Origin of the sequence: Mycobacterium appelbergii, assembly GCF_032883035.1 — a bacterium.
In the GTDB taxonomy this organism is placed as follows: domain Bacteria; phylum Actinomycetota; class Actinomycetes; order Mycobacteriales; family Mycobacteriaceae; genus Mycobacterium; species Mycobacterium appelbergii.
In genome coordinates this window covers 286,820-400,734 of record NZ_JAMQTH010000005.1, presented here as the reverse complement: position 1 = coordinate 400,734, position 113,915 = coordinate 286,820, and the positions used below count along the sequence as shown (strand labels likewise).

The window sequence follows — 113,915 nt, the reverse complement described above, 5'->3', positions numbered from 1 at the left end:
TCGGCCGAACACGATCCGCACTTGCCGGCCTTGCAGTTCCATCGCACGGCCAGGTCACCGGCCTGGGTGGCTTGCAGCCGGTGGATGATGTCGAGTACCACCTCACCGTCGTTGACCTCGACGGTGTAGTCCTTCAGCTCGCCGCCGGCTTCGTCGCCGCGCCATACCCGCAGGCTCGCGTCGTATGCAGCCATGCTCTCAGCCTTTCCGTTCGGGGTGCTCGGTCAGTTCGGCGTCGGTGTAGTACTTCTCCAGTTCGGAGAGCTCGAAGGTCTCCAACAGGTCCGGACGCATGGGCACTTGCGGCTCGGGGGCCACAGTGACGCGGGGGACCATCGCTTCGCTGGTCGCCGCCTCCGTGGTCTTGCACACCAGCAGCGTGTTGCGCCAGTTGGCGTCCATCGCCGGATGGTCGTCGCGGGTGTGTCCGCCGCGGCTCTCGGTGCGCTGCAGCGCAGCCTTGGCCACACATTCGCTGACCAGCAGCATGTTCCGCATATCGATCGCGAGGTGCCAGCCGGGGTTGTAGATCCGACCGCCCTCGACGGCGACGTTCTGCAGGCGGCCCCTGAGCTCGTCGAGCTTGACCAGTGCCTGCTCGATCTCCTCTTTCTTGCGAATGATGCCGACAAGGTCGTTCATCGATTGCTGAAGCTCCGCATGCAGCGTGTACGGGTTCTCGGGATTTTCGTGTGCCTCGTACGGCGCCAACGCCATCTTGGTGGCCTCGTCGACGGCGTCCTGCGGCGGCTTCGGCCGGTCGTCGGCCAGGGCTCGCACGTAGTCCGCCGCCCCCAGCCCGGCGCGGCGACCGAACACCAGTAGATCCGACAGCGAGTTGCCACCGAGCCGGTTGGAGCCGTGCATGCCACCGGAGCACTCACCCGCGGCGAACAGGCCAGGGGTGGCAGCACCGCCGGTGTCGGGGTCGACCTCGATGCCACCCATCACGTAGTGACAGGTCGGACCGACTTCCATCTCGTCCTTGGTGATGTCGACCTCGGCGAGCTCGATGAACTGGTGGTACATCGAGGGCAGTCTGCGCTTGATCTCCTCGGTGGGCATGCGCGAGGCGATGTCGAGGTAGACCCCGCCGTGCGGGGTGCCGCGGCCTGCTTTGACCTCGGCGACGATGGCCCTGGCAACCTCGTCGCGGGGGAGCAGGTCAGGGGTGCGGCGGGCCGAGTCGTTGTCCTTGAGCCACTGGTCGGCTTCTTCCTCGGTTTCGGCGTACTGCCCTTTGAACACCGCGGGGATGTAGTCGAACATGAACCGCTTCCCCTCGGAGTTCTTCAGCACTCCGCCGTCACCGCGCACACCCTCGGTGACGAGGATGCCCTTGACCGACAGCGGCCACACCATCCCGGTCGGGTGGAACTGGATGAATTCCATGTTGATCAGGTTGGAGCCCGCACGCAGCGCCAGGGCATGGCCGTCGCCGGTGTACTCCCACGAGTTCGACGAGACCTTGAAGGACTTGCCGATGCCGCCGGTCGCCAGGACCACGGCAGGTGCGTCGAAAAGAATGAAGTTGCCGGTCTCGCGCCAGTAACCGAACGCGCCTGCGATCCGGTTGCCGTCTTTGATCAGGTCCGTGATCGAACACTCGTGAAAGACCTTGATCCGCGCCTCGTAATCGCCGAGTTCGCGCTTGTCCTCCTGCTGTAGCGAGACGATCTTCTGCTGCAGCGTGCGGATGATCTCCAGGCCGGTGCGGTCGCCGACGTGGGCCAGCCGCGGATAGGTGTGGCCACCGAAGTTGCGCTGGCTGATCTTGCCGTCCTTGGTGCGGTCGAACAGCGCACCGTAGGTCTCCAGCTCCCACACCCGGTCCGGGGCCTCCTGCGCGTGCAGTTCGGCCATCCGCCAGTTGTTCAGGAACTTGCCGCCGCGCATGGTGTCACCGAAGTGCACCTGCCACGAGTCCTTGGTGTTGACGTTGCGCATCGCCGCCGCGCAGCCGCCCTCGGCCATCACGGTGTGCGCCTTGCCGAACAACGACTTGGTCACCACCGCGACGCGCAGGCCGCGTTCGCGGGCCTCGATCACCGCGCGCAGTCCCGCACCACCGGCACCGATCACGACGACGTCGTATTCGTGCCGTTCGAGTTGCGATGAGCCGCTTGCGCGAAGAGCCTCATCAGATGCCATGAATCAGTGCCCTCACTTCGTGAATGTGGTTGTCAAACAACCGAATTAACCGATGAATCGCAGATCGGAGATAGTGCCGCTCGCTACCAGCATGATGTAGAAGTCGGTCAGCATCAGGGTGCCGAGGGTGATCCAGGCGTACGTCTTGTGCCGGGTGTTCAGCCTGCTCACCTGGCCCCACATCCAGTACCGGACAGGGTGTTTGGAGAAGTGCTTGAGGCGTCCGCCGACGACGTGCCTGCAGGAGTGGCAGGAGATCGTGTACACCCACAGCATGATGACGTTGCCGACGAGAATCACGTTGCCCAGGCCGAATCCGAAGCCGCTCGGCGACTGGAAGGCGATGATCGCGTCGTAGGTGTTGATTAGCGAGATGATCCCGGCAATGTAGAAGAAGTATCGGTGCGTGTTCTGGATGATCAGCGGAAGGCGGGTCTCACCAGTGTATTTCGCGTGTGGTTCGGCCACGGCGCACGCCGTCGGCGCCTGCCACACCGTCCGGTAGTAGGCCCCGCGGTAGTAATAGCAGGTCAGCCGGAACAGCAGGAGGAACGGCAGTGACAACGCCGCGTACGGCAGCCACCACACGTCGGGCAGGAACTGGCCGAAGTGACTGGCCTCGGGTATGCACCCGGTGCTGACGCACGGAGAGTAGAACGGCGTGAGGTAGTGATACTCGGCTACGTAGTAGTTGTTCTGCAGGAACGCCCGCACTGTCGCGTAGATGACGAACGCGGCGAAGCCGAGGTCGATGATCAGCGGTGATTGCCACCAACGATCGGTCCGCAGCGTCCGCTGCGAGATCTGGGCGCGCTTGGGCGAGAAGACCCCGGTCGCACGACGGTCAGCGGTGGGTGCGCTCACGGTTCCCTTTCTTCAGGTTCAGTTGTCGCGGTTGGTGTTGAACACCCACACGCTCATCGGTAACCCCCGAGACCTTCGTCGGCGACGTCCTGCCAGAAGTCGGTGCCGTATTGGGTGTCGGGGATGGCGATCTTTTCGGCGCTCTGGCTCTGCCGCGTCACGCCGTGGCGTTGCTCAAGCTCTTCGGTGTCGATGTCGAGGCGGTCGATGTCGTTGTAGATCCGTTCGGCATCATTGACGACACGTCGCATGGCCGGGGAGTCCCCGTACTTCGACGCCAATGTGGTGATGCAACGGCGCATGTCGCCGATCAGATTGTGCAGTTCGGCGAACTCGGTTGTGGTGGACAAGCGACCTCCTTGGGCTGAAGGGTGTCAGGGATCACAGTACGACAACCGATGCTAGCCACATCATGAGTTGAGAGTGACAAGAGTCACGTTGAGCACCGGAGGTAACGCTTTGTCCAGAGAGATATTGCAGGAACGCGCGGCGGCACTTCTGGCGCTGCATCAGCCCGGCAACCCGGTCGTTCTGCCCACGGTGTGGGACGCCTGGTCGGCCGATGTCGCGGTCCGGGCGGGCTTCGTCGCCCTCACCGTGGGCAGTCACCCGGTGGCCACGTCGATCGGCAAGGCCGACGGCGAGGTGATGTCGTTCGAGGAGTTGCTGGGCCGGGTTCAGCAGATCACCACGGCGGTTGAGGTGCCGGTGTCGGTCGACATCGAGTCCGGTTATGGCGAGACCCCGACCCGGGTGATCGAGGGCCTGTTGGGGGCAGGCGCGGTCGGGCTCAACATCGAGGACACCGTGCACCGGGACGGTAAGCGGTTGCGTACGCCGGAGGAACACGCCGCGTTGGTGGGGGAGTTACGCGCAGCGGCCGACGCCGCAGGCGTCCATGTGGTGATCAACGCCCGCACGGACCTGTTCCTGCGCAAGGACGGCGATGCGGCGGATCGGGTCGACCGTGCCATTGCCCGGCTCACCCTCGCCGCGCAGGCCGGCGCGGATTCGTTGTTCCCGGCCGGGCTGGCTGATCCGGATGGTCTGGGTCGGTTTACCTCCGCGGTTTCGCTGCCCGTCAGCGCGACGGTGCCACCGGATTCCGCTGACCGCACGGCGCTGGCCGAGCTGGGGGTGGGGCGAATCACGTTCGGCCCGTTTATGCAGGTCGCGCTGACCGCGCGGACGAACGAAATCCTCGCGCGCTGGCTGTAGACGCCACCGCCATTTCCTGCACGTCAATAATGGCCCCAGGGGGTCCGACTATCAGGCAGGACAATACATCGTGGGTGCGCGCAAAAGGCTTGTGTTGGTGATGGCACCCATGGTGGTGGCAGGCACGCTGGCGATGACGGGAGCCGCTGTCGCGGCCGCCGATTCGGAAACCACGATGGTGCCGTTGCAGAACAAGATCCGGGCATGTGATTTCGTCCCGGCGCAGTTTCTCGATGGCTTCGGCACGGGCTACGGGTCCGCGGTCGCGCACATCGGAACTCCGGCGTCCGGCACGGTCAGCGCCGACGTGCAGATCCAGACCTCTCAGCCTGACACCGCCTATCAGGTCCGGCTGATCCAGCTGCCCAGGCCGGCGTCGAGCACCTGCGGTGCGGGTGACCCGGGGATCGCGACGGGCGTGTTGCACACCGATGGCGCAGGCAACGGGAGCACCACTGTTTCGGGCCCGAAGAGTTCCGGGGCCACCGCGGCCTGGGTGGTAATCGAGGGCCCGCCGGTCCCGGGCAAGACAGACGGCGAGGTCTACTCGACCGACTACCCGGCCCGGTTGAACTGATTTGTAGCCGCGAAAACCGGTGGGCCCGTTGGGCCCACCGGTTTTCTGTTCCCCTACTTGCTGTCGATCGCGATGCGCTGCGGTTCGCTGCCGGCGTACACCCCGGCCACCCGCACCGTCAGCACGCCTGCGTCGTAGGACGCCGTCACCGCGTCACCGGTGACATGGCCGGGCAACTTGAACGACCGGCGAAACGCGCCGTACCGGACCTCGCTGAGGGTGCGGCCCGCTGCGGTCTCGGCCCGCTCGTCGCGGCGCTCACCGCGGATGACCAGTCGGCCACGGTCGATCTCGACGTTGATGTCGTTCGCGACCGCTTCGGTGCTCAGCCCCGGCAGGTCCAATCGCACGACCGCGTCGTCGCCGTCCTTGCTGAGCTCGGCGGCGGGGGTGAGGTCCTTGGGCCAATCGGCGCGGGCATCGGTCACCGGGCCGAAGAAATCGCGAACCCAGCCGTCGACCTGCCACGCGGGGCGGCTCCACACTGCCGGCATCACTGAAGTGCTCATGTCGTACTCCTTGTTTCGAAGACCGGCACCACACCGGCCTGCTACTCCAATAACTTGAGTCGACCACGCTCATGTTCCGGGGCGGCGTTCGCCATGCGCGAACTCACCGTAAGCGCGTCCGCACCGCCAGCCCGGCGCAGGCGATGACGGCGGTCCCGCCAAGCACCGTCAGCCAGGTCAGGTGCTCGTGCAGCAGCAGCGCCGCCCAGCACAGGGTCATCACCGGCTGCACCAGCTGGACCTGGCTGACCTGGGCGATCGGCCCGATTGCCAGCCCCCGGTACCAGGCGAAGAAGCCGAGGAACATGCTGACCACGGCGAGATAGCCGAACGCCGCCCACTGTGTCGGTGACGCTGCCGGCGGTTGCTGCACGACCGACAGCGCGACCAGGATGATCATGACGGGCGCGGCGACCACGAGCGCCCACGACACCGTCTGCCACGCACCGAGATCCCGGGCCAGCAGCCCACCCTCGGCGTAGCCGATCGCGCAGGCGACGACCGCGCCGAACAGCAGCAGGTCGGCCCAGCTCAGATGTCCGAAACCGCCGCCCTGCAGCATCGCGAACGCCACGGCGGCCACGGCGCCGATCGCCGCGGTGATCCAGAAGACCCGCGGCGGACGTTCCCGGGCGCGCAGCGCGGCGCAGACTGCGGTCGCCGCCGGTAGCAGCGCGATCACCACGGCCGCGTGGCTGGCGTCCACGGTGGTGAGTGCGTAGGACGTCAGCAACGGGAAGCCGGCGACGACACCTGCGGCCACCACGACCAGGCGTAGCCACTGGTTTCCCCGCGGCAGCGCCTGCCGGGTCCACGCGAGTGCGGTGGTGGCCAACGCGGCGGCGACGACCGCGCGGCCTGCGCCGATGAACAGCGGCGAGAGGCCGCCGATGGCCACGCGGGTGAAGATGACGGTGAAGGAGAAGGCCACAACGCCCAGCAATCCCCACCACAGCCCGGCACGGGAGCTGGATAACGGTGGAGCCAAACTCGCAGTAGCGCTACTCTGACCTGACATGGACAACGATAGCACTGAGCGGATCGTGTCGGGTCTGCGGCAATGGATCGCCGCGGCTCCGGCCGGGGCGCAACTGCCGTCGAACCGAGCTCTGACGGCCCAGTATGGCGCCAGTCCGGTCACCGTACAGAAGGCCATGCGTGCCCTGCGTTGCTCGGGGCTCATCGAAAGCCGGCCTGGGGTAGGAACATTCGTTCGGGTCGTACGCACTGCGCGACCGCCGGACTACGGCTGGCAGACGGGCGCGTTGCGCTTTCCGCAAGCCCGCATCCCGGTCGCCGCGACGCCGATGCGCGGGGCCGCCCCCGATGTGATCGGACTGCATTCCGGCTACCCCGCCCGCGAGCTGCTACCGCACCGGTTGGTGCGGTCCGCCCTGGCTCGGGCCGCCCGCAGCGATGTCGCGCTGGCCCGTCCGGTGGTCACAGGTCTGCCGGAACTGCAGGCCTGGTTCGCCGACGAGCTCGCCGAGTTCGTCCCGGCCGGTGTCACCCCACCCGCCCCGCGCGACGTTATTGTGCTGCCCGGCAGCCAGAGTGGGCTGAGCTCGACGTTCCGTGCCCTGGTGGGCGACGGCCGGCCACTGCTCATTGAATCGCCCACTTACTGGGGTGCGATCCTGGCGGCGGCTCAGGCCGGGGTGCGCATCGTGCCGGTGCCGAGCGGAGCGGACGGCCCCGACCCCGACGAGCTCGCCCGGGCCTTCTCCGAGACAGGGGCGCGGGTGTTCTATGCGCAGCCGCACTACGCCAATCCCACTGGTGCGCAATGGTCTACGGAAAGATCCCGGCAGATCCTCGATGTTGTCCTGGCGCACGGTGCGTTTCTCGTCGAAGACGACTGGGCCCACGATTTCGGCATGGAATCGACCTGCAGGCCGATCGCGGCTCATGACGACGCGGGCCATGTGATCTATCTGCGATCGCTGACCAAGAGCGTCTCGCCGTCAATCCGCATCGCGGCGCTGATCGCCAGGGGCCCTGCGCGCGAACGCATCCTGGCCGATTTCGGCGCGGCGTCGATGTACGTCAGCGGTGTGCTGCAGGCCACCGCGCTGGACGTGGTCACCCAGCCCGGATGGCAGAGTCATCTGCGGAACCTGCGCCAGCAGTTGCGTGCCCGCCGCGATCTGCTCATCGAGGGATTGAAGGAACACGTCCCGGATGCCGACCTCGAACATGTGCCCCGTGGCGGGCTGAACCTGTGGGTCCGGCTGCCCGACGGAACCGACCTCGAACAGCTCGACCGCGACTGTGAGGCCGCCGGAGTGCTGATCGTGCCAGGAACGGACTGGTTCCCCGCCGAAGCGGCCGGGTCCTTCATCCGGCTCAACTTCTCCGGCCCGGACCCGCAGCGGTTTCCGGAGGCGGCCGGCATCATCGGCGCTGCCCTGGAGCGTCAGCGCGGGTAGCGCAAGGCCCACACCACAGCCGGAACTCACAGGTGCGCGCGGTGGGAGGTGAGCACACCGTGACGGTCGCTTCACACAGGGCGACATTTCGGCAATATCGGCTTCCTAGCCTCGCCGTATGTCGTCAACAAGTGGAACCCCCGGCGCTTCACTCGGCGCGAAGCGCGTTGTGGTCGTCGGCCACGGGATGGTGGGACACCGCTTCGTCGAGGCATTGCGCGCCAGGGACACCGCGGGCCGCTGGCGCGTGACCGTGCTCTGCGAGGAGGCCGACGCCGCCTACGACCGGGTGGGGCTGACCGGTTACACCGAGCACTGGGACCGTTCCCGGCTTGCGCTGCCGGGGAACGACTATGCCGGCGACAGCCTGGTCGAGCTGCGCCTGGGCAGTGCGGCGGTCGAGATCGACCGGGCCGCGAAGGCGGTGCGCACCGTCGACGGTCAGCAGATCGATTACGACGCACTGGTGCTCGCCACCGGCTCGAACGCGTTCCTGCCGCCGGTCCCCGGCCGTGACCTTCCACAGGTGCACGTCTACCGCACCCTCGACGATCTGGACAGGATCCGGGCAGGCGCAGAAACCGCGCTCGCCTCGAAGACGCCGGTCGGCGTGGTGATCGGCGGCGGACTGCTCGGGCTGGAGGCGGCCAACGCCCTGCGCACGTTCGGGCTGAAGACCCACGTCCTGGAGATGTCGCCGCATTTGATGGCGAACCAACTCGACGAGGCCGGTGGCGTGTTGCTGAGCCGGATGATCAAGAGCCTCGGTATCGACGTGCACACCGCTGTGGCCACCGACAGTATCGTGCCCGCCCAGCGGAACCGGCCGCTGAAGAAGTCCGCGGTCGACGACTCGGTCCGGGTGGCGTGCAACGACGGCACCACGATCGACGCCGGCGTCGTCGTCTTTGCCGCCGGGGTGCGTCCCCGCGATGAGCTGGCCAGGGCCGCCGGACTGGACATCGCGCACCGGGGCGGTGTGCTCACCGACCTGACGTGTGTCACAAGCGATCCCGACATCTACGCGATCGGCGAGGTGGCCGCGATCGACGGCCGCTGCTATGGCCTGGTGGCGCCCGGCTACACCACGGCCGAGGTGGTGGCCGACCGGCTGCTCGGCGGTGAGGCCGAGTTCGGCGGTGCGGACATGTCGACCAAGCTCAAGCTGCTCGGCGTCGACGTCGCGAGCTTCGGTGACGCGCAGGGCACGACTCCGGACTGCCTGGAGGTCGTGGTCAACGACCCGGTCAAGCAGACCTACGCCAAGCTGGTGCTCTCCGACAACGCCAAGACGCTGCTCGGCGGCATCCTGGTCGGTGACGCATCGGCCTACGGTGTGCTGCGGCCGATGGTGGCCAGCGAGCTGCCCGGCGATCCGCTGGCCTTGATCGCACCCGCCACTGAAGGCGGAGCCGGCGGCGGCACTCTGGGTGTGGAGGCGTTACCCGACATCGCCCAGATCTGCTCGTGCAACAACGTCACCAAGGGTGACCTGTTGGCCGCCATCTGTGACGGCTGCACCGATGTGCCGGGACTGAAAAAGTGCACGCTGGCCGGTACCTCGTGCGGATCGTGCGTGCCGCTGCTCAAGCAGTTGCTGCAGGCCGAGGGCGTCGAACAGTCCAAGGCGCTGTGCGAACACTTCAGCCAGTCCCGCGCCGAGCTTTTCGAGATCATCACCGCCACCGAGCTCCGCACTTTTTCCGGCCTGATCGAAAAGTTCGGCACCGGAAAGGGTTGTGACATCTGCAAACCCACGGTCGCGTCAATCCTGGCATCGACCAGCACCGACCACGTGCTCGATGGTGAGCAGGCCTCCCTGCAGGATTCCAACGACCACTTCCTGGCCAACATCCAGCGCAACGGCAGCTATTCGGTGGTGCCCCGGGTACCTGGCGGCGACATCACCGGAGAGCAGTTGATCCTGATCGGCGAGATCGCCAGGGATTTCGACCTGTACACCAAGATCACCGGGGGCCAGCGCATCGACATGTTCGGTGCCCGGGTGGATCAGCTGCCGGAGATCTGGCGGCGACTGGTCGAGGGCGGGATGGAATCCGGTCATGCGTACGGCAAGTCGCTGCGCACCGTGAAAAGCTGCGTCGGCAGCGACTGGTGCCGATACGGCCAACAGGACTCGGTGCAGATGGCCATCGACCTGGAGCTGCGCTACCGCGGACTGCGGGCGCCGCACAAGATCAAGATGGGTGTCTCGGGATGTGCGCGGGAGTGTGCCGAGGCCCGTGGCAAGGATGTCGGGGTCATCGCCACCGAAACCGGCTGGAACCTGTACGTCGGCGGCAACGGGGGTATGACCCCGAAGCATGCGCAGCTGCTGGCCGGTGACCTCGACGACGAGACTCTGATCCGCTACATCGACCGCTTCCTGATGTTCTACATCCGTACCGCAGATCGGTTGCAGCGCACCGCGCCATGGGTGGACAGCCTCGACGGCGGCCTCGATCACCTGCGCGACGTGGTCTGCAATGACTCGCTCGGACTCGCGGACGAATTCGAGGCGGCAATGGCCCGGCACGTCGATGGCTACGCCTGTGAATGGAAGGGCGTACTGGAGGATCCCGACAAGCTCTCGCGGTTCGTCTCGTTCGTCAACGCACCCGAAGTTGCCGATCCCACCGTCGAGTTCACCGAACGGTCCGGGCGCAGGGTGCCGGCAACCACCCACATCGGCATGCCCACGGTCCGGCCGTTACAGGAGACGCCATGACATTGCTCGACGATCGCAACGGGGTTGATGTCCAGTTCGATTCGAGGTGGACGACCGCGTGTCCCTACGACTATCTGATCCCGGGCCGCGGAGTTGCGGTGTTGCTGCCCGACGGATCGCAGGCGGCGCTGTTCCGGCTCGATGACGGCGCCTTGCACGCTGTCGGTAACATGGACCCGTTCTCCGGTGCGGCGGTGATCTCGCGTGGTATCACGGGCGACCGGGGTGGACGGGCCACGGTGCAGTCGCCGATCAAAAAACAAGCGTTTGCATTCGAAGATGGCAAATGCCTCGATGACCCGGCTGTGGCGATTCCGGTGTACCGGACGAGGGTCACCGCCGACGGTCTGGTCCAGATCGCAGGTTAGCCAGTAGCGCGTGCCCAGTGGGCGTCGCGGCCCGGTCCTTTGTGGCGCCGTACATCGCCGCGCCGTTCCAGCACGGTCAGGTTCCGGTACACCGCTTCGATCACCACGGGCTGCCCGAAACGCTGCTGGACATGATCGCGCAGTTGGGCGGTCGTCATGGGTCCGCGGGCGTCGTCGAGCGCACTGAGCAGACGTTGCCTCAGCCGCTCGGCCGGGGACGGACTAGTTGCCGGCACGGGGAGTGCGGCCGTCCTCTCGCACGGCACCATTCGATGTTGCTACCTGCACCGTTACCCCAACCCCCGAACCCCGCCGTCAATGTTCGCCACAACGATAGCTGAGTACAACGGCAAAGAATGCATCGCCGCCGCGCAAGAGGCTGTTCATGCGGGAGGTTTCACGAGGCAACCAGCTGGGTACAAGCTGTTTTGACAGCAGTGGTTGCCAAAGTTAACAGCAGCTGAACCGCGGCGGAAGTGGACACCTGTCTGCTGTGGGCTAACTAGATAAGTTCGCTGGAGGAAGTTACGCTTCCGATCGGGAAGGGCTTTCCGAAGGGGGTTCGACGATGTTTGCGCGTCCGCTCGTGTATCTGCTTGGTGCAGCGGCGGTGCTCGGTGCATTGATTGCGACGGGCATGCCGTTGGCGCTGACCGCAGTAGACCGCACCGGCCAGCCCATTCCGTGTGGCAACGCCTTCCGCCCGGACGACGGTGTCGCAGCCAAGCAGGATTTGCTCAACCTCGACCAGCACACCCTGGGCGGGCCTGGTTACGCCAAGAGTGACTACGCCGCGCAGTGCGCGGAGTTGGTCGGCGCGAGGCGGGCTGCGGCGCTGTCGGTCGGTGCCGGTGGCGCGGCGCTCACGCTGGTTCTGTTGGCCACACCACACTTGGCGCGGGCGCTGGCTTCACGCCGCAACCGGCAGGCTCAGCACGCCCGCCCGGCGGAAGCGGCTGGCAATCAGCCGGTCCATGCCTGGGTGGGGACCCAGAGGTTCGCTGACGATGTCGGCATCGGTGTCACGCAGCCGATCCTGGAAGAGTCCGTCGGCGAGAAGATAGGACGCCACAGCTATGCGGCGGCGGCCGCGGCCTCGGTGGCGCTGGGCGGCGACGGCATCGGCGACGGTAGGCGTGCAGGTCGCGGCATAGGCCGGTTCCACGCGATCGCCGGTCACCGCTGACAGCAGCGCTGCGGTGCGTCGTACGTCGGACAGGGCCCGGGGATCTGATGTTCCTGCCGCCGCGAGTATCACTGAATCGCCGGGGCGCCAACCGGATTCGACGAGCCGATCGGCGAGTACCCGCACCGTTCCGTGGCACGGTCCCAGTGGCTGCGTGACCGTGACAGCAGGGTGTCCGCTGGCGGCCACCTGGGCGGGCACGTCGACGCGAACGTGATAGCCGCCGGCCAGAAATGCCGGCACCAGCACAACGGGCCGGTCCGCAGGGAGTCCCGCGAGCACCTCGCTGGGCGAGGGACCGAGCACATCGACGAACGAGACATGCACGGCGCGGCCCAATCTCGCCGCAACACGGTCGGCGAGATCGCCGATCATCGCGACGCCGCCTGCCTTGCGGGTGCCGTGCGCTACCAGGACGAGACTCATCAGATCCGGGCCAGCTCAGGGTCGTCGACCGCCAACCGGTAGCCCCGTTTGACCACGGTCGACACGATGTTCTTGTCGCCCAGGGCAGTTCGCAGCCGCAGCACAGCGGTCTCCACGGCATGGGTATCGGTTCCACCACCCGGCAGCGCACCGAGCAGGTCGAACCGGGATACCACCGCGCCGGGCCGGTTCGACAGCGCGCGAATGGTGGCCATGCCTGCCGGTGACAACGACTTGACGACACCGTCGACCACCACGCAGGTGCCGCGGATCTCCAGCACATGACCGGCCACCCGAACCGTGCGGGCCTGCAGCAACGGCAGTTCGTCGGTGATGTGGCGGGCCAGAGCGCCCAGCCGCATCCGTTCCGGCGACGATGTCGGTACGCCGAGCCGCACCAGTGGCCGGGCGGTCACCGGCCCGACACACATCGCGTGCACATCGGTGCGCAGCGCGGACAGCACCCGGTCGGCGATACCCAACTCGGTGGCCCGCATCAGCACGGATGCCACCGCGGGCGCCGAGGTGAAGCTGACCGCGTCGAAGCGCCGGTCGGCGATGTCGGCGACCAGTTGGTCGAACTCGCCGTCGTGCGGCGCGGGATGCCAGCGGTAAACGCGGATCGGCACCACCTCGGCGCCCGCCGCGCGGAGTTCGTCGACGAATTCGGGGAACGGGTCCCATTCGTCGGTGGCGCCGTGCAGTTGCACGGCGATGCGCTGCCCGGCGATGCCCTGCTCGAGCAGGTAGCCGAGGACCTCGCGCGAGGACTCGGACTCCGGTGACCACTCCTCGGGCAGGCCGCCCGCCCGCAGCGCCCCGGTGGCCTTCGGTCCCCGGGATACCACCCGGGCGGTGCTCAGCGCGTCGGTCAGCGCACCGGCCAGGCCCCAGCCGTCCGCGGCGGCGATCCAGCCGCGGAACCCGATGCCGGTGGTGGCCACCACGATGTCCGGTGGCGCAGCGATCAGCGCCTCGGTGTGGGCGCGCAGTTCATCATCGTCGGGCAGCGGAACCATGACGATCGCGGGCGCGCTGGCCACCGTGGCGCCCCGCCTGCGCAGCAGCGCACTCAGTTCGTCTGCACGTCGGGCGGAGGTCACCGCCACCCGGAATCCGGTGAGCGGCGCCCAGTCGGGGTCACGCATATGTCCTGTGTAGAGAGGCCGTGTTTCCAAATGATTACCCGGCCATTGCTGAAGCGTGTCGGTCCGAGCGGCTCGCGGTGGCCTGCGTCCCACCCGGGCGCCGGACGTACCGGAACCAGGTGAGGACCGAGGCCAGCACGTAGAAGGCCAGGAAGATCCAGAACGCCGCGCTGGCCGAACCGCTGGACAGGTAGGACTGGCGCAGTGCCATGTTGATGCCGACACCGCCGAGTGCGCCGATCGCCCCGGCGAACCCGATCAGGGCGCCCGACATCGACAGCGACCACTGCTGCCGCTGCGTCTCGCTGAGTTCGAGTGAGTGGCTGCGGGCCTCGAAGATGGACGGGATCATCTTGTAGACCGAGCCGTTTCCCAAGCCGCTGAGCAGGAACAACGCGATGAATCCGACGACATAGCCCGCCATCATCAGGCTGGTGGCGGCGCCCGCGCTGTGATCGTCGAACACGCTGATCCCGACCAGGATCCCGGCCGCCAGAATCATGCCGGCGAACACCGCCAGCGTGACGCGGCCACCGCCGATCCGGTCGGCCAGCTTGCCGCCGTAGACCCGTGACAGCGAGCCCAGCAGGGGACCGATGAACGCGATCTGCGCGGCGTGCAGCGAGGCTTCCGACGGCGTCTGGCCCGCGGCGGCGAAGTTGATCTGCAACACCTGGCCGAAGGCGAACGCGAACCCGATGAACGACCCGAACGTGCCGATGTAGAGCAGGGAGATCACCCACGTGTCGCGTTCGGACAGAATCGCTCTCATCGCACCCAGGTCGATCCTGTGCTGTTCGAGGTTGTCCATGTACAGCGCGGCGCCGATCCCGGCCACCGCCAGTGCGACCAGATAGATCGCGCATACCCAGTACGGGGAGCGGTTACCCGCGGTGGCGATGACGAGCAGGCCCACGAGCTGGATCGCAGGCACACCGATGTTGCCGCCACCGGCGTTGAGGCCGAGCGCCCATCCCTTGAGTCGTTGCGGGTAGAACGCGTTGATGTTGGTCATCGACGAAGCGAAGTTGCCACCGCCGAAACCCGCCAGCGCCGCGCACACCAGGTACGGCCACAGCGGCAGTCCCGGGTTGGCCAGCAGCGCCATGGTGCCGATGGTCGGGATCAGCAGCACCAACGCGGAGAACACCGTCCAGTTGCGGCCGCCGAACGTCGCGGTGGCCAGCGTGTAGGGGATACGTAGGCAGGCGCCGACGAGGGTGGCGGTGGCGCCGAGGAGGAACTTGTCCCCGGCGGAGAAGCCGTAGACGGCCTCCGGCATGAACAGCACCATCACCGACCAGATCGACCAGATGGAGAATCCGATGTGTTCGGCGACCACCGACCAGATCAGGTTTCGACGGGCGATGTTCTTGTTTCCGGCCTCCCAGGCCACGGTGTCTTCAGGATCCCAGTCGGTGATGCGACGCGACGGCAACAGAATCGGCATGCCAGCACGCTAGGAAGCGTTTATTGCTCCGACGCTGCCTGCGGTGACCCGGCCGTGAACTTCCGCTCACGGTGGCGGCTACGGACGTGTGAGGGCCTGCAGTCAGTCGACGCGGTGCGCGTGCACCACGGTGAACGGAAGATGTACCCGGCCGTCGTCGAGCAGGTCGCCGATCCGCTCGAACCGGGCGGCCACGTTCTGCATCTGTTCCAGCGCCTCGGGAGGCAATTGATCGACCAGTTGCTGCGGTAGCGAGTCTTTGCCGCGGAACGCTTCGGCGTTGCCCAGATACGTGGTGGGTCCGAGGAAGTCGATCCGCCAACCCGCTGCGGTGAGGGTGTCGCGGATGTTGGCCTCCGGCACCGCCCCCATGGGCGCGACGACGCCGTTGATGTTGTCATCGGAGAAGCAGTACAGATGCCAGCGTGCGCCGGGACGCGTCGCGCGGTAGAGAGCTGAGGCGTACGTGCGGCGCCCCTCGTCGTCGAGGCAGTGGTACAGCGCGCTGTCGACGACGGTGTCGAATTGTGCTGTGTACCCGCTCAGGTCGGTCGCGTCGGCGACCCCGAAGGTGACCTGTACCCCGGCGGCAGCGGCCCGGTTGTGGGCATGTTCGATCGCCGCGGCCGAACCGTCGAGGCCGGTCACGGAGTGGCCGCAGGAGGCCAGGAAGATGGCGTTGTCGCCGAGGCCGCACCCGATGTCGAGTACCTCGCCCGAGATGCCGCCCAGCGCTTCAAGTTCCATCAACCGCGGCTGAGCCTGGTGCACATCCCACGGGATGCCCGCGGGCTCACCGCGGTAGAGCTTGTCGAACGACTCCGGGTCGGGGCGTAACGGTGATTGTGGCGTGCTCACGCCATCCAACGTACGCGGGGACGGTTACCAGACGTCGCCGTCGCGCCAGTCGCAGGCGACTTCGGCGGTGGTGTCCAACTCGAGGCTGATCGGCAGGACGAACAGTGAACGATCATCGTCGGGCGTACGCGTCAGGCCGGTGGGCTGCAGGACCGACGTCGGTCCCTGCCACGGCAGCCACCCGCGGGCGATGTACATGTGCCGCCCCTCCTCGGACGCGCTCAACGCACCGAGTTGATAGGCGCCACGCAGCACCTGTTCGAGTGCATCCATGATTGCGGTGCCAAGACCTTGACCGCGGCAATCCTCACGGACCGCCACGCCCTCCAGATAGCCGCAGCGCAGCGCGGTGTCACGGTAGAGCAGCCGGCGCTGGACCACCGCACCGTGCGCGATCAGGGCGCCGTGGTGACAGATCAGCGCATGCATGCCGCCGAGCGAATGTTCCCAGTCGGCATCGGTGAAATCGCCGTCGAAGGCGTCGATGACCATCTCGCGAGCACCCTCACGGGTCTCGAAGTCGAGATCAGCGGTATGGACCAGGCGGGCGGTGTGCAAGACCCCGCCGACGTGAGGAGCATAGCTACTCGGGGAGGACACAACCCTTGTTCTACCAGCGCTGCGCGCGGATGTCTCGCCCTAGTTGTCGAACGGCTTGCGGGGATGCGCCCAGTGCAGCCGTACCGTCTGCCCGGGCCGTACCTGGCCCAGTTTGTCGATGTCCTCGTCGGTGATGACGCCGATCACGGGATAACCGCCGGTGACCGGATGGTCGGGGCCGAGGATCACCGGAAAGCCGTTGGGCGGTATCTGAATTGCGCCCCGGGTGGCCCCTTCGCTGGGCAATTGGCGGTCCGGCCACCGGTAGTCCAGCGGCATCCCGACCAGCCGCATACCCACGCGGTCACTGCGGTTGGTGACCAGCCAGTTGGTGCGGATCAGCACATCGGGGTCGACGAACCAGTCGTCGCGCGGTCCCGGCACCACCTGCAGCTCCAGCACCTCATCGGCGATGGCCGCCACCGGAGCCTGCTCCAACTCGGGGAAGTCGCCGGTGTGTTCACCGACGGGGAGTATGTCGCCCGGTTGCAGTGGCGACGGGCCGATCGCCGACATCACGTCGTAGCTGCGTGAGCCCAGCACGGGGTCCACGTTGATGCCGCCGCGCACCGCCAGATAGCTGCGCAACCCGGCGTCAGGGGCGCCCAGCGATATCACCTCGCCGTCGTGCACATACTGGATACTGTTGGTGCCGAAGGGAACCCCGTTGACGGCGGGGTTGGTGTCGGCGCCGGTGACGGCGATCGCCACGTCCTCGCCGTGCACCCGGGCGGAGAAGCCGCCGAACGTCACCTCGACGGTGGCGCGCTCACCGGGGTTGGCGACCAGCCGGTTGGCCAGGGCGTGTGACCGGCGGTCGGCGGCACCGGAACGGGTGACGCCGAGGTGAGCCATGCCGGGGCGGCCGAGGTCTTCGACCAGGGCCAGCGGGCCGGTCCGCAGTACCTCCAGTGCGGTCATGATCTTCTCCTAACCGATGGCCCGGAACTGCACCCACATGCCGGGGGTGAGTAGTGCTGGTGTGTCGCGGTGGACGTCGAACAACACGGTGTCGGTGTGCCCGATCAGCTGCCAGCCACCTGGCGACTGTCGCGGGTAGATACCGCTGAACTCACCGGCCAGTCCGACGGCGCCGGCAGGCACGCTGGTGCGTGGTTCGGCGCGGCGCGGTACCTGCAGTCGGGCGTCGCCGTCGACGAGATAGGCGAAACCCGGCGCGAAGCCACCGAATCCGACCCGCCACGGGGTGCCGGTGTGCGCTGCGATCACCTGCGCTGGCGTCAGACCGGTCAGTGCTGCGACCTCGTGCAGATCGGGGCCGTCATAGACGACGTCGACGGTCACGTCGATCTGCGGCGCAGCGGGAGTCGCGGCAACGGCCGCGCTCGGGGCACTCACCTTGCCCAGCCGCTGCCGGGTCGGGGCCAGATACCGTGGTCCGGCCAGCTTGACCAGGATCGTGCGCGACGCGGGGACGAGGTCGACCACTCCGAGCAGATCTGCCGCGCGCAGCGCGTCGGTCCACGCCAGAACCTCGGCGGTGCTGTCGAACTCGAGCAGCAGCGCCTGATCGCCATATTCGCGAATGGCGCCCGGTGTCAGCCCGGGACCCATCGCGTCCATCACTTCTGTAGCCACCCTCATGACCCGAACCTACCCGTGAGTAGCTAAGAATGCTGCCGCTCTACGAGCCTTGCCAGAGGAGCCTTACCGAAGCCTCACACGGCGACCTGATATGTGGGCTCGCGGCGTTTGATGAAGCCGATGACGCGGTAGGTGATGGGCAGCATGACGACCTCGATCGCGGTCTTGTAGATCCAGCCCAGCGCGGTGTAGGTGACGAAGTCACCGAACGTGCTGATACCGATCGCACTGGCCGCGATGCTGCAGAAGACCAGGGTGTCGCCCAGCTGGCCGGCGAAGGTGGACCCGACCAGACGTGCCCAAAGGTGCTTTTCCTTGGTCCGTTGCTTGATGGCCACCACGGCCCAGGCGTTGATGGTCTGTCCGACGATGAACCCGGCCAGTCCTGCGACGATCAGCTGGGTGTAGGCGTGCACGACGTTCTCGAAGTGCTCCTGGTTGGCGTAGAAATCGGCCGCAGGCAGGTAGATGGTCACCCAGAACACGAACGCGGCAAGGATGTTCATCGCGAAACCGAGGAAGATGGCGCGGCGGGCGGCCTTGAATCCGTACACCTCGGAGAGCACATCGCCGATGACGTAGGTGAGCGGGAAGACGATGAATCCGCCGTCGGTGATGATGGGGCCGAACGCGACGCCCTTGGTGGCGGTGACATTGGAAATGATGATCAAGGCCGTGAACACCGCGACGAGTGTCGGATAGTAGGCCGAGCCGATGGTCGCGGTTCCGCGATGCTCTTGCTCCTGGGCGCTGGTCACCCGGACATGTTGTCAGGCGGGCCCGGTGTCAGGCCAATGCGCGGGCCAGCAGCGGTGGCAGCTGATCGGCCACCAGCGGGTAGGACAGCGGCGACGCGAAGGCGATGGCGCCGGCCAGTTCCTTGGTGGTGAACACGTTGCGCCGCCCGGTGGTCGCCCGCAGTTGTGCGATGGTCGGATCGGCCAGCAGCGCGTCGCGTTCCTGATCGCTCTCGGTGGTCCAGATGAGCACATCGGCGGCGTCGAGGGTGTCGGCCATCTCGTCGCGCGGAATCTGTGCCTGCACCTCGGGGACGGTGAAGCCGAGTTGGGTCAGGAACTCGGTGCGCCATCCCGACCTGGCCTGGACGCTGTCGCGGAACAACGTGCCCGACAGCAGCAGCGCCGACTTCCCGGCGAACTGCGGGTTATCGGTGGCCACTGCCTTGAACTTCTCTTCCACCCCGGAGATCAGGCCCGTCATCTCCTGGTTCTTGAACACCGCCTGGCCGATCGCGGTGGCCTGGTCTTTCCATGGTTCGAAGAAGGCGCTACGCCCGGACTGCGCAATCGTCGGAGCGATCGCGGAAAGCTTGGCGTAGGTGTCGGCGTCGAGGCCGGCGTTGGTGGCGACGATCAGATCCGGCTTGAGCGCGGCGATCTGGTCGACCTGGATCCCGTCGGCCAGGCTCAGCACGGTGGGTTGCGCTCCGGCGAGTTTCGGCTGCGCCCACGGCCATATCGCGAACGGTTCACCACCGAACCAATCGGTGACGGCGATCGGCACGACCCCCACCGCCAGCAGGTCATCCTGTTCGGTGAAGCCCGCGCTCACCACCCGCGTCGGCGGGCCGGGGATCTTCGTCTCACCGAACGCGTGGGGAATCGTCACCGAGCCGTCGTCGGCGACTTCGCCGGGTTTGTCCGTGCTACACGCGGCGACCAGCGCCATACCCGCGGTCATCGCCAGAAATCCACGCCGGGACACGGTAGTGGGCACTTAGCCAGACTAACCGCACGGCGGGGTGTTTGCGGTGACTACGGGGCGAATGCGCGTGTCAGCGCCGATCGGACCGCGGCGTGGTCGCCGTCGACCTGGCAAACCTGCAGCAGTTCACGGCGTTTCCACAGACCGAGGTAGAGGTCGTTGGCGGGTGCGGTCACGATGGCCACGGGGTCGCCCTCGCCCAGCGTCCAGGTCTGGCCGGTATCGCCTGCGCGGAACTGCACCGCCTCGGTGACGGGTTCGACGCGGTTCCTCCTGACCTGGCGCGGATAGAACATCGACAGGATCTCGTCGACGCCATCGGCTGCGAACGCCGGTGTGAAGTCCATTGATGGGCTGCCCAGTGCCGCTTCGACATCCACGCGGTGCACGGCGTGCTCGTGGGCCTGGCGCCGGATCCAGAACCCGGCCAGCCGTGGTGGCGGTCCGAAATTCCAGCACGGTTCATCGGCGGTGATGGCCCGCATCGCGGTCAGGTAGTCGGGGATACCGTCGATGAAATCGGCGACGGCGCGCACGGGGTCGGGGTGTGGTTCTTGTTCGTCGGCGTACTCGCGGGTGCGCAGCAAATCGCGCACCCAGGTCTGGATGGTCCACAGGTGGGCAAGCAGGTCGCCGATGCTCCATCCGGGGCACGTCGACAACGGCCGCGTGAGGTCGGCATCTTCGGCAAGGGCGACCGCTTGGATGGCGATCAGATCGGCCTGGAGTTGGCCGAGGAGGGTGTCGTCGTCCACCCGTGCAGATTACGGACCGGTGAGCCCGCGCAGCAGGACGGTGAGCCCGAACTCGAACGCATCGTCGGCCCGCGCGGGTCCGGGAGCCCCGGTGGCCAGCGCCGCGGCCAGTTCCGGGCCGACGTCGCCACCGGTGTCCCAGGGGGCGTCGGGCGCGGCGAGGTCCAGTGCCGAGCCGAGGACGTAGTTGTCGATGAGGGTGATGATGCGCAAGGTGTCGGCGGGGGTGAAACCCGCGCGGGTCAGGGTGACGGCCAGGCCGTTGTACATCGTGAAGGCCTGGCCGCTGTTGACGGCGTGCGCGGTGAGCAGCGGGATCAGGCGCGGATAGCGGGCATAGCTGCGTCGGTAGGACCGCATGATGTCGGCGACGACCTCCGCCCACGGGCGGTCGGTGCTGACGTCGGGCAGATCGACCTCCGACATCGCCTTTTCGCGAAGCAGCTCGACGATGTGATCGCGCCCGGATACGTGGTTGTACAGCGACGACGGGCTGACCCTGAGCTTGCGGGCCAGCTCCGGAATCGTGAAGCCGCCGGTCACGCCGATCAGGTCCATGGCCGCAGCCGCGATCCGGTCGGTGGACAGCAGCGGCACCGGTGGCCGTCCCATATCGCCCCCTTCGATTCCCTCTTTACAACACGGTGGTCCGCATCACACAATAAACGAAACACATTCGTTTTAGGAGTTCAGATGATCACCCTGACCGCCACCGCCGCCGAACCGCTGTCGCGCAGCACCGCGTCGCACCGGCCACCGCTGCGGGTCGGCCTGGTGCAACACCGCTGGCGGGCCGAGGCCGACGAGCTGGCCAAGGTGCTGCGCGACGGCATCGACCGCGCCGCGGGCGCGGGTGCCACCGCGGTGTTCCTGCCCGAGATCACCCTGCTGCGCTACCCGGCCGACACCCCGGCCGGCGCGAATCCCGGTGACGGGGCCGAGGATCTGACCGGCGGACCGACGTTCGCACTGGCCGCCGAAGCCGCCAGGGCGAACGGGATCTTCGTCCACGCCTCGATGTACGAAAAGGCCCCGGCGGCAGATGGTCTGGGCTACAACACCGCGATCCTGGTGTCACCGTCGGGTGAGCTGGTCGGGCGGACCCGCAAGATGCACATCCCGATCTCGGCCGGATACTACGAGGACACCTACTTCCGTCCCGGGCCCGCCGACGGCGATCCGTATCCCGTATACGCCCCCGAGGGCCTCGGCGCCCGCGTCGGCCTGCCGACGTGTTGGGACGAGTGGTTCCCCGAGGTGGCGCGCAACTATTCGCTCGGCGGCGCGGAGATCGTGGTCTACCCGACCGCCATCGGCTCGGAGCCCGTGTTCCCGTCCTTCGACACCCAGCCGCTGTGGCAGAAGGTGATCGTGGCCAACGGCATCAACAGCGGCCTGTTCATGATCGTGCCCAACCGCACCGGCGACGAGGGCACGGTGTCGTTCTACGGGTCTTCGTTCATCTCGGATCCCTACGGCCGGGTACTGGTGGCGGCACCGCGCGACGAGGAGGCCGTGCTGGTCGCCGACCTCGATCTCGATCAGCGTCGCGATTGGCTGGAACTGTTCCCGTTCCTGCTCACCCGTCGGCCCGAGAGTTATGCGCAGTTGACCGCTCCGGTCGATCCCGCGCGCCCGTACGGCGCCGGCCACGCGGCGACGGCCGTCGTCAAATGAGCGGCTATGTCATGCCCGCCGAGGGGAGCCCGCAGGACCGGGTATGGATGGCGTTTCCCAGCGCGGGATATTCGCTCGGCGACACCGAATCGGCGCGCCACGAGGCCCGGTCGACCTGGGCGGCCGTCGCGCACGCCGTGGCGCAGTTCGAACCGGTGACCATGCTCGTCGACCCGGCCGAACTCGACTTCGCCAATCGGTATGTCTCCCAGGACATCGAGATCGTGGAGGCGCCGCTCAACGATGCCTGGATGCGGGACATCGGACCCACTTTCGTGCATGCCGCCGACGGGTCGGTGGCCGCGGTGGACTGGACCTTCAACGGGTGGGGCGCCCAGGACTGGGCCCGGTGGGACCGCGACGAGAAGATCGGGGCCACGGTCGCCGGGCTGGCCGGTGTTCCGGTCATCGAGTCCGGCCTGGTCAACGAGGGCGGCGGCATTCAGGTCGACGGCCAGGGCACCGTATTGGTCACCGAGACCGTACAACTGGACCCCGGGCGGAACCCGGGGATCACGAAGGCCGACGTCGAGGCCGAGCTGGCACGCACCATCGGCGCCACCGACGTGGTGTGGCTGCCACGCGGGCTGACCCGCGACTCGCAACGGTTCGGCACCCGCGGCCACGTCGACATCGTCGCGGCGGTCACTGCGCCGGGCCGGCTGCTGCTACACACCCAGACCGCCGAAGCGCATCCGGACCACCTCGTGTGCAAGGAGATTCGAACGGTGCTCGACGGTAGTTTCGAGATCGTCGAGATGCCTGCGCCGGCCACCCTGACCGACGACGAAGGCTATGTCGACTACAGCTACATCAATCATCTGGTGGTCAACGGCGGGGTGATCGCGTGCGCGTTCGATGATCCGCGCGACGCCGATGCCGCGGCGATCCTGGCCGAGCAATACCCCGGCCGCGCCGTGGTCACCGTCGACGCCCGGCCGCTGTTCGAGCGGGGCGGCGGCATCCACTGCATCACCCAGCAGCAGCCATCCCCGATAACTCCACGGAGCCTGCATGCCCGCGCGTAATGTCCCGACCGTGTCGACGCTGTTTCACGGTGGGGTGATCTGGACCGGGATGCAGACGACCGATGCGCTGCTGGTCGCCGACGGCGTGGTGCAGGCCATCGGCGACGACGCCCGCACCCGGGGCGCCGATGAGCAGGTCGATCTGGAGGGCGGCTTCCTGATGCCGTCATTCGGCGACGGCCACGCACATCCGCTGTACGGGGGCCTGGAAGCGGCGGGGCCGGCCGTGCGGCCGTGTACATCGGTCGACGAAATCGTGCTGGCCGTCAAGGAATTCGCCGAGTCCCATCCCGACGAGGAGTGGATCGTCGGGGCCTCGTATGACGGCAGCCTGGCCCCTGAAGGGCTGTTCGACGCACGGTGGCTCGATGCCGCCGTACCGGACCGGCCGGTGGTGCTGAGGGCGTGGGATTACCACACGCTCTGGGTCAACTCCGCCGCACTGCAGCGGGCCGGCATCACCGCGGACACACCTGAACCGGCGTTGGGAGAGATTCCGCGTCGCGCCGACGGCTCCCCACTGGGGACGTTGCGGGAGTGGGGTGCCACCGACCTGATCACCGCCGTCATGCCCGCCCGCGACGAAGCGGTGCGGATCGCGGCGCTGGACACCGCCGCCGACTACTACCTCGCCCGCGGTGTGACATGGGTTCAAGATGCCTGGGTAGAGCCGGCCGACGTCGACACCTACGTCGCCGCAGCCACCACCGGTGCCCTGCGAATGCGGTTCAACCTGGCGTTCTATGCCGATCCACGTCATTTCGATACGCAGATAACGCAATACGCGGCTGCCAAGGCCAAGGTGGATGGGGCCGCATCGCCCCTGCTGACAGCACAGACCGTGAAGTTCTTCGCCGACGGTGTGGTGGAAAACGAGACCGGTGCGCTGCTGGCGCCGTATTGTTCGGGCCTGCACAGCCACGGCATGACGTTGTGGGAGGGCGATTCGCTGGCCGAGGCCGCCCGCCGGGTCGATGAGCTGGGCATGCAGATTCACATCCACGCGATCGGTGACGCCGCGGTGCGCCAAGCGCTTGATGCGATCGAATATGTTGCGCGGCACAATGGTCCGCGGGACCGGCGGCCGGTCATCGCGCACGCGCAGTTGGTCGACGACACCGACATCGGCCGGTTCGCCACCCTCGGGGTCATCCCGAACATGCAACCGTTGTGGGCACAGATGGATGCGTTGATGACGGTGCTGACCATTCCCCGCCTCGGCGCGCAGCGTTCCGATCGCCAGTACCGGATGCGCAGTCTTGAGAATTCCGGTGCGGCGTTGGCGTTCGGCTCGGATTGGCCGGTGTCCTCCGGTGCTCCGCTGGACGGCATCGCCGTGGCGGTGTCGCGGTGCACAACTGACGGGGAACCGGCGGGCGGGTGGACACCGCAGGAGATCCTGCCGATCGAGCCCGCGCTGGCCTCCTACACCGGCGCGGTGGCGTATCAGGCATTTGCCGAGGCGAATTGGGGCCGAATCGCTCGCGGTGCGAGCGCCGATCTGGTGTGGTTGGATTGCGATCCTCGCACCACGCCGCCGTTGGAGCTCCCGACACTGGGGATCCGCGCTACGTATCTGCAAGGACGCACGGTCTATTCGACCGAGAGGTGAAAGGAACCTCAATGGCCTCAGCTACCCCCGAAGTGGAAGCCGGCAGCCACCTTCGACGCGTCCTGGGGTTACCGTCCCTGGTGTTGTTCGGGCTGGTGTACATGGTGCCGCTCACGGTGTTCACCACCTACGGCATCGTCACCGAGACGACCGGCGGCAGGGTGCCGTTGGCATACCTGGTCACGTTGGTGGCGATGGTGTTCACCGCCCGGTCCTATGCACGGATGTCGGCGGCCTTCCCGGTGGCAGGTTCGGCCTACACCTATGCGCAGAAGTCTTTCGGCGCCCCGGTCGGTTTCCTCGCGGGTTGGTCGCTGTTGCTGGACTACCTGTTCCTGCCGATGATCAACTACCTGGTGATCGGCATCTATCTGCAGGAGGCGCTGCCTGCCATTCCAGCCTGGGTGTTCGTCGTGGTCGCGATCGCCGTGGTGACCGTGCTCAACATCGTCGGCATCGTGTCGGTGGCTCGCGCCAACTTCGTCATCATCGCCGCCCAGGCCATCTTCATCCTGGTCTTCATCGCGCTGTCCATCGCGACGTTGTCGGGCAGCGGCTCGGTAGATCTGCTGGCCCCGTTCAGCGGTGACGGCGCCGCGCCCGGCGCTACCCCGGTCTTCGCCGGTGCCGCGATCCTGTGCCTGTCGTTCCTCGGATTCGATGCGGTGTCCACGCTGTCGGAAGAGGCCAACAATCCGAAGAAGGCAGTGCCGCAGGCGATTATGATCGCGACATTGGCGTCCGGCCTGATCTTCATCGCGCTGTCCTACCTGGCCCAGCTGGTGTACCCGTCCAACGTGTTCGCCAATGTCGACTCCGGTGCGCTGGACGTGATGACCACCGCCGGCGGCCAGTTCCTGGTGGTGTTCTTCACCGCGGCCTACGTCGCAGGAGCGTCCGGCTCCGCGATCACCTCACAGGCCTCGGTGGCTCGCATCCTCTATGCCATGGGCCGTGACGGCATCCTGCCGCGGCCTGTGTTCGGTCAGATTTCGCGCAGGTTCCTCACCCCGGTCAACGCGATTCTCGTGGTCTCGGTGGTGTCACTGCTCGCGATCGTCATCGACCTCGCCACGTTGGCGTCGGTGATCAGTTTCGGTGCCCTGGTGGCCTTCTCGGCCGTCAACCTGTCCGTCATCAAGCACTACTACACCGATATGCGCGAGCGTAGTGGGGCGGCCGTCATCAACAACCTGGTGCTGCCATTCATCGGTTTCGCGTTGACCGTGTGGCTGTGGACGAGCCTGTCCGGTCTCGCATTGATCATCGGATTGTGCTGGCTGGCAATCGGGTTCGTCTGGCTTCTCGGGGTGACCCGCGGATTTCAGCGGCCCACCCCGGTGTTGGAGATCAAGGAGTAGTCGCCCTGCGCCCCATCGACTCTGCGTCCAGGGCGTGAATGTCCGAGTAACCAGCACCCTCAGCGCATAGCGAACGTGCGTCCAGCTCGGGGACGACGAGCACCGGGCCCGACGAGTGAGCGACGACCGCGGCCGCCACGCTGCCCTCCAGATGTCCCAGCAGTCCGCTGCGTCGGTGCGGGGCGATGACGATCAAGCTCGCATTGTGCTGGTGCGCGGTCTCGACGATGCCCTTCCAGGTGGGGGCCGCCTCGACGGCGACACTGCGCGCCGCGAAACCGGCCGCTTCCGCAAGCGATGCCCCGTGGGCCGCTGTCCGCTCGGCGGCCCGCCGAACTTCGGTGGCCTGATCGGCGTCGAAATGCTCGGGCCCGATGGGCGTGAAGCCAACGTCAACGGGCTGCCACACGCACACCACCAACGCGTCACGCCGCGCCGGCAGCTCGACAGAGGCTCGCTCGATGGCGGCCGCGGCACGCTGGGTTCCGTCGTAGGCGAACAGCACCGGGCCGGTCATCGCGGACCCCTGGACGTGTTCGGATGGAATGGTGCGTTCATCTGGAGCAGCCGGTGTGGGTAAGCCTGGACGGAGCCTGGCCAGCAGCGGCGGCGAGTACCAGGCGGGGGATTCGCCGTCGAGGAACCGGTCGAGGTCAGGTCGCTGGGGGCGGGCTCCGCTGAGCGCATAGATGGCCACGCCGAAGATCGCGCCGCCGATGGACAGGCCGAACCCGATCCACAGGGCGTCGCCGGTGCCCTTCGTGAGACCGCCTGACGCCGTCGCCGCGAAATGAGCGAAGATCGGCGCCACCATGAACGCGGCGACCGCGCGCAGCAACTCGATGATCGCGAAGACGCGTTGGAGGCTGTTGGACTGCAGTGAGAAGCCCGCGACGAACAGTGCCGGTGCCACGGTGGCACCCAACGCAAGTCCGGTCAGTGCGGCGGCGAGCAGCGCCAGTGGCTGGTTGGCGGGGATGGCCAGCCGGAACACCACGATCCCGGCCGCGAGCAGCCCCATGCCCACCAGTGGCAGGTAGTGCATCGAACGCCTGGAGATGACGTGTCCGAAGACGAAGGCCATGATGATCGCGCCGCCGAGTTCGGGCAGATACAGCAGTCCGACATGCACGGGGCTGTAGGTCTGCATGAAGACCTCGGCGGTCAATGCGGTGGCTGCGACGGAGGCGGCCGCGGCGAACAGGGCGACGCCGACGCCGGCCACCGGGATCGAGCTGGTCAGCATCGTCCGGATGGTCAGCAACGGGCGACGGGCCCTGAACTGGTAGACGATCAGAACCACGATCAGGGCCAGGCCGCCCAGCATCGGCACCGTCACCAACGGGTCATCGAAACCATGGGTCGTGAGTTGTGAGGCGCCGATGAAAGCCGCTGCACAGCCGGCCGCTGCCAAACCGATCGCGGTCAGATCACGCGGCGCATCGAGATCAGCCGGTGGCGCGTCCTCGAACGTCAGGGCGGCCATCACCAGAGCTACCAGCGCGATCCCCGAAACGATCCAGAACAACGGCCGCCACGCATGGGATTCGGCCTGCACGCCACCGACGAACGGGCCGAGCGCAACTGCCCCGAACACGCACATGTTCATGATCACGGCCGTGTGGCGAAGCTTGTCCCTGGGGAAACCGATCGTCAACGGGGGAGCGGCAGCGATCAGCAGCATGCTGGTGGACAGCCCCTGCAGTACATGGCCGCAGACGAACATCGTCCCGTTCTGCGCCGACGCCGCGAGCACCGAACCCACGACGAGCACGACTGCGTAGCCGAGCATCATCCTGCGTTGCGGCAGATGTTGGGCGAACTGGACCGCCAGCACCGTGCCCACGGCATACGCCGCGTTACCCAGACCTGAGCTCAGGCTCATGGTCTGGGCCGAGATGTTGAGTTGCTCCGAGATGATCGGCACCAAGGGGTCGATCGCGGCAGAAAGTGCCAGGTAGGGAATCAGAGCGAGGGTGACCATGGCGGCCACTGCGGGATAGCGTCCGGCGAGCGGGCCCTGGCGCATCAGCCCCGCCCGTCGTTGTCAGTCAGGTGTGGTTGAGGCACGTGTCCGTGAAACTATCCGCGGCACCGGTTCTATTCCAGCCGTGGGCACCGTCACGATAGTTTGCGTGATGGCGCGATGCGATGTATGGGCCGATTGCTCACGTGCAGTGAGCCTTTCAGGAAACTCACAGCGCATGTACAGGAAACGCTACGGGTTGAGCCGGATCTTGAGATGCTCTCCCGATCGTGACATCGCAGCCGCATACCCTTCAGCAGCGTTGTCCAATGACATTGTGTCGGTGAAGATCCCATCCACGTCAAGCCGGCCGGCCTGGAGCAGTGGGATCAATTCGGGCCAGGTTTGTTGAACGGGTGCGGTGGTCATCCGGATCGTGAGGCTGCGCAACAGGCAGGCCAGCGCGGGTAGCGGGTAGGGCTGCAGGTCGTGTACGCCGACGATAGAGACGGTGCCCCCGGTGCGGACGGCGTCGAGCGCGTCGTTGATCGACGTGTCCGTGCCGACCGCGTCGATCACCGCGTCGGCTCCCAAACCGTCGGTCGCCTCGCGGATCGCCTGCGCCGACGGGGCAGTGATGCCTACGGCCCCCCACTTCTCGGCCCGCGCCCGCCTGGCATCGACGGGGTCTACCGCGAAAATCGTTGCCGCACCCAGAGTCAGCGCGCTACGCAGCGCACACATGCCGACCGCACCGAGGCCGATCACCGCCACCGTCCCGCCGATGGGGATGTCGGCGCGTTTGGCCGCCGCCCAGCCGGTCGCGAGATTGTCGGTGAGGAGCAGTGCCTGTTCGGTGTCGATGTTCTCCGGCATCGCGAGGAGTTGAAAGTCCGCCGCAGGCACCGCCAGCAGTTCGGCCTGCGCGCCGCCGAGAAAGCCGGAGCCGAAGATCTGTGGGCCCTGCACACATTTGATCGGATCGTGTGTCGCGCAGCCGCTGCAGCGTCCACATCCGGTCACCGAGGACGCCAGGACCCGGTCACCTGGGGTGAATCCGGTGACGTCCGAGCCCGTTTCGACGACCGTGCCGACGGCTTCATGCCCGATCGAGACGGGGTCGGCGATCGGATAGTGACCCTCGAGGAAGTGCAGGTCCGATCCGCAGATCGAGGCAGCCTCGACCTTGACGATTGCTCCGTCGGGACCGGGCAGGACCGGGTCCGGCCGGGTTTCGACGTTGACCTTTCCGGAACTGTCGACGACGACTGCGCGCATACTCACGCCTCCTGCACTATGAAATCTGACCAGACGGGTTCGTTGATGGCGGAACGGTATTCGCTCAGTCGCCACGGGCTGACGGTGTGTATCTCACCGTCGGCATTCTTGAAATAGGAGTGTTTGATCGAGGGCTGTGCCCACACGGTTTGGCGGATCGCCTCCTGTGAGCGCCGGTGCCATTCCTTGGTCGGCTCGGGCAGTGGCTCCATGGTCTTGGCACCCGCGGTGATCAGATGCTCGAGGCACTGGTTGATGTAGCGCATCTGGAGTTCGGAGTTGAGGATCAGGCTGCCGCCGTGGGCCAGGTGTGTTCCGGGGCCATAGGTCATGAAGAAGTTGGGGAAGCCCGGCACTGTGATGCCGCGGTAGGCGTACGGGCGCTGCCCCCAGGCGTCGTGCAGGTCGATGCCGTCGCGCCCGGTGATGGTCATCGGGAACAGTACGTCGGTGGCTCGGAAACCGGTGGCGTACACGATGATATCGGCGTCGTAGGCCTCACCGTCCGTCGTGACGACCCCGGTCGGGGTGATGCGTTCGATCGGGGTGTGGGTCAGGTCCACGTTGTCGCGTTTGAGGGCGCCCAACCAGCTGCCGTTGTCCTGCAGCGTGCGCTTGCCGGTGGCCGGATAGTCGGGCAGGACCTTGGCGAGCAGTTCGGGGTTGTCGCCGACCTGGGTGGTGATCCAGTCGGTGAACATGATGCGCGCGATGGCGTTGATGTCGCTGACCGCGTAGTTCTGGTCGGGGGCGGACTGGTCGTTGTAGTCGGGGTCTACCCGGGCGGCGTCGAGGCCCTTGTCCGCACCCGGCCACATCAGCAGAAAGCGGTACCAGCGGCCGTAATACGGCAGATGTTCCATCGCCCAGCGCACTCCGTCGGCCACGGGCTCGTGATACATCGGGTTGGGAAACATCCATTGCGCGGTGCGCTGGAAAACCGTGAGATGCTCAACCTGATCGGCGATCGCCGGGGCGATCTGGAAGCCGCTGGCGCCCGCGCCGATGAGCGCGACCCGCTTGCCGGTCACGTCTATGCTGTGGTCCCACGCCGCGGAGTGAAAAGCCGGGCCCTCAAAGGTTTCCGCGCCTGGGAAGTCCGGGATTTGCGGTCGGTTGAGCTGACCGACCGCGGTGATCACAGCGTTGGCTTTCAGGGTCTCGGTGCCGGCGGCCGTGCGGAGAGTGACATTCCACCTTTCGCCCTCCCACGCGGCAGAGACCACCTCGGTGTTCCACCGGATATGTGGATCAAGCTCATGGCGCTCCACGACGTCGCGGAAGTACTGACGCAGCTCGGGTTGCTCGGCGAAGAAGTGGTCCCAATGGTTGCTGGGTTCGAAGCTGTAACAGTAGAAGTGGTTGGCCACATCGACACGGGCACCGGGATAGCTGTTCTCCCACCAGGTTCCGCCGGGCCCGGCATTCTTCTCGACAATCGTGAACGGGATCCCCGCCTGCTTGAGCCGGACTCCCGCCAGCACCCCGGATTCCCCGCAGCCGATGACGACCACGCTGAAATCCGTGGGGTCCAGTGTGGCGGGCCGGCGGGGGTCGACGCCGTCGAGATCAAGCTCTTCCAGAACCAGCGGCAAGTTGTCGTCATCGACCGGCTCGCACGCGGCCCAGTCCAGCATTTCCTTGACCAGCTCAGCGGGCAGCGGATCGGGGACCGGGCAGCCGCGGTCGCGGTAGTCGACGATCACCGGGAGCGCCGCCTCCCGGGCGCGCGCCTTGTCCTCTTCATTCATGAAGCCCTGCACCTCATTGAGGAACAGGCCGGCCTGCTTGCACTCCCGGATGTACCGCGGATCGCCGGTGATGTGCACCAGCGAGAGCAGCAGTGTGGGGATGCTGACCTGCTCCAATGCCGCCGCGATCTCGGAATCGGACATGGTGAACGGCTGGCCGACATGGAAGCTTCGCGTCACGGCGAGTTACGCTACGCGCCGTAGCGTTATGGGACAAGGGTGGTGATGCATCCCTGCTGATGTTGTGGCTTCTCAAGTTTTATGTCCAATTCTCAAGTGAAATGTCCACCGGATGTCCAACTGGACATGAAAGTGAGAATTCATGACCTCATGGGTCGGGGCGAGGATTCCCTATTAGCCTCGCCGCAGTGGACCTCGCCAGACGCATAAATAGGTACGTTGTTACGCAAATGGGTAGCGTGTGGTACACATGCAGTCATGGATGCAGAACCATCCCCGGGGCAAGGCCAAGGTTCCCCGGTGCGGAAGCGCCACCGGATGATCGATCGTGTTGCGGGGATCTTGGAACTGGCCGCACGCAACCACGACGGTCTGACCTTGACCGAGATGGCCCGTCAACTCGACTCCCCGCTGAGTTCGCTTCAGGGCCTGGCGAATGGCCTCGTCGCCGCAGGGTACCTCGACGAGTACGACCGGCGGTACCGTCTGGGCGGTGCCCCGTATCTGCTGAACCTGATGGCCGGCAGGCATCTCGTCACGCAGGTCGGGCACCGCGAACTCGAAGCCGTCCACGCCGAGGCCGGGTTGACCACGCTGCTGTCGGTCGTGGTCGGCCAAGGAGTCTTCTACGTCGACAGCTGTTCTTCCACACCGCGTTACGACTACCTCGCCAAGAACCTCGTGCGGCGGTCACTTATCAGAACGTCGAGCGGATGGGTTCTGCTGGCCGGACTCGCCCAACGTGACCTGTGGAGTTACCTGAACAGCCTCTCCGCCGAAGACGAGAAGAATCGCGAGCGATTCCTGACCGAACTGGAGATCATCCAGGAAACCGGAGTGTGTGCTGCTCCGCGCATTTCGGAAGTCGCCGACGGCGTCGCGGTCGCGGTCCGCGAGGGCGGTCGGACCGTCGCAGCGGTGAGCGTGGTGGGTCCGCACGACGACATCCGTGGGCAGCGCGACGAATTGGTCGCGCTGCTGACCGAGCACCGTCGACGATGGGAACTCAACGGGTAATGGCCCGCGCCCTCGGCGTCAGAGGGCTCGCCCCCGCCACGCCATTCCGCCGTCGAGGGTGACGATGGATCCGCTGGTGTAGCCGCTGCGCCGCGAAGCCAGGAACGTGATGACGTCGGCGACTTCCTCCGCCTGCGCCATGCGTTGCCCCGGGTAGTGCTCGATGAACTCGGGCCAGCGCGCCGGGTCGCCGAACTCCGAGCGCGCGCGGACCTCCAGTGCGGCGCGCAGTCGATCGGTGTGCACCGGCCCGGGATTGACGCCGACGATCCGGACACCCTGATCGAGCGAGTATGCCCCGACTGAACGGGTGAACGTCATCAACGCTGAATTCGCCATCGACCCGGCGAGGTAGCCGGCGTCCGGCCGCTCGCCGGACAGGCCGATCACGTTGACGATGACTCCCGACCCGCGGGCACTCATCGACCTCAGCGCCATCTGCGTCAGTTCGAGATAGCCCCATAACTTGAGATCCCAGGCACGTTGCCAGGCAGTGAGATCCGCGCCTTCCAGACCGCCTTGCGGAATGGCGCCTGCGTTGTTGATGAGGATGTCGACGTCGCCGAGGGTGTCGGCCAACTGGACCCGGTCGTCCGGTTCGGAAAGGTCGAGGGCGTGGCAGATCACGTCCGCGTCGACGTCGTCGCTCAGTTCCGCGAGGACGTCCTTGTCCCGTCCCACGATGTGAATCCGTCGAACGCCCTCTGCGGCGAACGCATGCGCTGCGGCAGCGCCTATCCCGCGGGAGCCGCCGGTGATGAGTACCGAGTCGGTATCGGTGAATTGAAGGTCCATGTTCGGCTTCGTATCAGGGCAGCGGTGAATCGACGGCGAAGGTCGGAGGCTTGGGTGGCATGAAGATCTCGATGAACTCCAAATCCTCCGACGTGGCTGTCTCGTTGTGGCGATAACCGCCCGGGATGAAACACAATGCATTCTCGTGGATCCGATGCGTATCGCCGTTCTCGAATTGCAGTTCCAGCCACCCCTTCGTGACCAGGAGCCACTGGAAGTCGCAGTCGTGGTAGTGCCAGCCGGTCTGATCGCTCATCCCGCCACGAATCTTCGTGAGCTGTGTACTGATCAGCCCCTTGCTCGCCTCGGCGATGCCCAGGTCGAAGTACTGGAGAAACGAGCGACGGCCGGGGATCTCCTCGGCATCGTCGAGCGCAATCACTCTGGGCTGCATCGCTTTTGGAGCCTCGCGGGTGCGGTCATCGGTCATGGGTGAATCCTTTCACTTGAGGGAAGAAGCGGCTGATAATTCGAGCTCACTGAGCGGCAGTGACCGAACGGCGTGGTCGAGAACCACGGCGTCCCAGTGGCGAGTGGACCCGCCGTCGGAACGCAGAGCCATTGCCGCGGAGGTGAACTGGTGGAGGCGGTGCTCGCGGGTGGTTCCGATGGCGCCGATCACCTGATGTGCCTGACGCACCACGGGGTCGACCGCATGTCCGCAGCAGGACCGGGCCACCGCCACCATCGCCTGCACCTGTGCCGGCGGCGTGGACGGGTCTGCCGCGGCGAGTACAGCCGCGTCGGTGGCGGCGCGGGCCAGTGCGGTCTCGCCGGCGACGCCGGCAACGAGCCGTTGTACGGCCTGCTGCTTGCCGATCGGACGCCCGAACTGCTCACGGGTCTGTGCATGTTCGACCGTCAGCTCGGTGATCGCCTCCAGGGCTCCCGTGATCTGGATCGCGCGCGCCAGGGCCTGACGGATACGTGCCACGTCGACCACGTCGTCGGAAACCCGGTATCGAGCGAACTCCCCGGAGGAGTACCGATCTGCAGCGTCGACGGGCACGTCGGTGACCGACCAGCCCTGGTCGTCCCGGGCGACGACGACCACCCGCTCGACGAGATCGGAGAGCCCGGAGAAGTCCGGCTCGCCGTCGTTGAGGATCAGGACCGCGCGCAAGGCCTGCTCGGCTGGGGCCGAACTCTGCTCCAGCAGCCACCCGGCCACCAAGTCGCTGTCGGCGACGCCCAACCGGAACCCGTGACGGGCCAGTGTGCGCGTGAGCGCGGCAGCTTCGGGCCATGATGCGCCGCTACCGCCGCGCACCTCACTGCCAGTCAGATCGGACAAGCCGAGTTCGACGAGGGCGTGCCACAAGTCGCCGTCGTTGCCGCTGTGGGCCTGCGCCACCGAGTCGATCAACGTCTGCAGGTCGGGATCGACCATCGAGTCCAGTGTCGTCATCGCAATCCCAGCCCTCTGGCGACGACGCCCGCAAGGACTTCGTTCGTGCCGCCGCGCAGGGTGAAGCCCGGACGTTGCACGGTGGCCTGCGCGACGGCCTCCCGCAACGGGCCCTGCAGTGATCCGATCAGATAGTCGGCCACCTCCACGAGGTCTCCTTCGGTTGTCGTGCCGAGCATCTTGACCGTTGCTGCAGCAACGTCGGCCTTGTCGCCGCGGTCCAAGGCCGCCGCCACGGACAGCGACATCTGATGAAGTCCATGCAAGCGAGCCAGGAACCGTCCGATCGTCGGATCCGCATCGATGCCGCCGTCGGCGACGTGCGCGATCAGCAGCCGTACGACGAGCGCCGCGGACAGGAAGCGCTCGGGTCCGCTGCGTTCGTATCCGAGTTCGGCGGTCACCTGCTGCCACCCTCGTCCTTCTTCGCCGAGCAGGTTGGTCGACGGAACTTCGCAGTCGGTGAACACCACTTCGTTGAAATGATGTGCACCATCGAGGGATTCGATGGGCAGGACGCTCACACCGGGCGCGTCGAGGTCGACGATGATCTGCGAGAGCCCCTGGTGTCGGTCGGCGGGGGTACCGCTGGTGCGCACCAGCACGAGGACCTTGTCGGCGTGGTGGGCGCCCGACATCCACACCTTGGTGCCGTTGATCCGCCACCCGCCGTCGGACGCAGTGGCGCGGGTGCGCACGCTGGCAAGGTCCGAGCCGGCGTCGGGTTCACTCATCCCGATCGCGAACGTGCACCGTGCGGCCGCAATGGCAGGCAGGAGGTCCTTCTTCTGCTCTTCGGTACCGAAGTTGACCAACGACGGCGCCACCTGACGGTCGGCGATCCAGTGCGCCGCTACCGGTGCCCCGGCCACGAGCAGTTCTTCGGTGACGACGAACCGTTCGAAGTGGCTTCGTCCGTGACCGCCGTACTGACGGGGAATGGTCATGCCGACCCAACCCTGCGCGGCCAGCGATCGACTGAACTCCTCGGACCACCCGGTCAGCCAGCCGTCGATGCCGGGAGTGAAGGCCCCACTGGCCCGTTCGTCGTCCAGGAACCGTCGGACGCGCTCACGCAGCTCCCGCCACGCCGGATCCGGTGCGACGGCGGACAAGGCGGCCGCCTTCACTTCGTCACCACCACTGCGTTGTCGGATAGCCGGGTGATTTCCTCGCCGTCGTAACCGAGGTGCGTCAGCAGGTCCGCGGTGTGGGCGCCGAGCAACGGTGCGTGGCGCTGCAGGCGCACCGGTGAGGAACTCATCCGTAGCGGGGTCAGCGCGCTGAGGTAGTTGCCTTCGGTGGGATGCTCCTGCGACTGCAGGATGCCTTGGTCGCGCACGTACTCGTTTTCTGTGACGTGGGCCAGGTCGAGCAGCCCCGAGGCGGGGACGTTGTGCTGTCGGCAGACGTCCAGCCACTGCTCGGTCGTTCGCTGCGGCGTGATCTCGGCGATCACGGAGTGCAGGTAGTCCATGTTCTGGTGGCGTTGGTCGACGTTGGTGAACTTCGGATCGGTCAACAGATCGGTCAATCCCGTGAGCGCGAAGAAGTCCCGCCAGTTGGCGTCGGTGTAGGGCAGGATGCACACGTGGCCGTCGGCGGTCGGGTAGGGGGCGCGCTCAGCGACCAACACCCGGTTCCAGCCGAAGCCTCCGACGGGCGGATCGAACGTCAGTCCACTGAGGTGCTCGACCAAGTTGAAGTGGATCATGGTGTCGACCATCGGGATCTCGACGTGCTGACCCCGTCCGCTCGCTGCCCGGTGGTAGAGCGCGGTGAGGATGGCGATCACGATGTACAGGCCGCTGACCTTGTCTGCGATGACGTAGGGGGCGTAACGCGGCGCGCCCTCGACGGCTTCGACGAGGCCGGTCAAACCCGACGCCGCCTGAATCATGTCGTCGTATGCGGGTTCGTCGCGCTGCTCGCTGGCCTCGGCGTATGCCTGTGCAGTGCACAGGATGATGTCGTCGCGGATCTTGCTCAACTCGGCATACGTGACGCCCAGAGCTTCCCGTGATTGTGGACGCAGGTTGGAGACCACGACGTCGGCCTCTCGCACCAGTCGCCCGAGGATTTCCCGGCCCTCGTCGGTCTTGAGGTCGATGGCGATGCTGCGTTTGTTGCGTTGGAGGCCGAGCGTCAACGCCGTCATCCCGGCGTTGCGCTGCGGTCCCATCCGGCGCGTGATGTCGCCGTCGAGGGTCTCCACCTTGATCACGTCCGCTCCGAAGTCGCCCAGCATCGACGTCGCGAACGGTCCCATCACGACCGTGGTCAGGTCGAGGACGGTGATACCGGTTAGGGCACCCGGCGCTGGCCGCTCGGATTGTGTTGGTGCGCTGTTCAACTCGATGCTCGATTCTTCTTGTCGGTCAGGTCTTCGACACGTCGGTGGTGCTCGGGGTCCAGGTGCGCCAGCGGTTGCATCGCCGCGGCGAGGGTCAACACCGACTCCATGGAGGCGGTGCGTGACTCGAGGAGCAGACGCTTCGCCATCCGGACGGCATGGACCGGGTTCGCGGCGATCCGCTCGGCCATCCGGTGTGCGGCGGACGGCAGTTCGTCGGCGCTGACGACGGCGTTGACCAACCCCCAGTCCAGGGCGGTGACAGCGTCCACGCGATCGCCGGTGAACGTCATCTCCGCGGCGCGGGCCATACCGACCAGCCTCGGCAGGAACCAGGAGCCGCCGTCGCCGGGAATGAGGCCCAACTGCACGAAGCTCTCGGCGAAGAACGCCGCCTCGGAGGCGATCCGCAGGTCACACATCGTCGCGAGGTCGCACCCGGCGCCGATTGCCGGTCCGTTGACGGCCGCGATGACGGGTACCTCGCAGCGTTGCATGGCGCGCGGAATCCGCTGGATCCCTTCGGCATACCCGTGCCGTTGGTGTAGCGGCCCCTGCCCGAAGACGCCTTGCTTGCGATGCATCTCGTGGATGTTTCCGCCTGCGGAGAAGAATCGTCCTGCACCGGTGAGGATCACGGCCGCCACCTCGGTGTCAAGATTCGCCGCGTCGACGGCCATCTCGAAGCTTGCGATGAAATCTGCCCCGGTGATGGCGTTGGCCGCGTCGGGGACGTTGATGGTCCAGGTCTGGATGGGGCCGGTTTGCTCGATGAGCAGTGTGTCGGTCATGACGTCGCGTCCTCAGAATTCTAGGTGGTGGGTGGGGTCCAGGCGGACGTCGACGACGAGAGGACCGGCGAGGTGGTCTACTGCCTCGGCGACGGCCTCGAAGTCCTCCAGCTTGCGCACGGTCAGTGCGCGGGTGCCCAATCCCGTTGCTGTGGCGGCTATGTCGGGCCACTCGTTGTACGAGTGCTGCGCGGAGAACCCTTCGTTGACCAGCTTCTGGTACTCGGCCCCGTAGGCGCCGTCGTTGTACACGACGACCAGCAGGGGCAGCTTCTCGCGTACCGCCGTGGCCAATTCGGAGGCGTTCATCATGAAACCGCCGTCGCCGACCAGGACGACGGTGACGTCGCTGACGGCACCGACCGCTGCGCCGGTCCCGCCGGCCACGCCCAGTCCGATGGCACCGAACCCGGTCATGGCGGTGAAACGGCCGGGGCCCGGCTTGGTCAGGTAGGGCCAGGAGCCTGCGATGAACCGGCCGACGTCACTCACCACGGCGCACCCCTCGGGCAGGATCGCATCGAGACGTTGGCTGGCCACCCGGATGTCTACGGTGTCCGAGGCGGTCCGGTCGTCGGTGGGCGTCCACTGTCGCATCGCCGTGGATGCCGTCTGGCAGAGTCGTTTCCAGGTCGTCTTGTCTTGCAAATCACCGTCGCGAATGGCTTCGGCCATCGTTTCGGTGACCGTCCGCGCATCACCGACGATCCCGCACGTCGGTGTGACGAACCACCCCAGCTTCACGGGGTCGTCGTCGATGTGGATGACGGACTTCGCGGCGAGGATCTCACCGCCGTGGCTGGTGTACTTGTTCAGACTCGTTCCCACGGCGATCACGCAGTCGCTGTTCATCAGGATCGAGGTCGCTTCTTCGTGGGCGATGCCGCCCATGATCCCAAGGTGCCGCGGGTGACCGGCGAACAGGCCGATGCCGAGTCCGGTGGTGAACAGGCCCGCTCCCAGAGCGTCGGCCAGTCCGGTGACCGCCGCCTCGGCACCGGCTGCGATGACGCCGCGCCCCGCGACCACTACCGGTCGCGCTGCCGACGCCGCCAAGCCCAACGCCATGTCGAGCGCATCATCGTCGATCTGCTGGACCGGCGCGGCCCACGAGAGGGCGCCAGAGGCGGAGATGTCCTCGGTTGCCCTGTCCATCAAGCTGATCGGGACGGACACGTTGAGCACGACGGGCGCCCAGGAGGATTCCAGACGCCGGACCGCCCTGCCGAGATCACGGGCCACGGTGTCGGGACGATGCACCCTCTCGTGCACCACACCGAGTGACGCGCACACGGCAGCGATGTCGAGGCGCTGCATGTGGGTGGGCTCGGCGGGCGTGTCTCCCGTGATGAGCAGGACCGGCGTGCTGAAGCGCGCCGCTTCGACCAGTGCGGTGAGCGCGTTGGTGAACCCAGGGCCGTGGGTCACCGTGGCGACCGCCCAATGGCCCGTCATCCGGGCGTAGCCGTCCGCCATGCTCACAGCGCCCGCTTCGTGCGTGGCGCGCACGAAGCGACCGCCGGCCGTCTCGAAGGCGCTGGCGAGATACATGTTGGCGTCCCCGAGCAGGCCGAACATCGTATGCACGCCGTGGTCGGCCAGCATCACGGCGACTTGCTCGTAGACCTTCATCGTCCGCGTCTCCCGTCGTTGGTTCCTCATCACTGTGGCAAACCCAGGTGAATATCGCAATAGCGTTTCAGATTACCTAATTAAGTAGCAGCGCTCCGGACGGCGCGTCGCTGCTACGTAAATACATATACAAGTCCGCTATTGCGCAATAATAGCGGCGTGATGCATAGTGAGCTCAGCCACAGCGGCCGAGCACCGGGTGAGTACGCCGACGGGCCACCACTTACCTGAGCATCGCCGGTTCGTGGCACGTGCGACCGCATTGAAGTCGGTGCTTCCGCATCCGGCAGCCGCACCAAAATCCTTCGCAAAGGAGCATCGGAAGTGAAGACGAAAGCAGCAGTGAGCCTCGGCGTGCACCAGCCGTTCGAAATCATGGAACTGGAACTGGACGGACCCAAGGAAGGGGAGGTCCTGCTGAAGAACGTAGCCGCAGGCCTGTGCCACTCCGACCTACACCTCACCGACGGCGACATGCCTCCGCGCTATCCAATCGTCGGCGGTCACGAGGGATCGGCCATCGTCGAGGACGTCGGCCCAGGCGTGACGAAGGTCAAGCCGGGAGATCACGTCGTGTGCAGTTACATCCCGAACTGCGGACACTGCCGATACTGCGCATCAGGGCGGTCGAACCTCTGCGACATGGGCGCCACCATCCTGGAAGGGCGATTCCCCGACGGGACCTTTCGATTCCACAAGGACGGCATCGACTTCGGCAGCCTGTGTCTGTTGGGCAGCTTCTCCGAACGTACGACGGTATCCCAGCACTCCGTAGTGAAGATCGACGAGTGGATCTCGCTGGAGAGCGCAGTGCTCGTGGGGTGTGGCGTCCCCGCAGGGTGGGGAGGACCCGTCTACAACAACGGCATCCGGGCGGGCGACACCGCCGTCATCTTCGGTATCGGTGGGCTCGGCATCAACGCAGTCCAAGGCGCGGTAATGGCCGGCGCGAGACACGTCGTGGCGATCGACCCGATTCAGTTCAAGCGCGACACCGCCCTGAAGTTCGGAGCGACACACGCGTTCGCCACGGCTGAAGAAGCCACCGAGGCGGTCCGGCAGCTCACCTGGGGACAGATGGCCGATGGCGCGCTCATCTTCGTCGGCACCCCCGACGAGAATGTGGTCACCGACGCCTTCAACATCATCGGCAAGGGCGGCACGGTCAGCCTCGCCAGCCTCGCGGATCCGGCAAAACTGACCGTCCACGTCTCCGGCATGGAGATGACCCTGATGGAGAAGACGATCAAGGGCTGCCTGTTCGGATCGTCGAACCCGCAGTACGACATCGTGCGACTCCTTCGGCTGTACGACGAGGGAAAACTCAAGCTCGACGAGTTGATCACCTCGCGCTACACCCTCGAAGAGGTCAACAAGGGCTACGACGATCTGCGAGCCGGAATCAACATCCGCGGCATCATCGTCCACGATGCCGACGCCTGACCGGACCACCTGGCCGATTCGCGAAATAAGAAGCGGGAGAACATGACTACCAGCATTGATCTGAGCGAACTCAAAAACGATCTAGGGGCCCTGTGGGGCTCGCACGACCCGTTCGACTCCACGATGGAACTCGTGGCCGAAGGGGTCCGGGGCGACGAAGCGATGCTGATCGACGGCGCACTGGTCGGCGCATCGAACGGGGCCACCTTCGACAACGTCGACCCGGCCACGGAGCAGGTGATCGGCGTCGTCGCCGACGCCACCGCCACCGACGTGGACCGCGCCATCAGGGCCGCCCGCCACGCATTCGACGAGACGAGCTGGGCGCACGACACCGAGTTTCGGCGGCACTGCCTGCTGCAACTCCATGAGGCCATGGCCGAGTCTGCAGACCTGTTCCGAGCGACCGCCGTCGCCGAAATCGGCGTGCCCGTGCGCACCAGCTACACGTTCCACTCGGACTGGCCGATCTCGTCCATTCCGTACTGGGCAGACATGGCCACCGAATTCGACTACGAGTACACGATGCCCGACCGGCCCTGGTCAGCCGGCACCCGGCACTTAATTCGGCACGAGCCCATCGGCGTGGTCGCCGCGATCACGCCGTGGAACTTCCCGCTGCAGACGGCGTTCACGAAGGTGTTGCCTGCCTTGGCAGCGGGCGCCACGGTGATACTCAAGCCGGCCTTCCAAACACCCTGGCATGCAACGCTCTTGGCGAGGCTGATCGCAGAGGAAACCGACATCCCGGCCGGCGTCGTCAACGTCGTCACGCCGTCGGACAATCAGGTGGCGGAGCAACTCGCCACCGATCCCCGGGTCGACCTGGTGCACTTCACCGGTTCGACCGCGGTCGGCAAGAAGCTGATGGCGCACGCATCGGAGCGGGTCGCCCGGGTGGCGCTCGAACTCGGTGGCAAGTCAGCCAACATCGTCTTGGAAGACGCGGACTTCGCGCGAGTCGTGCCTCTCGCCGCCGGCGTCGTCTGCATGAACGCTGGCCAGGGCTGCGTCCTACCGACGCGACTGCTGGTTCCGCGTTCCCGTTACGACGAGGCCCAGCAGTTGGCTCGATTGGCCTTCGAGAACGTTCCGGTCGGCGACCCCAAACAACCCGATGTGATCCAGGGCCCACAGATCAGCAAGGTGCAGCAGGACCGCGTCCTCGGGCTGATCGCACGGGGAATCGCGGACGGCGCGACCCTGCTGTCCGGAGGTGGCCGACCGGAGAGCCTGGAGAAGGGCTACTTCGTCGAACCCACACTGTTCGCCGACGTCGACCCGTACTCCACCATCGCCCAGCACGAAATCTTCGGCCCCGTGCTGGCGATGATCCCCTATGACAGCCTGGACCACGCCGTCGAGATCGCCAACAGCACGGTCTACGGACTGGCCGGATCGGTGTGGGGCACCGACGAGGCAGCCGCGGTCGCCGTCGCCCGTCGGGTCCGCACCGGCATGATCGCGGTGAACGGCGGGTTCTACTACGGCCATGACGTCCCGTCCGGTGGCGTCAAGCAATCCGGGCTCGGCAGGGAGTCCGGCGCCGAGGGGTTCGGGGAGTTCCTCGAAACCAAAGTGATCGCGGTCGGGGAATAGCCGATCATGTCCACCGCGTCTACCGAATCGACAGGCCGACAATGACTATCAACGCACAGCAGACGAGCACGGACGAGCCCACACGTGACGTCACCAGGGTGGCCGCCATCGCCGCGACCGCCGCAAGCATCGAGTACTACGACTTCTTCATCTACGGACTCGCGGCAGCCCTGGTCTTTCCTACGGTGTTCTTCCCCAACCAGAGCGCCGCTGTCGGAATTCTGCTGTCGTTCGCGACCTTCGGAATAGGCTTCCTCGCCCGGCCCCTCGGCGGCGTCGTGTTCGGTCACTTCGGTGACCTCATCGGCAGGAAGAAGACGCTGGTGATCGCACTGGTCACCATGGGAATCGCATCCACCGCCATCGGCGCGCTGCCCACGTACGCGTCAATGGGCCTGCTTGCTCCAGCCCTACTCACACTCCTTCGCTTCGTCCAGGGCATCGCCATCGGCGGTCAGATGGGCGGAGTGGTGCTACTGGCCGTGGAGGCTGCGCCGCCTCAGCGCCGAGGTTTCTTCGGGAGCTTCTCGTCGCTCGGCGCGCCCGGTGGGGTGCTGTTGGCCAACCTCACCTTCCTGATCCTGACGGCGTTCGTCTCCACCGAGGCCTTGATCCAGTGGGCCTGGCGATTGCCCTTCGTGATGAGCATGATCCTGGTGGCGCTCGCCCTGTACGTACACGTCAAGCTCGAGGACACCCCTGCGTTCCAGCGTCTGCAGCAGGAGCGCCAGGCAGCGGACCAGCCCGCCGTTCGTACGCCGACGCGATCACCGGTGTTGACGGTGCTGCGGACCTACCCGCGCGAAGTCGCGCTCGCCGCCGGCAGCTACATCGGTATCAACCTGACGTATTACCTCTACATCACCTTCGTGATCTCCTACGGCACGAATACCCTTGGGCTGTCTCAGCGCACCATGCTGGCCGCCATTCTGATCGGCTCCACCGGGCAGATACTGGCACTCCCGCTCGCGGGTGCGCTGTCGGACAGGGTGGGCCGCAGCCGGGTGTACATGTGGGGTGCCGCCAGTTCGGCAGCGTTCGCGTTCCCGTTCTGGATGTTGCTGCAGACCGGTGAGTTCTGGCTGATCACCCTGGCGATGTTGATCGGCCTCGGACTGCTCCACAGTCTCATGTACGGGGTACAACCTGCCTTCTTCGCCGAAACGTTCTCCACCGAAGTCCGCTATTCCGGGGTGTCACTGGGCATTCAGACGGGCGCCGTCATCGGCGGCGCCTTCGCACCGATGACCGCCACCGGTCTACTGTCGAGCTTCGGTTGGCCCAGCGTCGCGCTCTACATGGTGGCTGGATGTCTACTCACCCTCGTTTCGGTCTGGATCCTCGCCAACCGGAACAAGACCCGGGCTTCTTGACTTGCACTCTTCGAGAAACTCGCGGCATCGCCTCAGCAGGAGTCGGCCTGGACGGAAGGGGAACATGAAGTCACGCGCATCCGATGAGCAGTACATCAAGCAGCTGATCACGGAATGGGTTCTGACGGGATGGCGCCTGGAGCCCGGCGCGAATTTCGACTTCCGCGCCCAGCTCGAGCGGTTCTACGACTGGACCTCTCCAGATGTCGTGCTGCACGACAACGCCGACCACCAATGCACCATCGCCCGCTCGACCGCCGAGTACGCCGCCATCTGGGACAGGGGACTCGCCAACCTCACCGCTCTGTCCAACACCGTGGACGACGGGCCGCACGTCGTCGTGGCGGGTGATCTCGCGGTGGTGGACGTGTGCTTCAGCAGTCGGTTCGAGTTTGAAGAAGGGCACACCGCCGTCGCTCCCACTCGAAGTTCACTGGCCTTGCGTCGACATGGCGACCGCTGGTTGATCTTCCGTGAGCACGGTTCGTGCCTCAATCCACACGCGTGAGGTGTCAGTACTGCCAGATCACCGAATGAACCGTCCAGAAAGGCATTTCATGACCACCCCGGCACTACCCGCCCGAGAAGGCGTCCTTGTCATCGGCTCAGGCGAACTCGGTTCCAGCGTCCTCGACGCGCTGTCGCGACATTCTGACCGCGACGCGGACCTTCGCACCGTCACGCTCATGGTCCGCCGGGCCACGACAGACCAAGCGAGGCGACGAGCGGAAGACTTGGCCGCCAAGGGCATCGCACTCATCGAGGCCGACATCGTGGACGCCACCATCCCCGAGCTGGCCGCAATCATGGGCCGCTACCACACGGTCGTCAGCTGCATCGGCATGACCGCCGGCCGGGGCACTCAACTCAAACTGGCGAAAGCTGCAGTCGCCGGTGAGGTTCCGCGTTACTTCCCATGGCAATTCGGCATGGATTACGACGTGATAGGGCGCGGTAGCCCGCAAGATCTGTTCGACGAACAGCTCGACGTCCGCGACCTGTTGCGCGGCCAGGACACGACCCAGTGGGTCATCGTATCGACGGGCCTGTTCACAAGCTTCCTCTTCGAGCCTAGCTTCGGTGTCGTGGACCTCGAGACCAACACCGTCAACGCGCTGGGCAGTTGGGACAACGAAGCCACCCTGACCACTCCGGAAGACATTGGAGTCCTGACGGCCGAGATCATTCATGCCCGGCCACGGATCGCCAATCAGGTCGTCTTCGTCGCCGGCGACACCATCAGCTACCGGCAGTTGGCCGACGTCGTCGAGCAGGTGCGCGGGAAACCCGTCACGCGCACCGAGTGGTCGCTGCCGTACTTGCTCGACGAGCTCAAGCGACACCCGACGGACGAGATGAAGAAGTACCACGCAGTCTTCGCGCCCGCAAAAGGTGTGGCGTGGCCAAAAGAAGAGTCCTACAACGCCCTTCGTGGAATCAAGACCACGACTGTCGCCGATTGGGCACGCGACCACCTCTGACGGGTGGTGCGTGCCCTACTTCAGTTCTGGTGCAGGCGGTGCACTTTGAAGGCACAGACTTCATCGCCGGCGAGTACCCTCCTGGTGCTGTAGCGATCCTGACCGCGCCGCGCGGGGCAATCGGGCTACCGCTTGAGTTACGGGCCTATCAGGACGAGGCGATGGTGGCTAGCTTCGAGGGCCGCATCACTCACGCCGCGTCGGGTTCGGTTGGCGGTTCCATCGAAGCGGACTTTTGTGACGGGCACCTCCGAGTGGGATTACGCATGCACCAAGAAGGCGCCGTGCCGGACCCGATACCAACCTTCCTGAAGCCGGGGATCGACCTGACACTTAACTACGATGCGCTCAGACCTGCCGCCCTTGAGGAGGTGTTGGCGACGCGGCGCGTGCTGTCCTTTGCCACTCACCTTGAGGCATACGTTCAGGGGCAGCGATTGTTCAGAGCGTTGTCACCGAATCCGCCGCAAACAGCCGAGGACTACGATTTGGACCTTTTGGCGGCCGAGCAGTTCGCCTATGACCTTGACGTGGTCCAACAGCGCACCGGTTTCTTCTTCGACGTCCCCGACACTCTCGATCCCGTCGATCGCGTCAGAATTCGAGTCGCGCGTCTCCTTCTCGAAGGACATATCGTCGCCTCGCCCCGCGTGCCCAAGTTCACGCTCGGGCTCGCTGGAGTTGACAGTCCGCAACTGCGAAAGAATCTGACTGAGCCGTGCCACATCTGTTGGCCTGCAGGACCATACGAAGTCACCCTAGGCGGGCGCCGACTGCCGATCGGCGATGTGTACGTGGCGCACCCGCAAGCGATCGCCGTCAATGGCGCCGCGGCGATCTCCGCACTGGAATCTGCTGAAGCAGAAGGGTTTCTCGTTGAATTCCGTCCTGGCTAAGACGATTTCTTCTATATCACCCTGGCGGACGTGCCCAGCGACGAGGCCGAACGACGTTCCGTCTCAGAATGGTCGCTACACGGAATAACTCAACCCAACACCGTGTCGGACCGAGGTATGACCGAGCCGGCGCATTCGCACACGAGACTTGGACGTTCAGCAATCCGAATCGCTGTTGTCAGCGCGCATTGCAAAACCTGCACCACCGTACCGTTCCAACTTTCGCCATTTGGATGACCGAAGTCGCCGCGCCATCTCCGCGGCAATCCCGAAAAGGCGCAGGTAGAAGAGGTCGGGCTTGCCATCCCGTTTGACGATCGACATCCCCGGCCCACTCCTGTGCGAGTGTCGCGACCAATCTGGGTGTTGCGTTGTTGCCTCGGTGAACGTTTCGGGAGAAACGAAGCCGATCGGTTCCTGTCTCGCAACACCTCGCTAGGTCGACGTCGAAGCCAGGATGGACAGTGGGCTAACTCACGTATCGACGTCCGCGCCGTACTCGTCCCGATTATTTCTGATAGCTATCGAACGGCTCATCAGCCATATTGTTATTTGCTACGAATGAAATGAATGCCAAAGCTTCGCCTTCGCCGGATCGCGCATGCCGCCACGTCATTGACATTGTTTGCGTTGCTCTTTACCGTCCTGAGGGACACCGGAACGGCAAGTGATGCCTGTCTCTCATGATGTTTGCTGATCGAGGGATCGCATGCGAGATGAGCATAGCTGGATCGCTGGTGCAGGGAACTTTCTACCCAGCAGGCAGCAAAGCATCTGGTTAGGTGGGCCGGCGCGCTGGCTGGCGGCGGTGTGTGCGGTAGCTGTGACCGTGGGTGGGCTGCACGTGATCGGGCCGGTGGCATCGCAGCGGGTTGATCAGGTGGCGCGCACGGTGTCGGCGGCGGAGGGGTTCGCCGACACCGCGGCGGCTGCGTTCACCGAATCAGCGGTCGGCTCAGACCTGTCGTTGACCGCCGAGCAGCGTCGCGCCGGGTTGCCCACCGATCCGGTGGCCGGCCTCACCTCCCAGACTGCGGCCGGCCCGGTACAGGTGGTGTTGCCCGGCGGTCTTGGGGATGCCCAGCACACCAGCGGTGGGCAGGTCGTCTACCCGGATGTTGGTGCCGGGTTTGACATGTTGGCCGAAAACACCGCCACCGGCACCCGCACCATCGCCCGGATCAAGGGTCCGGGCGGGGTGCGGATGGTCACGACCTTCGTGCGGACCCCGGTCGATACGGTGATGCTGGCCCACACCAACGGCTATTTGACTGTCAACAAGGCGACCCCGGCTGCTGAGACCGTCGGGATGTTCTCCCCGGCCGAAACCCGCGACACCGCTGGGAAACTCGTCCCGAGTTCGTATGTGGTCAAACAACTGGCCCCGCAGCTGTACGCTCTCGCAGAGGTCATCGACCCACAACCGGGTACCGCCTGGCCGGTGTATGTCGACCCGCCTCTGCACCTGACCGGTGCCGGTGGGGCGCCGCTGGGTTTGTTCGATTCGGTCACCAACACCGTCAGCTCAGTGGCTAACACCGTGACCGCCGCAGCGTCGACCGCGTTGTCGGCCACCGCCTCCGGCGCCAAGGCTGTTGGGGGGTTCGTCAAGGAAAACCCGCTGGAATCAGCCATGCTCGTCGGCGGTGTCGCCCTAGCACTCACCGGCGTGGGTGGACCAGCCAGTGCAGCGATGATCGCCTCGGCCACGGTGAATCTGGCCAGCGCCAGTGTCGATGTCGCCGCGGCCGCCCTACCGGACAACCAAGCCCTCGGCATGGCGTCGACCGTGCTGGGTGCGGCATCCATGGTCACCCCACAAGGCGCCGCCAGAAAAGCCGTCACAGAAGGCACCGAACTCGCCGCCGAACAACTCGCCCAACACGCCGACGAGATTGTCGACGTCGCCAAAGCTGCACCCACCCCGCCGGCGCAATTAGCAGACGACATCCCCGCCACCGCCGCTACGAAACCACCAGTAACACCAGGGGTCTCACCTAAAACTCCTAACGCGCCCCCGACCGCGAAAGCCCCGGACGCGCCGACCGGGTCCGGACCTGCTCTTCCGGTTCCGGACGTCAAGCCCAAGCCCACGGGGAAGACAATCTCGCCGCCGGTCAAGGACAAGGTCACTGCCGACCGGGTGTCTAAGAGCCCCGACGGCAACCTGCGCTGCGAAAACCCGCACTGCGCCCAACGGGTTTACCGGCAGGAAGGCAGAACGCGAACAGGCGATAAGATTCCGCCGAACCGCGCCCAGTTCGACCACAAAGACACACCGAAATCGCGCGGCGGCACCGGCGGCGAAAACGGTGAAGACACCCAGATTCTATGCCGACGGTGCAACGGGCCAGCCGGCAAAGGCGATAAGCGGCCTGACGAATGGGCAGCTGCCCAAGAAGATATCGGCCGCGACTCCAGACGGATAATCCAGAGACACATTCGTGAACACGGTGAGCCGCCGGACGGGGTGATCCACTCACCGAACCTGCGCCCACAAGCAGCCGTACGCAACGGCCAAGCCCGCGCCACAACCCAGGCCACCGCGGCCCAACACCGTGACACCGCAGTCAGCACGGCACGAGGCACCAACAACGCCTCCGCTCAAAGCAACGCGTCCTCAACCGCCAGCACCAAGTCCCAAGACGGTGGAAAGAAGAACGACAAGAAAAAGCCGAGCAAGAAGAAAAAGAAGAAAGACAAAAAGAAAACAAGAAGAGCAAACAGCACCACAAAAAACCCAAGTAACCGATGATGCGACGTACGTTCGGGCGGAGGGTCTTGAGGCTCCGACACTATCCTCGACGCCAAGACCCGCCTACCCGCCACATTCACCTTGGAAGAGAGCACCGGTGGCCAGCGAACATCCAGACAAAAAAGAAGGCTACCGAGAGGTCGCCTCACCACTCACCGGCGATATGCTGGCGCCGCTGCCAGCGGAGTCGCCCGGGCTCGCGATCGAGGAGCCGCTCACCGACGACGACTACCAGGCGGTCGCCGAATTTCTTGCCGACTACCCGGACAAGAAACTCTATGTCTCGCAGCTTGAAACACCGGAGTGGAGTTCACAACCGTTTGTTCAGCAACCGATCACTGATCTGGAGTTTCTGCGATTCTTCCCGAAGCTGCAACGATTCGCGTGCAACCTGTTTTATCTGAAATCTCTGGGCGGGCTGCGGCATTTGAAAGCCTGTGCGTGGCTGCAGGTCTACAAAAGCCCCACGCGGCTCTCGGCTGCACCGATCGCGGAGTTGACCGGGCTCGATTACCTGATGCTCGATGGCCAGATCCGCGACCTGCACGCACTCAAGACGCTGCCGAATCTGACCATCTTGAGCCTGGGCTATGCACGCAAACTGCCCGGCTTGGATTTCCTCCCGGCTAGTGTTCGCACCTTCAGCATGAACCTCGGCAGCATCACCGACATCAGTGCCCTGGCCGACACCCACCTCGAGGAACTCGCGTTTTTCAAAGTCGGCGCGCTTCGTGATCTGAGCCCCATTTCACAGGTCACCACCCTGCGCGAACTACAGCTCTACCACTTACGCGAAGTCACCGAGTTACCCGACATGTCAGCGCTGACCCATCTCACCGATCTCATCATCGATGACCTCAAACAACTCTCCGACACCCGGCCCGTACTCACCGCACCCCACCTCACCAACCTTGCGGTCACCGACCTCGCCAGCATCGACCCCCAAGCCTGGGAACAAACCTGGAAAACCTGGCTCCAACAAGGCCGCCCACCCTTCTGGCAATAGCGCCACCAACAATCAAATCCGGACTCTGCCTCACGAAAGCGAATAGTCGCTTAGCCCTCGGCTCCGCGGCCGTACGTGGTGGCAAAGCGATCATCGATCAGCCCCAGCCAGGTGTCTTGGTCGTCTGCCAACGATCGAAGCAGCGGAAGTGACACGAACCGGCAGTAGATGACCAGTCCGTCGTCGGCGTCGTCTCCGCGAACGAGATGCTCCCACCTATCGGCGGTCTCGTCGGCGCAGCACATCGGCATCACATTCAGATGATCGGCTGTGAAGGTGAAATACACAGGGCTGCAGCGTATGTAGTGACGACAAGCTGCGGTCGTCCGCAGGAATGCGCGACCAACGGGTTCATCCTAGGGTCTTCGCGGCGGGCTCCCGGTCATTCATGGGGATTGCCGCAGCCGCCCGTTGGATGGCGCGGCACACTGCCTTGATGGCTGGATGAGTCTCGTTAGCCGCCCGCAGGGCGATCGAGATGGAGCGTCGCTCGCCCACCAATTCGTAGAGACCGGGTGGGCGCTCATGAGTACGCCAGAGCAGGTCGGGCAGAAACGAGCTCGCGTGGCCCGCATGCACAAGCTGTACATGAATCGATAGGTTCGCGGCTTCGAAACGGATGTCGGGTTCGAAGCCGGCGTCGCGGCATTGAGCGATGGCCCAGCGGCGCCCCACACTGCCTTCGGGTTCCATGACCCAGGCGTCGTGGCGCGCTTCGGCGAGGTCTGGTGAAGCTCTGCCGTTAGACCGTGCGAGGTAGAGCGGATCCTCGACGACCGGAAACCGGATAATCTCAGACGGTACTGCGAAGGGGTAGCCGGGGAACTGTTCGGTGACCAGCAGCTGAAGGTCTCGATCCAGTAGCGCGGGCAATGCGGTGCTCGGTTTCGCCTCGATCACTTCGACCCGTAGCCGTTCGTGCTCGCGCAGCGCGACCAGGGCGCCGGGCACGATCGACTCCGCGGCTGTCTGGAACGCCCCCACGCGAATGGTCCCGACGGGTTCGTGTGCTGCTGCCGCGAGGTCGGACTCGGCTTGGTCCAGCTGCGACAGGACTTTCTTCGTGTGCTCGACGAGCACCTTTGCTTCGGTGGTGAGCCGCACATTGCGCCCCACCCGTTCGAGCAGGCGCACTCCGACGTCGGACTCGAGCTGGGCGAGTTGCTGGGAAATCCCGGACGGCACGAAATGCAGGGCCTGTGCCACAGCGGCAATGGTGCCGTGCCTGTCGAGTTCGTAGAGCAGGCGCAGTCGGCGAACGTCGAGCATGGCCTCAACTCCATCCATCAGTGCAGGTGAACGGTTCTGAATAGAAACAGTACTTTGTGTGAACTCTGATTGGCGTTGAGACTTATGGCATCCATCAAAACGACGCGATGCAGAGATGAAGAAGAGACTCCAATGGCCAAAACCTCGGAACCCCGGCTCCGGCGTGCGCTGCAAGCCAGCCTTGTCGGCAGCACGCTGGAGTTCTACGACTACATCATCTTTGGGCTGGCGGCCGCGCTGGTGTTCCCAGAGGTCTTTTTCCCCAACAGCTCACCGGTAGCCGGCATTCTGAGTTCTTTCGCGACCTTCGCGGTGGGGTTCGTCGCCCGGCCCGTGGGTGCAGTAATAGCCGGACATTTCGGTGACCGAATCGGCAGGCGCCGCGTTCTGCTGGCTACTTTGATCGCGATGGGCATCGCCACCGGTGGGATCGGGTTGCTGCCCACTTTCGAGCAGGTCGGGGTCTGGGCTCCTGTGCTTCTGGTGCTGTGTCGCATCGTCCAGGGCCTTTCACTCGGCGGCGAGTGGAGCGGCTCTGTGCTGCTCGCCGTCGAGCAGAATCCCGGCGGACAGCGCAAGGGGTTCTTCGGGAGCATCCCGCAGGTGGGTGATCCGCTGGGACTGTTGCTGGCCAACGGTGCCTTCGCGATCGTCCAGGTGAGTGTGGACAAAGAAGCGTTCATGTCATGGGGATGGCGAGTGCCGTTCCTGTCCGGGCTCGTCATCGTGGCGGTGGGGCTGTGGTTGCGGTTGCGAATCACCGAGACGCCGGAGTTCGAGCGCCGCGCCAAGGCCAAACCGCCGCTGCGTATTCCGCTACTCACCCTGCTACGAGAACAGCCACGGAACTTCGTGCTCTCCATGGGATGTCGCTTGGCCAATGATGTGGCTTTCTACATCGTCACCGTTTTCGCCATCACCTATGTTGTGCACCAGAACCTGATGGACCGTTCGGTCGTACTCATCGCGACGATGTGCGCAGCCGGGGTTGCGGTGATCACCACACCCCTTATGGGTATGCTCGCCGACCGGATCGGTGTCCGCAAACTCGCGATCTTCGGACTTGTTGCTCTCGGCGTCGGTGTGGCCACGTACTTCCCGCTGCTTAACACCGGACGGCCCGCGCTCGCCATCGCGGCAGCAGTGTTCACCAACGGCATTGCGGCCAAGGCGTTCTGGGCGCCGTACGCGGGGCTTCTGTCTACGCTGTTCCCTGCTGAGATGCGCTTCAGCGGTATGTCATTCAGTTTTCAGCTTGCGGGCATCGTCGGCGGCGGTATCGCACCGTTCGTCGCGGCGGCGCTGCTCGAAATCACCGGCTCATCGGTCGCCATCACCGTGTATGGATTGACCGCCGTTGCGATCAGCCTGATCTGTGTCGCGACGGTGCGCACCTACCCGAATCGGCCAACCAGCGAGGCCGGATCGACCGTCGAGAACGCAGATTTCACACGCACGTCCGAGAAAGAGGCAATCAAATGACCTTGACACTTTCCGCCATGGCCGAGGTGTCGGAGGCCCGGCTGCAACGCTTGCAGAGCAAGATCGCCGGGTCGCAATTCGACGCGATCGTATGTTGTGGCTTCGAGAACATCCAGTACGCGACCGGCTACCGGAGCGCCCCCGGATTGAACCGCCGCAGCCAACGAATGGCCGCGATCGTCACCCCGTCTACGGTCGTGTTGGTCGGAGGGACCGCAGAAGCCGCGCCGGCCATCGATGGGGGAATCGACCCCGAGCGGTACGTGCCGTACGGCACTTTCTACTTCGCCCGAGTATCCGACGACCATCCCATGACACGCTGCCTACCGCAGCAAGATTCGCTCGGTTCCGGTGTCGAGTACGCCGCCCGCCTGCTGACGTCGGCCGCAGCCGTCGGCATCGATAACGATGACTGCTCCGACGAGGTACGTGCCGCGCTGGCCAGTGCCTTGCCCGGGACGACATTCCACAACGCGAGTTCCTGGTTGCAGGGCGTCCGCAGCGTCAAACTGCGGGGCGAAGTCGACCGGCTACGCCGGGCCGCCCGGTTGGCCGAGAACGGCATCACTGCAGCTATCGCCGCGGCGGCGCCGGGAGTGACCGAGAACGAACTGGCCGCAGTGGTCGCCAGCACGATTTCCGAAGGCGGCGCGATGCCGCGTTCGATCACCCTCACTACCGGGGCGCGCTCGGCGTTGGCCGACGAGTTCCCGACCAACGCTGTTATCCAGCCGGGAGATCTCCTGCGGTTCGATGTCAGCTGCGATTACGAAGGCTATCGCTCAGATATCGGGCGGACTGCGGTGATCGACGAACCAACCGCATTGCAGCGCAAATGCTATGACGCGATCTGGCGCGGGGAGGAGCGTGAAATCGCCATCTGCCGGCCCGGGCTGCGGACAGGGGATCTCTTCACGGCAGCCATCGAAGCTGTCGAGGAAGCCGGGTTGCGACCCTACCGGCGCCAACACTGTGGGCACGGCATCGGAATGCAGATCTATGAGGGGTTCCGTGTCGCGCCCGGCGATGACCACGTGCTCGAGCCGGGCAATGTGCTGTGCGTCGAGACGCCGTACTACGTCCTGGGATGGGGCGGGATGATGGTCGAGGACACACTCCTCATCACGCCCGACGGAGCCGAGGTGCTAACTGTCAGCACGCGTGATCTCAGGACAGTCGCGTGGTAACCGCATACACCAGGAAGATGCTTTGCCAGCGGTGTGGCGTTGTCGTCTCCGATGAGCAAAGCGTCGGAGGCTGCGTTTCCTGTGCAGCACAATGCATCCCGGTGAACCTGCACGCGCAGTTCGCCGTATACGACCCGATTGTGTCTGTCGATAGGACGCAGCCGGGGATATTCCGGTGGCGGGCCGGTTTCCCGATCGAGACGACCACGACTCCTATCAGCCTCGGTGAGGGCAATACGCCAGTCGTGCACTGCGAGGCGTTCGCCGAGCTGCTGGGAGTCGATTCCGTGGTGATCAAGGATGAGTCGCGTAACCCGACGTCCTCCTATAAGGATCGTCTCGCTGCGGTGGCAGTCACCAAAGCGGTCGAGGCTGGTGCGTCGACCGTCGTGGTGGCCTCGACGGGCAACCACGGCGCAGCCGCTGCGGCGTATGCGGCCAGGGCTGGCCTGGAATGCGTGGTCCTTGCCGCTCGTACCGCATCGGCACTCATGGTTGAGCAGATTCGCGGATACGGTGGTCGCGTCATAGCCCTTCCCACCATCCCTGACCGGTGGACGGTCATGAAGGCTGCGGTCGAGGAGCTGGGCTGGTTTCCGATCTCGGGTTTTCAGATCCCCCCGGTGGGATCGCCACCCTTTGGAATCGAGGGCTACAAATCGATCGCCTTCGAACTGCACGAGCAGCTTACGGAGACGCCTACAGCGGTTGTCGTGCCGACGGCTTATGGGGATGGTCTCACCGGGATCTTCCGAGGTTTCGAGGAACTGCGCGGGGCCGGGCGGATAACAGATACGCCGCGCATGATCGCCGCCGAAGCCCTTGGGCCACATGCAAAAGCGATAGTCGCGGGCAACGTCGATCGGGTTCCCGGGATCGAACGACGGCCGACGCTGGCGTTCTCTGCGGGCACTCCGGTTGGTACGCACCAAACCTTGGCGACGTTGCGCCGCAGCGGTGGTGCGGCCGTAGGACCCATCTCGGACGACGCCGTCCTGGAGGCGCAGGCCGACCTCGCTCGTGAAGCCGGTGTCTACGCCGAAACCACTTCGGCGATGACTCTGGCCGCTGCGGCCCGTTTGGGCGACGGCGGAGCCTTGCGGGAGACCGACCGACTCGTCTTGATGATCACCTCAAGCGGGCTGAAATCCACCGCAGAAACCGCAACCGTTCGCGCGGCTGTCCCTGAGATAGAGCCGAAACTCGATGCATTACTTGTCGTCTTGGGTGGGTAGTGCGGCTCCGCATCAAGGTAGGGCGCCACTATCCGGAAGGGAGCCGTGCGAAGGATAGGCGGGGCCGCTGCCCTTGCCTGGTTCCTGCCCGCCCGATCCACTCGAGCCGCGCCCGCAGAAGGCCTTGCCGCCGACGACTTCTCCGAGCTCTCGTTGTGGACAGCGCCCAGGCCCGACGACCTACGTCGGTGTCGGTGACCGCTCGTTGGCCGATCTCCATCACCAACTCATGCCGTCATTCGAAACTGCTGGCACGCGTAATAGTCTGACCTGCATGGTCGAGACTCCACCGCAGCACGGATTCTGAACCCCGTGCACGATTCCCCGGCGGGGGTTCGTGAGTACTCGTGCGCCGACCCGGAAGGCCAGGTCTGGACCTTCAGTAGCTACACAGGCGAGTGACTGGGCTTAGCCGTCGACAGGTGCTTGCACGGTGCGTCGGTGCTCGGCTCGTGCGGCAAATTGACCGTCGGCGTGGAGCAGGGTCAGGCTGCTTTAGCGCCATGCTGTCTGGGCTGCGAGATCCGTTGGCATTTCTGATGTTCTCAGAGTCACGCCTGATCTGGTCAGTGCTCCGCAGTGTCGATGATGTCGGCGAGTCGGCGAAGTTGGCGTGCTAGTTGTTGACGCTCATCCGGGGTGAAGGCGGCGTACGCGCGGGCTTGTGTCGCGCGCCGTTGGGTGCGGACCCGGGCAAGCAATTCGGCGCCGGTGGCGGTGAGGCTGACGAGGACTCTGCGTTCGTCCTCCGCACTCCGCTGGCGGTTCACGTAACCCTTGATCTCGAGCTGTTGAACCATTCGTGTCGCGTTCGGTGTGCTGACGTTCGCGGCCGCGGCGAGTGCACCGACGGTCAGTGCCTCCACACCCAGGAGGGGATCGAGAAGCGCGAGCTGGGCAAGTGATAACCCGCCTGTCGCAGCCGGATTGCCGCGCGCACGGCGCATGGACAGAAAGAGTTTGTCGGCAGCGTCGCCGAGCTCGTTCACGCCGGTGTCATCCACAGCTGCCGGTAGGGCGGGCTGCCTTGGAGTCACGAGCGGAAGTATACGACGTGCTATTGTTAACTAGATAATGATTATCTAGTTAACAAATGAGGAGAGTGCGATGTCCGCCGCGCGAATCGATGCCCACCACCACGTTGTTCCACCCCGGTACCGGCGGTGGCTCCAGGAGCGGGGAGTCTCCGCGGGCGGTCGCGCAATCCCCGAATGGAGTGCCGAGAACTCGCTTGGCCTCATGGACCGGATCGGAGTTGAGAGCGCAATCCTGTCCGTATCGACACCGGGCGTCGAGCCGGCAGACGCAGACAATCAGCGGCCCTTGGCCAGAGAGCTAAATGAGTTCTGCGCCATTACTGTTCAGGAAGTTCCGCAACGCTTCGGGTTCTGGGCCACCCTGACTCTGCCTGACGTGGAAGGGGCGCTGCTCGAAGCGACTTATGCGCTAGACGAGCTCCATGCAGATGGTGTGGTCATCTTGGCCAACTCGCAAGGTACGTACCTGGGCGATCGTCGATTCGACCCGCTGATGGAAGAACTGAATCGCCGTGCCGCTGTCGTGTTCGTACATCCCTCCCATCTTCCAGGCGATGAGGCGCCCGGCATCCCTGCCTTCGCTGCGGACTTCCTCCTCGATACCACCCGTGCCGCGGTCAACATGGTCATCAACGGCACCCTGGAGCGGTATCCGGATCTACGCGTAATCCTTTCTCACGCTGGAGGGTTCGTTCCCTACGCAGCCGATCGGATTGCCCGCAGCATCGCGTTGGAGCACTCGCACTTAACTGAAGACGCGGTTCTGACCGGATTACGGCAGTTCTACTTCGACACCGCGCTTTCGGGCTCGAAGTTCGCTCTGCCGAGCCTGTTGTCTTTCGCTGAGCCGGATCACATCGTGTTCGGCAGCGACTACCCTTACGCTCCTGCGGAATGGGCAATGTCGTTCACCGACAATCTCGATAACTATGTTGGCCTCGACCACGCATTGGTGAACCGTGGAAATGCTGAACGTCTCCTACCCCGCTTGGCACGGTAGCTGAACTTCGAAGGCACCGTGTGTCGCCCCGCCCACTCGAGATGGGCAGACCACAGCTCGCACCAACAAGCAGGGGCTGTACCCGTCGGACGTGACCGATTGGACTCGGCATGCTTGTCTGCCAGACTGAGGTCTGACGACCAGATGAGCAGTTGACAAGGAGACGTGATGACAGGCCGGATGGGGCAGGTGGACCGGCGACCGCTCTATGAACAGGTCGCGGAGCGTCTGCGCGAATTCATCGACACCAGCGGCATGCAACCCGGTGACAAGTTGTCCAACGTCCGCGATCTTGCTATTGAACTGCAGGTAGGGCGTTCGTCGGTCCGCGAAGCCATCAACGCTCTGCGTGCCCAGCGCATCGTGGAGGTCAGGCACGGCGACGGGATCTACCTGTTGCGGCGTCCCGAAGACGTCATTGAGTCATTGGCGACCGAACTCGTTGAGACCCACGTCGATCATCCCTACATCTGGGAGACCCGGCAGGCGCTGGAAACGCAGTGCGCGAGGCTGGCAGCCGCCCACGCGACCGTCGAAGACCTCGCCGAACTCGATGCAGCGCTGGAGCAGATGGGAAGCGAGATCGAAAACGGCCTGCCCGGCCTGGATGGCGATCGACGTTTTCACCTCGGCGTCGCCATCGCTGCGCACAATCCGTTGCTCCTCAGGTTGTTAAAAGGGTTACGCGTGTCGCTGGATCGAACGTCGGAAACGTCGTTGACCAGGCCGGGGCAACCGGCGAGCTCCCTGGACGCGCACCGGGGCATCGTGGAAGCGATACGTGCGCACGAGGCCACCGACGCGGCGAACAGAATGCTTGCGCATCTCGTCGGTACCACTGACGAGCTCGTCCGCCGCTGATCCGGAACCTTGGGCGCGGGGCCTCGAGGGAATCGACGTTTAGTAGTGACGGCCGCCTTGCGACCTGTTACTGTTCCGGTGATCAGATCACCAGCACACTTCATGATCGTCCGGCTCCGAGAGATCAGATCACCTGATCATGGGAAGAGGGAAGCTCTATGGGTTCGTCATTCATCGCGGCCAACCGGCTGTGGACGCAGCAGCAGGAGGAGGCCGGCGCCAAATTGGTCGCCCAGCTCGACGAGCTAGACCTGCGTCAGGTCCGGGTCAGCTGGGGCGACCAGCACGGCATCCTGAGGGGCAAGACCCTGGAGGTCGACGCGTTCCGGTCAGCACTGAAGGAAGGCAAGGATTTTCAGACTGCAACCCTGATCTTCGATACCACCAACAACCCCGCGGTACCGCCCTTCGAGGCTCAGGGGTTCGGCGACGCCAGGCTGACGGGCCTGCCCGACGCGGTTCTTGTTCCGGACCCGACGACATTCCGTGTCCTGCCGTGGGTTGACCGGACCGGCTGGGTGCTGTCGGAGATGTACTACCGCAGCGGGGAGAGGGTGCCGTTCGATACGAGAGGTGTCCTGAAGACACAGCTGGCGAAGTTGGAGACCGAGGGGTACAGCTTCACCACCGGCGCCGAACTCGAGTTCTACATCACCCGCCTGGTCGACCCGAAGCTGACCTTCGGCGATTCTGGTTGGCCGCCGGCGGCACCCGAGGTCACGGCGCTGTCGCACGGCTACCAGTACCTCACCGAGAACCGCGGTGACGAAATCGACGACATCCTGTCCATGCTTCGCGACCAAATCGTGGCGCTGGGAATGCCGTTGGCCACCGTGGAAGACGAATGGGGTCCGGGCCAGGTCGAGATGACCTTCGACCCGCTTGTCGGTATCCAGACCGCCGACAACGTGCTGCTGATCCGTAGCGCCATCAAGCAGATCTGTCGCCGGCACGGTTACCACGCCACGTTCATGTCGCGTCCGGCATTCCCGAACATCGTTTCCAGCGGATGGCATCTGCACCAGTCCTTGGGTGCCGCCGGCCAAGCAAACATCTTCCCAGGTGATGACGGGAAGCTGCTGTCCGACACCGCGATGCACTACATGGCAGGCCTCCTGGAGCATGCCAAGTCCAGCTCGGTGCTGACCACCCCCACCATCAACGGCTACAAGCGTTACATCGCTAATTCCTTTGCCCCCGACCGCATTGCGTGGGCCGAGGAAAACCGCGGTGCAATGATTCGCATCTCAGGTGTCCGCGGTGACGACTCCACCCACCTGGAAAACAGGATCGGTGAACCTGCCGCCAACCCGTACCTGTACATGGCCTCGCAGCTGATCAGCGGCCGCGACGGCATCGCCCGCAAGCTCGACCCGGGCCCGTCCGCCGATGAGGCCTACACCGCCGACGTTCCGCTGTTGCCCGCCACCCTGGAGGAGGCAGTCCGCCACTTCGAGGGCAGCGAAGTGATGCGCCGTGAACTGGGCGATGCCTTCGTCAACTATCTGACCACGGTGAAGAGAAAAGAGATCTCGCGTTTCAACGCCTACGTCACCGATTGGGAACAGCGCGAGTACTTCGAGGTGTTCTGACCGACACCCCACCATCTGACGTCCGTCGAGGAGTCCAGAGTAGATGTCACTGAAAATCATTGCTGAGCATCGGGAATCACAGCCGGGGGCGAACGCCATCACGGTCGCTGCCGCCCAGTTGGGCGGGCCATGGCTCAAACCTGCCGCGCGGTTGGAGCTGATCGTCGAAGCCGCACAGGTTGCGGTCGGCGCCGGTGCGACGCTGATCGCCTACCCGGAGACCTACCTGTCGGGGTACCCGTTCTGGCCGTCGCGCACTCAGGGTGCACTGTTCGACCATCCCGACCAGAAGAACTGCTACGCCTACTATCTCGACGCCGCCGTCGAGGTCGGCGGCCCGGAACACCGTGAGATGGAAATGCTCGCTGCGGATCTCGGCATCACCATGGTCGTCGGGATCACCGAACGCGGTCGCGGGCCGGGACGCGGCACGGTGTGGTGCACCCTGCTGACCATCGACCCGCGACACGGTCTCGTCGGGCATCACCGAAAACTGGTGCCCACCTACGACGAACGCCTCGTCTGGGGTCAAGGCGACGGTGCAGGTCTGATCACCCATCCGGTCGGCAAGGCGGTTGTGGGCAGCCTGAACTGCTGGGAGAACTGGATGCCCCAGGCGCGCACAGCGTTATACGCGCAAGGCGAGACCGTACATATCGCAGCGTGGCCCGGGTCGAGCAAACTGACCGGTGACATCACGCGGTTCGTCGCTGCCGAAGGTCGGGTGTTCGGTGTCGCCGCATCAGGGTTGATCACTGCCGATTCGATTCCCGGCGATTTCCCTCTTGCCGAAGAACTCCGACAGGCCTCCGACACCGTGGTTTTCGACGGCGGCAGCGCCATCGCCGGACCGGACGGACAGTGGTTGATCCCACCGGTCGTCGGCGAGGAGGGGCTGATCGTCGCCGACCTGGATCTCGACCGGGCGTTCGCCGAACGGCTCAACTTCGATCCCACTGGCCATTACACCCGGCCGGATGTGTTCCAGACGGTCGTCAATCGGGCGCGCCATGAGTCCGTGCGGTTCACCGACGATGAGCGCTTGCGCGAAGAGCAAACGGCGGAAGATCCGTTGGAACAAGAACTGAGGGCCTACCCGTGAATGGACGGTCCGTTCTGATCTTGCAGCATCAATCCGACGATGGTCCCGGGAATCTGACGACCTGGCTCGACGATCACGCAATGCCTTACACGATCGTCGACGTCGCCAGAGGGCAACTCCCGGAACCGGGTCGATTCCGGGCCCTCGCTGTACTTGGGAGCAGTCGCTCAGCCTACGAAACCGGCGAGCCCTGGATCCAAGCCGAACACGATTTCGTTCGCGCATGCATCGATGCAGGAACCCCGGTGTTGGGAATCTGTTTCGGAGCACAGCTTCTCGCGCTTGTCCTCGGCGGCAGCGTGCATCGGATGGCACAACCCGAACTCGGCTGGTATCCGATCAGCGGTGACGAGCCCTATGGCGGAACCTATTTCGTCTGGCACGGAGACGAGATCACGGTACCCCCGGGGAGCAGCCTTCTGGCCAGTACCCCGGCCTGCACGCATGCCTTCGCCAACGGTCGACATCTCGGAGTGCAATATCACCCTGAACTCACCTTTGAGCACATCGATTTCTGGATCTCCACGCCGCGTCGCCGACAGTCGATCATCGACGCGGGCGGTGACGTCGAGCAGATCATGGATGCCACTCCCGTTCTGGAGCCGGCCGCTGTTGCCGCAGCAGGCCGGCTCTACCACCGATTCTTCTCGGTACATGTCCACCTAGATTCAGGAGTGACGCCATGCCCGCACGCCTCGCCAGCACGGTAGCCATCGGTCTGCTCGCCGGTTTGTCCTGTCTGCTCACCGGATTCGTCGTAGCGGCACCGATCTGGGTGCTGTTCATCGCGTGGGCGTCGTTCTTCGCCGCAGGCGGCGGTCTCACCGGCGCCGCGCGTTCACTTGTCATGCTCATCCTGGGCGTGGCCAGTGCCACCGCGACCATGATGGCGATCGGTGCTCTTGGCGGCAGCACTTGGGCGGTCGGTGGATGTGTCATCATCGGCGCCGGCATCCTGGTGTTCATCACCCGCGACGGTCTCCTGAGCTTCACCCCTGCCGGGTTCTTCGGCTTCGCCTCGGTGGTCGGCACTCTCGCGGCCACCGGGACTGCGATCACCGCACCGGTCAGCCTCTCCCATCCGGTCCTGCTGGTCCTTGGGGCACTCCTGCTCGGCACCGCGTTCGGGCTCGCCTCGGAGCGGCTCGGTGGCCTCCTCACCACCAAGACCGCCCTTGCAGCGGCCGAATCGTGACCGCGTATCGCGGTGTCCTCACTATCAACTCCGGTGGGGAGAAGATCGTCGCCCGAAGAAGTGCAGGCGACATTGGTATCGTCGGCTACGCGGCGTATCCGCCGTCGATCCTCAGCACTGCGCCCGTGACGTAGGAGGCCTGTGGGCTGGCGAGAAAGACGACGCCTGCGGCGATCTCGTCCGGTCGGCCGTGCCGCCCCATCGCCGTTGTCGGCAGGAACATGGATGCGGCTGGGCCGTCGGCGGGGTTCATCTCGGTGTCGATGAACCCGGGCTGGATGACGTTGACCGTGATCCCTCGGTGAGCCAGATCGCGGGCGGCGCCGCGGCTGTAGCCCTCGAGGGCTGACTTGGTGCCTGCATAGTCGGCCATCCCGGGAAAGCCGACGCGCGTTGCCACGCCCGAGCTGATGCTCACGATCCGCCCACCATCGGGCAGCAGCGGGAACGCGGCCCGGATCGCGGCGACCACACTCGTGTAGTTGATGGCGAGCTGGCGGTCGATGGCGGACTCGTCGGCGAGTTCGCTGTCAATAGGGGCGGCGGCGGTGAAGCCCGCATTGTTGACCAGAATGTCGAGCTGTCCGAATTGCTGGACCACGCGGTGGATCAGCCCCGCCGCCTGCGTCGCATCCGCCTGATCGGCTCGAAATGCCGCCGCGCGCACTGCCTTTCCCTCCAGTTCGGCGACGACTGCCTTGGCCTGGTCCGCCGAGGATGAGTAGCTGATCGCGACATCGGCTCCTTCGTCGGCCAGCGCCAGCGCCGACGCCGCCCCGATCCCTCGCGATCCGCCCGTCACGAGCGCTACTTTGCCGTCGAGCTTGCCCATGTGCTTCCCACTTCCCGTTGTTGCGACGTACGGCCGAATTCTTGACCGTCCGGTCCACCATAGGCATTGTGGACTGTATGGTCAATAATGCGTATGGTGGACCGCATGGCGCGTCCGCGAGCGTTCGATGAGAGGCAGGTACTGAACGCGGTCCGCGAGCAGTTCTGGGACGCCGGTTACGCCGCGACCTCGTTGGAAGACCTGATGCGGGTGAGCGGGCTGGGCAAAGGCAGTCTCTATGCAGCGTTTGGTGACAAACGTCAACTCTTCCTCCGGGCGCTGCGCAGCTACACCGACGACGGCCATGACCGACTCCGGGAAGCGCTCGCGGAGGCCCCGCGGGCTGTGGACGCACTGCGCATGCTCCTCGAGGCGCCGATCGGTGACCCGACCGACTCCGGCGCGCAACGTGGCTGCCTGATGGCCAACAGCGCCAGCGAGCTCGGTAACGCCGATCCGGAAGTCCTCGCCCACGCCCACCGCACGTACGAGATCTCCACCGCCTTGATCGCAGACTGCGTCATCCGCGCCCAACGCGAGGGCGACCTAGCGGTTGAAGCGGATCCGATCGCGCTGGCGCGGGCACTCCTGACCGCGCAACAAGGGATCGTGTTCATGAGCCGGACCGGTTCGGACGCAACCACACTCACCGCCACGGCACGATTGCTCGCAGCGCAACTCCTGCCGGACCACTCCTGCCACTGAACCGACAGGTGCCGACGAGCCGGCGCGGAAGCGGTGATCACTACCATGGGTAGGGATGACTGATTCGCAACACTCATACCAGGTTCGGGCCGCAGTACCATCAGATTTCGATCTGATCATTGAAGTGGTCGATGACTGGTGGGGGCGTCCCGCGTCCCGAGATCTCACTCGGCTATTTCTGGACCATTTTCATGACACCAGTCTTATCGCCTCGACGCCGGAACTGCCTCTCGCCGGGTTCGTCATCGGATTCCTCTCACCAGCCCAGCCTGACGCTGCCTATATTCATTTCACCGGCGTGCATCCGGTGATGCGCCGTACCGGACTGGCCCGGGACCTCTACAACCGGTTCTTCGAGATGGCCCGCAAGGCCGGCCGCACCAAGGTCAAAGCGATCACGTCCCCGGTCAACGCTCGTTCCATCGCTTTTCATCAAGCTATCGGCTTCGATGCGTCTGAACCCATTGTCGATTACGACGGCCCGACACTCGACCGTGTTGTCTTTCAAAGGTCCCCGTGAGTGCCTGCCCAGGCGCTGCTGCAATCGAGACCGCGATCGCGGGAGTGCTGACACATCTGACCGAACGCGGACCGGGCGGTGTTCTCGGTGTCTACCTTTACGGTTCGACGGTTGTTGGCGGCGCCCAGCTCGATAGCGACATCGATCTCCTCGTGGTGACCCGAGAAGCTCTGAGTGTCCCGGAACGGGAGTCGCTCACTCGACTGCTGCTCAACAGCTCCGGATGGAAAGGGCACGCAAACACACTGCCGGAAGCGGCAACTCGCAGGCCGATCGAGCTGACCTCGTTCGCTATCGGTTCCACCAGACCCTGGGAACCGGAACCGCGGTACGACTATCAGTTCGGTGAATGGCTTCGCCATGAGTTCCTCTCCGGCATGGTGCCCGGCCCCACGAATGATCCAGATGCCGTGCTCCTGGTAGCGACCGCCCTCGCCGGCCAGCGCACCCTTCATGGGCCTGCGTTGTCGACGTTGATCGCACCGGTCCCAGAGGAGAAATTACGCGATGCCGCGCTCGCGGTGATACCTGCTTTACGTGAGGCGATCGTTGGCGATGAACGCAACGTGCTGCTGACACTGGCCAGGATCGCCGTGACCGTCGAAAGTGGCCGCATCATGTCGAAAGATGCTGCGGCAGAGGCTGTTGTGACACGACTCGCGGCGAGGGCCGTGCGCTGCTCGAACTGGCACGCGCGGCATATCTAGGTGAGGCGACGGTCGACTGGACTCGTCATGCCGACGGTGTTCAGAAGGCGGTGGACGCGCTGGAAACGCTGGCACGTGAGACGTACGCCGGGCGGGTGAATCGTAATCACCCCGCCTGAACAGATTGTCAATCACTCCGCCTGCGCGGACTCCAGGAGATGCGCGATCGTTGTGGCGCCCAGTCGTTCGGTGACGGCGTCGGCGATGTCTTGCTCGATGGTGATGAGTGCCTGGGCAATTGACCGTCCGACGGTGCATGACGGGTTGGGGTCGTGGATACCCATGGTGGGTTCGTCGGCCTGCACCAATTGCCACACCTCGGCCAGGGTGAGTGTGGACGGGTCGCGCTGCAGCAGCCAGCCGCCGTTCTTGCCCGCTGTCGAGCTGACGATCCCCGCGGCACGCAGTGGAATCATCACGCGCCGTATGTATTCCGGGCTGGTGTTCACACTGCCCGCGAGTGCGGGGGAGCCCACGGGTGCACTATCGGAGGCGCCCGCGAGGTAGGTCAGCACGTGGACGGCCACGGCGAACTGGATGCTGATCGGTGCGGGCATGCCTCCAGTTTGACATATCGCGATCAGTCCAATTACGTTTTGTATTGCGATCAGACTGATTGCGATAAGGAGCGTGGGCATGAGCGTGGGAATCACGGGCGCATCGGGCGCCCTCGGACGGCTGGTGGCCGACAGCCTGTTGAATGTCCTCGACCCGGCCGACGTCGTCCTGACCACGCGCAACCCCGATGCGCTGTCCGAGTTCACCCGCCGCGGCGCTCGGGTTCGCCACGCAGACTTCGGCGATCCCGCCACGCTGCTCGACGCATTCACCGGCGTCGACCGGTTGCTCGTCATCTCGGCCGACAACGTCGGCAGCAGAGTCGCGGGCCACCTCGCGGCGATCGATGCTGCCAAGCGTGCCGGGGTATCCCACGTCGTGTACACCTCCGTCCCTCAGCCCGCTCCGGAGAACCCTGCGCTGGTCGTCGCCGATCACCGCGCGACTGAAGACGCCCTGCACGCGTCGGGCCTGCAGTGGACGGCGTTGCGCAACAACGTGTATGCCGACATGCAGCTGCCGGTCGTCGCGCGTGCGGCGGCTACGGGCAGGTTGGTGACCAACGCCGGCGACGGTGGCGCCGCATACGTCACGCGCGCGGATTGCGCGGCCGCTGCCGTCGGGGTCCTGACCGGAACCTTCGAGACCAACGTTTCTTACGACATCACCGGCCCGCATGCGGTGACCGCACACGACCTGGGCGCCCTGGCCGGCGACCACGTCGAAGTCATCCATGTCGACGACGATGCCTACGCCGCGGGTCTGCGTGACTCCGGGCTGCCCGCCGACGTCGCGGACCTACTCACCTCGTTCGGTGCCGCCGTCCGCGGAGGCTTCCTGGCCGACGTCACGGATGCCGTCCCGGCGCTGAGCGGTACGCCGGCCACATCACTTACCGAACTGATCGCCGGCCAAAGGAGTTGACCGGCATGCAGATTCGACGACTCGGTTGGGCCGGTATCGAGGTCATCGCCGACGATCGCGGGCTGGTCGTGGACTACGTGCGTGACTTTCCGCTGCTCACCAAGACCGTGGGGGGCGGCGCCTATGCCGCTCACTCGAACCCGGCCGTCGCCGCGCTGGTCACCCATCTGCACGAGGACCACACCGACGTCGCCGCGATCGAGTCGGCGGTCGGCCCGGGCGGAACCGTACTGCGGCCGGCGCCTTTCGTCGGTGCCGCCGCCGAGGCGGAGTTCACCGAACCCAACGAGCACCGGCTCGCGGCGGCCGTCCTCGACGTGCGCATTGCCACGGAGTGGGAGCGTGTCGAACTCGGGCCGTTCACCGTGACCGCCGTCCCCGCCGTCGACGGCCTGGGCGACCCCCAGGTGAACTGGGTCATCGAAGTCGGCGGGCGCAGGATCCTGCACGGCGGTGACACGATCTTTCACGGCTCCTGGTGGCGGATCGCGCGGCGTCTCGGCCCGATCGACATGGCAGTGCTGCCGATCAACGGCGCGGTGGTGCAGGCGCCTCATCTGCGGCCGCCGAGCCAGGTTCCCGCCGTGCTCACACCGGCCCAGGCGGTCCGCGCGGCGGTGATACTCGGTGCGCACACGGTCCTGCCGATCCACTTCGGCGTGCACCAGCCGCCGATCTATGTCGAGGAGAAGGACCCCCTGGCCAAGCTCGTCGAATTCGCTTCCCGGGAGTCGATGACCGTGTCGAACCCGGAACCAGGCCAGGTGATCGCCGTCCCGGCGAGGTAGGACCGGGGCGCGGTTATGTGCCAGCACAGCTCAGACGCCACGGTCTGTATCGCGAAATAGGATCGGTCGTGCGGCCGCGCGACTAGCATCGAGCGATGTCCAGCATCGACTGGCGCGGGACTCGTCCAAACACTGGGCCGAGGGCAGCCGACACGCACAAGACCACGAGCGTGCCGGGCAGCGTCAGCGTCCGCGACGTGGTCGAGTTGCGACACCTCCAGGCGACGTTGCTCGCCGGCGAGGCAGGGCTCGACCGCCGTGTGTCATGGGCGCACGTGTGTGACGCCTTCGACCCCTGGAACTGGCTTGAGCCGGGCGACCTCGTGCTGACCTGCGGCTACATCGTCCCGGAGGCGCCGTCGGCGCAGGCGCGGTTCGTGGAGAACATGGACGCGGCGGGGTTGAGCGGCATCGTCATCGGGGAGGACGAGCGCCGTCCGCACCTCTCCGAAGAGATGCTCACCACGGCCGACCGGATCGGGTTCCCGGTGATCGACGGCGCGCACGCGGTCGGCTTCGCGCAGTACGTACGGTTTGTCGCCGCCGCCAACGCCCGGGGCGAGGACCAGTCGTTCACCCAGATCGCCCGGGTGAACGGCGAGGTGATGGCGAGCCTGCGCGAGACGCTCGCCGGCACAGAGTTCGTCGACCGCCTCAGCCGGGTGGTGAGCTGCAAACTCCACGTCGTCGACCCGGAGAGGTGGGAGCCGCTGATCCGTGGCGGCGATGCCCCCGGGCGTGAGTGGAAGGCCGCCTACGACACAGAAGTGAGCCGTTCTTCCGGCCGCGCGCCGTTTGTGATGAACCTGACCGTCGTCGACCGGACAGCGCTCACCATGCCGATTCCGAGCGAGCGCTCGGCCTGTCTTGTCGCCTTCCCGGAGGGCGACTCGGTGCCCCGGCTGGCGGTCCTGCAGCAGATTGCCGCCGCGTGCGCGCTGGAGATAGGCCGCGTCGATGCCGCGGTCGAGCGGTCCCGCCGGTCGGGCGCCGGGCTGTTGAATGACGCGCTGAACAGCCGGCTCGAGCCGGCGGTCCTGACTGCGCACTTCGATGGTCGCCGTCTGCGGGGCGACCTACGCGCGCTGGCCGTCGACGGCACCCCTCCCGCGATCGACAGCCTTGCGCGCAGATGGCTGATCCGCGGAATCCCGTTCCTGCTCGGCGAGATCGGCCAGGTCGCCGTCGCGGTGGTGCGGGATGGCGATGTGTCGCAGGCGGATTTGGAGGAGCGCACCACACGGGAACGATGGCGCGCCGGGCTCAGTGACCCGTTCGTGGGGATCGGCAATCTCGGCGATGCCGTCCGCCAGGCGCGGTGGGCGCTGGAGACCGTCAGCCCGGACAGCTCGGCGCTCGCACTCTACGGCGACAGCAGTCCATCCTTCCTTCCCCGAACGCTTGCGGAGTCCGGGCTGGTGGCCGACCGGGTGCTGGGCGCGCTCATCGAATATGACCGCGAGCAGGGCACCGAGCTGATCAAGACCCTCCAGGCGTACCTGGAGTGCGATCGATCGCCGAGCCGGGCCAGCGAGCTGCTCTTCATCCACACGCAGACCGTCAATTACCGGATTTCGCGGATCCAGGAGTTGACGGGCCGCTCGATGCGGTCCACCGGCGACGTCAGCGAACTCTGGTTCGCGCTACGGGCACTCGCGCTCTCCCAGGCTACGTAGCCGCATATGACCCGTGGTGTACGGGTCATATGCACAGACAGTGGGCAGCGCCGTGTCGGGTTGGCAGACTGCGACGGACGATACCGAGGGGAAACAGCTATGGGCACGTTTGAAGGACGCAGCGCGATCGTCACCGGAGTCGCCTCCGGTCTCGGCAGTGCGTTGGCACGGGAGTTCGCCGCTGAGGGGGCGCAGGTACTCGGCTGCGATGTCAACGACGAGGCGGGCGCGGCAGTGATGCACGGTATCGGCGTCTACCGCCACACCGACGTTTCCAAGGAGGCTGAGGTCGAGGCACTCGTCAACGATGCGGTGCAGCGGTTCGGCCGGCTCGACGTGATGGTCAACAACGCGGCCATTCAGGTCGAGCAGGAGCTGGCCGACACCACCGAGGAGCAGCTCGACCGCGTCCTCGCGGTCAATCTGAAGGGGCCGTTCTTCGGCTGCAAGCACGCGATCCGCGTGATGCGTGGCGCGGGCGGTGGCGCGATCGTCAATGTCTCCTCGGTCCTGGCGCTGGCCGGCGACCCCATGCTCGCCGCCTACGGCGCAGCCAAGGGCGGGGTGCTCGCGCTGACCAAATCTGCCGCGGTGAAGTACGGCCGCGACAAGATCCGCTGTAACGCCGTGTGCCCCGGCGATATTCAGACCGAAATGGTCGAGGCGTATTTCGCCGCGGCCGAGGACCCGGCCGCGCTGCGCGCGCAAGCCGAGGGCGAGTACCCGCTCGGTCGGATCGGCCAGCCGCGCGAGGTCGCCCGGGCGGTGCTCTTCCTCGCGTCGGACGACGCGTGCTTCGTCACCGGTGAAGCGCTCGTTGTCGATGGCGGGCTACTCGCCGAGTGCTACTGATGGAGATCTCCATGAAACGGCTCGGTCTCGTCCACACCGTCTCTCAGCTCGCACCGACGTTCGCCGAGCTCGCCGGTGAACTGCTCCCCGGAGTCGAGACGACCGTCATCGCCGACGAGCTCCTGCTCAAGCGCACGATCCGCGACGGCGTCGTCGACGACATGACGCGTGACCGGCTACGCGGCCACGTTGCCGCACTCGCCGACTTCGGTGCCGACGCGGTGCTCGTGACCTGTTCGTCGGTGGGCGCCGTGGTGGACGAGATCGCGCCGGGGGCGGACGTTCCCGTGCTGCGGGTCGACCGCGCCATGGCCGAACGCGCCGTCACGCTCGGGGCCTGCGTCGGTGTACTGGCCACTCTGCCAACGACACTCGAACCGACGACCAAGCTCGTCGAAGCTGCTGCGGGGGAGGCCGGGCGTGCCGTCAAGGTCGTCGCGCGGCTCTGCGACGGTGCGTTCGCCGCGCTGAGTCACGGTGATGGTGCGCGCCACGACGCGATCATCGCCGAGGAACTCGACCGCCTGGCCGCGGAGGTCGACGTCGTGGTGCTCGCGCAAGCCTCGATGGCGCGGATCGCCGCTGGGCGGCCCGCAGGCGGGACCCCCGTGTTGTCGAGTCCCCGGCTCGCGATGGAACGGCTCGCCTTGTATCGGACGATGAGCACCAGATAGCAGTTGGTGCCAAGTGCTAATGGAAGAGACCATGGGAATCCTCCACCATGATTGACGTGGAACGTGAATGGAAGCCTCGAATCCTCGGTCTCGGCGGCACGACCCGTCAGGGGTCGTCATCCGAGCGCGCGCTGCGCGCCGCGCTCGACCTCGCCGAACGTGCCGGCGCGGACACCGACATCCTGTTGGCTGGTGACCTGGAGCTCCCGGCGTACGCACCCGAGCGCGGGTCGGTCGGGCCGCAGGCCGGCCGCCTGTTGGATCTCGTCCGCCGTGCCGACGGGGTGATCGTCGCCAGCCCCGGCTTCCATGGCGGACCGTCGGGCCTCATCAAGAACGCGCTGGACCATCTGGAAGAGCTGCGCGATGACGAACGGCCGTACCTTGACGGTCGTGCGATCGGGTGCATCGTCTGCGCGGCCGGTTGGCAGGCGACGGCGACAACGCTTGCGGCGCTGCGGTCTACCGTTCACTCACTGCGCGGCTGGCCGACGCCGCTGGGCGTCACGATCAACTCGACCCCGGTCGGCGACGCGGATCCGATTGTGGCCGCTGCGCCGCAGCTGGGTCTGCTCGTCGAGCAGGTCGTCAATCTCGCCCGCTGGCAGCGGATGGCGGCCACCGTCGAGGTCGCGTCATGACCCAGACCACGACCGGAGTCCCTGCGTCGGTCACCGGGCGCGGACTGCGCACCGTGGTCGAGGGCCTGCAGCATCCCGAGGGCGTGTGTTGGTCCCCCGCCGAACAGGTGCTCTACGCCGGCGGGGAGGGCGGCCAACTCTATCGATTCGGGCTGGAGGGCGGGACTTTCGAGACGGTCTGCACCGTGCCCGACGGCTCCATGCTCGGTCTCGCACTCGACGGCGCGGGTGCTGCGTACGTCTGTGACGTCGGCAACGGATGCATTCAGAAGATCGCGCCCGACGGCGGCGTCCGGCAGTACGGTGCCGCGATCGGCTATCCGAACTACCCGGTCTTCGACGCCGACGGCCGGTTGTGGGTCTCGGACTCCGGGGACTGGGGCCGGGCGACCGGGGGGATCGTGCGTATCGACCCCGACGGCACCACCGAACGTGTGCTCGAAGGGCTGCACTTCGCCAACGGCCTTGCGCTGCACGGTGACTGGCTGTACGTCGTCGAGTCGACGTGGCCGCGGATCGTGCGGGTGCCACTCGCGGGCGGCGAACCGGAGCCGATCGTCCTTCTCGACAGGGTCGTGCCGGACGGCATCGCGTTCGACGCCGACGGCGGCTTGTGGATCGGATGCTGGCAGCCCAACCGTGTGTACCGCCTCGCCCCGGACGGCACGCTCGACATCGTCGTCGACGACTGGTCGGGCGTATACGCGCCGACGCCGACGAATCTCGCGTTCGCCGGGCCCGAGCTCGACGTCCTCGTGCTCGCATCCCTCGGCACGCTGGTGGTGACGGCCTGCGACCCAGGAGTCCGCGGGGCACAGCTGCACCTGCCGGCCGGCCTGCCCTGACCCCGATAATTCATGAGAGAGGACCTGCGAGTGAACAGTGACACCTACGACGTCGTGGTGATCGGCGCGGGATTCGCGGGGCTGACGGCTGCGCGCGATCTCGCCAAGGACGGCAAGCGGGTGCTGATCGTCGAGGCGCGGGACCGCATCGGTGGCCGCACCTGGTACCGACCATTCGCCGATACCGGCCTATCCATCGAGCTCGGCGGCAATTGGGTCGATACCGAAGGCAACGCGGCGCTCATGGCGGAGGTCGAGCGGTACGGCGTCCGGCTCGCCGAGAGCCCGCACGCCCAGAACCATGTGTCGCTGCTCGACGGCGTCCTCAGTCACGCTCCCTGCCCAATCACCCACGACGACGAGGTCGCACTCCAGCAGATGGTCAAGGAGGTTCTCACGCAGGTGCGGCGGATCGACTCGGCGTTGCCGTTGGACCAGCAGGACGTCGCAGACCTCGATGTCCCACTCGACTCGTACCTCGACGGCTTCGCGCTGTCCGCGACGCTACGCGAGCTCGCGGGCGCGTGGATCCGCGAGAACACGGGCTGCCACGAGTCGCAGATCTCCGCGCTGCACCTGATGTCGTGGATCCCGAATCTGAACGACGATGTCCTGGCGCTCGGACACACGCCGACGCACCGCTTCGCGGCGGGCACGATCGATCTCTTACAGCGGATACTCGACGACTCCGGTGCCGCGCTGCGACTTTCGACGCCGGTCGAGGCGGTGACGCAGTCGGCCGAGCACGTCGAGGTGCACACGCAGAGCGGTGAGGTTTTGCGTGCACGCGGCGCCGTGGTCGCCCTGCCACTGAATTGTTTGACCGACGTCACGTTCACCCCGGCGCTGTCGCCGGATAAGGCCGCAGGTGCGGCGATCGGTCAGACCGGCGCCGCCAAGAAGCTGTGGGCGCTCGTCACGGGCCTGCCGCCGAAGCTCCTCGGGGTGGGCGGCCATGACGAGCCGATCGACGTCTTCTTCACCGACTTCCCCGCCGACGAGACCGGCCTGGGCGGCGATCTGGTCGTCGGGTTCTCGACGCAGGAGCGCCCGCTGGACATCCTGGACCACGATGACATGGAAGCGGCCTTCCGTCGATACGTTCCCGACGCAGGCGTCCTCAAGGTCGACGGCCACGACTGGCTCGCCGACCCGTACGCCAAAGGGACATGGTGCGCGGCACCCGCCGGGCTGTTGTCGAAGTACGCCTCCGCGCTCGAAGCCACCGAGGGCCGCCTGGTCTTCGCCGGCTCTGACATCGCCCACGCGTTCCGCGGCTGGATGGAGGGCGCCGTGGTGTCCGGGGCTGCCGCCGCGACGCGGCTCTCGGCGATCCTGGACGAGGCGTAAAGAACTGCCCGATAAGAGAGTTCACCCAACGAATCACATCAGGAGACCCTTTATGAGCTATGCCCGCGACCTGCAGGCGTCCGTGTGGGACGCCGAATGCCGCCACGACATCGACGGCCTGCTGAACCATTTCCACCCCGACGCCACGTTTCACGCGGGCGGCAAGTCCCTCATGGAGGGGCATGATGGAATCCGGGAGATGACCGAGGACTTCTGGCGGGACTTTCCCGAACTAGAGGTCGACATCCTTCGCGAATGGGGCAACGGTGAAACATCGGCCGTCATCGAGTTCCGCGCACGCATGACGGACCCGAACGGCAACCGATTCGCCCTCCAGGGCGTGAATATCGTCGAGATCGAGGACGGGAAGTTCAAGACTGTCCGCTCCTACGAGGAGGCACCTGCGCCGGTCGCCGACTGAGTACACCGCTGACAGCAGAGAGGGTGGCGTCCGGAACCCGGACGCCACCCTCTCTGCATTGTGCGCGCAGAGCGTTTAGCTCTCGGCCTAACACAGGGTTAACAGTCCATGTCTGCGTACAGTGGTGCGTCGCACAAGCTGGCACGAGGCTGTGAGCCATGACAAACCGGCTGGAAGGCACACAGCGGTGACGGTTGCGAGTGTGTCCGGGGTACCGCGTGTCCGAGACGTCAGCACCGAACCGGCAATTCGGATCCAGAACCTCTGGAAGGTTTTCGGTCCCAAGCCGCACCGAATCGTCGACGACACCGAACTGGCGGACATGACCCGCGCCCAGCTGCGCTCGAGATTCGGCTGCACGGCGGCGGTGCGTGACGTCAGCTTCGAGGTATTGCCCGGTGAAGTGTTTGTCATCATGGGTCTGTCCGGTTCCGGGAAGTCGACGTTGATTCGATGCCTGACCCGCCTCATCGAACCGACGGCCGGAAAGGTCCTCTACCGGGATCAGGACGTTCTCGGACTCGACAAGGACCAACTGCGTGAGCTCCGTCGTAACGAATTCTCCATGGTGTTCCAACATTTCGGCCTGCTTCCGCACAAGACGGTGCTGGAGAACGTGTCCTACGGACTGAAGATCCGGGGCGAAGACCAGAATTGCCGGGAGTCACGCGCGCGTGAGGTGATCGAACTTGTCGGCCTGTCCGGCTACGAATCGTCACATCCGGCGCAACTCTCCGGCGGCATGCAGCAGCGGGTAGGGCTGGGCCGCGCACTGGCCGGAGACCCCGAAGTGCTCCTGTTCGACGAGCCCTTTTCCGCGCTGGACCCACTCATCCGTCGCGATATGCAATCCGAAGTCGCTCGGCTGCACCGGGAGGTGGGCAAAACGATTGTCTTCATCACCCACGATCTGGACGAGGCCCTGAAGTTAGGTGACCGTATCGCGCTCATGCAGGACGGCGAGCTGGTCCAGGTCGGTACCGGCGCAGATCTGGTGGGCGCCCCCGCCACCGACTACGTCCGCGATTTCGTGCGTGATGTCAGTAGGGAGAAGGTACTGCCCGTCAGCTGGATCATGAAACCGACCGATGAGCGGCAATTTTCGCGCACCGTAGCCGAAGACACCCTGATATGTGACGCCATCGGACCACTACTCGCGGCTGATGGCGCTGTCGGTGTCACCGACGGAGAGCGCCTCACCGGCTATCTCGATGTCCGAGATGTGTTGTCCCTACTACAAGAGAACGCCGCCCTGCACCTCAACACAACAAGTAAGGTCGATCCTCAACCATGAAGCTTCTCTGCAGCCTCGGAGCGGTCCAAAAACGGTTGCGCACAGCACTTCTAATGACTCTTCCTGTCGTCGTGGCGGTGTCTTGCGCCACGCCGCCCGCGGCGCAGGAGAGCGCCGTCCAGGTCAACGATGCGGTCCGGTCCGCCGTCGCCGCTGAAGGCGAAATCGTGTTGGCGCGGATGAACTGGACGAACCAACAGGTCAACACCGAGTTGGCCCGCCGGGTACTCACCGACATGGGCGCCCGCGTCACCGTGCAGGCACTGGATGACACCACGGTGTTCGCCGCGATGGGCAAGTCCGACAACATGGTCGACATGGTGGTCTTCCGCCCGACGGCCCAGAAATTCTGGGACGAGTTCGTGACCGAGAAAAAGACGGTCGCACCGATCGGGGATACCGGTTACGAGACCGTGGAAGGCTGGTATGTGCCCACCTACGTGATCAAGGGCGATCCCGAGCGGGGCATCGAGCCGGTGTGTCCCGGCCTGCCGGACTACCACGCGATCAACGATTGCGCCGCGGCGTTCGCCACGCCTTCCACAAATGGCAAGGCTCGTTACCTCGCAGGTGATCCCGCGTGGGAGCCGCTCTTCGGCGATACCGAGCGCATCGACAACCTGGGCCTGAACGTGGAGAAAGAGTACGCCGGCTCCGAAGCGGCGCTGGTGGCCGAGTTCAAGCGGGCACTGGACCGCGGCGAACCTGTGATGGGGTTGATGTGGAACCCGCACATGCTCTTCGCCAAATACGACCTCACTCTGGTCGAGATGCCTCCCTACTCCAAAGAATGCTGGGGCACCACCTATGCATGCGCTTGGGAGACGGCATCCAACTCCATTGTGGCGTCGGCCGAGTTTGCCGCCGGGCACCCTGTTGCGACGAAGTTCTTCGACGCATACACATTGCCGGTGGAAGCGCAGAACGAGATCATGCTGAATATCGAAGAGCAAGGCCGCACGGTCGAAGAAGTGGTCGACGACTGGATGGCGGCCAACGAGTCGGTGTGGCAGTCCTGGATTCCGACGTCCGTCTGATGAGCACTGCTGCAACGTCGGCAACCGAGGGGATCCGCCCCGCGTCGGTGGGCTCCTACCTCACACCGGCCAGAGCGTTACCGGTGGGCATCGCCGCTGTCGTCGTGGTGTGGTTGTTCTCAGCCCCGGCCCCAGGGCTGCGGATCCCACTCGGAGAGGGCGTCGCGGCAGTCGCCGACTGGTTCGTCGATAACTGCGGCTGGCTATACGCGCCGATCGCCGGTGCTACCGAGTGGGGGCTGGGCGTATTCCTGCTGTGGTTGCAACTCATCCCACCGCCGGCCCTTTGTGTCGTGCTGGTGACATTGGCGTGGTTCGCGGCCGGAACACGGCTGGCACTGCTGACCGGCGTCGCGCTGCTGTGGGTTATCGGTACCGGCCTATGGCGCCCCGTGTTGGAGACGTTGGCGATGGTGTCCATCGCGGTGTTCGCTGCCGCCGCGATGGGCATCGCTTTCGGGATCGGCACCGCAATGCTCCCGCGCCTGCGGGCCCCTGTCGGTGTCCTGCTCGATGCCATGCAGACCATCCCGGTCTTCGTCTACCTCCTGCCGGTGGTCCTGATCTTCGGCCCCGGCAACACCGCCGCGGTCGTGGTGACCGTCATCTACGCACTGCCGCCCATGGTCAGGTTGACCGAACTGGGTGTCCGGCAGGTTCCGCACGCCACCGTGGAGGCAGCCACCTCCCTGGGCGTGACCCGAGGTCAACTGCTACACGATGTGCAAGTGCCACTGGCCCTTCCGCAGATCCGCGCCGGGCTCAACCAAACCATCATGCTGGCCATCGCCATGTCCGTCATTGCCGCCATCATCGGCGCCGGCGGCCTCGGCTCCCCGGTCTGGTCCAGTCTCGGCCGACTAGAATTCGGCACCGCTCTCGATGCCGGTGTGGCGCTGGTTCTGATCGCGATCATTCTCGACCGCGCCAGCAGCTCGACCGTGCAGGGTGGGCGCCTGTGGCGCCGCGCCGCGATCGCCGGGGGTGTCATCGCTGCCGCGATGATCGTGTGCGGGTCGATCGGCGGGCTCCGGTTCGCCGACTTCACCAAAGTCCCGAGCTGGCTGGACTTCTCCTTGCGGGGCCGCGCCGACGCGGCGGTCGACTGGCTCAACATCAGCGGTGCGGTGGTGATCGACCCGATCAAGAACGCCCTCGTCGTCTACCTGCTCAATCCCCTCAACAGCGCGCTGGCCACCGTGCCCTGGCTGGTCATCGTCCTTCTCGTCGGCATTGCCGCAACCGTCCTGCTCGGACTTCGCCGTGGACTCCTGCTCGCTGCATTGACCTCCTGCATCGGCTTCCTCGGACTCTGGGCCGAAGCAGGAGAAACCGTTGCCATTACCGGGGTCTCAGTGATCCTGACCCTGGCAGTGGCCATTCCGCTCGGCATCGCCGCCAGCGCCGACTCCAGGTTGGAGGGCGTCCTTCGCCCGATACTGGATACTCTGCAGAGCCTGCCGATCTTCCTGTTCGTCATCCCCGCAGTCGTCGTACTGGGCTCCGGCCTGCCCGCAGGCATCCTGGCCACGGTGCTCTACACCCTCGCCCCGGCCTGCCGGTTGACGTGCCTGGCCATCAAAGAGGTGGACCCCGGACCCATCGAGGCTTCGACAGCGGCAGGCGCCACCTATCTCCAACGGCTACGCACCGTGTCGCTGCCCCTGGGCGCTCCGATGATCCTGACCGGTATCAACCAGAGCGTCATCATGGCTTTGGCCATGACCGTCGTCAGTTCGTTCATCGGTGCCCCCGGCCTGGGCCGGACCATCCTGGTGGCCGTCGCGCAGGTCGACCTCGCCGCCGGTGTCGCCGCTGGACTGTGCATGTTGATCCTGGCCACCGTGTTCAGCCAATTGATGACCGGTCTGACCGGGGCGGTCCGACGCGCAGAACCAGAGTCTGATCTCAGATCCAACCGTGAGTGAGCAAAAGGAACGAGCATGCACACTGCCCTCCAACTTTCCGCCGACGACTTCAGGATCAAAATAGACGGTGCACCAAGTGATCTGGCATCGCTGTTGCCAGGCTGGACACCTCACGACAGGTTCGGCATCGTGGTCCACGAGCCGTACGGCGCCATCGGCGCCAGCTATCTGATCCAGGCCGCCATCGTGGCGTTTTACGATGTCCGCCCGCAGCGCCGTGCCGGAAGGGGACCGGGCATAGTCGAACCCAATGACGTGGCGATCTATCCGGACATCTACATATTCCACGTCGGCGGCCGTCACGGTGACTTCAGCATGTTCGACTTCTGGCCTGCGCGCAAAGAGGTCTTCGTCGAATCCGACCCCCGGCTGGTGCTCGACGCAGTCAACGACCGTGGGATCACCCGCCTGGCAGTCCCGGATGTCCCGCCAAGGCCTGTCGAGCACGAGTACAAGGAACCCGCAGCGGCGCGCGATCGAATCGAGAGTGTGTTCGCCTACTCGGCGTCGGGCCAGGTGGATCTGCCTGACATCACGATCCACGGGGTGCGGCCTGCGGCCGAGGTCAGCCCGAGCGATGTGCTTGACCCGAAGCGGATGTGCGCCGACGTGTCGGCTCCTGATTTCGTCCGATTGACGACCACCGATCCCGTTCTTCTGCAACGAGAGTGGGCCCGCTTGGTGCAACTACGCGCTGATGAGGGATCCGAGGGGCTCGAGTTGGCCCGGGCGCGCCGATCGGCGCTCGACGATGGGCAGGTTCTGCGCGAGACATACCGCCGGATCAGTGTCGATGATGCGCTGAATCGTTTGGTGCCGTCTGTGCAAGAAGGCCCGGGCGCGGATTGAGCGGGCGTGAAGTGCAGAAGGGCGGAGTCCGGTTTCGGACGCCCGCCCTTCTGCACTCAAGGCGCCGGTGCTACCGCTGGTCGGGCGCGGCGTTCCAGATCGTGTAGATCTTGCGGACCGTTTCACGGATATCCCAGGTGCCCCGCCAGCCGTCCGGCGCGACGAGCACGACGCCCGGACGGATCTCGTGGACGGTGCCGTCGGCGGTGGTGATGGTGCCGGCACCGGTGAGGAAGTACATCAACTCGGTGTCGCCGTTGCGGGCAGAGTCGAAGCTCCCCGGGGTGCACTCCCAGATACCGCTGCGCCCGCCGGCGTCACTGTGCAGCACATGGACCGACTCGACCGGCGTACCGGTCAGGGCGGGCGTGCGGGCGCCGCGAATGGTCAGCTCCAGCGTCTTGGGGTCGGCGTTGTAGGCGATCGCCGGGATCGTGGTCATGCGTTGGCGACGGCGCGGGCGCCGAGGGTTGCGATGCGCGGGCCGACCTCGCGTCCGAGGAGCTCAAGATGGCGCCGGTAGGGCTCGGGGTCCTGACTGAAGTCGAAGGTGAACGACAGCAGGGCGCCGATGCCGCCGAGGTCCTCGTTGAAGCGCGTGATCTTCTCGACGACCGTGTCGGGGGAACCGACGATGAAGAAATGGTCGACCATCCACTCGAGTGTCAGCTCGTCGATGGTCATGCCGGGGTCGAGGAGCAGTTCACCGAGCGCGTACGGCTTGCCGCCACGGTCGCGGACGACGCGGAACGTGGGCAGCACCAGCTCATCCCACGTGCGGCCGGCCGGGCCCTCGAGGAACAACCGGCGCGCCTCTTCATCGCTCTCGGCGACGAAGACGTCGCGCATGACGCGCCAGTTCGCACGGTCAGGCGTGTGGCCGGCTTCGGTTGCCGCGTCCGAGTAGGTCTCCCACTGTTGGCGCAGTGCGGCCGTGCCGACCTGCTGGCTCATCGGGGAGAAGCCCCGTCGGGCGGCGTCGGCGAACGTGGGCGAGGTGGGCTGGACGCCGGTCATCACCACCTCGGGATGCGGCCGCTGAAAGGGCTTGAGGTGCGGCCCGTTCCACTGCTCGGAGTGGGCAGGCATGTCGACGGTCCAGAATTCGCCCTCGATGCGGAACGTCCCGGTGCGGGTCCAGATGGCCATGATGATGTCGATGGCCTCGTCCATCATCTTCGCGTTGTTCTGCAGCCCAGCGCCGAACAGCTGCGCGTCCGTCGGGAACGAGCCGGGTGCAAAGCCCGCAATGTAGCGCCCGCCCGTCAGGTGGTCGAGGTACATCAGCCGGTTCGCGAGGGCGATGGGGTTGTGGTACGGCAGCAGGTGAGCCGCAGCGCCCAACCGGAGCCGCTGCGTCTCGCGCGCGGCGGCGGCGATCATCAGGTCGGGAGCCGGGTTCGGCTCGTGGCCGATCGTGTGGTGTTCGGCGAAGAAGAGCTCGGCCAGGCCGTATTCATCGGCCCACCTGGCGATCTGGAGGTCCCACTCGATCACCTCCTGCAACGTGCGGCGTCCGGCGACGTACTCCTGGGCATATGGCGGGCTGAAAAGTCCAAGATCCATGGCTGCGTTCGATTCCTTGTGTGTTCGGTGACATTTTCGGCTTTCCTCCTCCCAAGGTCGGGCAGCAGACGCGTCCTCACAATTGATGCCAACCTCAAACGTCCGGCGTTTGGCTGTCGATGCGTACAGGTTCTTGGATGGCGGACTAACCCACCGGCCACGGTTCATGTCCACATACAGTGGCGCCGCGCGGCGGCGGGCCGGAAAGCTTTCCGCCATGGTTAACAGGCTGGAAGGCAAAGTGGCGTTGGTCACCGGCGCCGCACAGGGACAGGGCGCTGCGCACACGGATTTGCTTGCCCGACAGGGCGCCCGCGTCATCGCGACGGATGTGCTCGACGAGCAGGGAGAGGCGCTCGCAGAACAGCTCGACGCCGAGGGCTTGCAGGTCGTCTACCGGCATCTCGACGTCGCGTCCGAAAAGGACTGGGCCGCAGTCATCGCCGGCGTCGACCCCAACTGGGGCCCGATCAACGTCCTCGTCAACAACGCGGGCATCAGCTCGCCGGCCGGCGTCGCCGACGTCAGCATCGACGAGTGGAACCGCGTCGTTGCGATCAACCAGACCGGGATTCTGCTGGGCATGCAGGCCGTCATCCCCGGGATGACCGAGCAGGGTTCTGGGTCCATCATCAACATCGCGTCATCGTGGGCGCACCGGGGCGGTACGGAGAACGGGTTCATCGCGTACGTCGCGACGAAGGCCGCGGTCCTGGGGATCACCCGTAACGCGGCGATGAACCTTGGCAGGCACGGGATCCGGGTGAACTCGGTATCACCGGGCTACGTCCGGACGCCGCAGGTCGAATACGCAGAAAAGACCGAACCTGACCGGGTCGCAAAAGATGTCGCGAAGATTCCGATGCGGCGCATGGCCCGCCCGGCCGAGATCGCCAAGACGATCGCCTTCCTTGCGTCAGACGAGTCGTCGTACACCACCGGTGTCGACTTGCTCGTCGACGGCGGCATAAACCTCACCTGATGTCCACCGCTCGGCCGACCAACACACTTCCCCGGTCGCTTCGCTCCTACCCGCCGATCGGTTTCATCGCCGACGACATCACCGGTGCCACGGACCTTGCGAGCGCACTCGCCGGGCGCGGGCTCGACACCCGCCTCGCCTTCGGCAGCGCCGCAGTGCCTGACGACGGCGGGGATGCAGTTGTGGTCGCGCTCAAGATCCGCAGCGTGCCCGCATCCGAGGCGCGGGCGGCCGCGACCGAGGCCGCCGAGGCACTCCGCGCAGTCGGTGCCCAGCAGATTTTCTTCAAGTACTGCAGCACATTTGACTCGACGGCCGACGGCAATATCGGGCCGACCACCGACGCGCTCATCGACGTGTCGGGCGCTCGCCACGTCGCGCACTGCCCGTCATACCCGGCGAACGGCCGCACGGTCTACCTCGGCCACCTGTTCGTCGGTGACGAGTTGCTCAGCGAGTCCCCGATGCGCGACCACCCCCTGAATCCGATGCGTGATCCGCAACTGCGTCGCGTGCTCGGCGAACAGACGCCGCGCGGCGTGGCGCTCGTCGAGTTGTCCACGGTCGATGCGGGCGCCGACGCGGTTACCGTGCGTCTGGCCGAGACCGCCGGCCTCACCGCCGGCGCCCATCACGTGATCGCCGACGCCGTCCGGGACGAGGACCTCGACGTGATCGCCGAGGCCACGGCCGGAGATCGGCTCGCCGCGGGCGGGGCCGCGTACGGTGCGGCTTTCGCCGTCGCTGCCCACGCGCGCGCCGGCCATCCGCCACCGGTCCACCAGCAGCGCCCGGTGCCGCCGCCCGGGCCGGCCGCGATCCTCGCCGGCAGCCTCTCGCGCGCGACGCGCGAACAGGTGCGGGCGTTCGACGGGCCGACCCTGACCCTCGGCGTCGTCGACCTCGTCGACGGGGACTACGCCGTGCGCCGCGCGCTCGACTTCGCCGACCGCCGCCGCGCCTGCGGTCCGTTGCTGATCACCACCGACCATGATGCTGTCGGATTACGCGTAGGCGCGACCGGGCTGAGTCCGGCGCAGGTCTCGCGCCGGATCGAACTGGCCATGGGCCGCATAGGAATTGGGCTCGAAGGGCTCGGCATCCGGCGGCTCATCGTCGCCGGCGGTGAGACCTCGGGTGCGGTGGCCGAGGCCCTTGCCCTGCGGTCGGCGCGGATAGGCCCCGACATCAGCGTCGGCGTCCCGTGGCTCGTCGCCGAGGACCGCGAGCTGTCCGTCGCCTTCAAATCGGGAAACTTCGGTGGGCCGGGGTTCTTCCGAGACGCGTTGGAGGTGGTGCGGTCGTGACTTTCGACGGCACGAATTTCAACGACACGAATTTCGACGACACCGTGCGAACCCAGATCGTGCAGCTCGGCGCCGCGTTGTACGACCGGGGCCTGACCCCGGGCCGGACCGGGAACCTCAGCGTTCGGACAGACGACGAGATCATGATCACCCCGACCGCTGCGTGCCTGGGTCGACTCGACCCCGAGCGGCTCGCCGTGACCTCGATCGACGGGGCACACCTCGCGGGTGACCGTCCATCGAAGGAACTCGTCTTGCACCAGGCGCTCTACCGCCATCACCCCACATGTTCCGCGGTGGCACACCTGCATTCGACTTCCGCAGTGGCCGTCTCATGCCTACCGGGGCTCTCTACAGAAGACGCGCTGCCGCCGATCACGCCGTACTTCGTGATGCGCGTCGGCCGGCTCCCGCTGATCGACTACGCGCCACCGGGAAGCCCCGAACTCGAGGAGCAGGTCTCGCGGGCGTCGCAGCGCTCACGTGCGGTGCTGATGCGCAACCATGGGTCGCTCGTCGCCGCGCTGTCGCTCGACAGCGCGGTAGACGCGGTCGAGGAGATCGAGGAGACCGCGCGCCTGTACCTGCTCCTGGAAGGCCGCTCGCCGGCGTATTTAAGGGAGGAGGCCGTGGCGGATCTGCACCGCCGCTTTCCCCCGACCGCGTAGGGGCACCGGAGGGACGCGGCAGATTGATCGATATTCCGACCCATGGCATGTCAGATTGTGGATGTGCCTTCAAATGCTGAGGCAGGCGAATGAACCGAAACATCACTGACGTCTCAACGGCGCCGTCAGAAACTCCCGCCGCGCAGAAGGTCGTAGGCCTGAGCGGATCGATGGGCACATTCCGGCTCTTCGCCTTGGTCATGGCCTTCGTATCACCGCTGGTGACCGTGGCTGGATGGCTCGTCATCCTGATTGCCTACGGCGGTCCGGCCGCGCCCGCGATGATGCTCGTGGCCGCGGTGCTGGTCACCATCTTCTCGCTGGGTTTCGTGGCGATGGGACACCACATGCCCAACCCCGGCGCCTTCTACTCCTACGTCGCGGCGAGCCTGGGACGTGTGATGGGCCTCGGCGCGGGCTTCGTCGCGGTCGCGGTGTACATACTCCTCGGAATGTCGTCGTTCATCTTCTTCGGCGTCGCCGCATCCAACTTCGTCACAGGCGAACTCCACGGTCCCGGCATCAGTTGGTACTGGTACACGTTGATGTTGTTGGTCGTCGTGAGCGTCTTCGGTTATCTGCAGGTCGAATTGTCGGCGAAGGTACTGCTCGTCGCGATGTCGCTCGAGATTGTGGTGGTGCTCATCTTCGACCTGGCAATCTTTGCCGGCGGCAACGTATCTGAGCAGGGCGGTGTATCTCTCGAACCGTTCTCGTGGATGTCGTTGACGGGCGCATCCTGGGGGCTGGGCCTGCTGTTCGCGATCCTGTTCTTCAACGGCTTCGAGGGAACGGCGGCCTTTCGTGAGGAGGTCAGAGATCCCGCCCGCACCATCGGCCGGACCACACTGATGGTGGTCGCGTTCGTCGGTGTCTTCTACTGCATCGCGTCGTGGGCAATCGTCTCCTACTTCGGTGCGGACAAGGCGGTCGAACTGGCCAGCTCCGATCCGGTCAGCATGTTCACGACGGCACTCGGCGCGTCGGCCGGCCAGTGGTTGGTCGACGTCGCGAGTATCTTGCTTCTGACTTCGATCTTCGCGGCGTCCGTCTCGATCTACAGCATCCTGACGCGTTATCTCTACTCACTCGGAGTCGACCGGGTTCTGCCACGACAGCTGGGTGCCGTTCATCCGAAGCACAATTCACCACACAAGGCATCGTTTGCCGCGGGCGCGCTGTTCCTGGTTGGTGTGCTGCCCGTCATGCTGGGCGGTGCGGATCCGTCGCTGATCTACGGCCGGCTCGGAGGCACGGGCGGCTACGGCTACCTGCTGCTCTTCGCCGTGGTCAGCCTGGCGGTTCTGGTCTACTTCTGGGGCCGGCGGGGCTCACATTCAGTGAATGTCTGGGTGTCTGTCGTCGCCCCGGCCGCATCCCTGGTGGCAATGAGTGTTCTTCTCATCGTGGGGATCATGAACTTCTCGACACTCACCGGTGGATCTGGTGCGCTCGCGGTCATCCTTCAGGCCGTGGTGTGGGGCAGTGGTCTCACCGGGATCGCGCTCGGTATTTTCTACCGAGCGAAACGACCCGACATCTTCGCCCGGATCGGCCGCCGGGATGTGACGGAAACGGCTCAGCTGTCGTAGTCGACTGCGACTGTTGGGGTCGTCGGGTGGGATTGACACGTCAGGATGACGCCGGCCTCGACCTCAGCCTTGCTGAGGGCGAAGTTCTGCTCCATCGATACCGCTCCTGTCGTGATCCTGGCTTTGCACGTGCCGCACGCGCCGCCGAGGCAGGCATACGGTGCGTCGATGTTGTTCTTCAGCGCCGATTCGAGGACGGTTTCTCCCGGGGCGAGCTCCACGGTGTGATCCGCTCCGGAAAGCGTGATGGTCACCTCGGACTCGGGAAAGTGATCGACGTGTGTCGGTCGGCCCGTGCCGCGGAACAGTTCGAGGTGTATCCGCTCGGTCGGCACCTCAACCGATGCGAGGTCGTCGCGCATCGTCGTGACGAGATCGGCTGGGCCGCACAGATACCACCGGTCGATCGAGGTGACGCCGGTGGCGAGCAGCTGTTGAACCATCGCCAGGTCGATGCGGCCGCGAAGCGCTGCGGGATGGTGCGCCTCGGCGGAGCGGATATGGAAGATACGTAACCGGTCTGCATATCGCGTTTCGAGCTCATCGAGTTCGGCGGCGAACATGGTCGATTCTGCGGTTCGGTTGCCGTAGAAGAGGGTGAATCGGCTCTCGGTCTCAATCTCCATGGTTGTGCGGATGATCGACAGGATGGGCGTGATGCCGCTGCCGGCCGCCACCGCGGCATAGTCGCGCTGGGCGAGTGGATCAAGCGGTGCGCCGAAGCTACCCGTGGGCGTCATCAGTTCCAGAACGTCACCGGCGCGCAGTGTTTCGACGGCAAAGGTGGAGAACACCCCGCCTTCGAGGTGCCGGACTCCGATCGCCAGCTCGCCCGAGGTGGCCGAGGTGCAGATCGAGTAGTTTCGCCGTACTTCCTTCCCGTCGATGCGGTGTCGAACGGTCAGGTGTTGGCCTGCCTGGAAATGGAATTGGCCGCTGAGGTGATCGGGAACGTCGAACGTGACCTTGACGCTGCCCGGAGTCAGAGGCTCGACGCTTTTGACCGGGATCGGGTGGGTGCTGGCATGGCGTGCCGCGGAGGAACGCGGCATCCGAACTGGTAGCAGCGCAGCCAGTTTGCCGTTGAGGCGTTTCCACTCGTGGTACTGCTCGGCGTCGAGCTGCTGCCCGAAGACGGTGCTCATCGCCGAGTCGCGCTCCAGGTAGGCGGTCTCATTGCGCCGCCAGGTCGCGACGTAGCGGTGGAAGGGGATGGACGGGTGGAGGTGGTGGACCAGGTGGTAATTCTGCGACAGCAGCAGGGGAGTCAGGATCCACTCTGAGCCGACACGGTTGCGGGTTGCGCGGTAGCGGTTGTCGCGTTGGGTGTGTTCCAGGTCGTGGTGGGGCAGCCAGTCGAACCACCACGCCAGCACGAACATCGCCACCCGCTCGGGAATCAGGTAAACCAGCGCGAGCGTCCACAGCTGCCCGGTGAAGAAGGCCGACACGATCACCGTCACCGAGAAGGCCATCAAGGCTAGGGTTTCGAGAATCTCGGCGCGCGGGCGCCTGCGCACGTTGCGTACCAGGAAACGGATGTAGGGCAGGTCCATGGCCGGGAACCGGATGGGCAGCTGCCACCAGGGTGCGGCACTGACGAAGTGATCGGGATCGGACCCATCGTCGTTGGTGTTGCGGTGGTGCTCGATATGGATGAACGCGAACGACTTGAATGAGATCAGCGGCGAGACGAAGAACATCGCCACGCGACCGAAGGCGACGTTGACCCAGCGGTGCGTGCTGATCGAGTAATGCGAGGCGTCGTGCAACACGGTGAATAGGACGAAGATCGCGGTGGCGCTCGCGGCGATGGTGGCGATCGCAGGCAGAACATCGGTGACGGCAGCCCACGTCGATGCACCGAAGAGAGCAAGCGCGAACGTGAAGATGCCGACGATCGGCCAGGACAGCGTCGGAACCTGCTCGCCCGGATCAGGCAAGGCGTGCTGCGAGGCCGGGGGTCGGGAGTGTTGAGTCGTAGTCAACATCGGAGTCCTTCGCGCTGCGGGATGAGATGCCTCGAAACCTACAAACGGCCGGTATCGGTCAACAAGGCCCTCCCAGCCCTCTCCGATGTGCTGCCAGCACATTCTGGCGCGCCTGAGATCCGGTCAGTCCGGTTACGGCTCGCGCAACACCGAGGCTCCCAGCACGTCGCACACGAGCAGGGCGGCGTGTAGTTCGGCGACTTTGGTCGTGGCGGGCCGACCCATGCGCTCTTCGGCACGGCGCATCCTTTGCAGGACCGTGTTCTTGTGGATTCCCAACGTGCGCGCCGCGGTCGTCAGACTCCCTTGCGCGTCGAGAACGGCCAGGAGTGTGGTGCGCTCGGCGCGCTCTTTCGCGTCGTCCCGCGCGAGATCGCCGAGCTGCGCGGCGACGAAGGCCCTCGCCGCATCCAGGTCGCGCGAAATGGCATCCACCAACGCGACATCGCTGAACTCGGTGATCGTTGGCGCTGCGCGCCCAGACAGTTCGACGACGCGGCGCGTGCGTAGCGCCTCCAGGTGGGAGGTGCGAAAGCCCGCGGCTCCCGGATGGGCGGAGCCCACCGCGAGGTGAACGTTTTCGCGTTTGCCGGGTAACTCCGTCACCATGCCGGTCAGCGGAGCTCTGGCATCCCCCGTGACCGATGCCCATCCCCACACCGCGAGTGGACCGTCCGCCACGACGAGTACATGACTCACCCCGAGAAACCGACCAACCTGCCTGGCGAATCCTTCAAGGTCGACGCCGCGGTCGTCGATCCAGCACACGAAACCGATCTGCCGACCGGTGAGCCGGTGGCTGAGCACCCGTTCGGCCCGGGCATTGTCGACGCGTTCGCCGGCGAGCAGGGCCCGCACGACCTCGTCGCGTTCGGCCCGTGCCTGGTTCTGGCGCCGGTCGAGCTCGGCGACGTACTCGGCCGCCACCAGACTGGAGATGCGGTCGATGTATCGGAATCCGAACCGCTCGAGGTCGATGAACGTTCTCAGCGCGACGGTAGGATCGTCGATCCTGTCGGCCAGCAAGTCGGACAGTTTCTCGGTGAAGTACTCGTGGCCCAACCGGTAGAACCGCAGCATCACATCGACGCTGTGTCCCCGTGATGCCATTGCTCGCGCGTGCTCGAGTGCCGTTACCGGCGCCTCGGCGGCCGCGACGTCGATCCCATGCCGGAGCATCGAAAATACCGCTTCGAGATTCGACGAGCACGATCCCAGGGTCAGACCGCGAAGTTCAGCGTCCCCGCCGACCTCCGGTACCCGCTCGATGATGTACCCGGCCATGTCCTCGGCCAGACTGGACACATCCGCCAGCAGAGACGCAGCGATACCCCGTCCCACGTCCGCGCCATCGGCCGACTCTGGCGGGTCCATAGCTGCACACTAACGGCGACCGGGCTGCCACAGCCGTCCGATCGCGATCATCCTCTGGTGGCAGCCAGGACTTCCAGCGTGACCGGCTCGACGAACTGCCCGGCCGGGTCGATCGCGAGCAATGCGCTGGTGATTGCTTGTTCGAATGCGGTCAGTTGGTCGCCGAGGAGCCGACGTAGCGGAAGCGAGGTCGAATAGAGGTAGCCGATGATCTGTTCAACGGTCCATCGGCGGTCGAATTCGTACACCAGTCCGCGTACCTGCGCGAAAGACGAACGTGCCAGGATCTCCTGGTGTGAGCGGTGGTCGACGGGAGCATTCATACGTCCGGGCAGCGGGTCGGGTGGTGCGAAGTCAGGCGGCAGGAAACGACCCTGCATGTCTTCGATGGCCTGCTGCCATGCCGTAACCGGTCGCACCAGGCAGCTGTCGTTGGCGAGCACAAGTCCGCCGCTGTCCTCGACCATGTGATCGAGCGCCACGAGGACTTGTTCGCGGTCCATCCAATGAAACGAGCGGCCCATGGTGACGAGCCGGAAGCGCCCGAATTCGCCTGGGAGGTCTGCCGAGTCGCCTTGGACCCACGTCGCATTGACGATGTGGTCGGCCTGGGCTTGTCGGGTCGCCTCGGCGAGCATCTCGGGCTCGGGGTCCATACCGACGATTGCGGCGACGTGCTCCGCGAGAGGCAGGCTCAGTTGGCCGGTGCCGCAGCCCAAGTCGAGCAGACGCCCGGTGCCGTCGAGGTGGAACTGCTGCACGATGTCGTCGACGAGCATCTGCGGATAGCCCGGCCGATAGCGCGCATAGTGCCAGGCTGTTCCTGCGAACAGGCTGTCGCCGCCAATTGAGCCGGTCATGTCTGCCTCTTCTGCGTCCTAGTGCCGCAGGCGTTTGTGGTCCCAGCGGCCGCCGTCGGCCTCTAGGGCTTGGCGGTCCCAGTTTCCGCATTCGGCGGCAGCCTCGTAGGTGGTGGTGAGGAACTCGAGCAACGCGCGTTCCGGTGATGCGGCGGTGCGCACCGCCTCGTACGGCAGCAGGAACTGGCCGTTTTCCTTGCTGTAGAACGCTTCTTGCGGGCCGACGCGGTAGTCGGCGAATCCGCTGGGCTCTGGATAGGCGTAGGCGTAAAAGGCGCCTTCCTCACCGCCGCCCGGCCAGAATCCGCAGCTGCTCAATTCGTGGGAATAGCCCTCCACCATGACCCAGTCACCGCAGTTGGGCGCACCGCCGGGGTGCTGCGGTGCAGTGCGACCGGAGAACCTGGTGCACGCCAAATCCATCGCCCCCCAGAAGAAGTGCACCGGACTGACCTTGCCCATGAAGTGCGACCGGAACTCGTGCAGCACGCGGTCGGCAGCGACCAGCTGCTGCCAGAACAGGTGGACGGCGTCGGCATCATAGGAGCGATGTACGCGGTCGTCGGCAAACGGGATCGAGGGGTCGACCTCGTTGGGTCTGGCTTGGATCTGTACGGGGATTCCGAGTTCGTCCAGCGCAGCGACGGTTTCGGCATAGAAGTCGGCCACGGACTTGGGTTCCAGCGTCACGTGCCGGGTCTGGCCGTCGCTGGATCGTATGTGCAGCCGGTGGTCGACGAAGTCAAACTCGATGTCGAACACGCCGGTTGGGCCGGGAATCGCGGAGGTGGTCAATCCCCGCGGGCTGACGTACAGGGTGACCTGCCACCAGTGATTGACCAACGGGGCCCGGGACAGCCTGATCTTGCCGATGATCTGAGCCCACATGTGCAGGGTGTCGCGGGTGTCGGTCCAGTCGTCGACGCGCAATGCCGGCCATGTCTGCGGCTGAGCGGGCGTGCTGTCTGTCACTGCCGTACCTCCTGCGACCTGGATGGATGGAACCGCACTTTGCAATCTAACCCCGAACCGGGTGTGGCACGCACCAGTGACCGAGGGGTGCGGTGCAGAGCCTTCCTGAGATTCCTGCTGCGTCGAAGGCGGCCTTCGTATCCGCGGGTCCCCGCGTGAAATGCCGCCAGCCTTCCTGGTGGGCAACCACGACATGCGGTGAGCCGAGGACCTCGGCGGCAGCTGCCGCACGCTCGGGGGTGAGACTCAGCGGCCGCCCGCCGAACTTCGCCGGGACGGACGCGGAGCCGGAGAAGAGGACTGCACAGTCGATTTGCCTGATGCGTTCCCGGATTTCACGAACGACCTCAAGGGACGCATTGTCCCCGCTGATGTAGGTGGTGGGACTGCCCGCTGCTTCGATGACGAACCCGACGACCTCACAGTTGACGAAGCCCTCGTCATTGAGTTCGCCGTCGGCGGGGCCGTGCTGGGCAGGCACCCCGGTGACTCGAACGTTCCCGTCGGGAGATGTCCACGTTGACCAGAGGGTCAGCGGAATCGCGGGTCCACCGAGGCGGCCGGCCGCGGTCGCCGTGGTCAGCACCACGGGGGCGGCCAGCGCGAACGCGCGCCCCGCGACATCAAGGTTGTCGGGGTGCAGATCATGACTGACGAGTGCGATGTCGACCCCGCCGACCGCAGCCTCGTCGACGGCCGGCCCGGCCAACTTCTCCAGATATCCGTAGTCGGTGGGGGGATCGAAGGTGGGATCGCAGATGATCCGTTGGCCGCCGATGTCGACCACCGTGGTGGGTCCACCGAGGACGGCGATACCGAATGGAATCCGTTCCGGCGTGAGGATGACGTGTTCACAGGTGGACATGGCGCAGGTCCTTACTGATGAATGATCCGATGAACAGTAGTGCACCACCGGCAACGAGGATGACCAGCGGCGTGAAGTCGTAACTCATGGTGGTTCCGAGCCATAGCATGTAGTACGGGTAGAAGGCGGGCAGGACACTGGGCAGGCTGTACGCGATGCCGTATCCGGAGGACCGCACTTCGGTCGGGAACATCTCCATGATGTAGGCGGTGATCATCGCGAACACGAGCAGCCCGCCGACGATCGCCACTGCGGCCCCGGCGATTACCGCTGCGGCGCTCGTGTGGTTACCGATGGCCAGGGCGAAAGCAATGGGACCGGGCACGAGGTTGAACAGGGCGATCGCCAGGAAGACTCGGCGTCTGCCGTAGTGCTGACCCGCGGCGCCGATCAGCGGGAACAAGGCAATAGCGATGACCGCCGACACCAACACTGCCGCATTCACGGTTTCAGTTGTGGTGCCGAGCAGCTTGAAGTGACCGGAGAAGACGCCGATGGTGCCGTCGAGGATGAGCCACGCACCCGTGGAGGTGATGAACGCGACGGCGAAGTTGCGCAAGTTGGCACCCGAAAGCAGCGTTCGGAGAGGATTGCCGACGTTCGATGTCCTGGCCCAAACTTCGGACTCGGGAACGGATCTCAGGTAGTGCACAAACACCATGGCGGAGATGACGAATCCGATCGCGAAGGGGATGCGCCAGCCCCACACGCTGTAGGCAGAGTTGGCGGCCCCAGCGGGCAACACCCACAGGATCAGCATCGTCAGTAGCGTCATGAAACCGAGAGCAGCGGGATAACCGATGTTGAGTAGTGCTCCGTAGAGGCCTCGGCGGTGACGCGGTGCGTACTCCATCGCCAGCGGGTTGGCCGCGGTGTACTCGCCGCCGAGAAAGATCCCATCGATCAGACGGAGGAAGATCAGTGCCCCTGCAGCCCACCATCCCGCGACCGCATAGCCCGGGAGCAGAGCGATGAGCCCGGTGCACAACGTGAACCCGCCGGCGACCCACACCGTCGTCTTGCGCCTGCCGATACGGTCCCCGAGAAACCCGAAGATGATGGAACCGATGGGCCGGCCGATGAGTGAGACCGCGAAGATCAACGCCGTCAGGGTCGCCGCCTCTGTTCTGGTTGCAGAGGCAGGCATGAAGTATGCGATCGCGGGCGCCAGAGCGATGACCGGAAGGTACACGTCGTACATGTCGACGAAAAACCCGGCAATCGCCGCGCGCAACGCTTTACGCCCGTTCGCCCGGTACTCGGGATCGTCGGTGCGTTGACTCTCGAGGTCTGCCGCGTCGGCTCCTCGGACTGAGGTTTCAGAGGACATCTGCGGACACCCCATCTCCGTTCAAGAGAGCTGAATCGACCACGCGCGATGCATGCTCGGGCTCCGACGACTCACCGTCGGTGGTCGTAATGGCAGGTCTCCGGGTCTTGTCGACGCGAAGGTCGAAAATGTCGAAACGGTTGTAGGTGCCGACGATGTCGTGAGCGCGTTTCAGCACAATCTCGTCGTGAAGATCGACCGTGGCGGTGACGATGCCCTCGTGACCTTCCGGGGGACCGGCGATGACTTCGCCGCGGGGGCCGACGATCATCGAGACGGTGGGAGTGGCGCGCAGCAGTCGTTCGATTCGCGAGTCACCCTCGGCCACGGCGTCGATGGCGGACTGGTCCAGCGTGGTGGCGGCCACCACAGTGAACACTTTCCCTTCGAAACTGTGTGCGGCGCTGCGCAATCGGATGCTCTCGGCGAGGTCGTACTCGGGTGCGTCGGCGCGCTGATCGAAAGGCCAGGCGGGCGGGTAGGTGGCGATGTGCAGCCGTTCGCCCTGAGCCAGCAGGGTGTACCGCGCCAAGGTATTGGTGTTCTCGCCGCAGATCAGTGCCCCCAGGAACCAGCCGCCGAGGTCGACCGGTTCGAGATTGTGGGCGTCGCCATGAGACCACGTGAGTCGTTCGTGCCAGGTGCCGACGAGTTTGCGCCGGTGGTTCACCAGGTTGCCGCGCCGGTCGAAGATCAGGTTGGAATTGAAGAGCTGCCCGAGGCTGTGGCCGGCACGTTCGTTGACGCCGACCGAGAGCACGACGCCGTGGCGCGCGGCGATACGTCCGAGCCGCTCGGCATGCGGTCCCGGAACCGTGATCGCCGACTCGAAGAGCCGTAGATAGAGGTCATGCTGGTCCACCGGAGCCAGCACCGAGCCCCAGATCGGAAATCCCGAGACGAAGGTTTCGCCGAACACCACAAGCTCGGCTCCTTGTGCTGCGGCGTCGGCCACCAAGGATTCGAGCTTGTCGAGCGTGCTGTCTCGATCGAGGAACACGGGCGCCGCCTGGACGGCGGCGACCCGTACTGCGGGCAGGCGGTCATTACTCATGGGAAGGTTGTCCTTGCGGGTTGTGTCGAAGAGATGCGACGCTCTTAGACGGTGTCAACGTGTGTATTTGCGAACGCTAGAGGCGTAGATCACACCCGGTCAACGGAGAGTATGTCGACGGTTTTCGACAACGAAAGAAGAGGATTCGCGATGTGGAAGGACCTGGTGGAGGCTGGGCTCGACCCCAAGGACGCGCACTTTTACCTCGCTGTGCTCAGGCGTGGACGCGCGACGGTTGCAGAGGCGGCGCGGGAAGCAAACGTCAGCCGCACCGGCGGGTACGACATCGCACGACGGCTGCAGGACCGTGGGCTGCTGGCGCGGGTCGAATCCGAGCCGGGCGAGTCTGGGGATCTGCGAACGCAGAGCCATCTGGTGGCCAGTGACCCAATCCAGCTGTTGGAGGAGTGGGCCGATCGGCGGCGCGTGCTCGATGACGTTGTCCCGCAGCTGCGTGCCCTGTTCTCAGAGAGCCGTGCACGCCCGAAAGTGCGCTATCTCGAAGGCCCGGCAGGCATTCGATCCGCGCTGTTCGAGACGCTGGAGTGGGCTTCACCGATCTGCGGAGTTCTCTCGATGCGGGACCTGATGACCGTGCCCGGTGAGGCGGCGATGGACGAGTACATCACGGGTCGTCGCGAGCGGGAACTGGTGTTGCGCGTGATCCGCACCCGGGATCACGATTGGCCGGGAGGATGGCTCACCAGCGCGCAAGATTTTCGGATCGTCAAGCACGCACCCGCTGCCTACGAGTTCACCATGACCGAGATCATCGGGACGCATGAAGTGGTGTCGCTCTCGTCTGCGAGGGAGACATTCGCGATGGTCATCGAGAGCCAGGAATATGCCGAGATGCAACGCAACTTCTTCGAAGTTCTTTGGGCTGCAAGTTCTGACGCGGCCGTTGACGGGGGCAAACCCTGAACCTCCAACCGGTCACGTGGCCTCGCCCGCCGACGATGGGCCGGCCGACGGGAACGGTGCCAGCAGGAACTCGTCGACGAACCGGGCGAAGGTGTCATCGACATGTTCGGGGTCTTCAGTGCTGAAGAACTCGATGATGAATCCTTGGAAGGCGGCCAGCGCGATGCGTGAGCGGGTTTCGGCGACGTGGGTGGGCATCCCGAGGGCTTCGAGGCGGGCTTGGGAGTTGCGGGTCAGCAACGACAAAGTGTCCCAGGTGTATTCACGGTAGGGGCTGTCCAGACCGCAGGCGGCGCCGAAGACTTGCAGGACGACGCGCAGGGTATCGCGGCGTTCACCGCGGGTGCAGGCGTGCCAGTCCTCGAAACACCACTGTCGGTGCGCCTCGATCGACGTCGGGCCCCAACCCGCCTGGCGCAACCTGCGATTCCCGCGCACAGACATTCCCGACGATGCGCGATACGTACGAATCGTGGCCGACGATCGGTCGCTGGACCCGGGAGACTGGGTGGCGATCACCCCACCGCGCGTTCCCGAACTCCGGTCGTTGCAGGAATATCTCGGCAGCCGTCAGCCGATCCTGCTCGACTGGGCAGTCGGCCTGGTCTTTCCCTGCCAGCAACCCATGCGCCACGCCAACGGCGTCACTCAAGTACCCAACTTCCGCATCTCCCCGGACTATCCCGCCAAGATCGAAATGCCCGACACGTGGCAATCCGGCGAAAACGGTGGACCGATCGGCATCACCGACCTACTGCTGCGCGCACACGTCATGCCGACTTATCTCAACCGCGACTGGGGATCGCTTCGCCGCTTCGACACTGTCGTGGACGCCCCCGAGGCCGAACTCGACCTTGCCACGGCCACCCGTGGCGGGCTGTGGAGTCCGGGCCACATCCGCATCGGCCCGTGACTCGCGCACCCGAGGTCGCGTGTCATGATCACCCGATTGCCTTTCACTTGGGGCCGGCTACAGGAAGGAACCCACGCCCGTGACCACCGCCATCCTGGATGTGCTGAGCGCCCACCCGGCAATTCTGCTCGGTGTTCTGGCCGGCGTGGCCCTCACTGCGTTCTTGCACTTTGTCATTCGACGTATCCGGCGTCTGATCACCGTCGGAGTCGTTATGGCTGTCGCCGGCGGTGGCGCCGCAGGCAGCGGAGCGTCGTTCCTCCAGATGCTGCCACACTGGCGCTGACGGTCGCGCGTATCGCGACCAGTCGAACGGCGATGAGTTTCTCCGTGGCTTCCGGTCTGTATTCACAACCGATCAAACCGCACGCGAGGAGCGCACCATGGCCGTTACTTACACCTTCGACGTCTTTTCCAGCCTCGACGGTTACGGCGGTGTCAGCGGCGGTGACTGGGGAGGTTACTGGGGTAAGCAAGGCCCGGAACTGCTCGACCACCGCCTGGCCCTGTACGAGGCAGGCCAGCGGATGGTCTTCGGAGCCAACACCTATCGGATGTTCTCGCAAATGCTGGCCGCGAGCACGGAGGAGTCCGAAGTACGTGACGCATGGGTCACCCGGATGCGCAGCCTCCCGGCGACGGTGGTGTCGACGACGCTGGACGGGCCTCTGGACTGGCCGGACGCCACCGTGGCCAGCGGTGACGCCGTCGATGTCGTCGCCCGGCTCAAGGCGGAGTCCGAGGTGCCGTTGCGGTCACACGGCAGTCTGTCGATGAACCGTGCGCTGATGGCCGCCGGGCTGGTCGACCGCGTCCAGGTGACGCTGTTTCCCGTCATCACCGGTGAGACCGGTGATGACCCCATCTTCCGGGGTGCGGCCGACTTCGACCTCGAACTGATCGAGGGCAGGACGCTCGACGGTCATATCCAAGAGCTCATCTACCGTCCCACCCTGCATGCCTGAACCGCTTCGATGCGCTTGCCGGTCTCGCGGTCGAACCAATGCCGCCCGTTGGGGTCGATGCTCACGGTGACCTGGGCGCCGGTGTCGTATGCAGCGAAGCCGGGGACGCGGGCCACCAGCGTGCCGCCGTCCCAGGCGACGGTGACGTCGGTGGCAGGGCCCTGTGGCTGGCATACCGACACCGTCGCGGCGACGCCGCCGCCACGGTTGAGGAGCACGTGCTCAGCGCGCACACCGAGATCGACCGAGTGTTCCGTCAGGGTCGCGGCTTCGGCCTGGTCGATATCAAATAGGGCAGTGCCGCAGCGGAACCCGGCATCCTCGCCGCTGGCCTCGACGGTACCGGTGAGGAACGACATCTGCGGGCTGCCGACGAACGATGCAACATACTTCGACACCGGCCTGCTGTAGACCTCCAGCGGTGTCCCGACCTGCTCGATGTGCCCATTGCTCAACACGACGATGCGGTCGGACATCGACAACGCCTCTTCCTGATCGTGCGTGACGAAGATCGAGGTGACGCCGATGCGCTCGTGAAGGATCTTGACCTCACCGCGCATCCGCACCCGCAATGCCGCGTCGAGATTGGAGAACGGCTCATCGAACAGAAAGACTTGAGGCTCGCGAACCACGGCGCGACCGAGCGCGACGCGCTGTTGCTGTCCGCCGGACAGTTCGCGAGGTAGACGGTCCAGAAGTTTGGTGAGCTCCAGCGATTCCGCCACCTCTTTGACCCGCTGGGCAATCTCCTTCTTCGGGCGTTTCCTCATCCGCAGCGAGAAGCCGATGTTCTGTGCGACGGTCATGTGCGGGTAGAGGCCGTAGGACTGGAACACCATGGCAACGTCACGCTCCGACGGCGTCATCTCGTTGACCAGGCGTCCGTCCATCAGGATCTGGCCGGACGTGATGTCCTCCAGGCCCGCGATCATGTTGAGCAGCGTGCTCTTACCACACCCTGATGGTCCCAACAGGGTGAGAAATTCTCCGTCGCGGATGTCGAGGTTGAGGCCGCTGCACGCCGTCACGGAGCCGTACTGCTTGACGAGGTCGACGAGTTGAATCCCTGGCATTAACCCTTCACCGATCCTTCAACGAAGCCTTCCACCAGATACCGCCGGAAGACGATGGCCAGCAGCACCACGGGGATGCTGGAGATGACAGAGGCGGCGATCATCTCGCCGTAGAGCGTTTGAAATTGGCCACTGAACTCGGCGATGGTCACCGGCACAGTCTTGGTCCGTGAGCTCGACAGGATGACGGCGAAGAAGAACTCGTTCCACGACTCGATGAACGCGAACACCCCGACGGCGAATATCGATGGTGCCGCCAATGGAAAGACGATCAGCCGGAACGTGTTCCACATGTTCGCCCCATCGATGGCGGCGGACTTCTCCAGTTGCGGTGGGATCGCCTCGAAGAAGCCTTTGGTCACCCAGATGACGATCGGCACGATGAAAGTCAGGTGCACGATGATCAGTGCGGCGTACGTGCCGACCAGTCCCAGACCGGCCAGCACCACAAACAGCGGGATCACCAGCACGATGGCGGGAAACATCTGGCTGGCCAGGACCGCCATCAGGATGGCGCCGCTGCGACGGATCCCCAGGTTGGCCAACGCGTAGCCGGCGGGAGCGCCGATGATGACGCCGAGGCAGCTCGCGATGACCGCAATCAGCAGCGAATTGCGCATGGCTTCGAGGAGATTGGGACCTCGGGAAGTAAAAGACGCCGCAAAATTCTTGAGCGTCATGCGGTCGAGTGAGAGGTCCATCGGTGTACTGGTGAGCGCAGCGGTGGGGAACAGGCTGGACACGATTGCCCAGACGATCGGAGCCAGCGTCCACACCATGAAGAGCACCAGGGCCAGCCACAGCAGTGCGCGGGAGCGAATGCGGCTCACTTCGTCGCCTCCTCGGCTTCGGCGATGGGAGGCCGGCGTCGCTGCGTGCCGAGCAGTCGCACGTACAGCAGCGCTGCCACGAACATGATGATGAACAACAAGTTGGCCAGTGCCGACCCGTAGCCGAGGTCACCGAAATTGAACGCTGACCGATAGGCGAGGAAGTTCAGCGTTACCGTGCCATCGGCGGGTCCGCCTTTGGTCAAGACATAGATGAGATCGAAAACCTTGACGGCCCAGATGGATTGCAGCACGACACAGATCAACAGCACGGGGCGGATCTGCGGCAGAGTGATCGACCAGAACGTCTGAACGCGCGATGCGCCGTCGATCTTGGCGGCCTTGTAGAGCACCGGGGGGATTCCGCGCAGCCCGGCGAGCAGCAGGAGTGTGATGAAGGGGATCGACTTCCAGATGTCGGCCAGCAGCATCATGTTGAGCGCCGTGGTCGGATTCGCCAGCCACACCATGGGTTTGTCGATGACACCCATCCACATCAGGGTCTGGTTGAGGATGCCGTAGTTGCCGTTGTAGATCCACTTCCAGATGGTCGCGTTGGCCACCGGCGCGATTGCCCATGGGATCATCAGGACCACCGTGAAGAATGACGATTTGACCCTCGGATGGTTGAGCAGCTGTGCGAATATCAGCGAGATCACGAGCACAGCAATAACTTCAACGACGGTGAAGTACACCGTGTTGGTGGTCGCCTTGGCTACGGCGGGATCGGTGAGCAGTTTCTGGTAGTTGGCCAGTCCCGTCCAGGTCCCGCCGAACAGGCCATCGGCGGCGCGGACCGACTGAAAGGACAGCAGGAACGACTGCACGATGGGAAATCCGAGCAGCGCGACGAGTACGACGAGCGCCGGGGCGAGATACATCCATCCCGCGCGGCGCCGTCGCTGCGCGAATCCCCGCTGCCTGCCGCGGCGGGTTCGCCCGGTCTGCAGCGACCTGTCGGGCTCAGTGGGGGTCAGCGTGGTCATCAGCGTCAGGAACGGGCGGACACGATCGCGCGAACCGCTTGATCAGAGTCCTTGATGGCTTGTGCAGCAGTCTTGTTGCCTTGTAGTGCCGCCTGCACTTCGGATCCGATGGCCTGGGTGACCTGGGTGTAATCGGGGGTCAGGAAGCTGTTACAGGGAGACTTGCGCTGCTCGAGGATCACCTGGGCGTTGGGCGCGGCCTTCTGCACCTCGGGGTCAGCCAGCACCGAGTTCAGAATGGGTAGCCAGCCCGTCTCGAGTACCTGGGCCTTCTGCTGTTCGGGGCTCAGATAGAACTGGATGAGTTGACTGGCCAGCTCTTGGTTCTTCGTCGTGTTCGCGACGCTCCAGGAATCGGCGCCGTCGAGCGAAGCTGTACCGGCCGGGCCGGCGGGAAGGACTGCCGCGCTGACCTTCCCGGCGATGGAGGACTGATCCGGTTTCTGAGCTTGCGCATAGGTCAGCGGCCAGTTGAACATCATCGACGCCTTGCCGGACAGGAAGACGCTCGCGGCGTCGTTGATGCCGACGTAGGAGATCGAAGCGGGGTCACCGCCGGCCTTCTGCAGATCCATCATGAACTGCAGGGCATCGACCCCTTCGGGGGTATTGAACGCGGGCATACCGTCGGGCCCGTACATCGTGCCGCCGGCCTGCTGCAGGAACACCATCCAGTACGAGGCGGTGCCGCCGACACCGGCGGGGTCACCGAAGTTCAGCACGAAACCGTATTGGTCGCCGTTGTTGAGCGCACCGACGTACTCCTTGAACTGCTGCCAGTTCGCCGGTGCACCCTTGAAACCGGCTTTCTCGAAGTGCTCGGTGTTGTAGTACAAGCTCAGAACAGAGTTGGTGAAGATCATGCCCTTGTTCTGACCCTGCCAACTGGTGGTCTCGATGGCCGACTGCGGCATATCCGAGACGAGTTCTTTCGGCATGAGGCCACCGAGATCCAGCAGGTGCCCGGAAAACTCGGGCACCCAGCCGCTCATGTAGATGACATCAGGACCGTCTGCGCCCGAGGCGAAGGTAGTGGCAATGCGGTCGTGCATCTGCGGCCACGGCAGCGCCTCATAGGCGACCTCGATCTGGTGATCGCTCTGCCATTTCGCGAAACTCTCTTCGGCTGCGGTGCCGAAGTTCGCCACTCCGACGGGTGCGGGGTCCGGTGCGGCGGCGGCAAGGACGTTCAATTTGCCTTCCGTGGAAGCCCCGTTGCCACAGGCGCTGAGGATGGCGGGAAGCCCAGCCAGCCCGAGCCCGAGTCCAAGTGCACCGCGGCCGAAAGACCGCCGAGATATTGCCTTCTGCATCAAATTCGGTGATTCCACGGTTGGTCCTTCGATGGTGGGTTCTTAGATGTTGCGGGGTCAGACGACGGAGATGGCGGCCTGTTCCATGCGGGACAAGACCTCGCGCAGATCGTCCTCGGTGTGCGCGTCGGAGATCGTGAAATCGGTGTGGTAGTACACACCGTTCGCTATGCACGCGGCGAAGAAGCGCGCGCGCAGGTCTGAGTCGAACTCGCGAACCTGGGCGTAGGTGACAACGGGTTCGGTTGTGCCGATGTAGATCCCGAAACCGCATCCGGCATGCTGCACCACGGCAGGCAGCCCGACGCGCGTGAACATGTCGGTCAGGGCCTGGTAGAACGCTTCTGACCGGCCCAACAAGCTGGGATAGAAGCCGGGTTGGCTGACGATTCCGAGGGTGGCCTTGGCGGCGGCCAGTCCGGGGATGTTGCCGGCGAAGGTGCCGCCCTGCACCGTGCCGGCCAGGCCAGGTTTGGCGACTGTCGACATGACGTCGTAGCTGCCGACGATCGCCGAAAGCGGCATCGAACTGCTGAGCGCCTTCGAGAGGGCAGTGAGGTCGGGAGTTACGCCCAGAAGCCCCTGTGCGCAGTCGGTTCCCGATTTGAATCCGGACAACACCTCGTCGAACATCAGGACAGCCCCGTGCGCGGTGGCGGCCTCACGCACCTTCTGCAGGTACTCGGGCTCGGGAACGATGCAGCCGTTGTTGTAGTCGATGGGGGTGAGCAGCACGCCCGCTACCCGGTCGCGATACGTGGCGAAGGCCGCATGTAGTGCTTCGATGTCGTGCCACGGCACCACGGCAAGCGAATCGGCGACGACGGCGGGAACGCCGCCGGTGCGGATGATCGGCTTGGACATCCGACCGCCGGGGTTGTCGAGGTCGACCGCCGGCGCCAGTTGGTTGTACATCGCGTAGTCACTACCTCCGTGGAAGTGACCGTCGATGCGAATGATGATGTCCCGCTGGGTAAATGCCCGAGCAATGCGCATCATGGAGTGTGCGGCCTCGCTCCCGGAGGCGACAAAGCGCACCGCCTCGGCCGAGGGAACCAGATCGGCCAAGAGGCCGGCGACATCCTCGCCGAGGCCGGTCTCGTAGCCAGCGATCACACCGGTATCCAGGCTCTCCTTGATGGCTCCGACGACCTCGGGCCTGCGGTGGCCGACGATGTTGCTGCCGTGTGCCATGAACATGTCGAGCAACTCGCCCTGATCGGTCTGGATCCGGCAGCCATCAGCATGGTGAACCGTCAGCCGTCGGCCCGTGAACGGGTTCACCCGGAAGTTCGAGGACATCCCTCCCAGGAGCCCCCGTGTCGGGGCTGTGGTGTCTCCGGGTGGCGTCGTCAGCATGTGCGGTGTACTCCCTGGTGTCGGTTGATGATGGCACACTATATTTTATGGATGTCCAAAATAAAACAGTTTCGTTTCGGGAATCTATCCCGCGCCCGGCTGACTATCATGACCGGGTGATGGAACTCGTTGGCCGCCTTGACTGCAACCGTGGCAGGCGCTGTGCCCAAGATCGTTGATCACGAGAAGCGTCGCACCGAACTTGTCGGCGCAACGTGGCGTGTCATCTGTCGCGTCGGTCTCCACAACACCACCGTCGGCCTGATCGCGGCCGAGGCCGGCTACTCCCACGGCATCGTGGCGCACTACTTCAGCAACAAGTCCGACGTCCTGTTCGCCGCACATCAGCTGACATTCTCTCGGCTCAAGCACCAGGTGGACGGTCTCCTGCAGGGCTTCGAAGACGCGCCCGCGGCTGCAAGACTGAGAACGATCTTCGACTGGATGCTGCCACTCGATACCGAACGTCTCATCGAGGCGGAGGTTGAGTTGAACTTCTGGGGGCAAGCGGTCACGACCGGCGACCTGCTGGCCGCCAGGACCGCCGCATTCGAGACCGAGTTGGCGCAGTGGTGGGTGCCCCTGATCGCCGGGTGCCGCCGCGACGGCGCCCTGGTCGGTAGCGGCACCGACGAGTCGATCGCCAAGACGATCATGGCCTTCATCGACGGCATCTCGGCGTACTCAGTTTTGTTCGCGCAGCACTACGACTTCGACACCATCGCGCATCTCGGCGTCCAGTTTCTCTCCGGCATCATCTCGCCGGTGCCGGAGCCACTGGTGAAGGGCTACAACCCCCTTCGACCTTGAACGGCGGTCACCCACCTGTCTGTCGTGTCCGGTCGGATTGGCGTTGACGATCGAGCAGCGCGGACGTATACACGGCTCACCGCCCCGCCATCGCTGCCGGCGTCGATCACCGGGATCGACGGACAGCTCGGAGTCTTCACCCGCGCGGACGGAGGCCGCCAACTCACGCTCGACGGCCACCAGCTGTACACCTTCGTCGACGATGTAACTGCAGGTCAAGCTAACGGTGCAGGTAAGAAGCTGGGCGATTCATTGTGGGGTGTGATGCTGGCTGACGGTGAAGCACGGTTCTGACCAGTGCGCCCCGGCCATATCGGATACCTGGGCGGACTCAGCTGAGGACGCATAGATGAACGTCACTCCACGTGCATGAAAGCTTCGTGACGGGTGGGAATTTCGCAGTAGCCAACTGTGCCGCCGTCGGACGCACTGTCAATGATGAGCCGTCCGCCGAGGGCTTCCACCCGGTCCTGCAGACCGATCAGACCGTACTTTTCGAGCTGGTCGCCGGCGCCGACCCCGTCGTCACTCACGGTGAGCCGCAGGACATGGTCGGTCAGCACGGCCGCGATCTCGACATTGTTCGCGTGAGCGTGTTTGACCGCGTTGGTCAGCATCTCCGAGGCAGCGAAGTAGGCGCCCAGCTCCACAGGCGCAGGCATCCGCGAGGGCACTTCGACCCGCACCTTGGTCGGTACTGCTGATCGCCGGGCAAGAGCCCGCAGCGCCGGCCCGAGGCCGGCTTCGGTGAGCAGGGGCGGGTGAATCGCCCGTGCCATCTCCCGCAGATCCTCGACGATACTGATCACCATCTTTGATGCCTCGTCGAGATCGGTTTGGAAACAACTTGAGCCGGCGTTGCTTTCGGACATCTCCGCCAGGAGCATCGCCAGGCTCACGAGCTTCTGTTGTGCGCCGTCGTGAAGGTCACGCTCAAGTCTTCGGTGCAACTCATCCGAGGCTGCGACGATCCTCGCCCTGGATACTGCTATCTCGGCACGCCCCTGAGCGGTGGCGATCGCAGTGGCGGTGAGGGCGGTGAACGCGAGCAGTCGCTCTTCGGCATCGAGCGGCAGGGCGCCGTCGGAGGAGCCGATGGCGATCAGTCCCCACAGCGTGCCATGCACAAAGATCGGCACCCCGACCGCACCAATGAGCCCTTCTCCTGTGTAGACGTCACCGCCGGGGATCTGACCGTAATCGTCCACGCGCGCCGGACGTCCCGTGGTCCATACCGTTCGGGTGAGCCCGGTCTCGGGATAGCCGCGCCACTCCTGGCCTACCTGCACGTGCGCGCCGATGGTGCCGTCATTGGCCTGTACGGTTGCGGTGCCGTCGCTCTCGTAGCGGATCATCCGGGCCGTCGTCGCCCCGAAGCGTCGCCGCACCTCGTTGGTGACCGCGGCGAACAACTCCGACGGCGATACACCCCTGGCAGTGAGTGCCGCGAGACGTGCTAGCGCAGACTGTGTCTCGGTGAGATCATGCAGTTCAGTGCGGTCATGCTGACGAGTTGCCGGACTACCCGGCATGCGGCCCACCTTCCGGCGCTGCCGCGAGCCGCTGGGTGGTGAGCTCGGCTCGAAGTCGACGGCGGCCGCGGTGAAGGCGAGACATCACCGTCCCCACCGGGATATTCATAAGCCTGGCCACCTCGCGAAGTGGATAGCCTTCGACGTCGGCGTAATAAAGAACAAGTCGATTATCGCGGGACAGCACGGCCATGGCGGTGGCGAGCTCGCTATGGGGCAGTGCCGCCAGAACGTGATCTTCGGCCGATGGTTGAAGGAACGCCATATGTGTGGAAGGCCCCGAGATCCGGGTGCTGACGTCTTCGGCAAGAACCTCTGCCGGCCGACGCTCCATACGGCGGTACTCACTTATCCACCGGTTGCGCATGATGCGCCTGAGCCACGCTCGCAGGTTCGTCCCTGGTTGAAAGCCGTGGAATCCCGCGTAGGCATGCATCAATGTCTCCTGGAGGAGGTCCTCGGCATCGGCATGACTGCGCGTGAGCCGCTTGGCATCTCGCAGGAGCGATCCTGTCAACGGCAGCACGTCGCGCCGGAAGGTGTCCGCATACAGTTCATCGCCGCAGCGGTCGCTCACCGTCACTGTCATGCGCCGAGCTCCGCGCGGTAGGCGAATTTCAAGCCCACGAAGTCGCGATCCACCACGGTTGTCACGCTCCTACCCAGTGCAGATGTCACGCCGTCTCCGTGCGGGGTACGGATCCGAATGCTCGACCGACGCGAATGGAAAGTCGCCAATATCGTGTCCCGACGGTGAACGGGAGTCATCGACGCTGGCACCCACACGCCATACCTGCTAGCCGGTACGGCCGATACGGTGTGGTGTCGGTCACAAAGGGAAGTGTTTCCGTCATTGTGGCCTTCGCATCAATTGGCGTGGTCGCTCACCGGGTCGCGGCCGAAGGCAGTTGCACAGCAGTCAATATCGGGTCGTACACCGTGCAACAGAACAGTGGACAGAAGGAGCAGGCAACGATGCGACGGAGCACGCGGAACATGGCAATCGGAGCGGCGGCACTGTCGGCCGCGGCGGCACTCACACCCGTCGATGTGTCGATGCCCGTGGCCGGTGCAACTCCACCCGTCGGGGCCAGTTCAACGGTGTTGTCGAAGCAGACCGTCAATGGCAAGGACTACATCGTCAGCGAGATCACGATTGCGCCCAACGGCAGCACCGGGTGGCACACCCACCGCGGCGAGGTGTACGGGATCGTGAAGGCCGGTGTCCTCACCCATTACGGCGCCGACTGCCGGCAAGACGGTGTCTACGAGGCCGGTGCTGCGCTCACCGATCCTGCTGGTGCCGATCATCCCCACATCGGTCGAAACCTCGGCTCGGTGCCTGTCGTGCTGGAAGTGACCTACGTCGATCCCGCGGCCGCACCGCCCTCGGACAGTGTGCCGAGCCCCGGCTGCGATTTCGCCTGACCTGAGTGACCGGCATGGCCGGACCGTCCGTCGACTACGCAGGCGCCCGTTCGGGCGTGGCCTCGACCACGTCCGGTGATGCGTCCAGGGACTGGTTGAGGTCTTGGCGATGTGTCTCCGGTGCAAGGACTGCGGCGATGAAACTGATTGCGGCGATGACGATCAGGTACACGGCAACGGGCCAGTAGTGGCCGGCGCGCGCGAGCAGAACGGTGGCGATCAATGGGGCGAATCCACCCGCGAGCACGCCGGCGATCTGGGCGGACAGCGAGATGCCGCTGTAGCGGACGTTGGTCGGAAACAGCTCGGACATGAAGCTTGCTTCCGGGCCGTACATGGCGGCGAACGCTACGCCGAGGGCTCCGAGACACACCGCCCACAGGATCGCCGAGTTTCCGGAGTCGACGCCGATGAACAACGGGAAGGCGATGGCAGCGGATCCGAGCGTCCCCGCGATGAAGATGGGTTTGCGTCCGACCCGGTCTGACACCCATCCGAAGAACGGGATCGTGATGAGCGCCAGAGCGGCGGCGATCATGACAGCGATCAGCATCTGTTCCCGCGACCAGGCGGCATGGGTGGTGCCGTACACGAGGATGAATGTGGTGTAGATGTAGAACGAGCCGTTCTCGCAGAACCTGAGCCCGATACCCAAAAGCACGCTTCGCCACTGCTTTTGGACTGTCTCCCGCAGCGGGGACCGGTGGGTTCCCGCCGATGATCTGGCCTGTTGGAAGACGGGAGATTCCGCCACCTTGTACCGGACGACCAGGCCGATCCCGACGAGGACGAAGCTGAACACGAACGGCAGTCGCCAGCCCCAGGTGTAGAGCGCGTCGTCAGGAAGTCGCGAGACTAACGTGAAAGCCGCAGTGGCAAGGATCAATCCGATCGGTACCCCCGCTTGCGGGAGTGCGCCGTACAGTCCCCGGGACCGGGGCGGTGCGTGTTCGACAGACATCAGGACTGCTCCGCCCCATTCGCCGCCGAGGCCGATACCTTGAAGGATGCGAAGCGTCACGAGGAGGACGGCCGCGCCGAGACCCAGCGTGTCGTAGGTGGGGAGAAGCCCGACCAGTCCCGTGCCCAGGCCCATGATGAGCAGTGATGCGATGAGCATGGTCTTGCGGCCCAGTCGATCTCCGTAGTGTCCGAAGATCGCGCCGCCGAGGGGTCGGGCGATGAACCCCACGGTGAATGTCGCGAAGGCGGCCAGTGTGCCTGCGACAGAGGAGAAACTCGGGAAGAACAGTCGATTGAAGACGAGTGCGGCGGCGGTGCCGTAGATGAAGAAGTCATACCATTCGATCGTGGCGCCGACGCTGCTGGCGAAGGCCACCAGTTTCGGCGAGGTGGGTGCGGCGGTGCTCTGGGTATCCATCGTGAACTCCTGCGTCAGAAGGCGAAGCGGTTCGGCCCCTGAGTGCGGCCGCGGTCAGGGTGTTAGTCGAGGACGTCGGGTTCGGTGTCGAACACCAGATCGGCGAGCAGGCGGAATCCGTGCCTGGCCATGTTCCGGTTTCCGAACTGGCGGTGCGCCATCGTCGCTTCTTCGTCGGTCATGACATGTGGCGTGCCTGCCGCTTCGGCCAGCAACTGCGCCTGGCATGCGCGGTCCATGGTGATGAACCACCACGCCGCTTCTTCTACGCTCCGGCCGACCGTCAGAAGACCGTGGTGCCGCAGAATCGCGGCGCGGCGATGCTGCAGCCGGGCCGCGATGCGTTCCCCCTCATCGCGTTCCAGCACCAAGCCGTTGTATTCGTCGAATACGACGTGATCGTCGTAGAAGGCACAGGCCTCTTGAATGATCGGGTCCAGCGGTCGGCTCAGCGCGGACCAGGCGCGACCGTAAATTGTGTGGGCGTGCGCGATGGCGACCACATCCGGTCGTGCTTCGTGGATCGTCGAGTGGATGGAGAAGGCGGCCTTGTTGGTCCGCTTGGTGCCCTCGATGACCTTGCCGTTCTCGTCCACCCGTAGCAGGTCGCTGACCTTGATGCGGGAGAAGTGGACCGCGTAGGGGTTCACCCAGAAATGCTCGGGATGTTCAGGGTCCCGTGCCGTGATGTGCCCGGCGATACCTTCGTCGAATCCGTAACGGGCGAAGATGCGGAAAGCCGCGGCCAACTGCTGCTTACGGTGCAAACGCTCTTCGTCGATGGACCTGCCTCCCTCGGGGAGGGGTTCGAGATCGAGCACCTCGTAGTGCTGCTCAGTGGGCTTTTCGTGGATCTGCGTCATGTCGTCCGACCTTCCGTTGTGACTGCCAACACGTCGCTTTGGCAACATATTTGTCTCACAGGCAAAACTCGAATGCAAGCCTGATAGGCAAAATCGTTGCCTGTGAGGTCAAGGTAGGGTGATTCGCGTGTCAGACTCGACGACGAAACGCATCGCTGCGCGGCTGGCGCGGGCTCGGCGGGATCTCGGCCTGACGCTGACCGACGCGGCATCTCAAGCCGGCGTCTCCGTCGCTCATCTGTCCCGCATCGAACGTGGCGACAGGCAACCGTCGATCGGTCTGCTGATCGAGCTCGGCCGCGCGTACCGCATGCCGTTGGGGCAACTCGTCGGTGAAGAGCCACACGAAGCCGTGCATGTCATCAAGGACGGCAGCGCGCTCAGCTATGCCGGCACCGGCGGTACGTACACGCCCCTGAGCGGCATCGTGGGTCAGAATCAACTCACCGCGATCCGGTTCGAACTGGAGCCGCACGGAACCACGAACCGCAATGTGCACCACGCCGGTGAGGAGTGGATCTACGTGCTACAGGGGCACGTTCGCCTCGTCCAGGAATCCGAGGACCTGGAAATGGCGACGGGCGATGTCGTGCATTTCGAGGCGCAGATGCCTCACCACCTCCGGAATGCAACGGACGAGCCGGCGACGGTACTGATCGTGACAGCGGGCACGGGCGGCGTGAACAACAACGCGCATCCGGCCTGAGCTGACACCGGCTGGATCCGCGGGTCGAGGCGAAGCAGGGCGCAACTGGGTGTAAAGGTGACACATGACGTTGATCGCCCTCGAGGAACACTTCGCCTGGGATCCGGCCAGCACCGGCAATACCGTGGCCACCTGGCTGAAGTCCGGTAATCCGGTGGCGTACCAGAGGTTGTATGACCGGGGTCCGTTGCGTTTTGAGCAAATGGACTCTGCCGGAATCGATTTCCAGATCATGTCGCTGTTCGACCCGGGCGTGCAAGAGGAGGCCGACGTCGCGCGTGCCGTCGACCTTGCCCGTCGTGCAAATGACGTCTTGGCCGAGACGGTGCGCGCACATCCCGGCCGATTCGGGGGCTTCGCGACGCTGGCGACCCAAGACCCCGATGCCGCTGCCGCCGAGCTCGAGCGTGCCGTCACCGAGCTGGGCCTCGTCGGCGCGCTGATCAACGGGCACTGTCAAGGGCGTTACCTCGACGATCCGGCGTATGAGGGTCTCTTTGCACGCGCCGAAGCGTTGGGTGCACCGATCTACCTGCACCCGACGACGCCGCATCCGGCGGTCATGGCGGCCTGGTTCGCACCGTATGTCGCCCAAGGAATGCACCTCGCGTCCTGGGGGTTCGCCGCTGAGGCAGGTACGCACGTGTTGCGGCTGATCTACTCGGGCTTGTTCGACAAGTTTCCGCGGCTGCAGATGATCATCGGGCATCTTGGCGAGATGTTGCCGTTCGCCGCCTATCGGATCGACCGGTACTACGGGCTCGGCGGCGATTCCGGCAACCGGCTCCAACGATTGCCCTCGGAGTACCTGCTCAACAATTTCTACGTCACCACCAGCGGCAACTTCTGTCCGCCTGCATTCGCCTGCACTCTTGAGGTGATGGGTGCCGACCGGGTGATGTTCTCGGTGGACTATCCCATGGATGACAACGAGGATGGTGCGACGTTTCTGGCTTCCTATCCGATGGATGCCGGCACCCTTCGGAAAGTCAGCTCCGAGAATGCGATTCGGCTCTTCGGTGATCGGCTCCCGCGGCACCTGGGCGCCTAGGATCAGAGTTCGAAGACCTGGCCGTCTCGGGCGACGGTGACCTTGCCGGAGTAGTGCTTGCCGATGGCATCGAACCATTGCGAGTCCGGAAGGTCGGTGGGCTCGTAGTGACTCAGGACCAGGTGCTTGACGTTCGCCGCCGCGGCGACCTCGCCGACCTGCTCGGCAGACGTGTGCGAGTTGACGAGGTAGTTCGGCGGAAACCTGTTGCCGTAGTACGCGTCATCCAGGCTGAACTGCGCCTCGTGTACGAGGATGTCCGTGCCCCGGGCAAGGGTGATCACATTGTCGGATTTGGTGGTGTCGCCCGAGAAGGTCACCGATGTCCCGAGATCCTTCAGGTCGAAGCGGAAGGCGAACGCCGGGTAGACGTCGTAGTGGGACACCAACGTGGCGGTGACCGTCACGTTGTCGTCGGACATCACCGGGAACGGCGCCATCAGTGGCGACCGGTTCAGGTAGTCGGACCCGGGCGGCACGGCGATCTCGGTGACGTCCGCCAAGGCCTGGATGTCGTCGGTGCCCATGTCGCGGATGAAGATGTTGTTGGTATAGGCGAACGCCTGTTGCAGCGCCGTGGTGGTCGCAGCGAGGCCCGGCACCGGGTCGTCCGGGTCGATCGTGGCGGGATTCGGGTTGCCGACCCGGCTCGGGGGCAGACCGCCGGCCGGGCCGGGGCCGTACACCGTCACCGGGGCCTTGCCCTTCGCTGCCGTGTAACCGCCGGAGAGGAAGAAGCTGAAGTAGTCCACGATGTGGTCGGTATGCAGGTGGGTGATGAACATGCTCTTCAGGTCGTCGAAACGCAGACCCGCATTGGTAAAGGCATTCAAAGAGCCCAGGCCGCAGTCGATTTGATAGACATCAGTTCCGACCTTCAGTGCCGAGGAGATACCGGTCCTGTGCGGGACCGGTGGCGGTCCGGCTTGTACTCCAAGGGTGATCAGCGCGTTGGCGGGCAACGTCGGGGCGGTCTGTGCCGATGCCTCTGGGGCGCCGGCCGATGCGCTGAGAACGGCTCCGCCGGCAATGGCCGACATCGAAGCCGCCAAGATGGACCGTCGCGAGATCGCCTGCCCATGTGGGGGATGGCATCCGCAGGAGTCCCCCATACGGGCGATCATAGGACAAACAAGGCGCCCGGAATCTCAGCGCGCCGCGACGCGCGAAGTCGATCGTCGGTGTGAAGGCAACGGCCTAATCGGGGATGTGTTCGGTGAATGCTTCGACCACGCCCAGGAATGCGGAGGCGCGGGCGCTCCAACCGTCGGGGTCGACGCGTTCGGGGACATCAGGATCGGTACGTGATCGTAAGAGGTAGCCGATGCTCAGCGCCTCGATCGCCCAGATGAGGTCCTCGATGGTGCGGCCCGGGCGCAGGCGGCGATGCGCGTAGGTGAGTAGACCGTTCAGCACGCGCCCCATCGAGGCGACGTACTGCTCGTTCGCGCCCCGTTGGGCGTCGTGGACCAGGTCGGCAGGCGCCAGTGCTCCGAGTCCGATCGCCAGAAAGAGCTCGGGCGACTCCCGGGTGAGGCGGAAGTCTTCATCGGCCAGGCGCCGAAAGATCTCGTCCACGTCGGTCCGTTCGGCGACGAGGTGGAAGACCAGCGTCGTGATTTCGTCGCCTCCGGGCACCGCGATCTGATCCATTACGTGGGTGAGCAGTTCACGCTGGAATTCGGCTTGACTCGGCCATATCTGGTAGAAGGCACCGGTGGTCAGTTGCACGGTTTCGCCGGAGTTGATGTCGGCGAGGACGTCGGTCACGCGGATGCCGGCCAGGAAGTTCTGATCGCGTGCCGTCGGCTCGGCAGTCCGGTTGATGGCAATCCGGGTTCCAGCCTCCAGAAAGAGCGCTCTGGTTTCCTCGCGCGGCCGACGGCGGCGCGCCGGATTTCCCTTTGCGGATTTTTGGCCAATCGCGACTCTAGGCACGTTCCCGATGTTAGCGTACAGTCTCCGGGAATTACGTAATTTATTTACGATGTAACGAATATGTCTACTGGCCCTGTTCGTATCCCCAGGTAGGAGATCAGTCATGGCATCAGAATCCGGTGCCGCCCGGACCGCCGCGATCGAGTCGCATGGCGTCGACACGATTCCCGAGAGCGAGCGAACCGGGCGGCCGCGAGACATTCTCGGTGTACTGCTCGGGTCCAATATGTCGCTCGGAACGGTCCTGTTCGGGTGGTTGCCGGTCTCGATGGGCCTCGGGTTCTGGGCGAGCGTGTCGGCCATGGCACTTGGCACCCTCATCGGCACGGCGCTGGTGACGCCGCTGTCCCTGATCTCGATGCGGACCGCGACCAATCTGTCGACCAGCAGCGGCGCCACTTTCGGCGTGCGAGGGCGACTTCTCGGATCGGCGATCGGGCTGCTGCTCGCGCTGGGCTATACGGCGCTGATCATCTGGACCGGCGGCGGAATCGTCGTCGTGCTCCTTCATCGCATGGCGGGCATCGCGGATGGTGCAACGACCTACACCATCGTCTACATCGTCATGGCGGCTCTGACGATCCTTGTCGCCGTGGTCGGCTACCACTGGGTCGTCCGCCTGAACCGATGGATAGTCGTGGGCACCATCGCGATGATGATCCTCGCGGTCGCCGCCTATGCGCACACCTTCACCACCGACCCGATCGTGAACGAGTACGCCAGCGGCGGTTTCTGGCCGACGTGGGCCCTTGCCGTCGTCATCGTGGGAATCAGCGGACCGATCAGCTACATCACCGTCTTGGGCGATTACACCCGCTATATGTCACCGCGCACGACGACGTCTCGCTCGGTCCTCACGGCAACGGCGCTGGGATTGTTCGTCGGCCTCTTCGTCCCTCAGCTGTTCGGAACGTTCACCGCCCTGGCGACGCGGGCGACCGAAGACTACGTCACGTCGCTGGTGCTGGCCGCACCGCTGTGGCTACTCATTCCATTGGCTCTCAGCGGACTCTTTGGGACACTGGGCAACTCGAGCATGCTGGCTTACGACATGGGCCTCGACCTCGACGCCATCGTGCCCAGCCTTCGTCGCACGACGGCGACGGGAATCGTGGCCGTCGTGGCGACCGTGCTGGTGCTCTACGGCCATTTCGTCTGGGATGCGCAGGACGCAATCACGGCGTTCGTGTTGATGCTGACAACCCTGGGGACGCCATGGGCTGTGATCACCCTGATCGGACACGCACAACTGCGCGGTCGTTATGACCTTGACGCGCTGCAGATCTACAACCGGCGTGCTCGTGGCGGAATCTATTGGTACCGGGCCGGATGGAGCGTCCGGGCGACTGCCGCGTGGGTGGTCGGCGCGGGCGTCGGCATGCTCGGCATCGACACCTCCCTTTTTCGCGGACCATTACTTGACTCGACCGGCGGGATCGACCTGAGCTTTCTGCTCGCCGCTGTCGCTTCCGGGGTCGTCTACCTTCTGCTGCCGGCCCAGGCCCCGGCTCTGGAGCCCGTCGTCACGACGGACGCGCAGATCTGAATCACCCAGTGACGGTGCCGGTATCGCCGAGCAGAAACCGTGAAATCCGCTCGGCCGCAACGACGACGGGTGACGCCGGGGTGGCGCGGGGAATGGTCGGAAAGATCGACGCGTCCGCGACGGTCAGCCCGCCCAGGCCGATCAGGCCACCGTCGTGACCCACCACGCTCATCGGGTCGGCAGGTGACCCCATCCGGCAGGAGCCGGCAGGATGCCAGTAGTGCGTGTGATTGCGCCGGATCCACGCATCGACGTCCCGGTGCTCGGCAAGATCGTGCAACGCCCAGGCGAGGTTCCGATCTGCCATTCGGGACACGATGTGTGTCGTTATCCATTCCAATCCGAACCGCAACGAGCCGATGTCCGTTCCGGCGGTGTCGGTCAGGAAGCCGGGGTCGATCGCCGCCCGAACCATCGGGTCAACGCTACGCAATCGGACCGAGCCGCGGGAACGAGGGCGCAGCTGGCTGACGGGAAATACGACACGCCAGCCACTTTCGATCGTCGAATCGGGTTCGATCCACGGATAGACGTGCAGGTCGAACGGACCGTCCGAGAACGGCGACGCCAGCTTGGCGATCGATTGTTCCTCGGGAAGCCATCTGGTCGAGGCGAACTCGGTCAGCGCTGCGGCGAGGGTTGCGGTCGCCGCATACTCCAACTGGACGGTGGGGTGTTCGTGCAGGTTCGCCCCGACGCCGGGCCGATCAAGCAACACCGGCAGGCCCAGCCCAACCAGGTGATCGGCAGGACCTATTCCCGTGCGCAGCAGGATCTCCGGTGAGCCGAAGGCGCCTGCGGACAGGACGACGTGGTCGGCGTAGACGGTATGGATGAGTCCGTCCCGAAGGTAGCGGGCGCCGATGACGGAGCCGGTTCTGACAACGAGGGTGTCGACCATCGCGCGGTCGACGATCGTCAACCTTGGATCTGCGTGCAGGTCATCGAGGTAGGCGAACGAGGTGTTTAAACGCACCCCGTCCACGGTGTTGACCGGTGCGCACCCCACGCCCTGCCGGCCGTCGAGTTGATGCAGATCATGCAGGTACGGGAGGCCTGATTCGATGCACAGGTCAATGAAATCCCGTTGAAACGGCTGGATCTCGTCCTCGTCGTAGCGGCGCAGTCTCAGCGTCGAAGCGGCACGGCAGAAGTCCGGCTGCAGGCTCGCGGCGT

The 113,915-nt window shown here is 65.1% G+C and carries 111 protein-coding genes and 1 pseudogene (2 of these 112 running past the window's edge); 57 read left to right on the top strand and 55 right to left on the bottom strand.

Annotated elements, in window-relative coordinates; translation table 11 throughout:
• The 4 genes in view from M1247_RS14320 to M1247_RS14305 are tightly spaced (at most 53 nt apart) and all read right to left on the bottom strand, a layout consistent with a single transcriptional unit that may run on beyond the window.
• A protein-coding gene (locus tag M1247_RS14320; RefSeq protein WP_317157008.1) for a succinate dehydrogenase/fumarate reductase iron-sulfur subunit crosses the window boundary here: on the bottom strand, positions 1-194 show its beginning. 556 nt of this gene lie to the left of the window's left edge; the window shows 194 of its 750 coding nt (coding positions 1-194); the start codon lies at positions 192-194; its stop codon lies off the left edge, out of view.
• Positions 195-198: 4 nt separating this feature from the next.
• Positions 199-2,151 (bottom strand): fumarate reductase/succinate dehydrogenase flavoprotein subunit, encoded by a 1,953-nt coding sequence (locus M1247_RS14315; protein WP_317157007.1) that lies wholly within the window; start codon positions 2,149-2,151, stop codon positions 199-201.
• A gap of 45 nt (positions 2,152-2,196) precedes the next feature.
• Positions 2,197-3,015, bottom strand: coding sequence for a succinate dehydrogenase subunit SdhC (locus M1247_RS14310; protein ID WP_317157006.1), 819 nt, complete (start codon positions 3,013-3,015; stop codon positions 2,197-2,199).
• Positions 3,016-3,068: 53 nt separating this feature from the next.
• Positions 3,069-3,365, bottom strand: a complete 297-nt coding sequence (locus tag M1247_RS14305) for an Rv0250c family protein (protein ID WP_317157005.1) — start codon at positions 3,363-3,365, stop codon at positions 3,069-3,071.
• 109 nt (positions 3,366-3,474) lie between these two features.
• Here M1247_RS14305 and M1247_RS14300 point away from each other — a divergent pair, with 109 nt between their 5' ends.
• Both M1247_RS14300 and M1247_RS14295 read left to right on the top strand, forming a co-directional pair.
• The gene (locus M1247_RS14300; RefSeq protein ID WP_317157004.1) at positions 3,475-4,233 is read left to right on the top strand and encodes an isocitrate lyase/PEP mutase family protein; all 759 of its coding nucleotides are present in this window, start codon (positions 3,475-3,477) and stop codon (positions 4,231-4,233) included.
• Positions 4,234-4,333: 100 nt separating this feature from the next.
• Entirely contained in the window at positions 4,334-4,810 is a 477-nt protein-coding gene (locus M1247_RS14295; RefSeq protein WP_317157037.1) for a hypothetical protein, read from the top strand.
• Between the two features lie 53 nt (positions 4,811-4,863).
• Here M1247_RS14295 and M1247_RS14290 read toward each other — a convergent pair whose 3' ends face one another.
• Entirely contained in the window at positions 4,864-5,319 is a 456-nt protein-coding gene (locus M1247_RS14290) for an Hsp20/alpha crystallin family protein (protein ID WP_317157003.1), read from the bottom strand.
• 103 nt (positions 5,320-5,422) lie between these two features.
• On the bottom strand, positions 5,423-6,337 hold the full coding sequence (locus M1247_RS14285) for a DMT family transporter (protein WP_317157002.1): 915 nt from the start codon (positions 6,335-6,337) through the stop codon (positions 5,423-5,425).
• Here M1247_RS14285 and M1247_RS14280 point away from each other — a divergent pair.
• From M1247_RS14280 to nirD, 3 genes are all read left to right on the top strand, one after another.
• A complete protein-coding gene (locus tag M1247_RS14280; protein WP_317157001.1) occupies positions 6,336-7,748 on the top strand; it encodes an aminotransferase-like domain-containing protein in 1,413 nt (470 codons plus the stop codon). The two genes, M1247_RS14285 and M1247_RS14280, sit on opposite strands and share 2 nt — an antisense overlap.
• A gap of 118 nt (positions 7,749-7,866) precedes the next feature.
• Positions 7,867-10,476, top strand: a complete 2,610-nt coding sequence (gene nirB / locus M1247_RS14275; protein WP_317157000.1) for a nitrite reductase large subunit NirB — start codon at positions 7,867-7,869, stop codon at positions 10,474-10,476.
• Positions 10,473-10,844: a nitrite reductase small subunit NirD gene (gene nirD, locus M1247_RS14270; protein WP_317156999.1), complete on the top strand. Its 372-nt coding sequence runs from the start codon at positions 10,473-10,475 to the stop codon at positions 10,842-10,844. Before nirB ends, nirD begins: the two co-directional genes overlap by 4 nt.
• Here nirD and M1247_RS14265 read toward each other — a convergent pair.
• The 12 genes from M1247_RS14265 to M1247_RS14210 all read right to left on the bottom strand — a co-directional run bounded on the left by M1247_RS14265 (position 10,841) and on the right by M1247_RS14210 (position 21,209).
• Positions 10,841-11,080 carry a Fur family transcriptional regulator gene (locus M1247_RS14265; RefSeq protein WP_317156998.1) on the bottom strand — a complete coding sequence of 80 codons (240 nt, stop codon included), beginning with the start codon at positions 11,078-11,080 and terminating at the stop codon, positions 10,841-10,843. The two genes, nirD and M1247_RS14265, sit on opposite strands and share 4 nt — an antisense overlap.
• Before the next feature lie 674 nt (positions 11,081-11,754).
• Positions 11,755-12,456: a sirohydrochlorin chelatase gene (locus tag M1247_RS14260; protein WP_317156997.1), complete on the bottom strand. Its 702-nt coding sequence runs from the start codon at positions 12,454-12,456 to the stop codon at positions 11,755-11,757.
• Positions 12,456-13,604: a uroporphyrinogen-III synthase gene (locus tag M1247_RS14255; RefSeq protein WP_317156996.1), complete on the bottom strand. Its 1,149-nt coding sequence runs from the start codon at positions 13,602-13,604 to the stop codon at positions 12,456-12,458. Before M1247_RS14255 ends, M1247_RS14260 begins: the two co-directional genes overlap by 1 nt.
• A 34-nt stretch (positions 13,605-13,638) precedes the next feature.
• A complete protein-coding gene (locus tag M1247_RS14250) occupies positions 13,639-15,054 on the bottom strand; it encodes a nitrate/nitrite transporter (RefSeq protein WP_410506870.1) in 1,416 nt (471 codons plus the stop codon).
• Between the two features lie 102 nt (positions 15,055-15,156).
• Positions 15,157-15,921, bottom strand: a complete 765-nt coding sequence (locus M1247_RS14245) for a class I SAM-dependent methyltransferase (RefSeq protein WP_410506869.1) — start codon at positions 15,919-15,921, stop codon at positions 15,157-15,159.
• Positions 15,922-15,936: 15 nt separating this feature from the next.
• Entirely contained in the window at positions 15,937-16,512 is a 576-nt protein-coding gene (locus M1247_RS14240; RefSeq protein WP_317156994.1) for a GNAT family N-acetyltransferase, read from the bottom strand.
• 39 nt (positions 16,513-16,551) lie between these two features.
• Positions 16,552-17,433, bottom strand: a complete 882-nt coding sequence (locus M1247_RS14235) for a 5-oxoprolinase/urea amidolyase family protein (protein WP_317156993.1) — start codon at positions 17,431-17,433, stop codon at positions 16,552-16,554.
• Between the two features lie 9 nt (positions 17,434-17,442).
• On the bottom strand, positions 17,443-18,117 hold the full coding sequence (locus tag M1247_RS14230; RefSeq protein ID WP_317156992.1) for a 5-oxoprolinase subunit B family protein: 675 nt from the start codon (positions 18,115-18,117) through the stop codon (positions 17,443-17,445).
• 74 nt (positions 18,118-18,191) lie between these two features.
• Positions 18,192-18,875 carry a queuosine precursor transporter gene (locus M1247_RS14225; protein WP_317156991.1) on the bottom strand — a complete coding sequence of 228 codons (684 nt, stop codon included), beginning with the start codon at positions 18,873-18,875 and terminating at the stop codon, positions 18,192-18,194.
• 28 nt (positions 18,876-18,903) lie between these two features.
• On the bottom strand, positions 18,904-19,854 hold the full coding sequence (locus M1247_RS14220) for an ABC transporter substrate-binding protein (RefSeq protein ID WP_317156990.1): 951 nt from the start codon (positions 19,852-19,854) through the stop codon (positions 18,904-18,906).
• 38 nt (positions 19,855-19,892) lie between these two features.
• The gene (locus M1247_RS14215; protein WP_317156989.1) at positions 19,893-20,597 is read right to left on the bottom strand and encodes a maleylpyruvate isomerase family mycothiol-dependent enzyme; all 705 of its coding nucleotides are present in this window, start codon (positions 20,595-20,597) and stop codon (positions 19,893-19,895) included.
• 9 nt (positions 20,598-20,606) lie between these two features.
• The gene (locus M1247_RS14210; RefSeq protein ID WP_317156988.1) at positions 20,607-21,209 is read right to left on the bottom strand and encodes a TetR/AcrR family transcriptional regulator; all 603 of its coding nucleotides are present in this window, start codon (positions 21,207-21,209) and stop codon (positions 20,607-20,609) included.
• Between the two features lie 81 nt (positions 21,210-21,290).
• Between M1247_RS14210 and M1247_RS14205 the strand changes: the two genes are divergently transcribed.
• Genes M1247_RS14205 through M1247_RS14190 form a run of 4 tightly spaced genes read left to right on the top strand, consistent with a single transcriptional unit; the run spans position 21,291 to position 26,275 of the window.
• Positions 21,291-22,274, top strand: coding sequence for a nitrilase-related carbon-nitrogen hydrolase (locus tag M1247_RS14205; protein WP_317156987.1), 984 nt, complete (start codon positions 21,291-21,293; stop codon positions 22,272-22,274).
• Positions 22,271-23,302 carry an agmatine deiminase family protein gene (locus M1247_RS14200; RefSeq protein ID WP_317156986.1) on the top strand — a complete coding sequence of 344 codons (1,032 nt, stop codon included), beginning with the start codon at positions 22,271-22,273 and terminating at the stop codon, positions 23,300-23,302. The genes M1247_RS14205 and M1247_RS14200 overlap by 4 nt, the downstream gene beginning before the upstream one ends.
• A complete protein-coding gene (locus M1247_RS14195; protein ID WP_317156985.1) occupies positions 23,289-24,914 on the top strand; it encodes an amidohydrolase in 1,626 nt (541 codons plus the stop codon). The genes M1247_RS14200 and M1247_RS14195 overlap by 14 nt, the downstream gene beginning before the upstream one ends.
• 11 nt (positions 24,915-24,925) lie before the next feature.
• Entirely contained in the window at positions 24,926-26,275 is a 1,350-nt protein-coding gene (locus tag M1247_RS14190; RefSeq protein WP_317156984.1) for an APC family permease, read from the top strand.
• Here the strand turns inward: M1247_RS14190 and M1247_RS14185 are convergent.
• The 3 genes from M1247_RS14185 to M1247_RS14175 form a co-directional block, all read right to left on the bottom strand.
• On the bottom strand, positions 26,265-28,304 hold the full coding sequence (locus M1247_RS14185; RefSeq protein ID WP_317156983.1) for an MFS transporter: 2,040 nt from the start codon (positions 28,302-28,304) through the stop codon (positions 26,265-26,267). The genes M1247_RS14190 and M1247_RS14185 overlap by 11 nt on opposite strands.
• Before the next feature lie 189 nt (positions 28,305-28,493).
• Positions 28,494-29,519, bottom strand: a complete 1,026-nt coding sequence (locus M1247_RS14180; protein ID WP_317157035.1) for an alcohol dehydrogenase catalytic domain-containing protein — start codon at positions 29,517-29,519, stop codon at positions 28,494-28,496.
• 2 nt (positions 29,520-29,521) lie between these two features.
• Positions 29,522-31,450, bottom strand: a complete 1,929-nt coding sequence (locus tag M1247_RS14175) for a flavin-containing monooxygenase (protein WP_317156982.1) — start codon at positions 31,448-31,450, stop codon at positions 29,522-29,524.
• A 318-nt stretch (positions 31,451-31,768) separates the two neighbouring features.
• Between M1247_RS14175 and M1247_RS14170 the strand changes: the two genes are divergently transcribed.
• On the top strand, positions 31,769-32,467 hold the full coding sequence (locus M1247_RS14170; protein WP_317157034.1) for an IclR family transcriptional regulator: 699 nt from the start codon (positions 31,769-31,771) through the stop codon (positions 32,465-32,467).
• Between the two features lie 18 nt (positions 32,468-32,485).
• Here M1247_RS14170 and M1247_RS14165 read toward each other — a convergent pair whose 3' ends face one another.
• The 7 genes from M1247_RS14165 to M1247_RS14135 are packed head-to-tail and all read right to left on the bottom strand — an operon-like array spanning position 32,486 to position 39,446.
• The gene (locus M1247_RS14165; RefSeq protein WP_317156981.1) at positions 32,486-33,262 is read right to left on the bottom strand and encodes a short-chain dehydrogenase/reductase; all 777 of its coding nucleotides are present in this window, start codon (positions 33,260-33,262) and stop codon (positions 32,486-32,488) included.
• A 13-nt stretch (positions 33,263-33,275) separates the two neighbouring features.
• Positions 33,276-33,692 carry a cupin domain-containing protein gene (locus M1247_RS14160; protein ID WP_317156980.1) on the bottom strand — a complete coding sequence of 139 codons (417 nt, stop codon included), beginning with the start codon at positions 33,690-33,692 and terminating at the stop codon, positions 33,276-33,278.
• Between the two features lie 12 nt (positions 33,693-33,704).
• The gene (locus M1247_RS14155; protein ID WP_317156979.1) at positions 33,705-34,670 is read right to left on the bottom strand and encodes an acyl-CoA dehydrogenase family protein; all 966 of its coding nucleotides are present in this window, start codon (positions 34,668-34,670) and stop codon (positions 33,705-33,707) included.
• Entirely contained in the window at positions 34,667-35,800 is a 1,134-nt protein-coding gene (locus tag M1247_RS14150) for an acyl-CoA dehydrogenase family protein (RefSeq protein WP_317156978.1), read from the bottom strand. Before M1247_RS14150 ends, M1247_RS14155 begins: the two co-directional genes overlap by 4 nt.
• The gene (locus M1247_RS14145; protein ID WP_317156977.1) at positions 35,797-37,023 is read right to left on the bottom strand and encodes a CaiB/BaiF CoA transferase family protein; all 1,227 of its coding nucleotides are present in this window, start codon (positions 37,021-37,023) and stop codon (positions 35,797-35,799) included. Before M1247_RS14145 ends, M1247_RS14150 begins: the two co-directional genes overlap by 4 nt.
• The gene (locus M1247_RS14140; protein WP_317156976.1) at positions 37,020-37,814 is read right to left on the bottom strand and encodes a crotonase/enoyl-CoA hydratase family protein; all 795 of its coding nucleotides are present in this window, start codon (positions 37,812-37,814) and stop codon (positions 37,020-37,022) included. The genes M1247_RS14145 and M1247_RS14140 overlap by 4 nt, the downstream gene beginning before the upstream one ends.
• 12 nt (positions 37,815-37,826) lie before the next feature.
• The gene (locus tag M1247_RS14135) at positions 37,827-39,446 is read right to left on the bottom strand and encodes a thiamine pyrophosphate-binding protein (RefSeq protein WP_317156975.1); all 1,620 of its coding nucleotides are present in this window, start codon (positions 39,444-39,446) and stop codon (positions 37,827-37,829) included.
• A gap of 324 nt (positions 39,447-39,770) precedes the next feature.
• On the opposite strand from M1247_RS14135, the gene M1247_RS14130 reads away from it, so the two are divergent.
• The 8 genes from M1247_RS14130 to M1247_RS14095 all read left to right on the top strand — a co-directional run bounded on the left by M1247_RS14130 (position 39,771) and on the right by M1247_RS14095 (position 49,999).
• Positions 39,771-40,889, top strand: coding sequence for an NDMA-dependent alcohol dehydrogenase (locus M1247_RS14130; RefSeq protein WP_317156974.1), 1,119 nt, complete (start codon positions 39,771-39,773; stop codon positions 40,887-40,889).
• 42 nt (positions 40,890-40,931) lie between these two features.
• Positions 40,932-42,488 (top strand): aldehyde dehydrogenase family protein, encoded by a 1,557-nt coding sequence (locus M1247_RS14125; RefSeq protein WP_317156973.1) that lies wholly within the window; start codon positions 40,932-40,934, stop codon positions 42,486-42,488.
• A 41-nt stretch (positions 42,489-42,529) separates the two neighbouring features.
• Entirely contained in the window at positions 42,530-43,861 is a 1,332-nt protein-coding gene (locus M1247_RS14120; protein WP_317156972.1) for an MFS transporter, read from the top strand.
• A gap of 64 nt (positions 43,862-43,925) precedes the next feature.
• Complete coding sequence (locus M1247_RS14115; RefSeq protein WP_317156971.1) at positions 43,926-44,369, top strand: YybH family protein; 444 nt, start codon at positions 43,926-43,928, stop codon at positions 44,367-44,369.
• A gap of 49 nt (positions 44,370-44,418) precedes the next feature.
• Complete coding sequence (locus M1247_RS14110) at positions 44,419-45,342, top strand: aromatic alcohol reductase (protein ID WP_317156970.1); 924 nt, start codon at positions 44,419-44,421, stop codon at positions 45,340-45,342.
• 38 nt (positions 45,343-45,380) lie between these two features.
• Positions 45,381-46,238, top strand: a complete 858-nt coding sequence (locus tag M1247_RS14105; RefSeq protein WP_317156969.1) for a hypothetical protein — start codon at positions 45,381-45,383, stop codon at positions 46,236-46,238.
• An 829-nt stretch (positions 46,239-47,067) separates the two neighbouring features.
• Positions 47,068-48,993 (top strand): HNH endonuclease, encoded by a 1,926-nt coding sequence (locus M1247_RS14100; RefSeq protein ID WP_317156968.1) that lies wholly within the window; start codon positions 47,068-47,070, stop codon positions 48,991-48,993.
• A 97-nt stretch (positions 48,994-49,090) separates the two neighbouring features.
• A complete protein-coding gene (locus M1247_RS14095) occupies positions 49,091-49,999 on the top strand; it encodes a leucine-rich repeat domain-containing protein (RefSeq protein WP_317156967.1) in 909 nt (302 codons plus the stop codon).
• A gap of 50 nt (positions 50,000-50,049) precedes the next feature.
• On the opposite strand, the gene M1247_RS14090 is transcribed toward M1247_RS14095, so the two are convergent.
• Both M1247_RS14090 and M1247_RS14085 read right to left on the bottom strand, forming a co-directional pair.
• The gene (locus M1247_RS14090) at positions 50,050-50,286 is read right to left on the bottom strand and encodes an NUDIX hydrolase (protein ID WP_317156966.1); all 237 of its coding nucleotides are present in this window, start codon (positions 50,284-50,286) and stop codon (positions 50,050-50,052) included.
• Between the two features lie 64 nt (positions 50,287-50,350).
• Positions 50,351-51,268 carry a LysR family transcriptional regulator gene (locus M1247_RS14085; RefSeq protein WP_317156965.1) on the bottom strand — a complete coding sequence of 306 codons (918 nt, stop codon included), beginning with the start codon at positions 51,266-51,268 and terminating at the stop codon, positions 50,351-50,353.
• 132 nt (positions 51,269-51,400) lie between these two features.
• Here M1247_RS14085 and M1247_RS14080 point away from each other — a divergent pair, with 132 nt between their 5' ends.
• The 3 genes from M1247_RS14080 (at position 51,401) to M1247_RS14070 (ending at position 55,172) form a co-directional block, all read left to right on the top strand.
• The gene (locus M1247_RS14080) at positions 51,401-52,750 is read left to right on the top strand and encodes an MFS transporter (RefSeq protein ID WP_317156964.1); all 1,350 of its coding nucleotides are present in this window, start codon (positions 51,401-51,403) and stop codon (positions 52,748-52,750) included.
• Complete coding sequence (locus M1247_RS14075; RefSeq protein ID WP_317156963.1) at positions 52,747-53,937, top strand: M24 family metallopeptidase; 1,191 nt, start codon at positions 52,747-52,749, stop codon at positions 53,935-53,937. The genes M1247_RS14080 and M1247_RS14075 overlap by 4 nt, the downstream gene beginning before the upstream one ends.
• Positions 53,938-54,038: 101 nt before the next feature.
• The gene (locus M1247_RS14070) at positions 54,039-55,172 is read left to right on the top strand and encodes a pyridoxal-phosphate dependent enzyme (protein WP_317156962.1); all 1,134 of its coding nucleotides are present in this window, start codon (positions 54,039-54,041) and stop codon (positions 55,170-55,172) included.
• 566 nt (positions 55,173-55,738) lie between these two features.
• Here the strand turns inward: M1247_RS14070 and M1247_RS14065 are convergent.
• The gene (locus M1247_RS14065; protein WP_317156961.1) at positions 55,739-56,209 is read right to left on the bottom strand and encodes a MarR family winged helix-turn-helix transcriptional regulator; all 471 of its coding nucleotides are present in this window, start codon (positions 56,207-56,209) and stop codon (positions 55,739-55,741) included.
• 70 nt (positions 56,210-56,279) lie between these two features.
• Between M1247_RS14065 and M1247_RS14060 the strand changes: the two genes are divergently transcribed.
• The 6 genes from M1247_RS14060 to M1247_RS14035 all read left to right on the top strand — a co-directional run bounded on the left by M1247_RS14060 (position 56,280) and on the right by M1247_RS14035 (position 61,959).
• Positions 56,280-57,209, top strand: a complete 930-nt coding sequence (locus M1247_RS14060; protein WP_317156960.1) for an amidohydrolase family protein — start codon at positions 56,280-56,282, stop codon at positions 57,207-57,209.
• 168 nt (positions 57,210-57,377) lie between these two features.
• Positions 57,378-58,070, top strand: a complete 693-nt coding sequence (locus M1247_RS14055) for a FadR/GntR family transcriptional regulator (RefSeq protein WP_317156959.1) — start codon at positions 57,378-57,380, stop codon at positions 58,068-58,070.
• 158 nt (positions 58,071-58,228) lie between these two features.
• Complete coding sequence (locus tag M1247_RS14050; RefSeq protein ID WP_317156958.1) at positions 58,229-59,662, top strand: glutamine synthetase family protein; 1,434 nt, start codon at positions 58,229-58,231, stop codon at positions 59,660-59,662.
• 43 nt (positions 59,663-59,705) lie between these two features.
• On the top strand, positions 59,706-60,764 hold the full coding sequence (locus M1247_RS14045) for a carbon-nitrogen hydrolase family protein (RefSeq protein WP_317156957.1): 1,059 nt from the start codon (positions 59,706-59,708) through the stop codon (positions 60,762-60,764).
• An 80-nt stretch (positions 60,765-60,844) separates the two neighbouring features.
• A complete protein-coding gene (locus tag M1247_RS14040; protein ID WP_317156956.1) occupies positions 60,845-61,474 on the top strand; it encodes a type 1 glutamine amidotransferase in 630 nt (209 codons plus the stop codon).
• A complete protein-coding gene (locus M1247_RS14035; RefSeq protein ID WP_317156955.1) occupies positions 61,447-61,959 on the top strand; it encodes a DUF1097 domain-containing protein in 513 nt (170 codons plus the stop codon). The genes M1247_RS14040 and M1247_RS14035 overlap by 28 nt, the downstream gene beginning before the upstream one ends.
• An 85-nt stretch (positions 61,960-62,044) precedes the next feature.
• Here M1247_RS14035 and M1247_RS14030 read toward each other — a convergent pair whose 3' ends face one another.
• Positions 62,045-62,791, bottom strand: coding sequence for an SDR family NAD(P)-dependent oxidoreductase (locus M1247_RS14030; protein ID WP_317156954.1), 747 nt, complete (start codon positions 62,789-62,791; stop codon positions 62,045-62,047).
• A 105-nt stretch (positions 62,792-62,896) separates the two neighbouring features.
• Here M1247_RS14030 and M1247_RS14025 point away from each other — a divergent pair, with 105 nt between their 5' ends.
• The 3 genes from M1247_RS14025 to M1247_RS14015 are packed head-to-tail and all read left to right on the top strand — an operon-like array spanning position 62,897 to position 64,723.
• On the top strand, positions 62,897-63,496 hold the full coding sequence (locus M1247_RS14025) for a TetR/AcrR family transcriptional regulator (RefSeq protein WP_317156953.1): 600 nt from the start codon (positions 62,897-62,899) through the stop codon (positions 63,494-63,496).
• Between the two features lie 55 nt (positions 63,497-63,551).
• Positions 63,552-64,016 (top strand): GNAT family N-acetyltransferase, encoded by a 465-nt coding sequence (locus M1247_RS14020; RefSeq protein WP_317156952.1) that lies wholly within the window; start codon positions 63,552-63,554, stop codon positions 64,014-64,016.
• Positions 64,013-64,723 carry an aminoglycoside adenylyltransferase domain-containing protein gene (locus tag M1247_RS14015; RefSeq protein ID WP_317156951.1) on the top strand — a complete coding sequence of 237 codons (711 nt, stop codon included), beginning with the start codon at positions 64,013-64,015 and terminating at the stop codon, positions 64,721-64,723. The genes M1247_RS14020 and M1247_RS14015 overlap by 4 nt, the downstream gene beginning before the upstream one ends.
• Positions 64,724-64,854: 131 nt before the next feature.
• Here the strand turns inward: M1247_RS14015 and M1247_RS14010 are convergent, their stop codons facing one another.
• Complete coding sequence (locus M1247_RS14010; protein ID WP_317156950.1) at positions 64,855-65,280, bottom strand: Rrf2 family transcriptional regulator; 426 nt, start codon at positions 65,278-65,280, stop codon at positions 64,855-64,857.
• Positions 65,281-65,359: 79 nt separating this feature from the next.
• Between M1247_RS14010 and M1247_RS14005 the strand changes: the two genes are divergently transcribed.
• From M1247_RS14005 to M1247_RS13945, 13 genes are all read left to right on the top strand, one after another.
• Positions 65,360-66,205, top strand: coding sequence for an NAD(P)H-binding protein (locus M1247_RS14005; protein ID WP_317156949.1), 846 nt, complete (start codon positions 65,360-65,362; stop codon positions 66,203-66,205).
• Between the two features lie 5 nt (positions 66,206-66,210).
• Entirely contained in the window at positions 66,211-66,993 is a 783-nt protein-coding gene (locus M1247_RS14000) for an MBL fold metallo-hydrolase (RefSeq protein WP_317156948.1), read from the top strand.
• Positions 66,994-67,088: 95 nt separating this feature from the next.
• Entirely contained in the window at positions 67,089-68,669 is a 1,581-nt protein-coding gene (locus tag M1247_RS13995; protein WP_317156947.1) for a PucR family transcriptional regulator, read from the top strand.
• 99 nt (positions 68,670-68,768) lie between these two features.
• Positions 68,769-69,521, top strand: a complete 753-nt coding sequence (locus M1247_RS13990) for an SDR family NAD(P)-dependent oxidoreductase (RefSeq protein ID WP_317156946.1) — start codon at positions 68,769-68,771, stop codon at positions 69,519-69,521.
• A gap of 11 nt (positions 69,522-69,532) precedes the next feature.
• On the top strand, positions 69,533-70,195 hold the full coding sequence (locus tag M1247_RS13985; RefSeq protein WP_317156945.1) for an aspartate/glutamate racemase family protein: 663 nt from the start codon (positions 69,533-69,535) through the stop codon (positions 70,193-70,195).
• Between the two features lie 47 nt (positions 70,196-70,242).
• Positions 70,243-70,836 (top strand): NADPH-dependent FMN reductase, encoded by a 594-nt coding sequence (locus M1247_RS13980; protein WP_410506867.1) that lies wholly within the window; start codon positions 70,243-70,245, stop codon positions 70,834-70,836.
• Positions 70,833-71,681 carry an SMP-30/gluconolactonase/LRE family protein gene (locus M1247_RS13975; RefSeq protein WP_317156943.1) on the top strand — a complete coding sequence of 283 codons (849 nt, stop codon included), beginning with the start codon at positions 70,833-70,835 and terminating at the stop codon, positions 71,679-71,681. Before M1247_RS13980 ends, M1247_RS13975 begins: the two co-directional genes overlap by 4 nt.
• Positions 71,682-71,711: 30 nt before the next feature.
• Positions 71,712-73,031, top strand: coding sequence for a flavin monoamine oxidase family protein (locus M1247_RS13970; protein WP_317156942.1), 1,320 nt, complete (start codon positions 71,712-71,714; stop codon positions 73,029-73,031).
• A gap of 52 nt (positions 73,032-73,083) precedes the next feature.
• Positions 73,084-73,452 (top strand): nuclear transport factor 2 family protein, encoded by a 369-nt coding sequence (locus tag M1247_RS13965; protein ID WP_317156941.1) that lies wholly within the window; start codon positions 73,084-73,086, stop codon positions 73,450-73,452.
• Between the two features lie 187 nt (positions 73,453-73,639).
• Positions 73,640-74,746, top strand: coding sequence for a quaternary amine ABC transporter ATP-binding protein (locus M1247_RS13960; RefSeq protein WP_317156940.1), 1,107 nt, complete (start codon positions 73,640-73,642; stop codon positions 74,744-74,746).
• A 53-nt stretch (positions 74,747-74,799) separates the two neighbouring features.
• A complete protein-coding gene (locus M1247_RS13955) occupies positions 74,800-75,783 on the top strand; it encodes a glycine betaine ABC transporter substrate-binding protein (protein ID WP_317156939.1) in 984 nt (327 codons plus the stop codon).
• The gene (locus M1247_RS13950) at positions 75,783-77,711 is read left to right on the top strand and encodes an ABC transporter permease (RefSeq protein ID WP_317156938.1); all 1,929 of its coding nucleotides are present in this window, start codon (positions 75,783-75,785) and stop codon (positions 77,709-77,711) included. The genes M1247_RS13955 and M1247_RS13950 overlap by 1 nt, the downstream gene beginning before the upstream one ends.
• Before the next feature lie 15 nt (positions 77,712-77,726).
• Positions 77,727-78,560, top strand: coding sequence for a hypothetical protein (locus M1247_RS13945; protein WP_317156937.1), 834 nt, complete (start codon positions 77,727-77,729; stop codon positions 78,558-78,560).
• A gap of 70 nt (positions 78,561-78,630) precedes the next feature.
• Here M1247_RS13945 and M1247_RS13940 read toward each other — a convergent pair whose 3' ends face one another.
• Both M1247_RS13940 and M1247_RS13935 read right to left on the bottom strand, forming a co-directional pair.
• A complete protein-coding gene (locus M1247_RS13940; RefSeq protein ID WP_317156936.1) occupies positions 78,631-79,002 on the bottom strand; it encodes a cupin domain-containing protein in 372 nt (123 codons plus the stop codon).
• Entirely contained in the window at positions 78,999-80,126 is a 1,128-nt protein-coding gene (locus tag M1247_RS13935) for an LLM class flavin-dependent oxidoreductase (RefSeq protein WP_317156935.1), read from the bottom strand. Before M1247_RS13935 ends, M1247_RS13940 begins: the two co-directional genes overlap by 4 nt.
• A 217-nt stretch (positions 80,127-80,343) precedes the next feature.
• Here M1247_RS13935 and M1247_RS13930 point away from each other — a divergent pair, with 217 nt between their 5' ends.
• The 4 genes from M1247_RS13930 (at position 80,344) to M1247_RS13915 (ending at position 84,675) form a co-directional block, all read left to right on the top strand.
• Positions 80,344-81,108: an SDR family NAD(P)-dependent oxidoreductase gene (locus M1247_RS13930; RefSeq protein WP_317156934.1), complete on the top strand. Its 765-nt coding sequence runs from the start codon at positions 80,344-80,346 to the stop codon at positions 81,106-81,108.
• Positions 81,108-82,415: a 3-oxo-tetronate kinase gene (gene otnK, locus M1247_RS13925; protein ID WP_317156933.1), complete on the top strand. Its 1,308-nt coding sequence runs from the start codon at positions 81,108-81,110 to the stop codon at positions 82,413-82,415. Before M1247_RS13930 ends, otnK begins: the two co-directional genes overlap by 1 nt.
• Positions 82,412-83,083, top strand: coding sequence for a 3-oxo-tetronate 4-phosphate decarboxylase (otnC, locus tag M1247_RS13920; RefSeq protein WP_317156932.1), 672 nt, complete (start codon positions 82,412-82,414; stop codon positions 83,081-83,083). The genes otnK and otnC overlap by 4 nt, the downstream gene beginning before the upstream one ends.
• 89 nt (positions 83,084-83,172) lie before the next feature.
• Positions 83,173-84,675 (top strand): APC family permease, encoded by a 1,503-nt coding sequence (locus M1247_RS13915; RefSeq protein ID WP_317156931.1) that lies wholly within the window; start codon positions 83,173-83,175, stop codon positions 84,673-84,675.
• On the opposite strand, the gene M1247_RS13910 is transcribed toward M1247_RS13915, so the two are convergent.
• The 7 genes from M1247_RS13910 to M1247_RS13880 form a co-directional block, all read right to left on the bottom strand.
• Positions 84,663-86,666, bottom strand: a complete 2,004-nt coding sequence (locus M1247_RS13910; protein WP_317156930.1) for a fatty acid desaturase — start codon at positions 86,664-86,666, stop codon at positions 84,663-84,665. The two genes, M1247_RS13915 and M1247_RS13910, sit on opposite strands and share 13 nt — an antisense overlap.
• Before the next feature lie 132 nt (positions 86,667-86,798).
• Positions 86,799-88,040, bottom strand: a complete 1,242-nt coding sequence (locus M1247_RS13905; RefSeq protein WP_317156929.1) for a PucR family transcriptional regulator — start codon at positions 88,038-88,040, stop codon at positions 86,799-86,801.
• Positions 88,041-88,087: 47 nt separating this feature from the next.
• Positions 88,088-88,900 (bottom strand): class I SAM-dependent methyltransferase, encoded by an 813-nt coding sequence (locus M1247_RS13900; RefSeq protein WP_317156928.1) that lies wholly within the window; start codon positions 88,898-88,900, stop codon positions 88,088-88,090.
• A gap of 18 nt (positions 88,901-88,918) precedes the next feature.
• Positions 88,919-89,872, bottom strand: a complete 954-nt coding sequence (locus M1247_RS13895) for a DUF5996 family protein (RefSeq protein ID WP_317156927.1) — start codon at positions 89,870-89,872, stop codon at positions 88,919-88,921.
• A 46-nt stretch (positions 89,873-89,918) separates the two neighbouring features.
• The gene (locus M1247_RS13890; RefSeq protein WP_317156926.1) at positions 89,919-90,737 is read right to left on the bottom strand and encodes an MBL fold metallo-hydrolase; all 819 of its coding nucleotides are present in this window, start codon (positions 90,735-90,737) and stop codon (positions 89,919-89,921) included.
• Complete coding sequence (locus tag M1247_RS13885) at positions 90,724-92,067, bottom strand: MFS transporter (RefSeq protein ID WP_317156925.1); 1,344 nt, start codon at positions 92,065-92,067, stop codon at positions 90,724-90,726. Before M1247_RS13885 ends, M1247_RS13890 begins: the two co-directional genes overlap by 14 nt.
• Positions 92,057-93,121, bottom strand: a complete 1,065-nt coding sequence (locus M1247_RS13880) for a carbon-nitrogen hydrolase family protein (protein WP_317156924.1) — start codon at positions 93,119-93,121, stop codon at positions 92,057-92,059. The genes M1247_RS13885 and M1247_RS13880 overlap by 11 nt, the downstream gene beginning before the upstream one ends.
• A gap of 150 nt (positions 93,122-93,271) precedes the next feature.
• Here M1247_RS13880 and M1247_RS13875 point away from each other — a divergent pair, with 150 nt between their 5' ends.
• Complete coding sequence (locus M1247_RS13875; protein WP_317156923.1) at positions 93,272-94,045, top strand: TrmB family transcriptional regulator; 774 nt, start codon at positions 93,272-93,274, stop codon at positions 94,043-94,045.
• Positions 94,046-94,057: 12 nt separating this feature from the next.
• On the opposite strand, the gene M1247_RS13870 is transcribed toward M1247_RS13875, so the two are convergent.
• A complete protein-coding gene (locus M1247_RS13870; RefSeq protein ID WP_317157039.1) occupies positions 94,058-94,483 on the bottom strand; it encodes a hypothetical protein in 426 nt (141 codons plus the stop codon).
• Between M1247_RS13870 and M1247_RS13865 the strand changes: the two are divergent.
• The 3 genes and pseudogenes from M1247_RS13865 to M1247_RS13855 form a co-directional block, all read left to right on the top strand.
• Positions 94,437-94,958 (top strand): annotated as a pseudogene (locus M1247_RS13865) (arabinosyltransferase C-terminal domain-containing protein); the annotation flags it as partial. The gene M1247_RS13870 and the pseudogene M1247_RS13865 sit on opposite strands and share 47 nt — an antisense overlap.
• A gap of 79 nt (positions 94,959-95,037) precedes the next feature.
• On the top strand, positions 95,038-95,244 hold the full coding sequence (locus tag M1247_RS13860; RefSeq protein ID WP_317156922.1) for a hypothetical protein: 207 nt from the start codon (positions 95,038-95,040) through the stop codon (positions 95,242-95,244).
• A 97-nt stretch (positions 95,245-95,341) separates the two neighbouring features.
• On the top strand, positions 95,342-95,923 hold the full coding sequence (locus M1247_RS13855; RefSeq protein WP_317156921.1) for a dihydrofolate reductase family protein: 582 nt from the start codon (positions 95,342-95,344) through the stop codon (positions 95,921-95,923).
• Here the strand turns inward: M1247_RS13855 and M1247_RS13850 are convergent.
• Genes M1247_RS13850 through M1247_RS13830 form a run of 5 tightly spaced genes read right to left on the bottom strand, consistent with a single transcriptional unit; the run spans position 95,899 to position 101,484 of the window.
• Positions 95,899-96,996, bottom strand: coding sequence for an ABC transporter ATP-binding protein (locus M1247_RS13850; RefSeq protein ID WP_317156920.1), 1,098 nt, complete (start codon positions 96,994-96,996; stop codon positions 95,899-95,901). The genes M1247_RS13855 and M1247_RS13850 overlap by 25 nt on opposite strands.
• Positions 96,996-97,826, bottom strand: a complete 831-nt coding sequence (locus tag M1247_RS13845; protein WP_317156919.1) for a carbohydrate ABC transporter permease — start codon at positions 97,824-97,826, stop codon at positions 96,996-96,998. Before M1247_RS13845 ends, M1247_RS13850 begins: the two co-directional genes overlap by 1 nt.
• Positions 97,823-98,812 (bottom strand): carbohydrate ABC transporter permease, encoded by a 990-nt coding sequence (locus M1247_RS13840; RefSeq protein WP_317156918.1) that lies wholly within the window; start codon positions 98,810-98,812, stop codon positions 97,823-97,825. Before M1247_RS13840 ends, M1247_RS13845 begins: the two co-directional genes overlap by 4 nt.
• A 5-nt stretch (positions 98,813-98,817) precedes the next feature.
• Complete coding sequence (locus M1247_RS13835; protein WP_317156917.1) at positions 98,818-100,143, bottom strand: ABC transporter substrate-binding protein; 1,326 nt, start codon at positions 100,141-100,143, stop codon at positions 98,818-98,820.
• A 39-nt stretch (positions 100,144-100,182) separates the two neighbouring features.
• On the bottom strand, positions 100,183-101,484 hold the full coding sequence (locus M1247_RS13830; RefSeq protein WP_317156916.1) for an aspartate aminotransferase family protein: 1,302 nt from the start codon (positions 101,482-101,484) through the stop codon (positions 100,183-100,185).
• A gap of 150 nt (positions 101,485-101,634) precedes the next feature.
• Here M1247_RS13830 and M1247_RS13825 point away from each other — a divergent pair, with 150 nt between their 5' ends.
• Together M1247_RS13825 and M1247_RS13820 are read left to right on the top strand one after the other, a co-directional pair.
• On the top strand, positions 101,635-102,294 hold the full coding sequence (locus tag M1247_RS13825; protein ID WP_317156915.1) for a TetR/AcrR family transcriptional regulator: 660 nt from the start codon (positions 101,635-101,637) through the stop codon (positions 102,292-102,294).
• Between the two features lie 24 nt (positions 102,295-102,318).
• Entirely contained in the window at positions 102,319-102,588 is a 270-nt protein-coding gene (locus M1247_RS13820) for a COG4315 family predicted lipoprotein (protein WP_317156914.1), read from the top strand.
• Between the two features lie 62 nt (positions 102,589-102,650).
• Here the strand turns inward: M1247_RS13820 and M1247_RS13815 are convergent, their stop codons facing one another.
• Both M1247_RS13815 and M1247_RS13810 read right to left on the bottom strand, forming a co-directional pair.
• Complete coding sequence (locus tag M1247_RS13815; RefSeq protein ID WP_317156913.1) at positions 102,651-103,826, bottom strand: GAF domain-containing sensor histidine kinase; 1,176 nt, start codon at positions 103,824-103,826, stop codon at positions 102,651-102,653.
• A complete protein-coding gene (locus tag M1247_RS13810; protein ID WP_317156912.1) occupies positions 103,816-104,415 on the bottom strand; it encodes a sigma-70 family RNA polymerase sigma factor in 600 nt (199 codons plus the stop codon). Before M1247_RS13810 ends, M1247_RS13815 begins: the two co-directional genes overlap by 11 nt.
• Positions 104,416-104,822: 407 nt before the next feature.
• Here M1247_RS13810 and M1247_RS13805 point away from each other — a divergent pair, with 407 nt between their 5' ends.
• Positions 104,823-105,254 (top strand): cupin domain-containing protein, encoded by a 432-nt coding sequence (locus M1247_RS13805; RefSeq protein WP_317156911.1) that lies wholly within the window; start codon positions 104,823-104,825, stop codon positions 105,252-105,254.
• Positions 105,255-105,288: 34 nt separating this feature from the next.
• On the opposite strand, the gene M1247_RS13800 is transcribed toward M1247_RS13805, so the two are convergent.
• Entirely contained in the window at positions 105,289-106,635 is a 1,347-nt protein-coding gene (locus M1247_RS13800; RefSeq protein ID WP_317156910.1) for an MFS transporter, read from the bottom strand.
• Between the two features lie 62 nt (positions 106,636-106,697).
• Complete coding sequence (locus tag M1247_RS13795) at positions 106,698-107,498, bottom strand: class II aldolase/adducin family protein (protein WP_317156909.1); 801 nt, start codon at positions 107,496-107,498, stop codon at positions 106,698-106,700.
• A 127-nt stretch (positions 107,499-107,625) separates the two neighbouring features.
• On the opposite strand from M1247_RS13795, the gene M1247_RS13790 reads away from it, so the two are divergent.
• Together M1247_RS13790 and M1247_RS13785 are read left to right on the top strand one after the other, a co-directional pair.
• Positions 107,626-108,204, top strand: a complete 579-nt coding sequence (locus M1247_RS13790; protein WP_317156908.1) for a helix-turn-helix domain-containing protein — start codon at positions 107,626-107,628, stop codon at positions 108,202-108,204.
• A gap of 64 nt (positions 108,205-108,268) precedes the next feature.
• A complete protein-coding gene (locus M1247_RS13785; RefSeq protein ID WP_317156907.1) occupies positions 108,269-109,255 on the top strand; it encodes an amidohydrolase family protein in 987 nt (328 codons plus the stop codon).
• A 2-nt stretch (positions 109,256-109,257) separates the two neighbouring features.
• Here the strand turns inward: M1247_RS13785 and M1247_RS13780 are convergent, their stop codons facing one another.
• Positions 109,258-110,379: an MBL fold metallo-hydrolase gene (locus M1247_RS13780; RefSeq protein WP_317156906.1), complete on the bottom strand. Its 1,122-nt coding sequence runs from the start codon at positions 110,377-110,379 to the stop codon at positions 109,258-109,260.
• Positions 110,380-110,452: 73 nt separating this feature from the next.
• Positions 110,453-111,193 (bottom strand): hypothetical protein, encoded by a 741-nt coding sequence (locus M1247_RS13775; RefSeq protein ID WP_317156905.1) that lies wholly within the window; start codon positions 111,191-111,193, stop codon positions 110,453-110,455.
• Between the two features lie 103 nt (positions 111,194-111,296).
• On the opposite strand from M1247_RS13775, the gene M1247_RS13770 reads away from it, so the two are divergent.
• Positions 111,297-112,739, top strand: coding sequence for a purine-cytosine permease family protein (locus tag M1247_RS13770; RefSeq protein ID WP_317156904.1), 1,443 nt, complete (start codon positions 111,297-111,299; stop codon positions 112,737-112,739).
• 1 nt (position 112,740) lies between these two features.
• Here the strand turns inward: M1247_RS13770 and M1247_RS13765 are convergent, their stop codons facing one another.
• Positions 112,741-113,915: the 3' portion of a GMC family oxidoreductase gene (locus tag M1247_RS13765; RefSeq protein ID WP_317156903.1), read on the bottom strand. It continues 346 nt past the right edge of the window; 1,175 of the gene's 1,521 nt are visible here — the last part of the coding sequence; its start codon lies off the right edge, out of view; its stop codon occupies positions 112,741-112,743.

What these genes read in the sequence shown, in the direction of transcription:
- M1247_RS14315 (WP_317157007.1), bottom strand. Translation starts at nt 2,151, where the DNA reads ATGGCATCTGATGAGGCTCTTCGCGCAAGCGGCTCATCGCAACTCGAA.
- M1247_RS14295 (WP_317157037.1), top strand. Translation starts at nt 4,334, where the DNA reads ATGGCACCCATGGTGGTGGCAGGCACGCTGGCGATGACGGGAGCCGCT.
- M1247_RS14290 (WP_317157003.1), bottom strand. Translation starts at nt 5,319, where the DNA reads ATGAGCACTTCAGTGATGCCGGCAGTGTGGAGCCGCCCCGCGTGGCAG.
- M1247_RS14280 (WP_317157001.1), top strand. Translation starts at nt 6,336, where the DNA reads ATGGACAACGATAGCACTGAGCGGATCGTGTCGGGTCTGCGGCAATGG.
- M1247_RS14285 (WP_317157002.1), bottom strand. Translation starts at nt 6,337, where the DNA reads ATGTCAGGTCAGAGTAGCGCTACTGCGAGTTTGGCTCCACCGTTATCC.
- nirB (WP_317157000.1), top strand. Translation starts at nt 7,867, where the DNA reads ATGTCGTCAACAAGTGGAACCCCCGGCGCTTCACTCGGCGCGAAGCGC.
- nirD (WP_317156999.1), top strand. Translation starts at nt 10,473, where the DNA reads ATGACATTGCTCGACGATCGCAACGGGGTTGATGTCCAGTTCGATTCG.
- M1247_RS14260 (WP_317156997.1), bottom strand. Translation starts at nt 12,456, where the DNA reads ATGAGTCTCGTCCTGGTAGCGCACGGCACCCGCAAGGCAGGCGGCGTC.
- M1247_RS14255 (WP_317156996.1), bottom strand. Translation starts at nt 13,604, where the DNA reads ATGCGTGACCCCGACTGGGCGCCGCTCACCGGATTCCGGGTGGCGGTG.
- M1247_RS14250 (WP_410506870.1), bottom strand. Translation starts at nt 15,054, where the DNA reads ATGCCGATTCTGTTGCCGTCGCGTCGCATCACCGACTGGGATCCTGAA.
- M1247_RS14235 (WP_317156993.1), bottom strand. Translation starts at nt 17,433, where the DNA reads ATGACCGCACTGGAGGTACTGCGGACCGGCCCGCTGGCCCTGGTCGAA.
- M1247_RS14230 (WP_317156992.1), bottom strand. Translation starts at nt 18,117, where the DNA reads ATGAGGGTGGCTACAGAAGTGATGGACGCGATGGGTCCCGGGCTGACA.
- M1247_RS14210 (WP_317156988.1), bottom strand. Translation starts at nt 21,209, where the DNA reads ATGGGACGGCCACCGGTGCCGCTGCTGTCCACCGACCGGATCGCGGCT.
- M1247_RS14205 (WP_317156987.1), top strand. Translation starts at nt 21,291, where the DNA reads ATGATCACCCTGACCGCCACCGCCGCCGAACCGCTGTCGCGCAGCACC.
- M1247_RS14200 (WP_317156986.1), top strand. Translation starts at nt 22,271, where the DNA reads ATGAGCGGCTATGTCATGCCCGCCGAGGGGAGCCCGCAGGACCGGGTA.
- M1247_RS14195 (WP_317156985.1), top strand. Translation starts at nt 23,289, where the DNA reads ATGCCCGCGCGTAATGTCCCGACCGTGTCGACGCTGTTTCACGGTGGG.
- M1247_RS14190 (WP_317156984.1), top strand. Translation starts at nt 24,926, where the DNA reads ATGGCCTCAGCTACCCCCGAAGTGGAAGCCGGCAGCCACCTTCGACGC.
- M1247_RS14185 (WP_317156983.1), bottom strand. Translation starts at nt 28,304, where the DNA reads ATGCGCCAGGGCCCGCTCGCCGGACGCTATCCCGCAGTGGCCGCCATG.
- M1247_RS14180 (WP_317157035.1), bottom strand. Translation starts at nt 29,519, where the DNA reads ATGCGCGCAGTCGTCGTCGACAGTTCCGGAAAGGTCAACGTCGAAACC.
- M1247_RS14170 (WP_317157034.1), top strand. Translation starts at nt 31,769, where the DNA reads ATGATCGATCGTGTTGCGGGGATCTTGGAACTGGCCGCACGCAACCAC.
- M1247_RS14165 (WP_317156981.1), bottom strand. Translation starts at nt 33,262, where the DNA reads ATGGACCTTCAATTCACCGATACCGACTCGGTACTCATCACCGGCGGC.
- M1247_RS14160 (WP_317156980.1), bottom strand. Translation starts at nt 33,692, where the DNA reads ATGACCGATGACCGCACCCGCGAGGCTCCAAAAGCGATGCAGCCCAGA.
- M1247_RS14155 (WP_317156979.1), bottom strand. Translation starts at nt 34,670, where the DNA reads ATGACGACACTGGACTCGATGGTCGATCCCGACCTGCAGACGTTGATC.
- M1247_RS14140 (WP_317156976.1), bottom strand. Translation starts at nt 37,814, where the DNA reads ATGACCGACACACTGCTCATCGAGCAAACCGGCCCCATCCAGACCTGG.
- M1247_RS14135 (WP_317156975.1), bottom strand. Translation starts at nt 39,446, where the DNA reads ATGAAGGTCTACGAGCAAGTCGCCGTGATGCTGGCCGACCACGGCGTG.
- M1247_RS14125 (WP_317156973.1), top strand. Translation starts at nt 40,932, where the DNA reads ATGACTACCAGCATTGATCTGAGCGAACTCAAAAACGATCTAGGGGCC.
- M1247_RS14120 (WP_317156972.1), top strand. Translation starts at nt 42,530, where the DNA reads ATGACTATCAACGCACAGCAGACGAGCACGGACGAGCCCACACGTGAC.
- M1247_RS14115 (WP_317156971.1), top strand. Translation starts at nt 43,926, where the DNA reads ATGAAGTCACGCGCATCCGATGAGCAGTACATCAAGCAGCTGATCACG.
- M1247_RS14110 (WP_317156970.1), top strand. Translation starts at nt 44,419, where the DNA reads ATGACCACCCCGGCACTACCCGCCCGAGAAGGCGTCCTTGTCATCGGC.
- M1247_RS14085 (WP_317156965.1), bottom strand. Translation starts at nt 51,268, where the DNA reads ATGCTCGACGTTCGCCGACTGCGCCTGCTCTACGAACTCGACAGGCAC.
- M1247_RS14080 (WP_317156964.1), top strand. Translation starts at nt 51,401, where the DNA reads ATGGCCAAAACCTCGGAACCCCGGCTCCGGCGTGCGCTGCAAGCCAGC.
- M1247_RS14075 (WP_317156963.1), top strand. Translation starts at nt 52,747, where the DNA reads ATGACCTTGACACTTTCCGCCATGGCCGAGGTGTCGGAGGCCCGGCTG.
- M1247_RS14060 (WP_317156960.1), top strand. Translation starts at nt 56,280, where the DNA reads ATGTCCGCCGCGCGAATCGATGCCCACCACCACGTTGTTCCACCCCGG.
- M1247_RS14055 (WP_317156959.1), top strand. Translation starts at nt 57,378, where the DNA reads ATGACAGGCCGGATGGGGCAGGTGGACCGGCGACCGCTCTATGAACAG.
- M1247_RS14050 (WP_317156958.1), top strand. Translation starts at nt 58,229, where the DNA reads ATGGGTTCGTCATTCATCGCGGCCAACCGGCTGTGGACGCAGCAGCAG.
- M1247_RS14045 (WP_317156957.1), top strand. Translation starts at nt 59,706, where the DNA reads ATGTCACTGAAAATCATTGCTGAGCATCGGGAATCACAGCCGGGGGCG.
- M1247_RS14040 (WP_317156956.1), top strand. Translation starts at nt 60,845, where the DNA reads ATGCCTTACACGATCGTCGACGTCGCCAGAGGGCAACTCCCGGAACCG.
- M1247_RS14035 (WP_317156955.1), top strand. Translation starts at nt 61,447, where the DNA reads ATGCCCGCACGCCTCGCCAGCACGGTAGCCATCGGTCTGCTCGCCGGT.
- M1247_RS14030 (WP_317156954.1), bottom strand. Translation starts at nt 62,791, where the DNA reads ATGGGCAAGCTCGACGGCAAAGTAGCGCTCGTGACGGGCGGATCGCGA.
- M1247_RS14025 (WP_317156953.1), top strand. Translation starts at nt 62,897, where the DNA reads ATGGCGCGTCCGCGAGCGTTCGATGAGAGGCAGGTACTGAACGCGGTC.
- M1247_RS14020 (WP_317156952.1), top strand. Translation starts at nt 63,552, where the DNA reads ATGACTGATTCGCAACACTCATACCAGGTTCGGGCCGCAGTACCATCA.
- M1247_RS14010 (WP_317156950.1), bottom strand. Translation starts at nt 65,280, where the DNA reads ATGCCCGCACCGATCAGCATCCAGTTCGCCGTGGCCGTCCACGTGCTG.
- M1247_RS14005 (WP_317156949.1), top strand. Translation starts at nt 65,360, where the DNA reads ATGAGCGTGGGAATCACGGGCGCATCGGGCGCCCTCGGACGGCTGGTG.
- M1247_RS14000 (WP_317156948.1), top strand. Translation starts at nt 66,211, where the DNA reads ATGCAGATTCGACGACTCGGTTGGGCCGGTATCGAGGTCATCGCCGAC.
- M1247_RS13995 (WP_317156947.1), top strand. Translation starts at nt 67,089, where the DNA reads ATGTCCAGCATCGACTGGCGCGGGACTCGTCCAAACACTGGGCCGAGG.
- M1247_RS13990 (WP_317156946.1), top strand. Translation starts at nt 68,769, where the DNA reads ATGGGCACGTTTGAAGGACGCAGCGCGATCGTCACCGGAGTCGCCTCC.
- M1247_RS13985 (WP_317156945.1), top strand. Translation starts at nt 69,533, where the DNA reads ATGAAACGGCTCGGTCTCGTCCACACCGTCTCTCAGCTCGCACCGACG.
- M1247_RS13980 (WP_410506867.1), top strand. Translation starts at nt 70,243, where the DNA reads ATGATTGACGTGGAACGTGAATGGAAGCCTCGAATCCTCGGTCTCGGC.
- M1247_RS13975 (WP_317156943.1), top strand. Translation starts at nt 70,833, where the DNA reads ATGACCCAGACCACGACCGGAGTCCCTGCGTCGGTCACCGGGCGCGGA.
- M1247_RS13965 (WP_317156941.1), top strand. Translation starts at nt 73,084, where the DNA reads ATGAGCTATGCCCGCGACCTGCAGGCGTCCGTGTGGGACGCCGAATGC.
- M1247_RS13955 (WP_317156939.1), top strand. Translation starts at nt 74,800, where the DNA reads ATGACTCTTCCTGTCGTCGTGGCGGTGTCTTGCGCCACGCCGCCCGCG.
- M1247_RS13950 (WP_317156938.1), top strand. Translation starts at nt 75,783, where the DNA reads ATGAGCACTGCTGCAACGTCGGCAACCGAGGGGATCCGCCCCGCGTCG.
- M1247_RS13945 (WP_317156937.1), top strand. Translation starts at nt 77,727, where the DNA reads ATGCACACTGCCCTCCAACTTTCCGCCGACGACTTCAGGATCAAAATA.
- M1247_RS13940 (WP_317156936.1), bottom strand. Translation starts at nt 79,002, where the DNA reads ATGACCACGATCCCGGCGATCGCCTACAACGCCGACCCCAAGACGCTG.
- M1247_RS13935 (WP_317156935.1), bottom strand. Translation starts at nt 80,126, where the DNA reads ATGGATCTTGGACTTTTCAGCCCGCCATATGCCCAGGAGTACGTCGCC.
- M1247_RS13930 (WP_317156934.1), top strand. Translation starts at nt 80,344, where the DNA reads ATGGTTAACAGGCTGGAAGGCAAAGTGGCGTTGGTCACCGGCGCCGCA.
- otnK (WP_317156933.1), top strand. Translation starts at nt 81,108, where the DNA reads ATGTCCACCGCTCGGCCGACCAACACACTTCCCCGGTCGCTTCGCTCC.
- M1247_RS13915 (WP_317156931.1), top strand. Translation starts at nt 83,173, where the DNA reads ATGAACCGAAACATCACTGACGTCTCAACGGCGCCGTCAGAAACTCCC.
- M1247_RS13910 (WP_317156930.1), bottom strand. Translation starts at nt 86,666, where the DNA reads ATGTTGACTACGACTCAACACTCCCGACCCCCGGCCTCGCAGCACGCC.
- M1247_RS13905 (WP_317156929.1), bottom strand. Translation starts at nt 88,040, where the DNA reads ATGGACCCGCCAGAGTCGGCCGATGGCGCGGACGTGGGACGGGGTATC.
- M1247_RS13900 (WP_317156928.1), bottom strand. Translation starts at nt 88,900, where the DNA reads ATGACCGGCTCAATTGGCGGCGACAGCCTGTTCGCAGGAACAGCCTGG.
- M1247_RS13890 (WP_317156926.1), bottom strand. Translation starts at nt 90,737, where the DNA reads ATGTCCACCTGTGAACACGTCATCCTCACGCCGGAACGGATTCCATTC.
- M1247_RS13885 (WP_317156925.1), bottom strand. Translation starts at nt 92,067, where the DNA reads ATGTCCTCTGAAACCTCAGTCCGAGGAGCCGACGCGGCAGACCTCGAG.
- M1247_RS13880 (WP_317156924.1), bottom strand. Translation starts at nt 93,121, where the DNA reads ATGAGTAATGACCGCCTGCCCGCAGTACGGGTCGCCGCCGTCCAGGCG.
- M1247_RS13875 (WP_317156923.1), top strand. Translation starts at nt 93,272, where the DNA reads ATGTGGAAGGACCTGGTGGAGGCTGGGCTCGACCCCAAGGACGCGCAC.
- M1247_RS13855 (WP_317156921.1), top strand. Translation starts at nt 95,342, where the DNA reads ATGGCCGTTACTTACACCTTCGACGTCTTTTCCAGCCTCGACGGTTAC.
- M1247_RS13850 (WP_317156920.1), bottom strand. Translation starts at nt 96,996, where the DNA reads ATGCCAGGGATTCAACTCGTCGACCTCGTCAAGCAGTACGGCTCCGTG.
- M1247_RS13840 (WP_317156918.1), bottom strand. Translation starts at nt 98,812, where the DNA reads ATGACCACGCTGACCCCCACTGAGCCCGACAGGTCGCTGCAGACCGGG.
- M1247_RS13830 (WP_317156916.1), bottom strand. Translation starts at nt 101,484, where the DNA reads ATGCTGACGACGCCACCCGGAGACACCACAGCCCCGACACGGGGGCTC.
- M1247_RS13815 (WP_317156913.1), bottom strand. Translation starts at nt 103,826, where the DNA reads ATGCCGGGTAGTCCGGCAACTCGTCAGCATGACCGCACTGAACTGCAT.
- M1247_RS13810 (WP_317156912.1), bottom strand. Translation starts at nt 104,415, where the DNA reads ATGACAGTGACGGTGAGCGACCGCTGCGGCGATGAACTGTATGCGGAC.
- M1247_RS13805 (WP_317156911.1), top strand. Translation starts at nt 104,823, where the DNA reads ATGGCAATCGGAGCGGCGGCACTGTCGGCCGCGGCGGCACTCACACCC.
- M1247_RS13800 (WP_317156910.1), bottom strand. Translation starts at nt 106,635, where the DNA reads ATGGATACCCAGAGCACCGCCGCACCCACCTCGCCGAAACTGGTGGCC.
- M1247_RS13795 (WP_317156909.1), bottom strand. Translation starts at nt 107,498, where the DNA reads ATGACGCAGATCCACGAAAAGCCCACTGAGCAGCACTACGAGGTGCTC.
- M1247_RS13785 (WP_317156907.1), top strand. Translation starts at nt 108,269, where the DNA reads ATGACGTTGATCGCCCTCGAGGAACACTTCGCCTGGGATCCGGCCAGC.
- M1247_RS13780 (WP_317156906.1), bottom strand. Translation starts at nt 110,379, where the DNA reads ATGATCGCCCGTATGGGGGACTCCTGCGGATGCCATCCCCCACATGGG.
- M1247_RS13770 (WP_317156904.1), top strand. Translation starts at nt 111,297, where the DNA reads ATGGCATCAGAATCCGGTGCCGCCCGGACCGCCGCGATCGAGTCGCAT.